The sequence below is a fragment of the Marinomonas sp. SBI8L genome (assembly GCF_001624705.1).
Classification (GTDB): Bacteria; Pseudomonadota; Gammaproteobacteria; order Pseudomonadales; family Marinomonadaceae; genus Marinomonas.
Window position 1 is genome coordinate 115,343 of the sequence record NZ_JSEO01000002.1, and the last position, 115,343, is coordinate 230,685.

The 115,343-nt window shown below is 38.4% G+C and carries 104 protein-coding genes, 1 other RNA gene and 1 riboswitch (1 of these 106 cut by a window edge); of the genes, 68 read left to right on the forward strand and 37 right to left on the reverse strand.

What is annotated here, in order from left to right:
• Positions 1-887, reverse strand: the 5' portion of a protein-coding gene (locus OA91_RS02615) for a D-2-hydroxyacid dehydrogenase (RefSeq protein WP_063337037.1). 43 nt of this gene lie to the left of the window's left edge; only the first 887 of its 930 coding nucleotides appear in the window; its start codon is at positions 885-887; the stop codon falls past the left edge of the window.
• Positions 888-896: 9 nt separating this feature from the next.
• Positions 897-1,511, reverse strand: a complete 615-nt coding sequence (locus tag OA91_RS02620; RefSeq protein ID WP_157203777.1) for an arylesterase — start codon at positions 1,509-1,511, stop codon at positions 897-899.
• A gap of 35 nt (positions 1,512-1,546) precedes the next feature.
• Between OA91_RS02620 and OA91_RS02625 the strand changes: the two genes are divergently transcribed.
• The 6 genes from OA91_RS02625 to OA91_RS02650 all read left to right on the forward strand — a co-directional run bounded on the left by OA91_RS02625 (position 1,547) and on the right by OA91_RS02650 (position 10,686).
• The gene (locus tag OA91_RS02625; protein ID WP_046017216.1) at positions 1,547-2,233 is read left to right on the forward strand and encodes an ABC transporter ATP-binding protein; all 687 of its coding nucleotides are present in this window, start codon (positions 1,547-1,549) and stop codon (positions 2,231-2,233) included.
• On the forward strand, positions 2,230-4,695 hold the full coding sequence (locus tag OA91_RS02630) for an ABC transporter permease (RefSeq protein ID WP_063337039.1): 2,466 nt from the start codon (positions 2,230-2,232) through the stop codon (positions 4,693-4,695). The genes OA91_RS02625 and OA91_RS02630 overlap by 4 nt, the downstream gene beginning before the upstream one ends.
• 3 nt (positions 4,696-4,698) lie before the next feature.
• Positions 4,699-7,026, forward strand: a complete 2,328-nt coding sequence (locus tag OA91_RS02635) for a DNA polymerase II (protein ID WP_063337040.1) — start codon at positions 4,699-4,701, stop codon at positions 7,024-7,026.
• A gap of 136 nt (positions 7,027-7,162) precedes the next feature.
• Complete coding sequence (locus OA91_RS02640) at positions 7,163-9,781, forward strand: EAL domain-containing protein (RefSeq protein WP_063337041.1); 2,619 nt, start codon at positions 7,163-7,165, stop codon at positions 9,779-9,781.
• Positions 9,759-10,424 carry a TetR/AcrR family transcriptional regulator gene (locus tag OA91_RS02645; RefSeq protein WP_063337042.1) on the forward strand — a complete coding sequence of 222 codons (666 nt, stop codon included), beginning with the start codon at positions 9,759-9,761 and terminating at the stop codon, positions 10,422-10,424. Before OA91_RS02640 ends, OA91_RS02645 begins: the two co-directional genes overlap by 23 nt.
• On the forward strand, positions 10,417-10,686 hold the full coding sequence (locus OA91_RS02650; protein ID WP_063337043.1) for a glutaredoxin family protein: 270 nt from the start codon (positions 10,417-10,419) through the stop codon (positions 10,684-10,686). The genes OA91_RS02645 and OA91_RS02650 overlap by 8 nt, the downstream gene beginning before the upstream one ends.
• Here OA91_RS02650 and OA91_RS02655 read toward each other — a convergent pair.
• Together OA91_RS02655 and OA91_RS02660 are read right to left on the reverse strand one after the other, a co-directional pair.
• Positions 10,678-11,466 carry a TatD family hydrolase gene (locus OA91_RS02655; RefSeq protein WP_063337044.1) on the reverse strand — a complete coding sequence of 263 codons (789 nt, stop codon included), beginning with the start codon at positions 11,464-11,466 and terminating at the stop codon, positions 10,678-10,680. The two genes, OA91_RS02650 and OA91_RS02655, sit on opposite strands and share 9 nt — an antisense overlap.
• Positions 11,466-12,656 carry an EAL and HDOD domain-containing protein gene (locus OA91_RS02660; protein WP_063337045.1) on the reverse strand — a complete coding sequence of 397 codons (1,191 nt, stop codon included), beginning with the start codon at positions 12,654-12,656 and terminating at the stop codon, positions 11,466-11,468. The genes OA91_RS02655 and OA91_RS02660 overlap by 1 nt, the downstream gene beginning before the upstream one ends.
• A 115-nt stretch (positions 12,657-12,771) precedes the next feature.
• Between OA91_RS02660 and OA91_RS02665 the strand changes: the two genes are divergently transcribed.
• From OA91_RS02665 to OA91_RS02725, 13 genes are all read left to right on the forward strand, one after another.
• Positions 12,772-13,707, forward strand: a complete 936-nt coding sequence (locus tag OA91_RS02665) for a chemotaxis protein CheV (RefSeq protein ID WP_046017224.1) — start codon at positions 12,772-12,774, stop codon at positions 13,705-13,707.
• A gap of 64 nt (positions 13,708-13,771) precedes the next feature.
• The gene (locus OA91_RS02670; RefSeq protein ID WP_063337046.1) at positions 13,772-14,572 is read left to right on the forward strand and encodes a hypothetical protein; all 801 of its coding nucleotides are present in this window, start codon (positions 13,772-13,774) and stop codon (positions 14,570-14,572) included.
• Between the two features lie 128 nt (positions 14,573-14,700).
• A complete protein-coding gene (gene hemH, locus OA91_RS02675; RefSeq protein ID WP_063337047.1) occupies positions 14,701-15,702 on the forward strand; it encodes a ferrochelatase in 1,002 nt (333 codons plus the stop codon).
• Positions 15,699-16,421 carry an HAD family hydrolase gene (locus OA91_RS02680; RefSeq protein ID WP_046017227.1) on the forward strand — a complete coding sequence of 241 codons (723 nt, stop codon included), beginning with the start codon at positions 15,699-15,701 and terminating at the stop codon, positions 16,419-16,421. Before hemH ends, OA91_RS02680 begins: the two co-directional genes overlap by 4 nt.
• Before the next feature lie 28 nt (positions 16,422-16,449).
• On the forward strand, positions 16,450-16,833 hold the full coding sequence (locus OA91_RS02685) for a hypothetical protein (RefSeq protein WP_157203778.1): 384 nt from the start codon (positions 16,450-16,452) through the stop codon (positions 16,831-16,833).
• A gap of 10 nt (positions 16,834-16,843) precedes the next feature.
• On the forward strand, positions 16,844-17,329 hold the full coding sequence (locus tag OA91_RS02690) for a DNA topoisomerase family protein (protein ID WP_063337049.1): 486 nt from the start codon (positions 16,844-16,846) through the stop codon (positions 17,327-17,329).
• A gap of 132 nt (positions 17,330-17,461) precedes the next feature.
• Positions 17,462-17,839, forward strand: a complete 378-nt coding sequence (locus OA91_RS02695) for a sirohydrochlorin chelatase (protein ID WP_046017230.1) — start codon at positions 17,462-17,464, stop codon at positions 17,837-17,839.
• Positions 17,840-17,893: 54 nt separating this feature from the next.
• Complete coding sequence (locus tag OA91_RS02700) at positions 17,894-19,279, forward strand: Wadjet anti-phage system protein JetA family protein (protein WP_063337050.1); 1,386 nt, start codon at positions 17,894-17,896, stop codon at positions 19,277-19,279.
• Positions 19,280-19,281: 2 nt separating this feature from the next.
• A complete protein-coding gene (locus tag OA91_RS02705; RefSeq protein ID WP_063337051.1) occupies positions 19,282-19,920 on the forward strand; it encodes a DUF4194 domain-containing protein in 639 nt (212 codons plus the stop codon).
• Positions 19,921-19,927: 7 nt separating this feature from the next.
• Positions 19,928-23,341 carry an SbcC/MukB-like Walker B domain-containing protein gene (locus OA91_RS02710; RefSeq protein ID WP_063337052.1) on the forward strand — a complete coding sequence of 1,138 codons (3,414 nt, stop codon included), beginning with the start codon at positions 19,928-19,930 and terminating at the stop codon, positions 23,339-23,341.
• A gap of 27 nt (positions 23,342-23,368) precedes the next feature.
• Positions 23,369-23,674 carry a BolA/IbaG family iron-sulfur metabolism protein gene (locus OA91_RS02715; RefSeq protein ID WP_046017234.1) on the forward strand — a complete coding sequence of 102 codons (306 nt, stop codon included), beginning with the start codon at positions 23,369-23,371 and terminating at the stop codon, positions 23,672-23,674.
• A gap of 24 nt (positions 23,675-23,698) precedes the next feature.
• Entirely contained in the window at positions 23,699-24,001 is a 303-nt protein-coding gene (locus tag OA91_RS02720) for an STAS domain-containing protein (protein ID WP_046017235.1), read from the forward strand.
• A gap of 14 nt (positions 24,002-24,015) precedes the next feature.
• Entirely contained in the window at positions 24,016-25,158 is a 1,143-nt protein-coding gene (locus tag OA91_RS02725) for a fused response regulator/phosphatase (RefSeq protein WP_231870296.1), read from the forward strand.
• Positions 25,159-25,199: 41 nt separating this feature from the next.
• Here OA91_RS02725 and OA91_RS02730 read toward each other — a convergent pair whose 3' ends face one another.
• Positions 25,200-25,853, reverse strand: a complete 654-nt coding sequence (locus OA91_RS02730) for a YecA/YgfB family protein (protein WP_063337054.1) — start codon at positions 25,851-25,853, stop codon at positions 25,200-25,202.
• A gap of 95 nt (positions 25,854-25,948) precedes the next feature.
• Between OA91_RS02730 and OA91_RS02735 the strand changes: the two genes are divergently transcribed.
• The 5 genes from OA91_RS02735 to OA91_RS02750 all read left to right on the forward strand — a co-directional run bounded on the left by OA91_RS02735 (position 25,949) and on the right by OA91_RS02750 (position 29,969).
• Positions 25,949-27,685 (forward strand): RecQ family ATP-dependent DNA helicase, encoded by a 1,737-nt coding sequence (locus OA91_RS02735; RefSeq protein WP_063337055.1) that lies wholly within the window; start codon positions 25,949-25,951, stop codon positions 27,683-27,685.
• A 26-nt stretch (positions 27,686-27,711) separates the two neighbouring features.
• The gene (locus OA91_RS02740) at positions 27,712-28,167 is read left to right on the forward strand and encodes a SprT family zinc-dependent metalloprotease (protein ID WP_231870297.1); all 456 of its coding nucleotides are present in this window, start codon (positions 27,712-27,714) and stop codon (positions 28,165-28,167) included.
• 95 nt (positions 28,168-28,262) lie between these two features.
• On the forward strand, positions 28,263-28,415 hold the full coding sequence (locus OA91_RS24265) for a hypothetical protein (protein ID WP_157196935.1): 153 nt from the start codon (positions 28,263-28,265) through the stop codon (positions 28,413-28,415).
• Positions 28,416-28,571: 156 nt separating this feature from the next.
• Positions 28,572-29,408, forward strand: coding sequence for a tRNA 2-thiocytidine(32) synthetase TtcA (ttcA, locus tag OA91_RS02745; protein ID WP_063337057.1), 837 nt, complete (start codon positions 28,572-28,574; stop codon positions 29,406-29,408).
• Between the two features lie 9 nt (positions 29,409-29,417).
• Positions 29,418-29,969, forward strand: a complete 552-nt coding sequence (locus OA91_RS02750; RefSeq protein ID WP_063337058.1) for a YfaZ family outer membrane protein — start codon at positions 29,418-29,420, stop codon at positions 29,967-29,969.
• Between the two features lie 50 nt (positions 29,970-30,019).
• On the opposite strand, the gene OA91_RS02755 is transcribed toward OA91_RS02750, so the two are convergent.
• From OA91_RS02755 to ccoN, 12 genes are all read right to left on the reverse strand, one after another.
• Positions 30,020-30,562, reverse strand: a complete 543-nt coding sequence (locus tag OA91_RS02755; RefSeq protein ID WP_063337059.1) for an adenine phosphoribosyltransferase — start codon at positions 30,560-30,562, stop codon at positions 30,020-30,022.
• Positions 30,563-30,583: 21 nt separating this feature from the next.
• A complete protein-coding gene (gene fnr, locus OA91_RS02760; RefSeq protein ID WP_046017243.1) occupies positions 30,584-31,345 on the reverse strand; it encodes a fumarate/nitrate reduction transcriptional regulator Fnr in 762 nt (253 codons plus the stop codon).
• A 29-nt stretch (positions 31,346-31,374) separates the two neighbouring features.
• Positions 31,375-32,742 (reverse strand): oxygen-independent coproporphyrinogen III oxidase, encoded by a 1,368-nt coding sequence (gene hemN / locus OA91_RS02765; RefSeq protein ID WP_063337060.1) that lies wholly within the window; start codon positions 32,740-32,742, stop codon positions 31,375-31,377.
• 102 nt (positions 32,743-32,844) lie between these two features.
• A complete protein-coding gene (locus OA91_RS02770) occupies positions 32,845-33,528 on the reverse strand; it encodes a sulfite exporter TauE/SafE family protein (RefSeq protein ID WP_063337061.1) in 684 nt (227 codons plus the stop codon).
• Entirely contained in the window at positions 33,525-33,683 is a 159-nt protein-coding gene (ccoS, locus tag OA91_RS02775; protein WP_046017246.1) for a cbb3-type cytochrome oxidase assembly protein CcoS, read from the reverse strand. Before ccoS ends, OA91_RS02770 begins: the two co-directional genes overlap by 4 nt.
• Before the next feature lie 15 nt (positions 33,684-33,698).
• Positions 33,699-36,077: a heavy metal translocating P-type ATPase gene (locus tag OA91_RS02780; protein WP_063337062.1), complete on the reverse strand. Its 2,379-nt coding sequence runs from the start codon at positions 36,075-36,077 to the stop codon at positions 33,699-33,701.
• Complete coding sequence (locus OA91_RS02785) at positions 36,074-36,550, reverse strand: FixH family protein (RefSeq protein ID WP_063337063.1); 477 nt, start codon at positions 36,548-36,550, stop codon at positions 36,074-36,076. Before OA91_RS02785 ends, OA91_RS02780 begins: the two co-directional genes overlap by 4 nt.
• A 53-nt stretch (positions 36,551-36,603) precedes the next feature.
• Positions 36,604-38,010: a cytochrome c oxidase accessory protein CcoG gene (ccoG, locus tag OA91_RS02790; protein ID WP_063337064.1), complete on the reverse strand. Its 1,407-nt coding sequence runs from the start codon at positions 38,008-38,010 to the stop codon at positions 36,604-36,606.
• A 102-nt stretch (positions 38,011-38,112) separates the two neighbouring features.
• Positions 38,113-39,012, reverse strand: a complete 900-nt coding sequence (gene ccoP, locus OA91_RS02795; RefSeq protein WP_046017249.1) for a cytochrome-c oxidase, cbb3-type subunit III — start codon at positions 39,010-39,012, stop codon at positions 38,113-38,115.
• On the reverse strand, positions 39,009-39,188 hold the full coding sequence (locus OA91_RS02800) for a CcoQ/FixQ family Cbb3-type cytochrome c oxidase assembly chaperone (protein ID WP_046017250.1): 180 nt from the start codon (positions 39,186-39,188) through the stop codon (positions 39,009-39,011). The genes ccoP and OA91_RS02800 overlap by 4 nt, the downstream gene beginning before the upstream one ends.
• Before the next feature lie 9 nt (positions 39,189-39,197).
• On the reverse strand, positions 39,198-39,800 hold the full coding sequence (gene ccoO / locus OA91_RS02805; protein ID WP_046017251.1) for a cytochrome-c oxidase, cbb3-type subunit II: 603 nt from the start codon (positions 39,798-39,800) through the stop codon (positions 39,198-39,200).
• A gap of 11 nt (positions 39,801-39,811) precedes the next feature.
• Entirely contained in the window at positions 39,812-41,254 is a 1,443-nt protein-coding gene (gene ccoN / locus OA91_RS02810) for a cytochrome-c oxidase, cbb3-type subunit I (RefSeq protein WP_046017252.1), read from the reverse strand.
• A gap of 232 nt (positions 41,255-41,486) precedes the next feature.
• On the opposite strand from ccoN, the gene OA91_RS02815 reads away from it, so the two are divergent.
• The 15 genes from OA91_RS02815 to OA91_RS02885 all read left to right on the forward strand — a co-directional run bounded on the left by OA91_RS02815 (position 41,487) and on the right by OA91_RS02885 (position 55,624).
• Complete coding sequence (locus OA91_RS02815; RefSeq protein ID WP_063337065.1) at positions 41,487-42,092, forward strand: alpha/beta family hydrolase; 606 nt, start codon at positions 41,487-41,489, stop codon at positions 42,090-42,092.
• A gap of 25 nt (positions 42,093-42,117) precedes the next feature.
• Complete coding sequence (gene tusA, locus OA91_RS02820) at positions 42,118-42,360, forward strand: sulfurtransferase TusA (RefSeq protein WP_046017254.1); 243 nt, start codon at positions 42,118-42,120, stop codon at positions 42,358-42,360.
• 194 nt (positions 42,361-42,554) lie between these two features.
• Entirely contained in the window at positions 42,555-43,499 is a 945-nt protein-coding gene (locus tag OA91_RS02825) for a lipase family alpha/beta hydrolase (RefSeq protein WP_063337066.1), read from the forward strand.
• A gap of 13 nt (positions 43,500-43,512) precedes the next feature.
• On the forward strand, positions 43,513-44,553 hold the full coding sequence (locus OA91_RS02830) for a lipase secretion chaperone (protein ID WP_063337067.1): 1,041 nt from the start codon (positions 43,513-43,515) through the stop codon (positions 44,551-44,553).
• Positions 44,554-44,709: 156 nt separating this feature from the next.
• Positions 44,710-44,815: riboswitch (TPP riboswitch) on the forward strand.
• A 61-nt stretch (positions 44,816-44,876) separates the two neighbouring features.
• A complete protein-coding gene (gene thiD, locus OA91_RS02835) occupies positions 44,877-45,701 on the forward strand; it encodes a bifunctional hydroxymethylpyrimidine kinase/phosphomethylpyrimidine kinase (protein WP_063337068.1) in 825 nt (274 codons plus the stop codon).
• 3 nt (positions 45,702-45,704) lie between these two features.
• A complete protein-coding gene (locus tag OA91_RS02840; RefSeq protein WP_063337069.1) occupies positions 45,705-46,532 on the forward strand; it encodes an ABC transporter ATP-binding protein in 828 nt (275 codons plus the stop codon).
• The gene (locus OA91_RS02845; RefSeq protein WP_063337070.1) at positions 46,529-47,290 is read left to right on the forward strand and encodes an ABC transporter permease; all 762 of its coding nucleotides are present in this window, start codon (positions 46,529-46,531) and stop codon (positions 47,288-47,290) included. The genes OA91_RS02840 and OA91_RS02845 overlap by 4 nt, the downstream gene beginning before the upstream one ends.
• Before the next feature lie 37 nt (positions 47,291-47,327).
• Positions 47,328-48,263 (forward strand): ABC transporter substrate-binding protein, encoded by a 936-nt coding sequence (locus OA91_RS02850; protein WP_231870298.1) that lies wholly within the window; start codon positions 47,328-47,330, stop codon positions 48,261-48,263.
• A gap of 73 nt (positions 48,264-48,336) precedes the next feature.
• Positions 48,337-49,059, forward strand: a complete 723-nt coding sequence (tenA, locus tag OA91_RS02855; protein ID WP_082827756.1) for a thiaminase II — start codon at positions 48,337-48,339, stop codon at positions 49,057-49,059.
• Positions 49,049-50,065, forward strand: a complete 1,017-nt coding sequence (gene thiO / locus OA91_RS02860) for a glycine oxidase ThiO (protein ID WP_063337071.1) — start codon at positions 49,049-49,051, stop codon at positions 50,063-50,065. Before tenA ends, thiO begins: the two co-directional genes overlap by 11 nt.
• Complete coding sequence (gene thiS, locus OA91_RS02865) at positions 50,062-50,259, forward strand: sulfur carrier protein ThiS (protein WP_063337072.1); 198 nt, start codon at positions 50,062-50,064, stop codon at positions 50,257-50,259. Before thiO ends, thiS begins: the two co-directional genes overlap by 4 nt.
• Before the next feature lies 1 nt (position 50,260).
• Complete coding sequence (locus tag OA91_RS02870; RefSeq protein ID WP_063337073.1) at positions 50,261-51,034, forward strand: thiazole synthase; 774 nt, start codon at positions 50,261-50,263, stop codon at positions 51,032-51,034.
• 56 nt (positions 51,035-51,090) lie between these two features.
• On the forward strand, positions 51,091-51,705 hold the full coding sequence (locus tag OA91_RS02875) for a thiamine phosphate synthase (RefSeq protein WP_197477715.1): 615 nt from the start codon (positions 51,091-51,093) through the stop codon (positions 51,703-51,705).
• A 308-nt stretch (positions 51,706-52,013) separates the two neighbouring features.
• On the forward strand, positions 52,014-53,270 hold the full coding sequence (locus OA91_RS02880) for an endonuclease (protein WP_063337074.1): 1,257 nt from the start codon (positions 52,014-52,016) through the stop codon (positions 53,268-53,270).
• Between the two features lie 329 nt (positions 53,271-53,599).
• Complete coding sequence (locus OA91_RS02885) at positions 53,600-55,624, forward strand: hypothetical protein (RefSeq protein WP_197477716.1); 2,025 nt, start codon at positions 53,600-53,602, stop codon at positions 55,622-55,624.
• A gap of 78 nt (positions 55,625-55,702) precedes the next feature.
• Here the strand turns inward: OA91_RS02885 and OA91_RS02890 are convergent, their stop codons facing one another.
• From OA91_RS02890 to OA91_RS02905, 4 genes are all read right to left on the reverse strand, one after another.
• Positions 55,703-56,470, reverse strand: a complete 768-nt coding sequence (locus tag OA91_RS02890; protein ID WP_046017266.1) for a class II glutamine amidotransferase — start codon at positions 56,468-56,470, stop codon at positions 55,703-55,705.
• Between the two features lie 80 nt (positions 56,471-56,550).
• Positions 56,551-58,227, reverse strand: a complete 1,677-nt coding sequence (locus tag OA91_RS02895; RefSeq protein WP_046017267.1) for a methyl-accepting chemotaxis protein — start codon at positions 58,225-58,227, stop codon at positions 56,551-56,553.
• A gap of 452 nt (positions 58,228-58,679) precedes the next feature.
• The gene (gene hisI, locus OA91_RS02900) at positions 58,680-59,087 is read right to left on the reverse strand and encodes a phosphoribosyl-AMP cyclohydrolase (RefSeq protein ID WP_063337075.1); all 408 of its coding nucleotides are present in this window, start codon (positions 59,085-59,087) and stop codon (positions 58,680-58,682) included.
• Positions 59,084-59,947: a 6-carboxytetrahydropterin synthase gene (locus OA91_RS02905; protein WP_063337076.1), complete on the reverse strand. Its 864-nt coding sequence runs from the start codon at positions 59,945-59,947 to the stop codon at positions 59,084-59,086. The genes hisI and OA91_RS02905 overlap by 4 nt, the downstream gene beginning before the upstream one ends.
• Before the next feature lie 347 nt (positions 59,948-60,294).
• Between OA91_RS02905 and ffs the strand changes: the two genes are divergently transcribed.
• The 17 genes from ffs to OA91_RS02985 all read left to right on the forward strand — a co-directional run bounded on the left by ffs (position 60,295) and on the right by OA91_RS02985 (position 74,815).
• An RNA gene (gene ffs, locus OA91_RS02910) (signal recognition particle sRNA small type) lies at positions 60,295-60,391 on the forward strand.
• A gap of 165 nt (positions 60,392-60,556) precedes the next feature.
• Entirely contained in the window at positions 60,557-60,748 is a 192-nt protein-coding gene (locus OA91_RS24535) for a hypothetical protein (RefSeq protein WP_231870299.1), read from the forward strand.
• Between the two features lie 31 nt (positions 60,749-60,779).
• The gene (locus tag OA91_RS23990; RefSeq protein WP_231870300.1) at positions 60,780-61,214 is read left to right on the forward strand and encodes a DUF4113 domain-containing protein; all 435 of its coding nucleotides are present in this window, start codon (positions 60,780-60,782) and stop codon (positions 61,212-61,214) included.
• A 173-nt stretch (positions 61,215-61,387) separates the two neighbouring features.
• Positions 61,388-61,591 (forward strand): hypothetical protein, encoded by a 204-nt coding sequence (locus OA91_RS02920; protein ID WP_063337078.1) that lies wholly within the window; start codon positions 61,388-61,390, stop codon positions 61,589-61,591.
• On the forward strand, positions 61,588-62,520 hold the full coding sequence (locus OA91_RS02925; protein ID WP_063337079.1) for a hypothetical protein: 933 nt from the start codon (positions 61,588-61,590) through the stop codon (positions 62,518-62,520). Before OA91_RS02920 ends, OA91_RS02925 begins: the two co-directional genes overlap by 4 nt.
• Positions 62,517-63,161: a hypothetical protein gene (locus OA91_RS02930; protein WP_063337080.1), complete on the forward strand. Its 645-nt coding sequence runs from the start codon at positions 62,517-62,519 to the stop codon at positions 63,159-63,161. The genes OA91_RS02925 and OA91_RS02930 overlap by 4 nt, the downstream gene beginning before the upstream one ends.
• A 624-nt stretch (positions 63,162-63,785) precedes the next feature.
• Complete coding sequence (locus OA91_RS02935) at positions 63,786-64,439, forward strand: KilA-N domain-containing protein (RefSeq protein WP_063337081.1); 654 nt, start codon at positions 63,786-63,788, stop codon at positions 64,437-64,439.
• Positions 64,440-65,054: 615 nt separating this feature from the next.
• On the forward strand, positions 65,055-65,258 hold the full coding sequence (locus tag OA91_RS02940; protein ID WP_063337082.1) for a hypothetical protein: 204 nt from the start codon (positions 65,055-65,057) through the stop codon (positions 65,256-65,258).
• 62 nt (positions 65,259-65,320) lie between these two features.
• Positions 65,321-65,731 carry a hypothetical protein gene (locus OA91_RS02945; protein WP_063337083.1) on the forward strand — a complete coding sequence of 137 codons (411 nt, stop codon included), beginning with the start codon at positions 65,321-65,323 and terminating at the stop codon, positions 65,729-65,731.
• A gap of 70 nt (positions 65,732-65,801) precedes the next feature.
• Positions 65,802-66,278, forward strand: a complete 477-nt coding sequence (locus tag OA91_RS02950; RefSeq protein ID WP_063337084.1) for a hypothetical protein — start codon at positions 65,802-65,804, stop codon at positions 66,276-66,278.
• A 636-nt stretch (positions 66,279-66,914) separates the two neighbouring features.
• Complete coding sequence (locus OA91_RS02955) at positions 66,915-68,099, forward strand: diguanylate cyclase domain-containing protein (RefSeq protein ID WP_197477722.1); 1,185 nt, start codon at positions 66,915-66,917, stop codon at positions 68,097-68,099.
• 777 nt (positions 68,100-68,876) lie between these two features.
• Entirely contained in the window at positions 68,877-69,212 is a 336-nt protein-coding gene (locus OA91_RS02960) for a hypothetical protein (protein WP_063337086.1), read from the forward strand.
• 265 nt (positions 69,213-69,477) lie between these two features.
• Positions 69,478-70,230, forward strand: coding sequence for a CBS domain-containing protein (locus OA91_RS02965; RefSeq protein WP_063337087.1), 753 nt, complete (start codon positions 69,478-69,480; stop codon positions 70,228-70,230).
• Positions 70,231-70,776: 546 nt separating this feature from the next.
• On the forward strand, positions 70,777-71,091 hold the full coding sequence (locus OA91_RS02970; protein WP_063337088.1) for a hypothetical protein: 315 nt from the start codon (positions 70,777-70,779) through the stop codon (positions 71,089-71,091).
• An 859-nt stretch (positions 71,092-71,950) separates the two neighbouring features.
• Complete coding sequence (locus OA91_RS02975; RefSeq protein ID WP_197477724.1) at positions 71,951-72,613, forward strand: substrate-binding periplasmic protein; 663 nt, start codon at positions 71,951-71,953, stop codon at positions 72,611-72,613.
• A gap of 188 nt (positions 72,614-72,801) precedes the next feature.
• Complete coding sequence (locus OA91_RS02980; RefSeq protein ID WP_063337090.1) at positions 72,802-73,695, forward strand: LysR family transcriptional regulator; 894 nt, start codon at positions 72,802-72,804, stop codon at positions 73,693-73,695.
• Positions 73,696-73,873: 178 nt separating this feature from the next.
• Positions 73,874-74,815, forward strand: coding sequence for a hypothetical protein (locus OA91_RS02985; protein ID WP_063337091.1), 942 nt, complete (start codon positions 73,874-73,876; stop codon positions 74,813-74,815).
• Between the two features lie 333 nt (positions 74,816-75,148).
• On the opposite strand, the gene OA91_RS02990 is transcribed toward OA91_RS02985, so the two are convergent.
• The 3 genes from OA91_RS02990 to OA91_RS03000 form a co-directional block, all read right to left on the reverse strand.
• Positions 75,149-76,999, reverse strand: coding sequence for a monovalent cation:proton antiporter-2 (CPA2) family protein (locus tag OA91_RS02990; protein WP_063337092.1), 1,851 nt, complete (start codon positions 76,997-76,999; stop codon positions 75,149-75,151).
• 1 nt (position 77,000) lies between these two features.
• Positions 77,001-77,609, reverse strand: coding sequence for an NAD(P)H-dependent oxidoreductase (locus tag OA91_RS02995; protein WP_063337093.1), 609 nt, complete (start codon positions 77,607-77,609; stop codon positions 77,001-77,003).
• 242 nt (positions 77,610-77,851) lie between these two features.
• Positions 77,852-78,697 carry an enoyl-CoA hydratase/isomerase family protein gene (locus OA91_RS03000; protein ID WP_063337094.1) on the reverse strand — a complete coding sequence of 282 codons (846 nt, stop codon included), beginning with the start codon at positions 78,695-78,697 and terminating at the stop codon, positions 77,852-77,854.
• A gap of 333 nt (positions 78,698-79,030) precedes the next feature.
• Between OA91_RS03000 and OA91_RS03005 the strand changes: the two genes are divergently transcribed.
• The gene (locus tag OA91_RS03005; RefSeq protein ID WP_063337095.1) at positions 79,031-79,813 is read left to right on the forward strand and encodes a substrate-binding periplasmic protein; all 783 of its coding nucleotides are present in this window, start codon (positions 79,031-79,033) and stop codon (positions 79,811-79,813) included.
• Positions 79,814-79,835: 22 nt separating this feature from the next.
• Here the strand turns inward: OA91_RS03005 and OA91_RS03010 are convergent, their stop codons facing one another.
• A complete protein-coding gene (locus OA91_RS03010) occupies positions 79,836-80,315 on the reverse strand; it encodes an Lrp/AsnC family transcriptional regulator (protein WP_063337096.1) in 480 nt (159 codons plus the stop codon).
• A gap of 287 nt (positions 80,316-80,602) precedes the next feature.
• Positions 80,603-81,466: a hypothetical protein gene (locus OA91_RS03015; protein WP_063337097.1), complete on the reverse strand. Its 864-nt coding sequence runs from the start codon at positions 81,464-81,466 to the stop codon at positions 80,603-80,605.
• A 212-nt stretch (positions 81,467-81,678) separates the two neighbouring features.
• Here OA91_RS03015 and OA91_RS03020 point away from each other — a divergent pair, with 212 nt between their 5' ends.
• The 5 genes from OA91_RS03020 to OA91_RS03040 are packed head-to-tail and all read left to right on the forward strand — an operon-like array spanning position 81,679 to position 85,978.
• On the forward strand, positions 81,679-82,800 hold the full coding sequence (locus OA91_RS03020) for an ABC transporter substrate-binding protein (RefSeq protein ID WP_082827758.1): 1,122 nt from the start codon (positions 81,679-81,681) through the stop codon (positions 82,798-82,800).
• A 19-nt stretch (positions 82,801-82,819) separates the two neighbouring features.
• Entirely contained in the window at positions 82,820-83,863 is a 1,044-nt protein-coding gene (locus OA91_RS03025) for a FecCD family ABC transporter permease (RefSeq protein ID WP_063337098.1), read from the forward strand.
• A complete protein-coding gene (locus OA91_RS03030; protein ID WP_063337099.1) occupies positions 83,860-84,645 on the forward strand; it encodes an ABC transporter ATP-binding protein in 786 nt (261 codons plus the stop codon). The genes OA91_RS03025 and OA91_RS03030 overlap by 4 nt, the downstream gene beginning before the upstream one ends.
• A 32-nt stretch (positions 84,646-84,677) precedes the next feature.
• Positions 84,678-85,130 (forward strand): plastocyanin/azurin family copper-binding protein, encoded by a 453-nt coding sequence (locus tag OA91_RS03035; protein ID WP_157203780.1) that lies wholly within the window; start codon positions 84,678-84,680, stop codon positions 85,128-85,130.
• Complete coding sequence (locus OA91_RS03040; RefSeq protein ID WP_063337101.1) at positions 85,127-85,978, forward strand: ATP-grasp domain-containing protein; 852 nt, start codon at positions 85,127-85,129, stop codon at positions 85,976-85,978. Before OA91_RS03035 ends, OA91_RS03040 begins: the two co-directional genes overlap by 4 nt.
• Before the next feature lie 22 nt (positions 85,979-86,000).
• On the opposite strand, the gene OA91_RS03045 is transcribed toward OA91_RS03040, so the two are convergent.
• The gene (locus tag OA91_RS03045; RefSeq protein WP_063337102.1) at positions 86,001-86,882 is read right to left on the reverse strand and encodes a LysR family transcriptional regulator; all 882 of its coding nucleotides are present in this window, start codon (positions 86,880-86,882) and stop codon (positions 86,001-86,003) included.
• A gap of 194 nt (positions 86,883-87,076) precedes the next feature.
• On the opposite strand from OA91_RS03045, the gene OA91_RS03050 reads away from it, so the two are divergent.
• The gene (locus OA91_RS03050; protein WP_063337103.1) at positions 87,077-88,273 is read left to right on the forward strand and encodes an MFS transporter; all 1,197 of its coding nucleotides are present in this window, start codon (positions 87,077-87,079) and stop codon (positions 88,271-88,273) included.
• 91 nt (positions 88,274-88,364) lie between these two features.
• A complete protein-coding gene (locus tag OA91_RS03055; protein WP_063337104.1) occupies positions 88,365-88,973 on the forward strand; it encodes a glutathione S-transferase family protein in 609 nt (202 codons plus the stop codon).
• 80 nt (positions 88,974-89,053) lie between these two features.
• On the opposite strand, the gene OA91_RS03060 is transcribed toward OA91_RS03055, so the two are convergent.
• The 6 genes from OA91_RS03060 to OA91_RS03085 form a co-directional block, all read right to left on the reverse strand.
• Positions 89,054-90,187: a siderophore-interacting protein gene (locus OA91_RS03060; protein ID WP_063337105.1), complete on the reverse strand. Its 1,134-nt coding sequence runs from the start codon at positions 90,185-90,187 to the stop codon at positions 89,054-89,056.
• A 75-nt stretch (positions 90,188-90,262) separates the two neighbouring features.
• Positions 90,263-91,432, reverse strand: a complete 1,170-nt coding sequence (locus OA91_RS03065) for a type III PLP-dependent enzyme (RefSeq protein ID WP_063337106.1) — start codon at positions 91,430-91,432, stop codon at positions 90,263-90,265.
• Positions 91,433-91,448: 16 nt separating this feature from the next.
• Entirely contained in the window at positions 91,449-92,042 is a 594-nt protein-coding gene (locus OA91_RS03070; protein ID WP_063337107.1) for a GNAT family N-acetyltransferase, read from the reverse strand.
• Positions 92,043-92,247: 205 nt separating this feature from the next.
• Complete coding sequence (locus OA91_RS03075) at positions 92,248-93,525, reverse strand: lysine N(6)-hydroxylase/L-ornithine N(5)-oxygenase family protein (RefSeq protein ID WP_063337108.1); 1,278 nt, start codon at positions 93,523-93,525, stop codon at positions 92,248-92,250.
• A gap of 6 nt (positions 93,526-93,531) precedes the next feature.
• Positions 93,532-95,166, reverse strand: coding sequence for a (2,3-dihydroxybenzoyl)adenylate synthase (locus OA91_RS03080; RefSeq protein ID WP_063337109.1), 1,635 nt, complete (start codon positions 95,164-95,166; stop codon positions 93,532-93,534).
• Between the two features lie 34 nt (positions 95,167-95,200).
• The gene (locus tag OA91_RS03085; RefSeq protein ID WP_063337110.1) at positions 95,201-98,281 is read right to left on the reverse strand and encodes a condensation domain-containing protein; all 3,081 of its coding nucleotides are present in this window, start codon (positions 98,279-98,281) and stop codon (positions 95,201-95,203) included.
• A gap of 451 nt (positions 98,282-98,732) precedes the next feature.
• Between OA91_RS03085 and OA91_RS03090 the strand changes: the two genes are divergently transcribed.
• The gene (locus OA91_RS03090) at positions 98,733-100,094 is read left to right on the forward strand and encodes an MATE family efflux transporter (protein WP_063337111.1); all 1,362 of its coding nucleotides are present in this window, start codon (positions 98,733-98,735) and stop codon (positions 100,092-100,094) included.
• 454 nt (positions 100,095-100,548) lie between these two features.
• Here OA91_RS03090 and OA91_RS03095 read toward each other — a convergent pair whose 3' ends face one another.
• The 3 genes from OA91_RS03095 to OA91_RS03105 all read right to left on the reverse strand — a co-directional run bounded on the left by OA91_RS03095 (position 100,549) and on the right by OA91_RS03105 (position 104,939).
• Positions 100,549-102,639, reverse strand: coding sequence for a TonB-dependent receptor (locus OA91_RS03095; protein ID WP_063337112.1), 2,091 nt, complete (start codon positions 102,637-102,639; stop codon positions 100,549-100,551).
• A gap of 272 nt (positions 102,640-102,911) precedes the next feature.
• On the reverse strand, positions 102,912-103,640 hold the full coding sequence (locus OA91_RS03100; RefSeq protein WP_063337113.1) for a thioesterase II family protein: 729 nt from the start codon (positions 103,638-103,640) through the stop codon (positions 102,912-102,914).
• A gap of 54 nt (positions 103,641-103,694) precedes the next feature.
• Positions 103,695-104,939: an MFS transporter gene (locus tag OA91_RS03105; protein WP_063337114.1), complete on the reverse strand. Its 1,245-nt coding sequence runs from the start codon at positions 104,937-104,939 to the stop codon at positions 103,695-103,697.
• A gap of 861 nt (positions 104,940-105,800) precedes the next feature.
• Between OA91_RS03105 and OA91_RS03110 the strand changes: the two genes are divergently transcribed.
• Complete coding sequence (locus OA91_RS03110; protein ID WP_063337115.1) at positions 105,801-109,274, forward strand: condensation domain-containing protein; 3,474 nt, start codon at positions 105,801-105,803, stop codon at positions 109,272-109,274.
• The gene (locus tag OA91_RS03115; protein WP_082827759.1) at positions 109,271-112,420 is read left to right on the forward strand and encodes an AMP-binding protein; all 3,150 of its coding nucleotides are present in this window, start codon (positions 109,271-109,273) and stop codon (positions 112,418-112,420) included. The genes OA91_RS03110 and OA91_RS03115 overlap by 4 nt, the downstream gene beginning before the upstream one ends.
• Before the next feature lie 46 nt (positions 112,421-112,466).
• Here the strand turns inward: OA91_RS03115 and OA91_RS03120 are convergent, their stop codons facing one another.
• Positions 112,467-113,681 carry a phosphoribosyltransferase family protein gene (locus OA91_RS03120; RefSeq protein ID WP_063337116.1) on the reverse strand — a complete coding sequence of 405 codons (1,215 nt, stop codon included), beginning with the start codon at positions 113,679-113,681 and terminating at the stop codon, positions 112,467-112,469.
• 571 nt (positions 113,682-114,252) lie between these two features.
• On the opposite strand from OA91_RS03120, the gene OA91_RS03125 reads away from it, so the two are divergent.
• Positions 114,253-115,251 carry an Ldh family oxidoreductase gene (locus OA91_RS03125; RefSeq protein ID WP_063337117.1) on the forward strand — a complete coding sequence of 333 codons (999 nt, stop codon included), beginning with the start codon at positions 114,253-114,255 and terminating at the stop codon, positions 115,249-115,251.
• The last annotated feature ends 92 nt before the right edge of the window (positions 115,252-115,343 follow it).

Genomic DNA, 115,343 nt, shown 5'->3' on the forward strand with positions numbered 1-115,343 from the left:
AATGTTTGCATTGAGTCATGACTTGCCCAAGCTACATGTGGGGTCAGAATAAAGTTTTCTTCTTTACTCAGGTCTTGCAATAGGTGAGAGGACGGCATGGGTTCTACACTTGCGACATCAAACCCAGCGCCAGCAATTTGTTTGGTTTTAATAGCCCTTGCTAATGCGGCTTCGTCTACTAATCCACCCCTTCCTGTATTAATTAGTACGCAATTTGCTTTCATTTTGCTAAAAGCGTCATTATCAATCATGTGCTTATTATCATCAGTAAGAGGACAATGGAAACTGATGACATCCGCAATTTCTAGAGCGGTATCAAATGCGATATAGCCTTCTCTCACTTCGTGTGCATGTTTTCTTTCACTGAAAAACGTTTTCATACCAAACGCTTCTGCAATCTTTGCAACTTGGTTACCAAGTGCACCTTTACCAAAAATGACTAAATTGGAGCCAGCTAGGTCTGTGATAGGAAAGTCATGAAAACAAAAGTGATCAGATTTCTCCCAATCTCCATTCTTTGTTGCTTGGCTATAGGCAATGAGATTACGTTTAAGTGCCAGAAGGAGGCTAAATGTATGTTCAGGTACGCTATTAATTGAATACCCAGTAACATTTTTAACTAAGATATTATTTTGTTGGCAGTACTCAAGGTCTACATTATTTGTTCCAGTGGCTGTGACAAGGATAAGCTTAACACTGCTGGCTTGAGCTAAAATATCAGCGCTAAGTTGGACTTTATTAGAAAGCACGATATCAAAACCCTGAATACGTTCGAGCACTTGGTTTTTCTCTGTACTTGGGTATTCACGAACAGTCTCTAGTGTTGCTGGATAATCAAAGTTGATGCTGTCGGGGAAACTACCGCGGTCTAAAAAAACAGCTTTCATAGTATTTCCTTATTTTAATTCAAGAAGTGGCAAGACTTTAGGCATAATGTTTTCTAATACGAACGTTTGCCCTTGAGCATTTGGGTGAAGGCCATCATTAAGCATAAGGTCTTGATTTAGCGCGATATTATCTAGCATAAAGGGAACAAGTGAAACCTCTTCTTGTTTAGCAATGTCCTGATATAGTTGAAAAAAGGCAGTTGAATAGCGACGACCATAGTTTGGTGGTATTTGATTGCCAATTAATAGAACCTTCGCACCCGCAAGTTTGCTGGCTTGAATCATCTTTATAAGATTGCTTTTGGTGGTTTTTAAAGGGTAACCGCGTAGTGCATCGTTAGCGCCGAGCTCCAGAATAACGAGCTTTGGTTGTTCTTGAAGTAAAGAGGTTAACCTTGCTGCACCGCCTTGGGTTGTTTCACCACTGATACTTGCGTTAATAATGTTAATGCTTTTACCCTGTTGGTTAACTTCTTGTTCTAACAGGTGTACCCAACCACTTTCGACAGGGAGTTGGTAGGCAGCACTAAGACTGTCTCCAAGTACTAGAACGGTTGATGCCTGAGTGTAGGGTAAGAAAAGAGAGATAAGTGTTAAAAGAAATATTCGTAACAGTTTAAACATCATAATCGCCAATAATTGAAGAGTAAGTTTTATTTATGAATGATCCACAAGCAATTGCCATCAGAACCGATAATTTAATTCATAGTGTTGCAACCAGTGCTGGTGAACTATCCATATTGAAAGGTATTGATATGGAAATCAAGGAGGGTGAGTCTGTTGCAATTGTTGGCGCTTCTGGATCGGGTAAATCAACTTTACTTGGATTAATTGCAGGATTAGATGTGTGTTCAGGTGGCGAAGCTTACATTTATGATAAGGCTTTATCTAAGCTTGATGAAGAAGAAAGGGCACAATTAAGAGGACAATATGTGGGTTTTGTCTTTCAGTCTTTTCATTTATTACCAAGCTTAACCGCGCTTGAAAATGTCATGCTACCTGCAGAGCTTAGTGGTGATAATCAAGCTAAGGAAAAAGCACTTGGTTTTTTAGAGCAAGTTGGTTTGTCTCATCGTTTAAATCATTATCCGAGGCAACTTTCAGGAGGAGAGCAGCAACGTGTTGCTATTGCTAGGGCATTTGCTTCTGCTCCAAAAATACTTTTTGCAGATGAACCAACGGGTAATTTAGATGCTGAAACAGGCAAAGTCATCAGTGATCTGATCTTTGATCTTAATGAGTCTCTCGGAACAACTTTGGTTATGGTAACCCATGATGCAACCCTTGCTAAGCGTTGTCAGCGTCAACTTTCTATGAGCGCTGGTCGCTTAAGCGAGGCGTCATGAATTTAGCGCTGAGACTTTTATTAAGAGAGTTAAGAAATGGCGATGTGCTGACGTTAGCGCTTGCCCTTGTGTTATCAGTCGCGACAGTTACTGGTATTAGCTTATTCATAGATAGATTACAAAGTTCTTTTGAATTGCAATCAGCTACCTTGCTGGCAGCTGATAGGGTCGTACGAAGTCCTGAGGTTTTACCTATTCAATGGGAAGAAGAAGCTGAGTCTAAAGGGCTAGAAGTAGCAAACAGGGCTTGGTTTTCGACCATGGTGTTTACTGAATCTGGTTTACAGCTATCTCAAGTAAGTGCTGTAACTGAAGCTTATCCGTTAAGAGGTGAGTATCTAATTGATAGCACTCTATTTGGTACAGGAAAGGCGACGGATGCAGGCCCTAACACAGGTGAAGTTTGGGTATCTTCTCGTTTAGCAAGCTTAATTGATGTTGAAATAGGGAATAGCATTCAAATAGGTGAAGCTGACTTTGTGGTAACGGCTTACCTTGTACGAGATCCAGGTTCAACGGCTAGTGCATTTGCTATTGCACCAAGAGTGGTCATTAATTGGCAAGATCTCGATAAAACAGAAGTTATCCAGCCAGGTAGTAGAGTTCGTTATGCGTTGCTTATGGCTGGTATAGAAAGTCAGTTAGATGAAATGGAAGAATGGATTACGCCAAAACTAAGTGATAACCAAGAATGGCGTAGCCCAAGAGCGGGTGGCAGAGGTATAGGTGCAACAATTGATAGGGCTGAGTCTTTTCTATTGCTTGCAGGCACTTTGGCAGTGGTTATGGCTGGTGTTGCTATGGCATTGGCATCAAATCGCTATGTAAAAAGGCATTTAGCGCAAGTTGCTGTGATGAAAACTTTGGGCGCGACACCTAAAAAAGTAGCCTCAATTTTAATTTGGCAACTGATTTGTATTTTAGTCTTGGGTTCTATCGTTGGCCTTCTTTTAGGTTGGAGCGTTCAAGCATTTATAGCACTTTCTCTAGAGGCATTGTTATCGACTGCGTTACCTGAACCCGGTTTTGAGAAAATGTGTCTTGGCGTTGTAACAGGTTTAACATCATTAGTTGCTTTTTGTTTGCCATTAATGGTGCGCTTATTAGGTGTCTCACCTTTAAGTGTGCTGCAACCAATGGGGCGAATTGAGGGAAAAACAGCGCTGTTATATGCCTGTGGTTTCGTGGGTATGTTTGCTTTGATGGTAATATACACCCAAGGCATTTTGTTACCAAGCCTCATGGTATTGAGTATCTTATTAGTGTCTGCTTTGGTTGGTGTTATTGGTTTTATTCTATTCAAGTTAGGTCGGAAATTGACAACTGGCGCAACCAGTGGTTGGCAAATTGGTTTGGCAGCTCTTCATAGAAGGCTGCAGTCTAACTTATTTCAACTTTTGATTTTTACTCTCATTATCATGCTCGTACTTATTTTAACGGGTGTTAGAAGTAATTTGATTTCAGACTGGCAGTCTCAGCTTCCTGAAGGTGCGGCGAATCATTATTTATTTAATATTCAGCAGCAAGATGTTGAGCCTTTGCAATCAATGATGACAGGTCTTGAAATTGAAGAGTCTGACTGGTACCCAATGGTACTTGGGCGGGTTACTAAAGTGAATCAAGAAAAGGTTACTGACCTCTATGGTAAAAAAGAGGAAAGACCCGAAATGTTATCTAGAGAACTTAATTTAACTTGGACTGATGTAATTGGTGAAGACAATACGATACTCGAAGGTGTATTTAACCCTCTAGAAGATGGTTTCTCTATTGAATCAACCGCAGCTGAAGAGGCAGGGGTGAAACTTGGTGATGAAATAACGCTCTTTATTGGAGGGCGTGAGTACAGTCAAAAAGTCACCTCTATACGTAAGGTTGATTGGGGGAGTATGAGGCCAAACTTTTATCTTATTCTACCTAAAACGATTTTATCCGATTTTCCAGCGAATTATATTACTAGTGTGCATGTGACTGATGAAAGTAAGCAGGCGTTTTACAAAGGAATGGCAAATTATCCAACTGTCTCTCTATTGAATGTGGGTGATTTGATAGGGCAGATACAATTAATTATTGCGCAAGTTTCTCAAGCAATTCAGTTGTTGTTGGGCTTTATTGTTGCTTCAGGTGCTTTAGTACTAGTAGCAAGTATTAGAGCAAGTTTGGATGAAAGGTTAGAAGAAGGCGCCTTATTACGCACTTTGGGTGCAAGTAAGAGCTTAATTCGTCAGGCAATGCTGATAGAGTTTGGGTTTTTAGGCATATTTGCTGGCATTATTGCGGCAATGGCCGCGGAAGCTTGTTTGTTCGGGTTGCAGGTGTACTTATTTGAACTGAGTGCAAGTTTTCACCCTATCTTATGGCTGCTTGGGCCATTACTTGGATTTATAATAGTGACAAGTATCGGTTTGTTTGCGGGGAGAACTGTGCTAAAAGTGGCGCCTATGAGAATGTTGCAAGCCCTATAAGCTATGTCTGAGTTAACTGAAATTAATGGCTACATCCTTACTCGCCAGAGTAAGGATGTAGCTAATAAAATAGAAACCGCATTTTGGGTTAAAACTGATGCAGTTTGTTTGAAAGTGATTCCAGAAAAGCAGCAATGCATTTTTTTTGTATCTGTTCTTGCCTTGCCCTTGTTAGAAGGGCTTCCTTGCATAAAAATTATACAGAAATCTTATTTATCATTTTCAGAAGAGCCTCTTTATCTTATTTCTTGTGAAAGCTTACTGGTTCAATCCCAGGTTACTCTATTACTTGAAAAAAATGGTTTCCCTTATTATGAGCATGATGTAAGACCAGAAGACAGATACATCATGGAACGAGGTATTAAGGGAAAAGTAAAAATGCTTGGATATTTATCAGAGGATAAAAAAACTTTAACTCAAGCGCGCCTTTTACCTAGTAGATATGAACCGAACTGGCTTATTTGGTCATTAGATATCGAAACCTCAGTCTCACGTAATTGCATTCTATCGATTGCTATTGTTTGTGAAGAATATGAAGCCTGCTTTATCGTTTCAGATCGAAGCTTTGATGATGAAAGGGTCTTTCCTTGTAGTGATGAAAAAACTTTGTTACTCGAGTTTATGCGTTTTCAAAAGCAATATTCACCCGACATTATCATTGGCTGGAATCTTGTTGGGTTTGATTTAAATTTTATTGATCAAAGATGTCACTTTTATGGTTTAAAGCCAGGTTTTGGTGTTGATGGCCAGAATTGGAATATGCGTGGAAAAGAAGGTTCTTCAAGGCGTTTTATTCGTATTCCCGGGCGAGCAGTGTTAGATGGTATTGATCTCCTGAAAGTGGCTGGTTATCACTTTGATTCTTATAGCCTTGAAAATGTTAGTCGTGAGATTTTAGATGACGGGAAATTGATTCATGGTAGTCAGCGCTGGCAAGAAATAGAGAGGCTGCATCAAGAAGATCAAGAGAGTTTCATTGAATACAACTTGCAAGACTGTCGCTTAGTCTTGGGGATTTTCAAAAAACTAAATTTAATCGAGTTACAGCAAACACGCGTCGATTTAACTGGTATCCCATTTTCTCAAACTGGTGGTTCGGTACAAGCGTTTGAAAATCAATACCTTCCTCTGTTACATCAACAGGGACGAGCTGCGCCTAATTATTCAAAAGACCCATTTATTGCAAGCCCTGGTGGCTTTGTTATGTCATCCGTGCCTGGCTTGTATAAAAATGTATTGGTATTTGATTTTAAAAGCCTATATCCCAGTATTATTCGCACTTTTTTGGTCGATCCTTTAGCTAGGGTTAAGCAATCAGGCGAAAGGGTGGAGGGGTTTCTTGGTGCAAGTTATTCGAAAGATGCCCCCATATTGCCTAACTTAATCAGTGAGCTATCTTCAGCAAGGGAAGAAGCAAAAGCAACTGACAACGATATACTAAGTTATGCCATCAAAATTATCATGAATTCGTTTTATGGGGTTTTAGGTTCAAACTTATGTCGTTTTTATCACCCTGAGCTTGCAAGTTCTATTACTATGCGTGGGCACGAGATTCTAAATCAAACTCGCAAGTGGTTCGAGCAAGCAAATGCCAAGGTAATATATGGTGATACTGATTCATTGTTTATTACTTTTGATAATGAAAATTTATCTTCAACAGAAGTAAAGTTTAAGGGAGATGTGCTCTGTAAAGAAATAAATCAGAAGTGGGTATTGTTCTGCAGGGAGAATTATCAAATTGACTGCTACCTAGAGCTAGAGTTTGAAAGAACCTATGAAAGATTTTTTATGCCGACGATTAGAGGGCAGGTTGAAGGTAGTAAAAAGCGATATGCAGGTCTTGCTAATGATGAGCTTATCTTTAAAGGGCTAGAAGCCGTAAGAAGTGATTGGACGCCATTTGCTCGTTATTTTCAGAAAGCTTTATTTAAGCGAATTTTTAATGATGAATCTCCTGTATCATTTGTTAAACAAGTTGTAGAAGAGCTTTATCAAGGTAAGTACGATAATCAGCTTGTCTATCAAAAGCGCCTTTCAAGACCTCTATGTGAATATACTAAAGTGACACCTCCACATGTAAGGGCGGCTAAGATTGCAGATCAGAGGCGAATACAATTAGGGGTTAAGCCCGAATTTTCATTAGGTCGTCAAAGTGTGCAATATTATTACTCTGTTCAGGGCGTGCAGCCATTTGCTGAGGAAGGGGACTTAGATAATATTGATTATGACCATTATTTAGAAAAGCAAATAGAACCTATTGCTGACAGTGTATTATCTTTGTTTGGAACTGACTTGGCGAGCTTAACAACGCCTCAGTTGGGTTTGTTGTAATCTGATTTTTTAAAAATATGCTATTTAGTTATGCAAGATATGAGAGCGTTATTTGTCTTAATCTTGATAAAAAGATTGATTAACGCTTTAAAACTGAGATAGATTGCATTGAAGGTAATAACTTGGTGACAAAGGAATGACATTTGCTAACGTACGAGTAGCGTTATTGGTGTTTTTTTTATTTGCTGTGCTAGTTTTGGTTTGGGCGGTAAATGAGCATAGGATTAGTAAGTCAAATATCGAGTATGCTTCGGATTATCAGGTATACATTTCTGAAAATGAAAACTTAGCTTTTCATGATATTCTAAATTTGCCACAAAGCGATTGGCAAAACCTACTGCAGAAGTCTAATTCACTTTCTTTTGGTTATTCGACCGCTTCTCATTGGATTAAATTACCCCTTAAAAATCAGATAAAGAAGGGGCAGTTCTTGGTTGTTAATTACTCATTACTTGATGAAATCGACTTTTATCAAGTAATGAAAGAAGGTGAAACACTAAAGATAGAGACAGGTGATGCTCGCCCTTTTGATAATAGGTTGGTTAAAGTCTCAAATTTTGCTTTTCCTATTGACGCTCAATCACAGGGTTCAACTTTATTCATTAGAGTGAAAAGCAGTGGTACTTTAAAGGTTCCCTTATACTTTGAGCAATATGAAGATTTGATTCAGGCGGAAGCAGCCGAAAATCTATATTCTGGTGCTTTTGCAGGTTATATGGGCTTAATGATCTTAATGAGCCTTATTATTGTTGCCATTAGTGGCGATAAGAATTATTTGCTTTACGGTGTTTATGTGTTGGCAAGTTTGGGGCTCACTCTAAATTTGCATGGCTTATTATTCCGTTGGCTTTGGTCTGGATCTCCCGAGTGGAATCAAGTCTCAACTAATCTCTTTTCTTATACCCTTATTTATTTTCAGCTCGTTTTTGTATGTCGTTATATTAAACTAGAAAATAGCAGGATAAAGGTGCTTTCTGATGTACTTAAAATGCTTGCCATGGTTGGCTTGCTGATTTCTCTTGTACCGCAATGGTATATGCCATTAAGTAAAATTAGTGGAATATTTATCCTTTTAACCAACCTTTTTTGTCTTTTTCTTGCGGTTGATTACTGCCGTAAAAACAAGAGTAGGTTGAGAGGTGAGTTATATTTTGCTATGGCTTGGCTTGTAATGGCTCTTGGTGTGAGTGTTGTTGTACTTGGAGTCTTTGGAATATTGCCCTCAACCCCTATTGTTAATAACGCTAACATGATCGCTTCTGTTCTGGAGGTTTTCTTTTTAACAACAGCCATGGTATGTCGTTTTGAAAGCGAGAGGCAAGCTCGTATTGAGGCGACTTTACAAAGTCATAAGGAAGCCGAGCAGAGAGTGCATATTGAAAAACATATGTTATTCCAAGCGACTCACGATTCAGTTTCGCACCTACCTAAAAAAGACGTGTTACTAGCTAACTGGCCAAAGTTGAGTGCCGAAGTGCCTTCTGATCATAGTGCCAGTGCTGTTTTGATTCATTTTGAAGGCTATTATGGGCAAGTATTGTCGTTTGGTCAGCAAGTTGCTGAAGCTATGGTGCATGAGTTGCACGATAGAGTAAGGCGATTACTTGGTAATAAGTCTCAATATTTAAAGCTTGATTACCAGTGGAGCCAAGATAGGGCTGTGGTATTGGACTCATTAGATTTATGTCTAATTTTAATTAGCCCGAAAGAGTATGACATTAGTGAAGAGCTTAATTGGTTGCATAATAGTCTAAGTGGTCCATTTAATTATGAGAATATGTTTTTAGATATTGAATTAACGATTGGTGTCAGTAAACTGCATGACTCAGAAAAAGTAGACCGTGTAATAAGGCGTGCACAAGTTGCTTCTAAAGAAGCATCACAAAGGCGTTTAAAAGTGTTACATTACCATAACAAATTAGGCCAAGACCCTGAATTAACAGGGATTATAATGTCTAAATTGAAAATGGCATTAGACCAAGGTCGATTACAGCTTGCATTTCAGCCACAGGTAAATACTCATAATGGGAGTTTATTTGGTGTTGAGGCCTTGGTTCGTTGGAAGGATGATGAGTATGGTTGGATTCCTCCTGATGTCTTTGTGCCTATAGCTGAGCAGTGTCGATTAATTACACCTTTGACTGCATTTGTAGTGAAAGAATCGTGTGCTTTTTATCAAAGATTTTATCAAGAGACTGGTCAGGAAATTGCTATATCAATAAATTTATCGGCTAGAAACCTATCTGATGAATTTTTGATACAAGAAGTCTCAAGTATTATTGAGAAATATCGTGTTCCACCAAGGTTAGTTACTTTTGAGGTGACAGAAACTGCTATCATTGGTGATATAGAAAAAAGTCGTAATGCCCTTGAGGATCTTTTGGACTTGGGGGTTAAGATGGCGCTGGATGACTTTGGAACGGGTTATTCTTCTTTAGTGTATCTTAAAGAGTTGCCTTTTACTGAATTGAAAATTGACAAAGGATTTTTAGTTAAGGATGACAAGGCACAACACAATGCAAGTCTCGTCGAAGCAGCGGTGATGCTAGGTAAGGCTTTGAATATGGAAGTGATAGCAGAAGGTGTTGAAAGTCTCGAAATGGCTGAACAGCTTGCAGGCTATGGCTGCCAACTTTGCCAAGGTTTTTATTTTGCGAAACCTATGTCAGAGACAGATTTTGGATTGTGGTACAAAGGATATGACAATAAACGGAATATTATTGGAACAAAACATGAAATCACCTATGAAACGTGAACTAACTCTAGATAGATTACGCATGTCTGCGCAAACTATGATCTTACAATCTAATTGGAATGAAGTGGGCGTTCAGGACATTGCTAAGTTGGCAAATGTTAGTATTGGCACCTTTTATAACTATTTTGATAGTAAAGATGCCGCTTTGGATGACCTTAAAAAAGTATTGAGTGATGTCTTGTATCACGATCTTGATGCTTTATTAAAAGTAGAGATGGATCCAGTTTCGCAATTAACCTTGCTTATTAAATACTTTTTTGAGCTTGCGAATTCAAAAGCTGTATGGGCTCAGTATATTTTAGGTGGTACTGAGTTCTCTGATCGTCTTGAGCCTGGTGTGGATCAACTTTTATCACCCATTTTACAAGCAGGCAAAGCAAAAGGGCTATTCTCTATAGAAGTTGATGAAGTTGTTGTAGACTTTGTTGAAAAGGGTATGTTCGGTTTGCTAAGGCAAGCGCTGGAAAATCAGGACAGAGGTCAAGAAATTGCAGTAAGCTGTGCTGAACTTGTATTAAGATTAGTAGGTGTTCCTCCTACTATTTCGAAAGATGCAGCTAAAAAAGTATGTCCTTGTACACCATTATATACTTTACCTGTTTCTGTTTTATCACTAAACCAAACTAAAAATGACTATGCATAAAGCGTTACCAGAAGTTGTTTTATATGGAACACTAGGGTGTCATCTTTGTGATGATGCTCTTGCCTTAGGAAGGGCTGCTCTTCCTAAGGATGTTTCAATAAAACAAATAGATATTGTTGAAAATGAAAGCTTGATGAGTGCCATGGCGACGAGGATTCCTGTCATGAAGCTTGGCGATCAAGAGCTAAATTGGCCTTTTGAGGCGAGTGATATTCAGAAAATCTGGCGTCAGCACTCACCAAAGCGTCGCTATTTACTCTAAATTAAGGTTTAAATTGAAAAGCTTTTCTGTGTTTTGACGGCTTGCCTGAATTAATTCATCGTCTGACAGATTAAGTTGATTCGCAATTTGAGTTGCTATGTGAGGTAAAAATTTAGGGTGATTCTTTTTAGGTCTTGGTCTAAGTGTTCTTGGTAGCAAGTAAGGTGAATCAGTCTCGATCAAGATTTTATCTTGAGGTATGTACTTGATTGCTTCTTGAAGGTCTTGTCCTCTTCGTTCATCACAAACCCAGCCAGTGATTCCAATATAAAGCCCTAAATCTAGATAACGCTTCAATGTGTTTTTATTTGCTGTAAAGCAGTGTAATACCCCATGTACTTCGCTTGAAAAGTGAGATTTTAAAATGTTGATTAAGGTTTCTTCAGCATCTCTTTCATGGAGGTATAAGGGGGATTTTAACTCTTTAGCAAGTTGGATTTGTTCGTTAAAAGCGATTATTTGGTTATCTTGAGTTGAGTAATTACGGTTAAAATCGAGGCCAGTCTCACCAATAGCAACTGCTTTTGTGCTCGCTTTATGTAAAGCAGTGATCCTATTTGCTGAATCTAGGTTCCATGAATCTGCATGATGAGGGTGACAGCCTAATGTAATGTAGATGCCATCAAATTTTTTTACAAGCTCAAAAAGCTGCTCGCTTTCTTCAATATTCGACGCGATTGCTATTATGTTGCTAACACCTGCTAGTTGCCAGTCAATCATGTTTTGCTCAAGGTTGTTGAGCAAAGAGGGGTGAGTAAGGTTTACGCCAATATCTATCATTAAAACTGCAACTCTTTTGCTTGTTTGATGCTTTCAATATAAAGCGACTTCATTTCTGCTTTATCAAGACCTGCTTGTGTTAAAGCTTCCAAGGGGAGGCTTTCCCACTGCCCACGTTCGTATTGTTGAACCATTTTAAGAGTGTTTCCAAGGGGACCTTTAAACTGAGTAAGTGCAAGAGACAAATTCTTATCAAGAGGTATTTCATTTAATAGCTGCTCTATGCTTTCACCAAAAAAAGAAGGAAGGTATGAGAATAGACCAACTATAAAAGCATGAGCTTCACCTGGGTAAAGCTTTTTAGCTACTTGCTGGCAAAACATTGCTCTGGTGAGGGCCATTTGACACAAGCAGTCAGGTTTACCATCAATAGCGTTAAAAACAGCCATGCTAAACCATTTCATTACATCCCTAAGGCCTATTACTTCTAGCGCTCTTTGAACACTTGATACTTGGAAGTTTTGATAGCTGGGTGCTCGTTTAGTAAGTTTTATTATTTTGTAAGCTAAAGTAGCGTCTTTTTCAATGATGGCTGCTAATTCGTTAATATTACTGTTAGCTTCATTTACCTTGGCAAGGAACTCAATAACAAGTGCTTTATATAAATGTGTTTTCTTGCCATGAATATCTTCTTTTGCAGTATGGAAGTTGCCTGAAAAGAGGGTTATCTTTGGTATCTGTTGTGCGGCATCATTATGCTGGCTTAGATTGATCTGATTGGCGAGTAAACAGACATCTTTATAGAAAGAGTCGTCAAGCAACTTAATTGTGTTACGTAAACCCATTTCTTTAAGGTTAAATTTAACATAACTAATGTAAGGCATAATTGCTAAAGGAACAGATTCAGGAGTTGCATTAATTAAACCGAGTTTATAGCCATCTTCATGTAATAATGCGATATGTTCGATTAGACTGTCTGGAAAGGGTGACGGGGCCCTAAAAAAAAGTACATAATTATCTAAGGAAAAAGCGGGCGGTTTTAATAACACATCAATGCTAATGTCAATGAAGGCTTTTGTGTTATTAGTTACAATATCAAGATCAAGGTCCGTGATTAACGTGTGTAATAGGTTGTTACTACTTTCTAAATCAGAAAGTTTATTGTCAGGATAAAGGATTGAATAGGCTTCAATATGTCCTTTTCTATTTAAAATGGCTTGTCGTGCAAGCAGCACGGATTGTTCTTGCATGAAAATGTCTCAAATATAGTGGTCAATAACTAAATAAGTACTGTAACAGCTTACGCAATTCAATATCATGTTTATAATAAACACAATGCTAGATTTAATAACTTTGGAGTAACGCATGGCGGGAATGTTAGAAGCCGTAGATCAGAGGACGCAACTTGTAGGGGAAAATAGATTAGAGTTGCTCATGTTTCGCCTCAATGGAATGCAACTTTTTGCAATCAATGTGTTTAAAGTACAAGAGGTAGTGCAGCTACCGAAACTTAATCTAATGCCACAGCGTCATCCTTCTGTCGGCGGAGTTACTCATTTCCGTGGTAAAACAATTCCTGTAATTGATTTGTCACAGGCAATTGGGCTGCGTCCTCTTTCTGATGAACAAACCTGTAATTTAATTGTATCAGAGTACAATAACTCCATTCAGGGGTTCATGGTTGGTGAAGTAGACCGAATTATCAATATGAACTGGAATGAGATTCTTCCACCACCAGACGGTGTAGGACGTCAAAATTATTTAACGGCGATTACTAAAGTAAATGAACGTATTGTTGAAATCATTGATGTTGAGAAAGTGTTGGCTGAAATATCTCCATACGATAGTCGTATCAGTGATGAAATTATTGATAAAGACCTTCTTTCATTAGCTAAAGGGCTTGAGGTTCTAGTTGTAGATGACTCTTCGGTTGGTCTTCACCAATGTCAGATAACTTTAGATTCTTTGGGGATTAAGGTTCATACAGCAACAGATGGTAAGAAAGGTCTGGAGATGCTTAAGAAATGGGCTGCTGATAACGAAGATGTGCCTAATAAGCTGCTGATGATGATTACTGATGCTGAAATGCCTGAGATGGATGGTTATCGATTAACGAAAGAAGTGCGTGATGATCCAAGGCTTAAAGACCTTTACATTGTTTTGCATACTTCATTAAGTGGCAGTTTTAATAAAGCTATGGTCCAAAAGGTTGGTTGTAATGATTACTTGTCTAAATTTCAGCCAGATAAGTTGGCGGCCATCGTACAAGATAGAATTAGAGATGTTGTGAGTCGTGACTGATTTTATTAAGTGTTAATGAAATAAGGCAGCATTCGCTGCCTTATTTTTTGTGTTGGAGAAAAGTTTGGATTTACTTTGGTTACTGCCTCTTGTTTTTGTGCTTGCGTTAATATCGGGTGTTTATTACAAGTTAAACCGTGTGAGCTTGTCATTAATCCTTATTCCGGGAATGTTGGGGTTTGAGTCTTTATTGCCGGTAAGTGTTGAAGATTCATTATTAATTTTAATTGCCTCTTGCTTGGCTGCAAGTTTGCCTTTTTGTGTTTTATCTTTTGTGTCGGCCGCGAAAAATTTTAAAGGGGACTTTGAGGTGGTTCCAAGGTTTGCAACAAGAGTTAGCTTAAGTTCAATTTTAATTGCACAAATTTTAGGTATTGTTCCATCAATCTATGTTTACAGCTTCTATTGCATTCTTTTAGCTTTATTTGCAATGTCATTGATTTTAGGTCCATACCTTAACAGGGAAAAGTATTTTCAAGAGAGCTTTAGTGGTCGTTTTTGGTATCTTTCGCTACTTTCTTTGCCGTTAGGGGCGGCTGGAATGGAATGGCGAAAGGTTTTACCTATCAAATCTAATGCAGAAGGGTTTGACTACTTTTTGACCTTAAGCATGTTTGTTGTTTTTCCTGCCTTACTAGGCTTCGTTTTTCCTGCATTACCAGTTACAGTTTTTGAATCACAGCAATGGCAGCAAAACTGGATGATTGGTTATATATGCTGGCCGCTATCAATTCTAGTATTTTGCGGTTCTTACATTGGAAATGCTTTGGTTAAAAACACGCAGAACCAAACTGATAAAGCATGGTTGCACTATATACTCGCTCTATTTCTTCTTGCCATCGTAATTAGAAGTATTATCACTTAGCCCTTTGCTTGTTTATGAGAGAATTCGCGTGATAAAATTAACTGTAATTATATACATGAGTTAATTCTTTCGAGTGCGTGTTAGTCACTTGATGATATTTCTTTGTTTGAATCTAAATTGGATATTAAATGACTGAAAATAAACCAGATTTTGGTGTTCTTCTTGTAAACTTGGGAACCCCTGATGCACCTACTGCAAAAGCAGTAAAAAAGTATCTAAGAGAGTTTTTATCAGACCCTAGAGTAGTTGATTTAACTCCCTTAATTTGGAAGCCCATTTTAAATCTAGTTATTTTAAATATCAGGCCGAAGAAAGTTGCCGAACTGTATGAAAAAGTTTGGTTTGATGACGGTTCTCCTCTCTTGGTTTTAGGTAAACGTTTAGCTCAGAAACTGGCTGCTAACTTTGAAGAAGCGGGGCAAAACATTCCTATCGTGAATGCAATGACATACGGTAATCCAAGTATTACTGATGGCATAGCAGACTTACGTAAGCAAGGTGTTGAGAATATAGTCATATTGCCTATGTATCCTCAGTTCTCTGGTACAACAACTGCGGCTGTATATGATGCGGTTTTTAAATCTCTTTCTAAGAGCTCAGACTGGCCATCTCTTCACTTTATTCGTGATTATGCAAATCAGCCACTGTATATCAAAGCATTAGCGAATAGTGTCCGTAATCAGTGGCAAATCCAAGGTGAAAAGCGCCACTTGTTATTCTCATATCATGGCATCCCTAAGCGCTACGTTACTAACGGTGATCCATATGAGAAACACTGTAATGAAACAAGCGAATTGGTTGCTAAAGAATTGGGTCTATCTCCTTCAGAGTGGACTCACTCTTATCAATCTAGGTTTGGGCGTGAAGAATGGTTACAGCCTTATGCAGATGAAACACTTAAGACGCTGGCTCAAGGTGGTGTTAAGTCGCTGAATGTTATTAGCCCAGCCTTTGCTGTTGATTGTTTAGAAACACTTGAAGAGATTTGTTTTGAGTTAAAAGAAGTGTTTGAAGAGGCGGGTGGTGAAAAGTATGACTATATTTTTGCTCTAAATGATAATGATGATCATGCGGCTCTTTATCGCGAACTGATACTGAAAAATTCTAGCCAATGGTGTTCTGATAAATGAGTCAAACTGATAATAAATATGCCATCTCAACAATCGCTTTTGATGCTGATGATACCTTGTGGCGAAATGAAGAAATTTTTATGAAGGCACAAGAAACCTTTATTAATATGCTAACTGAATATCATGATGAGGCATATATATCATCTCATCTAGCTGAGATTCAGGTTAGAAATTTGTCATTGTTTGGGTATGGGATAAAAGGTTTCACTCTTTCTATGATTGAAACGGCAATTGAGTTATCCGAAGGGCGTATTAGAGGTCATGAAATTCATGACATTATTACTTTGGCTAAAGACATGGTTGCAGCTCCGATTCATCTTTTACCTCATGTGGTTGATACTGTAAAAGCTTTAAAAGGCAAGTATCAGCTTATGGTGATTACTAAAGGTGATTTGCTGGATCAAGAAGGTAAACTTGCTCGATCTGGAATCGCAGATTTGTTTGATTACATTGAAATAGTATCAGAAAAGAAGCCATCCTCTTATCAGGATATCTTAACGCGTTACCAGATTCCAAAAGAGTCGTTTTTAATGCTTGGTAATTCTATGCGATCAGATGTATTACCTTTATTGGATATTGGTGTTAAAGCGATACATGTTCCATACCATAGTACTTGGGCGCATGAGCAAGTTGATGAGAGTGAACTGACTGCTTACGGTGAAATTGAAACATTTGAAAATATTTCAGAACTTTTGCCTTGGTTAGCCAAAAATGCTTAGTTATGACATTGAACAATTAGAGGTTGGCATGAAAAGAATAGTTGAAACGACGCTGATAGTATTTTGCTTAAGTGTTCCATATGTAAGTGCCGCCGATACGGATGTTGATAAAGCATTAGATAAAACGAAAGAGGGTGCGATCGAGTTATTTGAAATCGCAAAAGAGAAAAGTGCTCAGATTGGAGAAAACATACTAGACAAGAGTGCTGAGTTAGGTGACGAAGCTAATAAAAAAGCTGAAAAAACTGGAGAAGCTTTTTGGAATAAAATGAAAGAAATAGGTTCAGCATCTAAAAAGCTAGCTGAAGATGGCACAGAAAAGTTAAAAGATTTTGCATGTGATTTATCTGATAAGGCTTGTTTGGATGCTGCAAAACAAGAGTCACCTCAAAACTTAGATAGTTCGATTTAGCGCTCCTTTTATGAGTAAAAAGAATGGCGGAACTTGGGAAAACGAATTTGTTAACCAGGACAGTGCTTACGTAGAAAATGCTAGTGTTAGGTATCGCTGCCCCAAATGTCAGTCTTTTTTACAAAAACGTAATGGCAAAAAAGGAGAGTTTTGGGGGTGTAGTAGTTTTCCTGTATGTGATTACACTGCAAATGATGAAAATGGAAAACCTGTTCGTCAAAAACGATATCTTTGTCCAGACTGCCAGTCCCCTCTAAAAAAACATACGTACAAAGAAAATGTTTTTTGGGGGTGTACAAATTACCCTGACTGTAAGGTAACAATTGAGGATGAGGACGGAGTACCGACACCTCAAAAAAAATACCCTTGTAGGAAGTGTGGCCACTATCTAGTTAAGAAAAAAGGGCCCAAAGGGTATTTCTGGGGGTGCATTAAGTATCCAGAATGTCGTCATACACTAGATGACTTCGATGGCAAACCTAAATTAAAAAAATAACCCTGTTAAAAATTGCTGCAAAAATGCACAAGTCTTATTGGTATTGCTATTAAAGCGCGCCTTTTTACAAAACCTTCTTCTTTTTCTAATTAATGATAGCTAGAATGTCAGCTTGATTTAAAAGGGTGTTTAATGAATTCAACGAAATATGATCATGTAATCTTACTTGCTCATGGAAGCCCAGATAGTATCTGGAAAAAACCATTCCAATCCTTGCAACAAAGAGTAAGTGACGAGTATGGGGCAGGTAAGACAAGTTTGGCATTTATGGAGCTGACTGATCCTACTTTAGAGCAAGTTATCGCAGCGTTAAGTGATGACTGTAGACACATCGCTGTATTACCAATATTTTTAGCTGTTGGTAGGCATTTAAGGGTTGATGTGCCTGCTCAAGTTAAAGCTTTAGAAACGGATCAGTTGAAAATAGATTTACTCAAACCAATAGGCGATAGCCCTTTATTGCAAGATGCTATGTTGCAAGTGATTGCAAATCAACTGGGCGAAAGCTAGATGCATCATTACTTTCAACCAAGTTCCCAAGTTTTGACACAGGTATGATGATATATGCTCTTTAAGCATTTACCCGATGAGATATTTCAGGCCTTAAGTGGCTCAAACAAACAGCTAGTGGAAGCTGTACTGTTTGATTTATCAGATGTTTTTTATGATTACGCAGAAGACCCAATAAAAGATAAATCAACCATTATTGAAGCAATTGAAGATAGTTTGCATAAGGTTGATATCTTATCTTGGCAAGAAGATCAAAAAGAGTCGTTTGAATCCCCTAAAACCATTCATGATTATGCGCTGCGTATCTATCATAGATTAGTTAACACGGGCTGGCTGGTTGAAGAGCAAGAGCTTTACCGCGTTAGTGTGCTGATGACACCCCAAATCTCTATGCTGTTGAAATCTCTGGTTGAAATAAGTCGTCACGGTAAACGTAATTATGGTGCTACTGTATTAAGTATTTTAAGTAATTTAGAGTCAGTGGCATTATCACCGTTAGAGCGCGGTGTAACGTTAAATCAGGCTGCAGCAGCTGCTCGTGATTTTTCTGCTCACCTCAATCAAATTCTCCTAGGTATTCGTTCTCTTCAGCGAGAGCTTTTTGCTAGCCGAGACCCAAAAGCGATAGTATCTGGTTTCTTCGAATTATTTGTCGAAGGGATCTTAATCGCAGACTATAAGACCCTTAAAACAAGCAACAACCCCTTTCGTTTTAGGCGTCAAATTTTAGAGTTAGTACAAAACTTTTTGGCAGACAGTGATTCTCTATATGCAATTTCTCAATGCTATAGCGAGCAACAGCTTATATCTATTGAAAAAGCTCAGGCGCTTGTAGAGAAAGACTGTCGTGCAATTTTACAAACCTTTAATAATATCGAGCAGCGATTAGAGCGAATTGATGAGTATAGGTACCGTCTAGAAAAGCGTGCCGCAGATACCGCTCGATATATGGACAGCTCTCGACCTGGTATGGCAACAAAGATTGCTAACATAATCACTAATGTTGCTCGTCATGACTCGGTACCTGTTTTAAAACAAATGTTAGGCGTTAAAGTGTTAGGTATGGAGTCGGCCGCGACACCAAGTCGAAGAAGAGAACCGCCAGCACCTAGGGTGGTAACACCTGCCAGTGTGTCAGAGAATGCAATTAAGATACGTGATGCACAAAGACGCTTCCATGAAGCTAGACAAGTAACGGTTGCAAAACTACAAAGTTATCTGCAACGCCAAATGACAGAACTAGCAGAAAAGCATATTACTGAATTTAGCATTAATTCTGTTGAAGATTTTGTGTGCTTTGATCACTTGCGATATGTAGGTTCTTTGGGTGTTAATGCCAAAATAATTGAGAATGAATTCGAAATAAAATTTAGTGAACAGTATCTCGATGTGCACCAGTTTGTTGAGTGCCGAGAGTTTGTTGTGGTTCGCAGGAGATAGAAATGTTAAGAGAATTAAAAAAAGTTGTTGAAGAGTCTGGTAAAGACGCTCAAGAGTTTCAACAAGCTGCGAACTACTTGTTATCTCATCAGTTTGTTAGTGCTTATAAGCACGGACAGCGTAAATACTTCTTATTAATAGAAGCATATCAAAATTATTTCTCGAACGTCTTTGACGCTTTGGGGATGAAATTATACGTAAACGAAAATGAAAGACTGTTAGGTTTGTTGCCAGTTGAAAGAGAAGCATTTGTGAGACTTAAAACTGATGAGACATTGTTTCTTTTAATCTTACGTCAAATTTATGAAGAGAAAATTGAAAACTTTGAAGTCGATAATGGCTTTGTAGCAACTAATACTCACGCTATCTTAGAAAGATACGTGCAATTAGTTAAGCGTGAAATTCCTACCGAAACACGCTTTAAAGATATTTTAACCTTGTTAAGTCGCCATGGTGTTTTGATAAAAGGTAAGGCGTACGAAGAAGATAGTAAAAACCTAGCTGTGCATGTCACACCAGTAGTTCGACTTGTTGTAACAGAAGCTTATTTACGTCAGCTTGAGTCTTTTAATGGTTCTGATCAGGAACAAGACGAAGACCAAGATGAATCGATTCAACTAGATGCCACAAGTGAAGAGTAGGTAGAAAATGAAAAAACTTAGCAGAATTGTATTAGTTAACTGGTACCTACTCGGCGCAGAAGAAATCGAAATAAGAGGAAATACAGCGATTATTGGACCAACTGGTTCAGGTAAATCTTCTTTATTAGATGCTATTCAAACTGTCTTAACGGGTGCAAGTAAAAGACACTTAAATTACAACGCTAGTGCCAATGATGGTAAAGCAAGTGGTCGAAGTATTCGCTCTTATATCTTGGGTATGATTGATTCTGGCCAACAAGATGCGAAAGTGTTTGGTACGTCGCCAAGACAAGATGCGGTGAGTTATTTAGGTTTGGTATTTACTGATTCAAATACAGGTAATGAATCAACTATTGGTTTAAGTCTGTCTGCCTCATTATCCTCTCCTGAAGAGGACGTATTAGGTCGTTTTGTTTTATCTAATTATGGTGTGGTGAAAGGCGACTTTATTGAAGAGCTTGAAGGTAGAAGTTTCAAAGCAAAACCCTGGTTAGATGTTCGTGAGGCTATGAAAAAGGTCTGCTTAGATCCATTTATTAAGTCAGGCAGTGCCTCTGCAACTCAATATATTAATCGCTACCTCGAAGAGTTAAGTCCAAGCCCTGATCAACTAATAACTTTAGATGGCTTTTTGAAAAACTTTAAAAATGCCCTTAAATTTGTACCTATTGCTTCACCAACTCGTTTTGTTCAAGACTTTGTTTTAGCTGAGCAGCCATTGCAGGTGAGTGCTTATCAAAAGTCTTTAAATGAATACAGACAACTTGAAACAAAAACTCAAGAAGTTGCAAAACGAATAGACGACTTAAACTTAATAGCGGTTGATTGCGAGAAAAAACGCCAACAAGAAAAAGCGAATATCAATTATCAATGGGTAGCAACAGAGGCGCGTTTTGATGAGTTAGGTAGTAAGCAAGATGAAATTCAGGATAAATATGAGGTTCATCAAGAGCGTGATGATGAAATTCAGCTTGAGCTAGGCACACAAAACGATTTATCAAAACAACTTCAAAGCCAACTTGTTAGGCTTGAGCAGCAGTATGAACATTCAGATGTTGGTTTAAAGTTACAGCAGCTTGAGCAAAGTCGTAAATTATTAGACCTTCAAGGGCAACAAGATAAGAAGAGTCTGTTGCAATGCAAGCAGATGCTGACCCTTTTGGCTTCTTTATACGATTATGAAGATTTACTTTCTAATGAGATTCTTGGTTTATCAGCTCGAGCTGGTGACTTATACAAAAAAATAAACGATCAGGGACAGCTTGAGGTTGAATCACACCAGTTTGATAAGGTTCTTGCGGAATTATCTAACTTACTAGATAGAGAAAAAACAGAACTCTTTAGACAAAGGTCTGAGCTTAACCGGACCATTTTGAATCTAAAGGATGACTGCAAGCAGTTAGAGTCAGACGTTTCTTCCTTAAAAGGGGGTTCAAGTCCTTTATCAGGTAATACCAAAAAACTTATTTCTTTACTGAAGCAAACAGGCATTGAAGCAACCCCTTTGAGTCATTTAGCAGAAGTAACTGACCATAAATGGCAGGATGCGATAGAGGGATATCTTGGACAGCAAAGGGAAGCGCTTATTGTTAATCCTGAAGATGCTGAAGAGGCGATTAGGGTATTTAGGGCTCATCGTAAGCAGCTCATGGGTTGTCGAGTAATAGATACAACTCAAACTAGACTTTGGTTGAATCGTGGTGATAGATCATCCTTGTTACAATACATACGTTGTAATAATGATCATGCTCAAGCTTACTTGAATCGTCGCCTTGGTGGTATTAAGCCTGTCGATACAGAAAGGCAGTTGCTGCGTGAAGATAGTGCTATGACATATGATGGCATGCTGAAGCTTTCAGGAACGATTTCTACAATTCGTTTCACACCTCATATGATGGTTGGTATCAATACGGATGGAATGCGCCAATCACGTGAGTCTCAATTGCAAAAGTTGAGCGGTGAGTTGATGGACCTGTTGCAGACAGATCAAAGATTAGAGAAGGCTGATACATTATTAAGCCGTGTTGTGGCGAATCATCATGTTGATGCAGATGCTTTAAAACAACATAGTAATGCTTTAAATAAACAGCAGCATGATATTAGTTTAATTGATGATGAAATCCATTTGTTGCAACAAAAAGATGACACTGAACTGCAAGAGAAAATCGACCTGCTTAAAGAACGTATTGCAACAGTTGAGTTGGAACAAAAGAAACTGGACAGAGAGCGTCAACAAATTGCTGAGCAATACGGTAGTTTAAATACGCAAAAGGCTCAGTTAAGTGCCGCGTTATCCACATTGGATGAAGATAGAACGCGTCTTAAAAATCATCAATTCTATCAAGCTGAGTTTGCAAGTGAGCGTTATGAGCTACTTGAATCAAGTATGGTCAATGGTGCTGCAATCTACAAAGAAGCCATGAGTAGGGCTGAAAAAGCACAAGAAAAAGCTCGCAATTTTGATCAAAAAGTCAGAAAAGAAGTCGCAGACCACTACGCTAAATATCATAACGCAGATATCGACTCTGACATACAACTAGACTATTTGGAGTCTCGTTTTGAAGAGTTTGAAAATTACATTCAGCATCAAGTAAAAGTACTATCTGAAACTGAATTAGCTCGTTACGCAAAAAGGGCTGAGTTAGCGAGAAAAGAGGCTGAAGAAACATTTAGAAGTGATTATGTTTCAAAACTGAAAGATTCTCTTGATCAGGTTGCTCATATAATCAGGGAATTGAATCATAGTTTAAAACGCCGTCCATTTAACTCAGAAGTGTATCAATTCAGATACTATGCAAATGGTGATATGAAGGATATTTTGGACTTGGTTGAAAGGTTTAGTAGCCAAGACCAAGCCAATGTTGGTGGACTGTTTGACCCAGCAAGTGCTGAAAATTCTGATCATGCAAAAGCAATAGAGTCTATTCATGAATTAATCAGTAATGAAGATAAGCAGCAAGATTTAGCTGACTACCGTAAGTTTTATAACTTTGAAGTTGATATTCTGGATCAAGAGGGTAATAAGAAAACAACTTTGAGCCAACGAATTCAAACTGGTTCAGGTGGTGAGCACCAAATTCCATTTTATCTAGCCATTGCTGCAGCTCTATCTACAACATACCGACTACATGAAACGGTAGAAGGCGATATAGTTGGCGGATTTTCATTAGCTATGTTTGATGAGGCATTCAATAAGATTGATATGGCAAAAACATCAACATGTATGGGCTTTATGAAAGACATTGGCTTGCAAGTAATTGCAGCAGCGCCAGATGATAAGCGAGCTGTAATGGCGGCAAACATGGATACCATTATAAGTGTTTGGCGAGAAGGTGGTGCTGTTTCTCTAGATGTATCTTATCCAAAATCTAAAGGACGAAAATTGTTAACAGGCCAAGTTGAAAATTTGGAAATAAGTTAATAATTGTTAGCAAATTTGAGTATTTATATGATAATTAAAGAACAAATCTTACAAAGTGTTACAAAAGCGTTTACTATAGAATATCTAGATGTTAAGAATGAAAGTTATATGCACAATGTGCCTGAGGGTAGTGAATCCCATTTCAAATTAACACTTGTTAGTGATGACTTTGTTGGGAAGAGATTAGTTCAAAGGCATCAAACTGTATATAAAGTATTAGCGCAACAAATGGGCATGATCCACGCCTTAGCGCTTCATATTTACACCCTTGATGAGTGGCAATCTAGACAAGAAAATGCCCCTTTATCTCCAAAGTGCCATGGAGGCGAATAGACTTTTAGTCATTTGTGAAGTGATATGAGTATAACTGTAACTGTTGAACAGAACTCAGAGCGAGTAGGTATTAGGGTTGTTGGCAGCTTCGATTTTTCATTGTTTAATGACTTTCGCTCTGCTTACTCCGATTATCTTACAGGGTTCAAAGAGCTTGTGGTTGATATGCAGGCTGTAGAATACTTAGATAGTGCTGCCTTAGGTATGTTACTCAGTATGCGTAATTCTGTTTCAAGTGATACGGATATCATAATTGCAAACTCAAATTCTTTTATACGAAATATTCTTATGATTTCTAGATTTGATAAAAGGTTTACAATAACTTAATGGACTTGAATAGCATGAAGCTACTGGTTGTTGATAGTGAAGAGATTTATCGAGACATTATTTCTACTTGTGTAGAATCTCGTGGCCTTCAAACTAAAACAGCAGCCTCTATGGATGAAGCGCTCGCATTATATAATGAATGGGAGCCTGACTTAATTACGTTAGAAGTCTTGTCTCCTTCTGGTGATGGCATTAAGTTGATAAAGCAACTTAAAGATGTTGCCCAAGATAGAATTATCCCAATAATGGTGATTACCTTTAAGTCTGATGATGCGACAATGAATGCATGTATCAAGGCTGGAGCGGATGATTTTCTTGCGAAACCTTTCAATGATATTTTATTTAATACGCGTTTAAGCACACATTTGCGTAACGTGATGTTTAGTAAAGAAACTTTTCAGAAAAATCGTGACCTAATTTATTTTCAAAGTATGATTGAGCGTGAACATAGAATGGCGCACCAAGTGTTGGCGCATGCTATGGATCGTAGTGAAGATCATGATGAAAAGGTAGCTGTAACGCGATTAGCAGCAACAACCTTTAATGGTGATATTGCTTTGATAAAGCGTCGTGAAGACGGTGCGTTACTTTTGTTTGTTGGTGACTTCACGGGCCATGGTTTACCTGCTTCTATTGGTGCTTTACCTCTTACGCAGGCTTTTTTTAAAGCAGCGAGTGATAATACCAGTGTTGCTCAACTGGCAAACCATTTTAATAGTATTTTAATCGATATATTGCCTGATTATATGTTTTGTGCGGCTTATATTATGTTGCTAAAACCAAATGATTGTTTAGAGTTTTGGGGTGGTGGTATGCCGCATGCTTTTATCATTGGTCAAGATTATATCGATATGGAAGGTATTCATTCCAAACATATGCCTTTGGGCATACTGTCTAGAGATGAGTTTGAAGACACAACAACTGAAGTAAACTTATGCTCTGGCTCAAGAGTTGTGATTGCCTCTGATGGTGTGCTGGAAATGTGTAATGATGAAGGTGTTATGTTGGGTGATGAGCAATTTAAATCAATTTTAGCTAGTCCTGACAACTGTATTTCTATTGACAGCTTTCAGTCGGCTTTAATAGAGCAATTACTCTCTTATCAAGGTAAAGCAGAGCAGCTTGACGATATAACACTTCTTTCTATTAATACATAAGAATAACCAAATTTCACTTGGTTATTCTTATGTTTAATTAGTTACTTTTTCTTGCTTTTACTCTTGCCTGTCTTCTTTTTGTTGTTTGTATTGCGCTTGTTGTGGTTAGGCTTGTTTGTCTTTTTTTCTGGCTCTGTTCTTAGGGCAAGATAAAGATCTGTCACAACTTCAGGAATCTGTTCTATACAAGATTGAGTTAATTTTTGATTGCTTTTTATTTGGCTAACTTCTTCGTCTTCGAATAGATCAGAAGCAACCATAAAAGGAAGGAGTAATTCGGCAATCGCGTCTTCCTTATCGTTTTCAAACCAGAAACGTTCGGTTAAAAACACACCTTCCATAAAGCCAGAAGCCCACTCTTGTAATTCGCTCAGTTCTTCAGGGTTTTCTGCAAGTGTAAGTTCACAAGGGACAATAAATTCATCTTCAGACTCTAGCTCTTTTTGTATGTCTAGGTGAAGGCGCTCTAGAAGTGTTGTGATTTGTTTTTCTTGCTTTTCGTTGGAGAAGTTTGGAGTTTGTTCAAAAATGATCTCTATCCAATTTTTAGGCGGATGGGCTGCTGGGCAAACACTTAATGCAGTTAAAAAGCCATGGGCCATTACAAAATTTTGGCACTCTTCGTGAACAGAATCTGATTCTAAAAAGTCTTCTAATGTTTCAAGTTCTAAATCATCAAGTGGTTGATGTGACATTTTTTAATCCTACAAAAATAATGGCGAATATTTTAACTAAAAGATTTATGAAAATCGATGCGAAAATAATGACTTTATAAGATAATCACTTATCTATGAAAATGATTAAGCAGTTATTAGAAAAATTTGGCCATCAAGACTTTTTGCCGCTTCAAGAAGAAGCGATAAAAACCATCATAGATGGACAAGATTTGTTGTTAGTATCCCCAACAGGCGGGGGGAAATCACTTGTATATCAGCTTCCTGCAATAAGGTTAGAAGGTGTGGCTGTTGTTGTATGTCCTCTGTTAGCGCTTATGTCACAGCAAGTTGAGAAGTTGAAATCTATTGGTGTAAGAGCTGAGTTTTTAAACTCTACTTTAAACCTTGGTGAACAAGATGACCTGGCTTATTCATTAAGAGCTCAGTCAATAGACCTACTTTTTTTATCTCCAGAAAAGCTGTTGCAACCATCCGTTATTGGTTTGTTAGAGCATGCAAAGGTCTCATTCTTTGCAATTGATGAAGCCCACTGTATCTCTCAATGGGGTCAAAGTTTTCGGCCGGAGTATGGCAGTTTAGGCTTGATCAGAAAAAACTTTTCAAATGTGCCTATTGTCGCAATGAGTGGCAGTGCTGATACAAAAACACAATCCGAGATTTTACGATCCTTATCTTTGCAGTCGCCAAAGATTCTTCAGCAAAGTTACAACCGAGAGAATATAGAGTTAACCATCTCTCAAAAGCGTTTAGCTAATAAACAACTATTGAACTTTATTAATCATGAGCCGCATCTTGGTTCAGGGATTGTCTATTGTCGTTCGAGGCGCAAGGTTGAAGAGCTGAGTCTTTGGTTAAATGAACAAGGTATATCTAGTCTTTATTTTCATGCAAACATTTCTGACAAAGATAAAGAAAAGAACCTGAAATTATTTTCTAAGAATGACAATATCGTTATGGTTGCAACGTCTGCCTTTGGGATGGGGGTAGACTTCGATAAAGTACGTTTTGTTGTGCATATGGATCTCCCAAATAGTGTTGAAAACTATTATCAAGAAATTGGCCGAGCAGGGCGTGATGGTCGTTCTGCAAGAGCGCTACTTTTGTATGGTTTACAGGATATGCAAAAGCTATTGCAGTTTGAGATGGAAGTGAATTTCACCTCTGAATCTGATTGGCAGAGAACATTATCTTTTTGCAAAATATTAGAGCAAAGAGGTTGTAGGCGTAAGAGTCTTTTAGCGCATTTTGGTGAAGAAACCCTTGATTGCGGGAATTGTGATAGATGCAAAAATAAAGAAATAGAGCACAATGTCACTATAGCTGCTCAAAAGTTTTTATCTTTACTGCATAAGACTAAAGGGGGGGTTCCGTTTGGCGTTTTAATTCAAATTTTATTAGGAAAAAAAACAAAAGCCGTAGACTCTTGTTTTGGTCAGACGATGAGTCTGTTTGGTCAAGGAACTGAGCTTAATGAAACTAGTTGGAAAAAACTGGTGCGTTACCTGATTGCAAATGAATATATCATGATACAGCAATTTTCACCTTTTCAGCTCGCTCTTCATGAAAAAGCAAAAGCTATTCTTAAGTCTAACATTCAGGTGGTGATTAATGAGGATTACTTCCATCCTAATCATGAAGTTTTGCCTATGCCAGAATATAAAAAGAAATTAATTCAGTGGCATACAAACACTGGAGAAGAGGTTTTCTCACCTAAGCAGTTAGACCTAGTTGCAGAGCATAAACCTAAGAGTTTAGCTGCTATGAGTCGGCTGACGGGGCTTGCTAAACATGTTTTGGAGCCTCTATCACCACCTATTTATGGCTCATCAAGTATTGGCGCTATTAGCTAATGTATAGAGAGGAGTTTGAGCTATCAGTGACAGAGGCTGTTTTATCATCAATTGCTAAGGCGAATAGATATTTTCAAACAGATATTAAGATGGTGAATATTAAATTTAATCAAAGGGGGTCTGCAGCAGGTACAGCCTATTTACAGCGACATGAGGTCAGATTTAATTATGATATGTATCTGCAAAATCCAAATGAGTTTTTGAAAACAGTTATACCTCATGAGGTTGCTCATATTTTTGTTTATCAATTGTATGGACCTAAAGTTAGGCCTCATGGTAAAGAGTGGAAGAGCGTGATGCTTAATGTTTTCAACTTAATACCGAGTCGAACCCATAACTTTTCGGTTAAAGCGCCACTTAAGAGTTTTCTTTATGAGTGTGACTGTATGGAACATGCTTTAACTATTAGACGGCACAACCGAATACTTAAAGGTAGTGAATATCAGTGCCGTAAATGCAAAGGAAAGTTGAGGGCAAAGTAAATTTATCCTCATATCAAGAAGATATTAATTTGATATGAATCATTATTAAGGTATTATCTTGGCAAAATTTATCGCTATGTTTGCTTGGAGATGATATGAACAACACACTTAAACTTTTTGCTGGATTTGCTATGGGTTTAGCAACCGCTGTAATGGCTAATTTCGCGCCTATGATAGTGCCTGCAATGTTAGCTGTAATAGCCGCAGCTGTAATTATCGATTCTCTTGGAATCAACAAGCAAGCATAATGCTTTTTAGGGCTAACTTAGTTAGCTCTATATATCCTTTCTAATTCTCCCTTCGTAAAAATTTCTTTTTATTTCCCTAATAGATTCAATTAATTGGATGCGGTGGATTTGTTACTGTTGTAGAATGTCGCTATTTGTAATTATGTGAAAGTAGCAATGGATTTATCAACGAGCCCGAAAGAAAAAACAGAACTAAATAAGCTTCATAAGCGCTTAAGAAGGCAAACTGGACAAGCAATCGCTGACTTCAATATGATAGAAGATGATGACAAGGTCATGGTCTGCTTATCAGGCGGTAAAGATTCTTATACTATGTTGGAGATTCTTAGAAACCTCCAAGCAAGTGCTCCAATTGAATTTAGTATTGTTGCTGTTAATTTAGATCAAAAACAACCTGGTTTTCCTGAGCATATTTTACCTGAATACTTATCTTCAATTGGCGTTGATTTTCATATTCTAGAACGTGACACTTATAGTATCGTTAAAGAATTAGTGCCAGAAGGGAAGACGACCTGTGGTTTGTGCTCTCGCTTAAGGCGTGGTTCTTTATATGGCTTCGCAGATGAGATTGGTGCAACTAAAATTGCCCTTGGTCATCATAGAGATGACATATTAGAAACCTTGTTTTTGAATATGTTTTTTGGTGGAAAAATCAAGTCAATGCCACCTAAGTTGTTAAGTGATGATGGCCGTCATATGGTGATTAGGCCGTTAGCTTATTGTAAGGAAAAAGATATAGAGGCTTTTTCTGAGTTAAAAGAATACCCTATTATTCCTTGTAATCTTTGTGGCTCTCAAGAAAATTTACAGCGTCAAGTAATCAAAAATATGTTACAACAATGGGATAAAGAATACCCAGGCCGTACCGATACGCTTTTTACAAGTATGCAAAATATCGTACCATCGCATATGGCTGACACGAGTTTATTTGATTTTAAAGATTTATCTATTAGTCCTGATGCCTTAGATAAATTAAATATAATTTCACTATAGGATATATTGATGAGTTTTAATAAATATGCAATTACATTTGCGCTTGGTTTGTTAAGTGTTGGAGCGAATGCATCCAGTGTTTCAGGTACATTATCTGACGATACGGCCAAATTAAATGCGTCTTTAAGTATTGATCCAATAGAAATAGAAGCAGGCGCCTTATATCTCTCTGAAGGTGGTAAGTCTGGTTATCTCGGTGTAATGATAGTTGATAAAGCAGATCCTATTGAAGTAGGTGTTGGTGCTAGACTACGTGCTGTGGAAGGTGATTTAGGTGTAAATGACTCTGGTTATGCCATTGGATTAGGTGGTTACTACCGTTATATTATCCCACAAGCTAACCGTGTGAGCTTATATGCTTCTGGTTATTACTACCCTGGACTTTTTACCTATGGTGATATGAAAAGACAGCATGAGGCTGACCTAAGGGTTGAGTATTATGCAACACGTAATGCAAGAATTTACTTTAGCTATAGTGTTGTTAAGACAGAGTTTAATGATTATAGTGAGAAATATACATTAGATGAAGGTGTGCACTTTGGTGTAGCAGCTTATTTCTAAACAAGCTTAGTTGATATCAATAAAAAGGGCGCTAGATTAGCGCCCTTTTTTTATTCACCTTCAAAGGCGCAAAGACTATAGACAGGTATCTCTAAGTCGCTGATGATTTGACTGCCTTTCAAATCAGGTAGATCAATAATTGCCGCAACTTCCTTGATATTAGCGCCTTGTGATTTTAATAGGCTGATAGCAGCAGTCAGAGTGCCACCTGTAGCGATTAAATCATCAAAGAGTAATACTTGGTCGCCTTCAGATACAGCACCTTCTTGAATTTCTAACTCGGCCTCCCCATATTCCAAGGCATACTTTTGAGAAATTGTTGCACCAGGTAGTTTGCCTTTTTTTCTTACCAAAATTAATGGCTTCTGTAGCTCATAAGCGAGTATTGAAGCAATTAGAAAGCCACGTGCATCAATACATGCGATGTGACTAATATCGGTTGAAATGTATCTGTGAATATAAGCATCGACTACCATTCTCAAACCCTTAGGGTCTGAGAATATAGGTGTAATATCTCTAAAGCTGATCCCTTGTTTTGGCCAGTCTTCAACAGTTTGAATTAAAGATTTGATGTAAAAATCATCGTAAAGCATTATATCGCCTTGTATTAGCTATCAAATACTTTCAATTTTATCACAATCTTCTGACATGCCGATTAGTTTTTGCATTTGATCTAGGTCGATAATGCTAATTTCTTTACCGTCTACTTGGATCATGCCGTTTTTTTGGAATCGAGTAATGACTCGACTAACGGTTTCAACAGCTAAACCTAAATAGTTGCCAATTTCACCTCGTGACATAGCAAGTCTAAATGATGTGGCAGAGTAGCCACGCTTTTTAAAGCGAGCGCTTAAGTTAAGTAGTAGGGAGGCAACTTTCTCATCAGCATTTTTCTTGCCAAGTAACACCATCATTTGTTGGTCGTCACAGATCTTACGGCTCATTACTTTAAAGAGCTGATGCTTAAGAGTTGGAATTTGCTCAGAAAGCTGCTCCAAATGAGAAAATGGGATTTCACAAACCGTTGTTGTCTCGAGAGCTTTTGCAGAAACTGGGTAAATGTTTTTATCGATACCGCTTAGGCCAAGTAATTCGCTTGGGCAATAAAAGCCAGTAATTTGTTCTTCACCAGAATTAGTAATGTTAAAGGTTTTTAGTGTACCTGTTCTTACTGCATACACAGACTCAAATTCGTCTCCCTGACGAAATAAGATGTCTCCTTTTTTCAAAGGTTTTTTACGTTCAATGATCTGATCTAATCGATTCACATCGTCATCAGCTAAAGAAATTGGCAGGCAAAGCGCGCTTAGACTGCAATTTTGACATTGAGATGTAAGCTTGCTGTTAAATCGAGCGTTGTTAAGAGCTACAGACATAATGATCTCCCTGAACTTGATCTATGTTTCTAAATTACTTTAGAGTATGAAATTACGTTATTTAAATATTTATCAAAAGTCATGCAAATGCAGCGGATTAAAAGTCTTCCTGAGTCAGTTACCTTAATATGGAGGTTTGGCTCATTTGTTAACTCAATAATGCTGTCTTCTTCTAGTTTTCTAAGTTCTGATAGTTCATTTTTAAAGTAATTTGAAAATACAATATTAAACTCACTCTCTACATCACTTGAATCTAGTTCAAAGTTGCAAATTAAAGACATAATTACCTTATGTCTTATTTGGTCGTCACGATTACTCATGTATCCCTTCATAATCGCTAACTGGCCGTTTTCAATGCTTTTGCGATAATCTTTTGTTGCCGTATGGTTTTGAACATATGTATTACCTATTTGGCTAATGGCTGATGTGCCGAAAGCCAATAGGTCACAGTTTGCATGTGTCGTATATCCTTGGAAATTCCGTTTCAACTCTCCTTTATTTTGTGCTTGTGCCAACGCATCCTTGGGTTTGGCAAAATGATCCATTCCTATGTATTGATAGCCCGCACTGGTAAGCATATCTATGCATAATTTAAGAATGGCTAATTTAGTATCTGTGTCTGGTAATTGATCTTCTGGAATCTGTCTTTGTGAGGCAAAACGCTTAGGTAAGTGTGCATAGTTAAATACCGATATCCTATCTGGGTCAAGTTCGATGACTTGGTTTAGCGTTTGCTTAAAACTTTCTACACTCTGATATGGGAGTCCATAAATAAGGTCAAAGTTTATTGAATGATAGCCAAGTTGACGGCTATGCTGCATTAGGCTGTCGATTAGCTCATAGCTTTGTATGCGGTTAATGGTTGTTTGAACTCTTTTATCAAAATCTTGAATGCCGAAGCTTAGTCGGTTAAACCCTAATTCTCGAAGAGCTTCTAGTTTTTCTAGGCTTACTTCTCTTGGGTCAACCTCAATGCTGTATTCACCTTTGTCATCAGGTAGCAGGTTAAATTCTTGCTTGATATAGCTGATTAGTTTTTTGAAGGCTTCAACTGATAAAAAAGTAGGTGTGCCGCCACCAAAATGAAGTTGTTGAACTTCTCTTTCGTTGCTAAGCATCAAGGACTTTAATCTGATTTCTTCGATTAAAAGCTCTAAATATTCATCACCCTTTTTGTAATTTGATGTGATGACTTTGTTGCAAGCACAGTAATAGCAAAGCTTTGCGCAGTAGGGTACATGGAAGTAAAGGCTCAACGGCTTGTTTGAAGGCGTAAGCATTTCTTCAATTAATGAAAGTTTGCTAATACTGCTATTGAATTGGGGTGCAGTAGGGTAAGAGGTATATCTAGGACCCGAAATATTATATTTTTGAATGAGTTGTGTATTCCAGAGCATCTAAACGTCCTATTAAAAATTCTTATAGTATTTTAACTGCTAAGGAGATTTAAAAATTGATATATGTCAGTCTTTTGGTTGGCGTGTTTTATAAATATAGCGCTATCGAGTAAATACGTCTTGTATTAAGTTTTGGAAAAAAGGAAATGTCCATACGGCGTAAATGAGCATAAAGATTCCACTGACAGTATTTAGGTGATACTGCTTCCAGCTATCTTTTAGGCTTTTACTGAAAATTCCAGTTGCTAGCATAGCAGGCATGGTCCCAAGGCCAAAAGCAAGCATAAGTATAATTGCTTCTAGTGGCGTTGATCTTGCTGAAATCCAGATTAGGCTTGAATAAACGAGGCCACAAGGAAGCCAGCCCCATACGAAACCTGCTAAAAATGCCTGTTTACGAGTTCTGATGGGTAATAGTTTTTTGGCAAAAGGCGAGATATATTGCCAGCCAAACGACCCAAGCTTTTCAACTTTGAGTATTAATTGCGACTGTTTTAGGAGATAAAGCCCCATTAAGAAAAGAACTGTTGCAGCTATGGTTCTTAGTGCATAGCTTGCGCTTTCATAATAATCTGTAAAAGACTGGAAAAAAAAACTAAAGATAAGCGCTAAAATTGTATAGCTAGTAATTCGACCTAGATTATAGTTTAGTTGGGTTGTAAATAAGCCTTTGTTGCTAGATGTGTTGAAAGATAAGGCGCTTATAATTCCGCCACACATTCCAAAGCAGTGACCAGCGCCGGCAAGGCCAATTAAAAAGGCGGTTAGGAGATCAAATTGGCTCATTTTTCTTTATCGTTATCATCTTCTTCAAAGAGAATTCTTTGACCTTCGCGGTCAAGGTCTTCAAATTGGTCTTTTTTTACAGCCCAAGTAAAAATAGCAACAGCAATAAAAACAAAGACTGCTGCGATAGGAATTAGCAGGTATAAGCTTTCCATTTTTTCTCCAACAAATTATCTAGATAATCGACTAGCATTAAGTGCGACGAGTAAAGAGCTAAGAGCCATACCTATCGCTGCAGCCCAAGCCGGAACATAGCCTAGAATTGCAGCAGGTAACATGATGGCGTTATAGCTAGCTGCCCAAAACAAATTCTGTTTTATGATGATTTGGCATTTCTTAGCTAGCTTTATCGAATGATTAATTGTTTCAATTTGGCTATTTATTAAGACAGCATCAGCATGGATTTTTGCCAGATCAGAGCTTGCGGCCATGGCAATAGAGGTGTTTGCTCCAGCAAGAGAGGGTACATCATTTAATCCATCTCCCACCATTAATATGTTAGCTTTGTCTTTTTGTGTGTTGATCCATTGCCATTTTTCTTCTGGTGAAACTTGGCACTTAAAATGATCAAACTTTTCTGGTTTTAAAACTGATCTTGCTGATTCACTTGTATCACCAGTTAGCAAGCTCACTTGAATCTTATTGTTTCTTAGATCGCTTATTGCTTCTTGGCAATGAGGTCTTAGTCTGTCTTGTAGATAGATGGTTCCAATGACACCAGTATTTTCTTTAGCTAAATATAAGGTTAACCCAGTAAATTCAGAAGGGCTTGTTTTTATATTCTTGCTCAAGCTAGAAACAAACTTTAAGTTACCTAAAAGGTAACGCTCACCATTTATTTTTCCTTCGACGCCTAAGCCTGTGTGATTAATTATATCCTCAGCTTGAATAGGCGATGACTGTCTAAATGCTTTTGCGATTGGGTGAATTGACTCTCTTTCAAGTGCGCTTGCTATTTGAAGACAAAACGTATCATCAGTAGAGTCAATATGACTAATATCGAACTGACCATGGGTGAGTGTGCCTGTTTTATCGAATATTATGTGACTGCATTTTGCAAGTGACTCAATTACGTGGCCACGTGTGACTAATAATCCAAATTCTTTTAGCTTATTTGTTGCTGATGTGAGTGCGACTGGCGTCGCTAAAGAAAGTGCGCATGGGCATGTTACAACCAATACACTAATCATTATCCAATAGGCCTCATCTGAGCCTGCAAGTGTCCAACCTATAAATGTTAAGCTTGCACAAATGAGTACAAGAATGACGAAATAATGAGCTACATTGTCAGCAATCTTTGCTATTTTAGGCTTTTCACTTAACGCTCTATCTGTAAGTCGTTCGATTGCAGCTGCTCGTGTTTGTTTGCCAATAGCAGAAACTAGTATTTCAATATTTTGTTCAACATTTATGGTTTGAGCAACCACATTATCACCAACAGCTTTGGTGATAGGGAGATATTCTCCTGTTAGGCTTGATTCATCAATGCTGGTGCTACCTTTAGAAATGACGCCATCTACAGGGATATTTTCACCTGATTTTATCAATATGGTGTCACCGAGTGATATTTTGCTTAACGGGATTTCTTTTACGGGTTCGTTTTCTTTAATTAACCAGGCGCTTGATAGTTCTTGTTGGTTACGGTTATTGCTATAAGATTTATGTCTTGCTGCTTCTTCTAAAAAACGACCTAATAGTAGGAAGAAGGTGAACATTGTGACTGAGTCAAAATAAACATGTCCAGTCTTACTAAGCATTGAATATATGCTAGCAGTGTATGCAAGTCCTATCCCCAGGGAGACGGGCAAATCCATTGTAAAGTGACGTGTTTTTAAATCCCTTAGGGCGGCTTTAAAGAAAGGGAAGCCTGAATATAAAACTACAGGTGTGGCAAATGCAAAACTTAGCCAACTTATTAAAGTTTTAAGGCTTTGGTCCATACCTTGAATGTCACCAGCATAAAGTGCTATGGCACTCATCATTACCTGCATCATACCAACGCCCGCTACACCAAGGCGTATAATGGATGTTTTTTTAGCTTTTTTGATATCTATATCGGTTTGGTCTGCACGATAAGGGCTTGCCTGATAGCCAAGAAGTTGTACTTCTTTTGCAATATCAGTGATATCAATTTTTTTTGGTTGCCATTCAAGAGTGGCTAAAGAGGTGCTTAAATTAATATGAATACTAGAAATGCCTTCAAGTTGTTGAAGTCTAGTTTCAATTAGCCAAGCGCAGGCTGCACAAGTCATGCCTTTAAGGCTAATTTGAATATGATGAATATTACCGTTCTCAAAAACATATAAAGGATAGAGATCTGGGTCTTTGATTAATGAGAACTTATTGTCTAGCTCGGATGTGTTTTGAGCGTTTTGAGCTTTTTCGGTTCGATGTTGATAGTAGTTGCTTAAATCTGCACCTTGAATAAACTCTGCAATGGCTTGGCATCCATAGCAACAGAAATCGACAACTTGGTTGTCGATTTCACTTTGGATATTTAGGTCTTTCGGGACGTCTTCACCGCAATGGTAGCAAGGCTTTTGACTCATAATTTAAATTGAGCGTAATTAGAATCAGTAAGATTTAATCTTGCGCCAATTTGCCAGCCAACAGCTGATTCCAAGTATAAATTCCAAATGCCTGAAATAGATTTTTTGAGGTTGCCTCTATATTGATTATCGGCAATACGATTTAAGGTCAAGGTGAAATCTTTATCCGAAATAGCCGAGTTAAAAAAGTTAAGTGTTAGGGTTTCTTCTTGAGCATTTTGACTCGTTAGAATAACTTCGCCAGTGGTGTTATCAATAACAATTGAAGCTCCGATATTAAGCTCGGTGGCCAGGTTACGTTTATCTAAAACTGTGTTAATACCTAGGCCTTCTTTATAGTAGTTGTCAACGACCATGTCATTGGGTGAGTTTAAAGCATATGAAATTTGTATTACGGCAACAAACATAGAGCTTACAGGAATAGCTATAACAAACCAGGGCCAAAACTGTTTATACCAAGGGGTCGGTTTCACTTAAAATTTTCCTCTCATTAAGGTGCCCAAAAGGGCACCTTTGTTTAAGTGTGTTAGTTTACAGGGCCAAGGAAACGGCTTTCTGTGGTTTTACTAACATCAAAGTCTTCATCGATAGAGCTAATAGTAAAACTGATTTTGTTCTTTTGTACTTTCAAAACGTGAGGTGGAACCTGAATTGAAAGGGGAATAGAGCGAACTTCACCAGATGTTACGTAGATTTTCTTGCGGCCTATTACTTTAATGCCATCCAAGCCTTCAACTTCAAGTTTGAAAGTGTGGTCTGATTGGTCCATATTCATTACTTTAATGGTATAAATATTTTCAATCATGCCGCTAGGGGTCGTATTATATAGGCGATTTCTATCCTTTAAAACATCTAATCCAAGTGCTTCACGATCTGTCGCAATATAAGCAAAACTAATTACCATAATAAATAGTGCAATGGCGTATCCAATAGATTTTGGTCTCCACACTTTTGTCTTTTTCCCTTCTAGGCTATTTTCAGTGGTGTAACTGATTAAACCTTTAGGGTAGTTCATTTTCTCCATTACTGAATCGCATGCGTCGATACATAATGCGCAGCCTATGCACTGTATTTGAAGTCCTTCACGGATGTCTATGCCGGCAGGGCAAACATGGACACATTGATTACAGTCGATGCAATCGCCAAGGTTAAGTGCTTTTAGATCTGCGCGACGCTTACGTTTGCCGCGGTTTTCTCCGCGAGCTTCATCATAAGAAATTACCAAGGTGTTTGTATCAAACATAACTGATTGGAAGCGAGCATAAGGGCACATGAAAGAGCAAACTTGCTCTCTCATCCAGCCTGCAAATAAATAAGTGGCACCAGTAAAAAATGCGATCCAAAAATAAGCCCAAGGGTGTGCTTCTAGGGTGAATATTTCAATGGAAAGATCGCGAATTGGAGTGAAGTAGCCAACAAATGCTAACCCTGTTAAAGCTGAAAACAATACCCACAGAGCATGCTTGTTGAATTTCTTAAAAAACTTAGAGCGCGACATTGGTTGCTTATCAAGGGCGATACGCTGGTTACGGTTGCCTTCGGTTTTCTCTTCAATCCACATGAAAATCATGGTCCACACTGTTTGTGGGCATGTGTAGCCACACCAGACTCGACCAAAAAGTGTAGTCATTAGAAATAAAGCGAATGCCGCTATGATTAACAGCCAGGCGAGCAAGACAAAATCTTGTGGCCAGTAAGTAACATTGAAAATATGGAATTGACGACTAGGGAGGTCAAAAAATACAGCCTGACGATCGCCTAAATTAATCCATGGTGTTAAGAAGTAGCCTGCCATCAAAACCCAAAGAATCTTAGTCCTTATAGATTGAAAGAAGCCTTGAATTCGGCGGGTATAGATTTTTGTACGTTTTTGATAAAGGTCGTATTCAACAACATCATTATCTAGATTCTTTAATGGAATCTGCTGACTCATAGCCATTCATCCTGTAAACAGATTAATAGAAAGTGACAGGAGAATAATACAGAAAAGAGGAGAGGATCGAGTGTGACATGGTGTCACACTCGAGAAGAAGCATTACTCTTGATGAGAAAGGCTGTATACGTAAGCGGAGACAATGTGAGTTTTGTCTTCACCTAGGATTTCATTCCATGCTGGCATTTTGCCTGCACGTCCGTTACGCAGCGTTTGCATAACTTGCTGCTGAGTGCCGCCATATAACCAAATATCATCAGTTAGGTTTGGCGCGCCGAACAGTTTATTACCTTTACCATCTTGGCCGTGGCAAGCAACACAGTTTGCGGCAAAAATATCTTTACCTTTTGCGACTGCGTCGTTGTCAGTAGCTTTACCTGAAAGGCTTAGTACGTATTGAGTGGCATCGTTGATGCCTTGCTCGCCAAGACTTGCGCCCCATGCCGGCATAGCTGCTGTTCTACCGTGTAAGATGGTAGTTTTGATTTCGCTTGCTTCACCGCCATATAGCCAATCGTTGTCAGTCAGGTTAGGGAAGCCGTAGCTGCCAGTCGCTGCTGAACCGTGACAAATTGCACAGTTATTTGAGAATAAGCGTTGACCTAGGCGCATTGCCTTTTCGTCTTGGCTTAGTTCAACAAGGTCTGTACTTTGGTATTTAGCAAATAAAGGCCCAAACTCTTGTTCTGCTTTAGCAACTTCACGCTCGTATTGGTTGATTTGAGTCCAACCAAGTAGGCCTTTAAAGTTACCAAGACCTGGGTAAAGAGCTAGGTAGATAAGTGCAAAAACAACAGTAATGACGAACTTCCAGTACCACCAGCGCGGTAGTGGGTTGTCAAGCTCTTCAATGCCGTCATAAACGTGTCCTGTAGTAGGTACTTCACCGTTAGGGTGTTTTTTATTACTACGAACACTCGCTAGTAACCAGTAGCAGCCAAAGATAGAGCCAAGTGTGATGGCAATAATCCAGGCGCTCCAAAAAGGAGTTAATTCATTCATTTTTGTTTATTCTCCACGGATTGCTTTTTAGGCATATCTTCATCTTCATCAAAAGGAAGGTTTGCAGCTTCGTTGAAGTCACCTTTCTTTCTTTTGCTGAATGCCCATAACGTAACAGCGATAAAAGCAACGAATGCTAATACTGTTGCGATACTTCTAAGCGTATTAATGTCCATAATTGAGTCCTAGCGTTTGATTACTGTGCCAAGTTGCTGAAGGTAAGCAACTAGGGCATCAATCTCACGTTTGCCACGAACGTCTTCTTTCGCTGTTGTAATCTGCTCATCGGTGAAAGGTACACCAACAGAACGTAGAGCTAGCATCTTGTCTGCAGTTGAGTTGCCATCAAGAGTGCTGTTAAACAACCAAGGGAAAGAAGGCATGTTTGACTCAGGTACAACATCACGTGGGTTGTATAAGTGAGCACGGTGCCATTCATCACTGTAACGTTGACCAACACGAGCTAGGTCAGGGCCAGTACGCTTAGAGCCCCAAAGGTGAGGGTGATCGTAAACAGATTCACCAGCAACACTATAAGGCCCGTAACGTTCAGTTTCTGCTCTGAATGGACGAATCATTTGTGTGTGACAGCCAACACAACCTTCACGGATATAGATATCACGACCTTCAAGCTCTAATGCTGTTAAAGGTTTTAGGTTTTCCACAGGCTGAGTGGTTTTTTGCATAAAAAACAGAGGTACGATTTCTACCATAGCACCGAAGCTGATTGCTACTATGATTAGGGCAATCATAAGGCCAATGTTCTTTTCGATTATTTCATGACGCATTTAAAAGCCCCTTATGCTGCTTGTGTATTTGCTGTGTTTGCAAGCTCTTGCTCTTTTTGGCAAGCACGTACAGTAAGGTAGGTGTTAACAGCCATTAATAGCATACCTGTTAAGAATAGAACGCCACCAATTACACGTACTGTCCAACCTGGCTTACTTGCATCAACAGCTTCAACAAAGCTGTATACCAAAGAACCGTCTTGGTTAAATGCACGCCACATTAGGCCTTGCATAATGCCGTTTACCCACATTGAAGCGATGTAAAGTACAGTACCAATTGTTGCTAGCCAGAAGTGAACGTTAATAAGTTTGATTGAGTGCATTTCGCCAGCTTTACGGCCAAATACTACAGGCATCATGTGGTAAACAGCACCGATACTAACCATTGCAACCCAGCCTAAAGCACCAGCGTGTACGTGACCAATAGTCCAGTCAGTGTAGTGTGAAAGCGCGTTAACTGTTTTGATAGCCATCATTGGGCCTTCGAAGGTAGACATACCGTAGAAAGACAATGAAACAACTAAGAAACGTAGGATAGGGTCAGTACGTAGCTTGTGCCAAGCACCTGAAAGTGTCATTACACCGTTGATCATACCACCCCAAGAAGGTGCAAGTAGAATCAAAGACATTACCATACCAACACTTTGAGTCCACTCAGGAAGTGCAGTGTAATGTAAGTGGTGAGGGCCAGCCCAGATGTAAAGGGAAATCAACGCCCAAAAGTGTACGATTGACAAACGATATGAGAATACTGGACGACCAGTTTGTTTAGGTACAAAGTAGTACATGATACCTAAGAAACCAGCTGTTAAGAAGAAACCTACAGCGTTATGACCGTACCACCACTGTACCATGGCATCGATTGCGCCAGAGTAAATGGAGTAGGACTTAAATAAGCCAGCAGTCACAGATAAGCTGTTGAAAATGTGAAGCACTGCTACAGTTACGATGAATGCACCGAAGAACCAGTTAGCCACATAGATGTGCTTCATTTTACGTTGCATAATAGTGCCAAAGAAAACAACGGCATATACAACCCAGACGATAGTAATAAGAATATCGATAGGCCACTCTAATTCAGCGTACTCTTTAACTTGAGTAAAACCTAAAGGTAGAGTGATTGCCGCAGCGACGATAACTGTTTGCCAACCCCAAAAGGTAAAGCTAGCTAAAGTATCAGACCAAAGACGCGCTTGCGTTGTTCTTTGTACTACGAAATAAGACGTTGCGAAAAGTGCGCAACCGCCGAATCCGAAAATTACTGCGTTAGTGTGTAATGGTCGTAAACGACCAAAGTGTAGATATTCAATACCTGCGAAAATGTCTGGCCATACGAGTTGTGACGCGATTAATACGCCTAACCCCATGCCAACGACACCCCAAACGACTGTCATGATGGTGAATGCACGCACCACACTATAGTTGTAGGTTGGATGATCAAAAGCTGTGCTCATAGTTTCTTCCACAATCCACGAAGAGTGATTGACCTTGTAATTAATTGAAATGCCCGTATTAAGTTACTTCTTACAAAGACTTGGTAAGACCGACTTAAAAAGTCTCGAGTAATTAGTAAATCATACTGAAGCGGTGAGTAAACTAGCCGCGCTATTATAAGCGTTTTTGATCTTTTTTCTATTGGAGTAAGTTGTTTTTAATGGCTTTTCTTTGTCATATGGCAATATTTTTATGAGTAAGTTTTCTTTTTATATGGCCCATGGTGCGGGTCTTGGACATAGTGGTGGTTTTTTAGACAAATTTGGCGTGACATTTTGTCGCACACAAAAAATGAACTATTTGCCACTTACCTTTGAATATATGTCAGAAATCGAGGCCAGTGGTAAGCGTAGACCACCAACACGGTTTCCACAACTTGTCGATGAGTTTCGAGATAAGTTAGACCAAAATGCTTCTTTAAACTCACTTGTTGTAGCTGGTAAATCCATGGGTGGGCGTGTTGCATCGCAACTATCGTCAGATGAAAGAGTGGTAGCAATTGTGTGTTTAGGGTTTCCGTTTTATCAACAAGGTAAGCCAGAAAAACATCGCTTGTCTTTTTTACATGAAATTAACAAACCTTGTTTGATCATACAGGGGACTCGTGATGCATTTGGTAAGCCTGAATGGGTTAAACAACAAGCGTTAAACCCAAACATTAAAGTGCATTGGTTTGAAGGCGCTGATCATGATTTTAATATGTTAAAATCGCTGAACAAAAATCAATCGCAAGTCATTGAAGAAATCAATGACTTAATTAAATCTTGGGTTGACTCAGACTTTAATATTGAAGCTTGAAATTAAAATGAGGATATGAGTAATAATGGACACTATAGAACATGATAGTTTTTTGGATGCAGTTGGGCTTTATTGTCCAGAGCCTGTCATGCTTTTGCACGTTGAAATGAGAAAGATTAAAGCTGAACAAATACTTAAGGTTGAAGCGACTGATCCATCGACCACTCGAGATATTGTAAAGTTTTGCCAGTTTTTAGGGCATGAACTTATTCAGCAAAACGAAGAAGAAGGACACTTTTTTTATTGGATTAAGAAAAAGAAAAAGTGAATAAAGATATAACTTAAACTTAGTTTTCATATAGTGGAGAAATAACAAAAAATCATATCTGTAATTGTTTGTTTTATACACGATTCTTACATACTCTCGACATTCCATAACAATAAAAAGCAATTTTGCGCGCTTATAAGTCATTAATTTACGTTTAGTGTTTGTATTGTGCGCTTATTAATAAGGAATAGAATATGTTTAAGAAATCGTTAGCGATCGCCTGTATTGTTTCTTCCTCCCTTTGGTCTGCCAGCTCACAAGCTTGGTGGTTTTCATCTTCCGATGATGATTATACCCAAACAAAATATCCAATATTGTTAACCCATGGCATTTTAGGTTTTGATGAAATGTTAGGGGTCGACTATTGGTATAAAATTCCACAGACACTTGAAGCAGAAGGTGCTGAGGTTTACACCACCCAAGTAGCAAATAGTCAGTCAGTTGAGGTTCGAGGCGAACAACTCTTGTCTGAAGTTCAAAATATTATTGCAGCAACAGGTGCGACCAAAGTCAATCTGATTGGGCATAGTCATGGTGGCCCTACAGTAAGATATGTTGCTTCGGTGAGACCTGATCTAATTGCTTCAGTCACCTCTGTGGGTGGCGTTAATAAAGGCTCTGATGTTGCAGATTTTGTAAGAAATGCTGTTCCAGAAGATTCAGCAGCTGAAGCGGTATTAGCTGGATTGACGACAGCATTAGCAACTGTGATTGATTATTTATCTGCAGGTGGTTATGAGCAAGATGTTCTTTCCATGCTTACTTCTTTAACGACCGAAGGCTCATTAGCATTTAATCAAAATCATCCTCAAGGTATTCCTACAACAACATGTGGTGAAGGTGAATATAGTGTTAATGGTGTAAATTACTACTCTTGGAGCGGCGCGAGTGCGTTTACGAATGCACTAGACCCAAGTGATTACTTTCTTGGTTTAACATCTGTGTTAATTGACGACAGTAAAAATGATGGCCTGATTGAAAGCTGTGATAGTAATCTTGGTATGGTTGTTCGAAATGATTACAGCATGAACCATCTAGATGAGGTAAACCAATTCTTTGGTATACATCACTTGTTTGCAACTGATCCTTTAACCGTCTATCGCACACATGCTAATCGTCTTAAAAATGCTGGCCTTTAATGATTGGTGAGTTATGAATATTTCCCTAACTAAGAAAGTCTGCTTAATCGTGTTTGGTGGACTTGCATTTCTTGGTTTGGCGAAGTGGACAGGTGTTGCTTATCAAGCAGCGCCTGTCTTACAGACCAATCAAGATCAAGGCTCTTTAACTAATAACCAAATTTCAAATAAATCAGTTGAATCATTCGTTTTGTCATCTTCAGAAAAAGCCGACATAAAGGCTCAACTGAATGTTGCACAAAATAATGAATACAATCGCTTCAAAGATAAATTTGAATGGATAGGCTCACAATCCTCGTTAAGGGGAACCAGTATAGCTGGCTCATATCCTATTGATGCAGAAGGGCATTTACTTCCTCATATTAGTATTAGGCACAGATTTGATTATTTTATGACGCTGCTTGGTGAATTATCGTATGAACAACTCATTGAGTTAATAAAAGAAGATATCAAGCTATCACTTGAAGAGCCTGCTCTTAGTGAGGCGCTTTCATTGCTGGAAAATTATCAGGCTTATAAATATGCATTAAAGGCATTAGATGATGAATTTTCAAACTATCAAGTTAGCCTAAATGATAAGACTGCAATCATAAATAGGCAGATTAGCTTATACCAAGAAATAGATAAATTGCGCTATGAATATTTTGAACTTGATTATCGGTTGGCATTCTTTGCACAAGATATTGCAGATGAACAAGCGTTAATCGCAAATTTACAAGGTAATGATAAAAACCGTGAAGAGGATAAAACCAAACTTACTGGCTTAATAAATACACTAGAACTAACAAGTAAGGAAACGGGAGAAAGCTTATTTGATCTACAAGTAAAAGAGTTCGGAGTGGAAGCCGCCCAAAGGCTTGCTAATGTTAGAGAGTCGCGAAATGAGCTCAATACAAGAGTTAAAGAATATTTAAAGCAAAAGGAAGGTATCTTAAATTCAGGTCTATCTACCCAAGATCAAAGTTTAGAATTAAAGTACTTAATTGAATCAAACTTCAGTTTAAGTGAGCAAAAGCGACTTAATGCTTTGGTTGCTATGCTAGAGCAACAATAAGCTTGCGATATTATTAAGTTATTGATTTATTATGAAATTTATTTCAAATTAAAGATTTTAATAAATTATTAGTAGATAAACTCCTTTGACTAAGTAGTTGACACCTTCAATTTGTCTAGGCAATATCACGCAAAATTTGCTTAACAGCAATACATATTTAGTTAGTCGGGGTGCTCTTTTTGAGCTGAGACTGAGGTTCGCCTCTAGACCCGTTGAACCTGACCCAGTTAATACTGGCGTAGGGAACTGGCAAGCCTCATCTCTTTTAGACAATTTCGATCTGTCTGTCTTTTTTAGGCTCCAGTTTTAATTAGGAGCCTTATATGCAAACGCGCAATCAACCTCATATTTCGTTAACCATTGCTGGATCTGATAGTGGTGGTGGAGCAGGTATTCAAGCCGATATTAAAGCCATGTCTGCAACTGGGTCATTTGCATGTTCAGTGATCACAGCATTAACAGCGCAAAATACGCAAGGTGTTAGCGCCATACATCCTGTGCCGCAATCGTTTGTTGAAGACCAGCTTGAGAGTATTTTTTCTGATATGAAAGTTGATGCCGTTAAAATTGGCATGCTGTCAGATGCAGATACAATTCTCATGATTGCTCAAATACTAAAAAAGTACCAACCAAAAGCAGTAATTTTAGATCCTGTTATGGTGGCAACAAGCGGCGATGTACTTTTAGAATCGCAAGCAATTTCAAGCCTCGTTAATCACCTCATTCCTTTGGCTGATTTAATCACGCCAAATCTATATGAAGCGCAAGTCTTATTAGGGAGAGCTGTTAACGCTTTTCCAAAATCTAATGCAGAGTTAGAAAGTACAGCCAATGCTCTTTTGTCGCTTGGCTCTCAAGGCGTTTTATTAAAAGGAGGGCATATGGACACTCAAGACAGCACAGATGTTTGGGTGACCGAAAATCAAATTGAGTACTTTTCTAAAACAAGGGTGGCCACAACTAACACTCATGGAACGGGTTGCACCTTATCTTCAGCTATAACGAGCTATCTGGCACAAGGCTTTTCTATGTCTGAATCGATTAGAAGAGCGAAGGAATATATTTCACAAGCTTTAGTCGCCGCTAAGAATTATCAATTAGGTCAAGGTAGCGGGCCTGTTGATCACTTTTTTATGCTTAAGGCGTGATAGATGTCAGCTTGTAATGTTTTAGCATCAAACCTCACTAAACAAAATGAATACCTAGTAACAGCTAGTCTCAAGTATGAGGCTAGTCAAAGCTATATCTACCAAAATATCGAGCTCAGATTACCGTTAAATCAAGTGACCTGTTTGTTAGGGCATAGTGGCTGTGGCAAGTCTAGTTTATTAAAGCATTTAGTAGGGCTACATAAGAATGCTTGTGTTAATGATTTATTGATACAAACAGGTGTGCATTCAAGTCTTGATGTAAAAGGCTTCCAGCATGAGCTCGCTTATATGGCGCAGCAGGATCTATTACTGCCCTGGTTATCAGTTATTGATAATGTGTTGCTTGCTTATGATCTTAAACGACCAATCTTGAAGAAAAAAAGTCAATTCAATCAGGCGTTAAAAAGTCGAGCGCAAGAAATTTTAGAGCAAGTCGGTTTACCTGATAAAGCTGATAAGAAAGTGTTTACCTTGTCAGGCGGTATGAGACAGAGAGTCGCTTTAGCGAGAACCTTAATTCAAGATAAATCGATTATTTTAATGGATGAGCCATTTTCGTCAGTTGATGCCATAACACGCGATAAGTTGCAGCAGTTGAGTAGCCACCTATTTAAAAACAAGACTGTGCTTTTAGTGACACATGACCCACTTGAAGCCTTAGTTATGGGGCATAACATTTTACATTTTTCAAATAAAACTGAAAAAGAAACGACTCTCAAAACACTAGAGCCTATGCCTTTACCTAATTCTTTACCTCCACGAAATATTGGTAATGAAGTTTCTGGTTATCATGGGCAATTGATGCAGATAATGCAGGCAAGGCAATGAATAAATTTATCAATACAAGCTTTGGCCGAGTGCTCGTAATAAGTTTCCTACTAGTTTTATTTTGGTGGTTGGTAGTAGCTGTAACTCAAGTTCCTAGCTTTATTCTTCCGCCACCAGAGAAAGTTTTTACAAGATTTTGGCAGTTAACAGATGTGTTATACCCACATTTTTTGGTGACTCTAATTGAGATTGTCTTTGGTGTGTTGCTGGGAGTGTCAGCCGGATTAATTTTTGCGATTTTAATGGTTTACTTTAAGCCTGTTCGTATTTGGCTTTTGCCTGTATTGCTTTTCAGCCAGGCGATTCCTGTGTTTGCCATAGCGCCTATCCTAGTTCTTTGGTTTGGTTATGGGATAGTTTCGAAAGTCATTATGGCCGCGGTCATTATCTTCTTTCCTATTCTAATGACATCATTTGATGGTTTAAGGCAATCATCAAAAGATTATCTTGAGCTTGCTCAATCAATGCAAGCTAATCGTCTAAGTATTCTTTTTAGAATTCAACTTCCTGCTGCTTTACCTGTCATGGCGTCAGGGCTTCGAATGGCGATGGTTGTTGCCCCAATTGGCGCAATCATAGGTGAGTGGGTTGGCTCATCTCAAGGGTTGGGCTACTTCATGCTTTATGCCAATGCGCGAATGCAAGTGGCAGATATGTTCGCAGCACTATTCGTATTATGTCTACTTTCGATTTCACTTTATTACCTTGCTGATCAGTGTCTCAAGAAACTGATTTTTTGGCAGCAAGACAATAGTTAATAGCACCCAGTTATCACCCTTAAATAAGAGAAATATTATGACTATGTTAAAGAAGTTAAATGCATTAATAGCGGGTTCATTACTCAGTTTGAGTGTTCAGGCTCAAGAGAGTATTGATGTGATGTTAGATTGGTTTGTTAATCCAGATCACGCTGCTTTGATTATCGCGGAGCAAAAAGGCCTGTTTAAAGATCAGGGGTTAAAGGTTAACTTGCAAGAACCAGCAGACCCTAGCATGCCACCTAAATTAGTTGCTGCGGGTAAGGTTGATTTTGCAGTGACTTATCAGCCTGAACTAATACAAGATGTAGCTCACGGATTGCCACTTACTCGTATTTCAACCTTGATAGCAACACCACTTAACACGCTGATGGTTTTGAAAGATGGTGATATCAACTCATTAGCTGACCTTAAAGGTAAGTCTATTGGAACTGCTATTTCTGGTGGCGTCAGCGAAGCAACAATCGGTGTAATGCTTGAGAACTCAGGTCTAAGTTTAAGCGATGTATCTGTCATTAATGTTGGTTGGGCTTTATCCAGCTCTTTGGCATCTAAAAAAGTTGATGCCATCTATGGTGGATATCGTAACTTTGAAATGCATCAGCTCGCGATGGAAGGTTTTGAAGGTAAAGCATTTTTTGTAGAAGAAGAGGGCGTGCCTCCATATGATGAGTTAGTAGTTGTTGCAAACTCTCGTTCAGTTAATAAAACACAAGTAGCTAAGTTTAATCGAGCGCTAGAGCTTGCCACTCAATACATTGTTAACCACCCAAATGAAGCTTGGGAGTTGTTCAAGTCATACAAAAAAGATCTTGATACTAAGCTTAATCAGCTTGCATGGAAAGATACCTTGGCTCGATTGGCGCTCCGCCCAGCGGCTTATGATGCTAATCGCTACCAATCCTATGCTGAGTTCTTACAGTCAGCTGGCATTATTTCAAAACTACCAAATACTAACGACTACCTTTTTTAATTGGTACTTAACCTATTTTAAATTTAGGGTTTTAGCGCAAGTTTAAGTGTTAAGGCCCTTTGGAGTGATTTATATGTCAGATGCAAACACGATTAGTGAAAGCTTGGTGTCACTAAAAGGGTTAAATCGCCTTAGTGAAATGTTAGTGAAACCAAATGAAAAGGACTGGTTAGCTTATACGCAGCATGACTTTGTTAATCAGTTAGCGACAGGTGTCTTATCAAAGTCCGCTTTTCAGCATTATTTACAGCAAGATTATTTGTTCCTTAAACAATATGCCAGAGCTTATGCGCTTGCTATTTATAAAAGTGATTCGATTGAAGATATGCTGCCCAATCTTGCCTGTTTAACTGGTTTGGTAGAGCATGAAATTCAATTGCATATTAATTGTTGTAAAGAATGGGGGCTTGAAGAGAAAGCGCTTGATGAGCTAGAAGAAGGTGTTGCAACTGTTGCTTATACGCGTTTTGTATTAGATGCAGGTCAAGCAGGCGATCTTACCGACTTACTTGTTGCTCTCGCTCCCTGTGCGTTAGGTTATGCTCAAATTGGATTCAGTCTAGATCAAGATGACAAAACCTTGAAGCAAGGCAATCCCTATTTAGAATGGATTGAAACCTACGCATCAAGTGAGTTTATTGAGTCTGCTTTGGCACAAATGGCACATCTAGAAAGCTTATTGCAAAACATCCCTGCTGACTCACCTAGATGGGCTAAATTAAGTCGCATTTTTGCCACTGCAACTAGAATGGAAGCTGCATTTTGGCAGCAAGGTATAGATGTCAATGAAGGTTAATATTGTCGGTGCTGGTGTGGCTGGGCTTTCCCTTGCTTGGCAACTCGTACAGCAAGGTGTTGAGGTTGAAATGTTTGAGCGAGGAGCAAGAGTGGGTGAAAAGGCCTGTTCTTGGTTTGCTGGTGGCATGCTTGCTCCATGGTGTGAAGCTGAAAATGCCGAACCTGTTGTACTCGAATATGGTAAAGAGTCATTGGCTTGGTGGCAAAATGCATTAGGTGAAAGCTTTGTAGATGCCAAAGGAACTTTGGTTTTTGCACAGCAAAGGGATAAAAAAGAGCTAAAACGTTTTGCAAGACGTACACAAGCTTATGAGGTTGTTGGTCACGATGTTATTTCAAGTCTAGAGCCTGACTTAGCCTCTCAATATCAAGAAGCGCTATTTTTTAAAGATGAAGCGCATTTAGATCCTAGAAAAGCCTTAATCAGATTGACAGAAGTTGTTCAGGCGTTAGGCGTTAAAATCAACTTTGAACAAGAAGTTGAACCAGAGGATCTACTGCCAGAAAAGGTAGTAGATTGTAGAGGCTATAATGCCGCTAAAACTGTGCAAAGCCTAAGACCTGTTAAAGGTGAGATGTTGTTGGTGAAAACCAATGAAATAAGCCTTTCTCGCCCTGTTAGGCTGCTCCATCCAAGAATTCCTTTATATGTTGTTCCGCGTGATGATCAGCATTTTATGATAGGCGCCACCATGATTGAAAATGGGCATGGTCATCAGTTTAGTGTGCGCTCAATGTTAGAGTTGCTTGGTTCTGCTTATGCATTGCACCCAAGTTTTGCAGAAGCTGAAATTATTGAAATGGGCGTTGATTTGAGACCCGCTTTTATCGACAACTTACCAAGAGTTGAGCGAGACAATAATATTTGGCGTATTAATGGTCTATATCGTCACGGTTATTTGTTAGCGCCTTACATGGCGAAACTCGCAGCGGATTCCATTATTAGTGATACACATGAAATTGAAAAACTCGCTGACTTCAAGATAAAGGAAGATAGGGCATGAAGATATATTTAAATGGTGTTGAGACGACGGTAGACCATACCAAACTTGAGGCCGTACTCATTCAATTGGGTTATCAGGAAGTGACGATAGCGACCGCAATTAATGGTGATTTTGTGCCTTTATCTCTGCGTAAAAATACTCAGATTAATGAAGGTGATAAACTTGAAGTATTAGCGCCCATGCAAGGTGGATAGAATGTTAGAAGTTTACGGTGAAAAATTTACCAATAGATTGCTTTTAGGTAGTGCGCAATACCCATCGCCGGCTATCTTGTCGGAGTCAATCAAGCAAAGTCAGAGCCAAATTGTCACAGTATCATTAAGGCGCGAAAGTGGGGGCGACCTTGCTGGTCAAGCATTTTGGCAAATCATCCAAGATTTAAAGCTTAAAGTATTGCCCAACACAGCCGGTTGTTACACGGTAAAGGAAGCGGTGACGACAGCACATATGGCGCGTGAAGTTTTTAATACAGACTGGATTAAATTAGAAGTTATAGGTGAAGAAGACACGCTACAACCTAACGTTTTTGAATTAGTTGAAGCCGCTAAAGTTTTAGTCGAGGATGGCTTTAAAGTATTCCCATACACCACGGACGATCTCATTGTTGCCGATAAGCTACTACAGACTGGTTGCGAGGTATTAATGCCTTGGGGGGCGCCTATCGGTTCAGGTCGAGGTTTAAATAACCCATATGCATTAAAAACTATGCGTTCGCATTTTCCTGATACGCCATTAATTGTTGATGCTGGTATCGGGGTGCCATCTCATGCTGCTCAAGCGATGGAAATGGGGTTTGATGCAGTTCTTCTTAATACCGCTGTTGCGGGTGCTGGTGATCCGGTTGCAATGGCTAAAGCATTTAACTTGGCAATAGAGGCGGGTTTGCTCGCTTATGAAGCTGATCCGATTGATGCAAGAGATATGGCTGAGCCTTCAACGCCTATGATGGGGAAAGCTTTTTTAAGCTAATTCATTAAGGGCTATTAGAGTAGCTCCCTGATTGTAAAAAATTAATGAGAAATAGAATGAAGAGCGCAATGACACAGCTAGATAGATTTTATCCCATTTTTGATTCTTATGATTGGCTCGAAAGACTTGTGCCATTAGGTATCAAGCTAGTGCAACTTAGAATTAAAGATGAAAGCCAAGAGAGTATTAAATCTCAGATAGTAAAAGCGAAAGCATTGTGTCATCAATATGAGTGTCAGCTGGTGATTAATGATTATTGGCAATTGGCGATAGAGCTAGGTTGTGATTATGTGCATTTAGGTCAAGAAGATTTGAATGTGGCTGACATTGAGGCAATTAAATCTGCTGGCATTAAATTAGGTATCAGTACACATTGTGACGAAGAGTTAGAAAGAGCGCTGTTATTAAAACCGGATTACATCGCTTTAGGTCCTGTATATCCAACTATTTTGAAGAAAATGAAATGGCACCAACAAGGTGTCGAAAAGTTAACGCTTTGGAAAGAGCGTATTGGTGATGTTCCACTAGTGGCTATTGGTGGCATGACAATCGCTAGAGCAGAAGGTGCTTTTAACGCTCAAGCAGATAGCGTGGCAGCCGTGACAGATATTACTTTGAATCCAAGTCCAGAATCACAAGTACAGGCCTGGTTAAAAGCCACTCGATTGTAAATTTGGTTTTATATCAACTTATTGTGTTGGGTGAAAAATACCCAATTTCCGCTCGAACTTAGCTTGGCTGTGTATTTTTGGATAAAAAACATACAGCTAAGCCTATCCCCTCGTATTTTTACTTTTGTTTAATAAATATACATTATCTTTGATAAATCCTGACCAAAAGGTCATGCAGTGATCTTTTGGTTTCAAAATATGAACCCGAGTTAAAAATGAACCCCATGTAATACTGCTTTGGCATAAGCCTTGTAGGTTAATTATTCACCAAATGTGATGTTAACTAATTAACTTAAAAGGAAAGATGTATGAAAGCACCAATTACAAGCTTATTACTACTTGGTAGTAGTTTGGGCTTCGCTGAGTTACAAATATCTGAAGTTCTTTACGACACACCGGGGACGGATTCAATTGAAGAGTGGATTGAAATCTACAATGCTGGGTGTGAGCAAGTTGATTTATCGAGTTATCAGCTTAAAGATAATGGGGCAACTCATACCTTATCAGGAACTTTGGCAGCAAATACTTATTTCACCATTGCTAAAAGCTCAAGTGGGTTTGAGGCTATGTATGGGTTTTCACCAGACGCCTCTGGATTGGCTCTGTCCTTAGGGAATTCGGGCGATTATGTTGAACTTTATAATGGTGGTGATCTTGTTGATCTAGTGGCATGGGAAGGCAAGGTTTCAGGTTGGAATATTTCTGCTCAACATGTTTCTTTGTACCGTACTCAAACATCATCAGTGACAACGTCTTCTAATTGGGCAACAAGTAGTATCGATACCCCATCTACCGGCAACTTAACCCAAGATTGCAGTGGCGCAAGTGCAGGTGGTTCAGCTACTTATTCAGGTGATTATTATGATTCAGTATTAAGCTTGTCTGGTGCTAGTTTAAAAGCTGCATTGCAAGATTTACTCGAATCAAACCATACCAAGCTTAGTTACAGTGAGGTGTGGGATGCACTTCAATACACAGATGAAGATTTAACGAACAGCAATAATGTTGTTTTGCTCTATACAGGTCGTAGCCATTCAAAAACGGATAGAGATGGACAGTCTGGGTTTGATAATGACAGTTGGAATAGAGAACATGTTTGGCCTAAATCTTTAGGTTTCTCTTCGACCTCACAATACGGCTATACGGATATTCACCATATTAGGCCCACTGATAAAACGGTAAACAGTTCACGTTCAAACAAAGACTACGATGAAGGCGGTAGCGCACAAGGAGAGGCTGCTGATACCTATGCAACAAGTGAGAGCTTTGAACCAAGGGATGAGGTGAAAGGGGATGTTGCCCGTATGATCTTTTATATGGATGTTAGATATGACGGTTCTGACGGTAATATGAGTGATTTGTATCTAGTCAATAATACTAGTTCAGAAACGGATGATCCCTTCTTTGGTGTTGTTTGTACCATGTATACTTGGCATCAAGAAGATACTGTTGATTCAAATGAAATGACTCGTAATGATCGTATTCAAGAGTGGCAGGGCAACCGTAACCCTTTGATTGATCACCCAGAGTGGGTAGATGAGTTCTACTCTAGTCAATGTAACTAGCTGACATAGCGTATAAATGTGGCTGATAAGGATGTCGGCCCTAATTAAGCTAATGCTGATAGATTTAAAAAGAAATGTAACTTATTGTTTTTATGAGGGTATATGTAAGCTATTGTACCTCAGTGTATATATCTTTTGTGCTGGTCATCTGATATCTTGCTTAGTTAACAATTAAAAACATCATTAGGATAAATTTAAAGTATTTTCAGTGCTTATAAAGTGAGTGCTTAAAAGTGAATTTATCTACAAAAATGAATTGAGTCACGATTAACAGTCGTATTTTTGACTATGGTGTTATCTGTGTTAACTATTCATATAAGGGCATTATGATGAGTAAGGATGTAGCATTAAATGAACATCTCTATTATACAGAAGAGAATTTAGACAATATCCTTGAAAACCTTGATATTGTTCGTCGACAAATTTTCCCCAATCTGGATCCAGAAAGCGATATAAACGACCAAAACTTTCCTTCAGTCTGCCTTATTGGCTTAGGGCGTTGTGGTTCTAATATTGCGTTAGATGTAGCTACTCTTGTCTATAACGCTCGTAGTAATTATATGGCAGATTTAGAACTACAGGATAAAACCAATGCAGAAGGTGAATTTCGTCCTATGCGATGGATTCAGAAGCACCTTCCAATTGAGATAAAAGGGGAGCCAAGACCTGTTTTCTTAATTGAGCCTGTGGTTATGCTGGGTGACCTTGATAAAGATATAGAAGGTAGAATTAGATTCTCTTCTCAAAATGGTCGCAGTAACTTTTTAGAAGAATATAAAAAATTACAGATCATGGACCTCTCTGAAGTGCACGCTGGTGGTGCTGGTAACGCGCCTATCCTAGGTCAATATCTAGCAAAAATTATTCTTAATAAGAATACCAATAGCTTTAATAATAATGCTTGGCGTCATATGCATTCTTATTTAGTTGACTCTTGCGGTATTAAAGCCAACCAATCTCGCCTTTATTTTTACATTTTCAGCGCTGGTGGTGGTACAGGTTCTGGTATGGCCTCTGAATTTGGTTTGGCGCAACAATACTCATATATGAGTAAGACGTTTGACTATCATTCTGCGCAAAGTAAAGTAGTTGATAAGAGGCATAGTTTTGTTTTTGAACCAATCTTTACCTCAGGTATTTGTATTCTACCTAATATCTCAGGCGACAAAATTGAAGTGTCTGAAGCGCTTCATATCAACGCCGGTCGTTTACTTTGTAAATACTTATCAGAAGAGTGGGACTTCTCATATAATGTTGAGAGAGAAGATCACGACCATCCAAGTAATGTGATGCAGCGTATTCGTCCGTGGAACTCTATGATGCTTATATCTAATGACATCATGCGTTACGCAGAAGAGAATGATGGGTCAGGTGAGTCTGATATTGATGTGAATACCATGGAGAAATATGCCAACCAATATATTTCTCAACAGATATTTAACATCTTAACCGCGCAAGCTGTCACTACAGATTATGATGAAGATTACTTCCGTCGTGCGGGTGTTGATATTGCTGAAACTATTCGTCTTGACGCGAATGACTTGTTCATGAGTTTGGCGGGTCCTGTAGCGATTGCTTATGCAGAAAGTGTTGTTACTAGCAGTAGCAAAGAAAACATCGATATTGATGACTTATTCTGTCGTTCGATTGACTTGCCACACTTTAACCAAGATACATCTGCGATTGAAGGTATCAGTATTTTACCTATTGAGTCTTCAAGTTACAGTGAAGCACTGAAAAATTACCGTGACTCAGGTTATGATACGTCTAGCTTGAATCATCTGCATTTCTTCAAGAACTGCTCTTCGGTTGTTTCTATTATTTCTTTGCCTAAGGATTACAAACTGTCCTTCACAGCATTGAACCGTTTAAAACTACATTTAAACAGCTTGTTCCCGAATACGACTTTGAAGCGTTATGCCTTGGTGATTGGCGCATCTGCAAACCTTTCATTAACTACCTTAGTTGCTAAGAGTCCTTGTCTAAGCGATGACTTCTTAACGCTTATGGTTGCTTATGTGAAACGATGTTTTGCACGTGATGAGTATCGTTTTAGTGATGAAGTCGATAAAGCTATCTTGAACTTCATTACCACAGAAGAGTTTGATGAAGATGAAGTTGATCGTTATTTCAATACTCATGAGAATCCAGCAAAAATCTTGGATACAAATTGGTATGCGATTAAGCCAATGTATGAGAAGAAGTACCGTGAATTAATTGACGAGCAAGATAAGTTTGTTTCAATTAATGATATTCGCTTAGATGTTGAGAATGTTAAAAAATCGATCAAGTATCTAAGAGAAATCTATCGTCATAGAGTAAGTAAAACAAATGTTCTTTCTCTTAATGTTTAACTTATTAAAGTGAAATATAAATAGAGTTTGAGCAAACAAAAAAAGGACGCGAAAGCGTCCTTTTTTTGTTTAATGGTTTTAAACGAACACTGGTCGGCTAACTAAGCCTTGGTGACCAATAACACCCATATGGTTAGGGCATACGTGTTGCCAGCCTTTTGTTGAATGCTCTGAAGGCTCAGAGGCAAGCACTAGATGGCCATCAAAGAGTTTGTAATAAAGACTTGCTGGTTGGTCGTCGTTAGAATAACGAATGGTAGTCAGTTGTTCGCCATCAGAAATAACGGCAGTTAGTCTAAAGGCATCATCGATTTGATTATCAAGCATGATCTTCTCTATTTGCTTGATAGTGATTTGAACCGCTCGCTCAAGATCCTCTTCAAGGCCATTAGCAATTAACAGTAGGAAGATTAGCTCGGAGTCGGTGGCGCCTTTACGTTGATTGTAGAGGTGTTCTGGTATCAATCTGTCTAAATGCCAGCGAATGCTCTCATAGCCCCCAATTTGGCCATTGTGCATAAATAGCCAATTTTTATAGGCGAAAGGGTGGCAGTTTGAACGATTAGTTGCAGTACCTGTAGATGCTCGGACATGAGCAAAGAAAAGTTTGCTTTTGATATGAGCGCTGAGGCTCTTGAGGTTGCAGTCACTCCAAGCTGGCATGATTTCATGATAGAGCCCAGGCTCGCTTCTTTCATCATACCAGCCTAAGCCAAAACCATCTGCGTTCACTGTAACTTGCGACTTCCTTGCGCTTAGGCTTTGGTCTATCAAAGAGTGTTCAGATTCAAATAAAAGAGATTCAAGGTAGATCTCTTCTCCCATGTAAGCAACCCAGCGGCACATTGTTAATCTTCCTCTTTATTTCTTTTAGTTATAAGTATATATCTCGATCCCTGAGATATATTACAGTAAAAACAGCAAGGTTACATTTTGAAATACTCAATTTTGTCACAAAGTTGCTTAGCGAGTTTCGCTACTTTAGCCGCATCATCAGTAATTGTATGAATTGACTGAGTAGACTTAACCGCTATCGCAGCAATGTTACTAACATTGGTGTTTACTTCAGATGTTACGCTCGCTTGTTGCTCTGCCGTTGCTGAGATTCGGTTATTCATATCACGAATCTTAGACACTGAGTTATTAATGCTTTCAAGAGATGTTTCTTCCTCTTTAACTACATCAACAACATTGGTTGAAATAGTATGGCTAGACTGCATTGCTTTAACCGCTTGGCTAGTACCTGATTGTAATTTACTAATCATTTGTTCAATTTGTTGTGTTGCATCCTGGGTGTTTTGCGCCAAGGTTCTTACTTCATCCGCTACCACTGCGAAGCCTCTACCTTGTTCACCTGCACGAGCGGCTTCAATGGCAGCATTTAATGCAAGTAGGTTAGTCTGCTCTGCAATACCCAAAATCACATTTAGAATTTGAGTGATATTGTTGGTATCTTCTTCAAGCTTGTTGATTGTTTGAGCAGCAGTATTAATTTCAGAAGCAAGGTTCTCGATTGAACTAATTGTACCAATAACAATTTTATGGCCTTCATCTGCAGAAAGTGCAGCATCTTGTGCGGCAGAGCTGGCATCAGACGTAGATTCAGAAACATGCATAGCAGTTGACTGAATTTCATTGATTGCTTGCGAAATTAAATCTGTTTCAGACTGTTGCTCTTCAACCATTTTAGATGAGTTCTTAGTCTCTTCATTAAGGTTGTCAGCAGCTTCAGTCAGCATGTGACTAGATAAAGAGACATCATTCAGTATGCTGCTTAATTGTTCAACTAAAGTGTCCATCGCAATTTCAAGCTGACCGATTTCATCTCTTTTAGCAGCAGAGCGCTGGCTTGAACTCTTATGAGTTAAATTACCAGCAGCAATTTCTTTCGCACGATTAACAGATTTCTGTAATGCACTGGAGATATTGCCGACCATCAATAAACTGATCACGATACCAACAGCAATAGCAATAAAAGCAACGATAGAAGAGGTAATTAAATTCTGTTCTAGTTGATCATTTTGCTCTTGGTTTACCTTGGTGACATAAGCATCAATTTTAGCAATGATCTGCTCCATGTCTGTATTTACTGCTTCTAAGCTAGCTTTAGCAGCTTTACGACTACGGTTAGCCTGCATAGTCTTAAGCTTGGTCCACCAACTATAAGTGGTACTACTGGACTCCAAGAAAGCGACTTGGTTCTCTTTAAGTGTATCAATGAGAACAAGCAACTCATCTAGCTCAGTGTTTCTTGGCATAACGCCTAAGATATTGGTTACTTCTACTAGGCTAAGTTCTAATTCGCTTGTGAACTCTTTAAACGCTTCGGCTGAACCTGCAATTTGTTCAACACCATAGCCACTTAATGACTTAGCAATGGAAACCTGAAAATAACCACGCTCAAACTCAACAGATTGTTTAAGAAGTAATTGACGACTTTTTTCTAGGTTTTTAACTAACTCGAGACTGTGCGTTGAAAGGGTATTAAGCTCTTGCGCTACTTTTTTGCTTGAATAAGCAGAGTTGATAGTGAGCGCAATGATAAGAACCGCGAAGAGAGCTACTAATGAGAGGGTCTTCGTTTTAACGGATAAGTCTAACATAGTCATCTTTACCTAAACATTTAATGATTCGTCCCTGTTTTATAATTGATTTTGACCCAGAACATCCTGCTGTACGAGGGTATTTTTACAATCGATTACACTGATCAAGCTAAAGTTTACAGTTAATCAGCAAAAATAAAAGCGAATTTATAGTTATACAAAAATAAATTATTGTGATTAATGTGATTTATATCAGAAGCCTAAGGCAAGTTTAGTTAATAAAATTTTGACTTGCGAATTCATAATGCGAAATAAAATTCGGTTTTGGTGTAAGCAAAATAGTTACTTAATAGCGACAATATTTATGCATTTAAGACATGAACTTAAAGCTAAAAAGGTATCTTAAAGGTGAAGCTTAGGTGGGATAATTGACTTTTAATAGAGTTGAAAAGAGTTTTAAATAAAAACAATAAGAGTGCGATTATGCTCGCACCCTTATATTGAGTAATGAGTTAAACCATAGGTTTAGAATTAACAAATACCTTGTCGCCTTTCGCTTCAAAGAAAAAGCAGTTACGACGATTAGTATGGCAAGCAGGGCCTTTTTGCTCAACTTTAAGCAAAATGCAATCACCATCACAATCAAATGACATAGAAACAAGTGTTTGCCTGTGACCAGAGCTTTCGCCTTTACGCCAGTATGTTTGACGTGAACGTGACCAATAACAAACTTGCCCTGTTTCAAGGGTTTCTCTGATAGAGGCTTCATTCATATAAGCCAACATTAATACTTCGCCCGTATCATGCTGTTGTGCAATGGCAGCAATTAAACCTGCATCATCTTTTTTTAGGTTGCTTAATACTTGATCTAACTCTAATTCAGAACCCTGCGGAAGGGTTTCAAACGCTTTTAAGCTCATACATTTACTACCTTATTGGAAATTGCGCCTTTGCCAATGCCTTCATAGGCATGTACTTCGATATCGTGACCTGGGTTTTCGTTTGCTAGCACCTTAGCTACATGGCTAGAAAGAGATTCAACGGTTGTATCCGTATGTACCATGTAAGTTTGAGAGCTTCTAATAATTAATTCAAAATGACCTTGTTGGCTTTCATAAGCAAAATGATGGAAGCGGTGGCCATCTTCACTAATAATGCCAATTAAATCTTCCTCTGTACCTATGTAAATATCATGCCAGCGTTTAGCCCAATCATTTTCTAATGCTTCGGATTTCTCGCCATCTTTGTATATATCAATAGTTGATCTATGACCATGAGCAATACGCTGGCAATTACCGGCATGCTTTTTAAGGCCGTGGCTATACTGATATTGCGCACCTTCAATCTTTTCTGGTGTGAAAGTAATGCGCACACGAGCAAGATCGGCAGGCAGAATCGCCATGATTTGATCTTCACACCAAGTTGCCGCAGCTTCTGGTGTAATCACATCCATAGGTAATAGACAAAAAGCCTGTTTCGGAGCCGCACAGTAAAAATGGTTTTTACCGCCTTTGTCGAACTCAAATATGTGCTTATCTTCATTGTCAGTATTCATAGACACTGACGTGTTTTGATGGGGGATAGCTAAGCAATGATCTATGTTTTCATCTAACCACTTTTTAATTAGCTTTTTAACGATACTGAAATCGCACACCATACTCTCATCGTTTAAATTACCTTCAAGTAACACATCTGTTTGCCAGCTTTCACCCAAAAGGCCACGATCAGTATCAAACAAAGAAAAGTCAACGTGGGTTAAGTTTTTAACGAAAAGCTTCAAAGGTAACTCCTAGTATGAAGTTGGCAAGGCCGAACAAAGAATAGTTAAATGAATAGGGAATAATCAGCGAGGTATTTTACGCAATAAAAGCCGCTATATCTAATACTTCCTGTACGTATGGTTAGATATTGGATATATAAATTAAATTTATCTATAAAGAAGGGTAAAAATCTTAGCAAAGGGCAAAGCTGACTAATAAGTTGGAACTTATTGATTTATAAGAGAAGTGTCTAAAAAACAAACAAGCTTTAAGTATTTGAAAAATAGTAGAAAAGACTGTTGCCAAATTGAATTAGCTAGGTATAATTCGCTCCAAGGTCAAGCAGAGACCTCCTCAATGGTACTTCTGCTGGTCCTCTCGCAACATGAAGTCGTTAATCTGGTCAGGTCCGGAAGGAAGCAGCCACAGCGATGGATTTGTGTGCCGAGATGCGGCTGGTGGAAGTGCCTCCAATATCTTCGTAATGTTCGTTCAAAACTATATTCAAAATATCTCCTTACTTAATTCTCAAAAATTAGATTTACGTTGCATTATTCCTTTGGTTTTTAAATCTAAAGTTCAAAATTAGCTTTCTACACTCAAAACTCACAATCTTTCTAGCATTTTTAATGCAAATCCACAAAAAATGTATTCTCAATACTACCGTTGTGGTCGAGCGCACAGTGAGAGAGCTAAACGGCGTATCCTGCATAGACCTAGAAGAAGCCGCACCCACCAAGAAACAAATCATCTGTAGCCGATCCTTTGGCGAACGCATTATCGAAAAGCAAGTATTGCGCGAAGCCATCTGTAATAAGTGACTTGTGTTGCCTTCTCATCTGTAAAGAGCAGTTGCGGGGTGAAAAACGCCTCACCAAGGCCATCAGCATCTTCATACGCACCAGTGCCTATACCAAAGGCGAGCCGTATTATTCCAATTCCATGTCCACGGCATTGCCCAACCCAACCGACAATACGAGAGACTTGCTCGAAGTCGCCAACGTATTGCTAGAGCGTATCTGGAAGCCCAGTTTTCGATACACCAAGATGGGTGTGATACTTATGGATTTTTACGAGCAGGGCGCACTACAAACGGATCTTTTTAGGCCCGACTCTGGGAGGACTGCGTCGAAGTCTTTAATGAGCGTGGTGGATAAGATCAAACACAGCGGCCTAGGAAGCGTTTTTTTTGCTTCGCAGGGGATCACACCACAGTGGTCTATGAAACGAGAGCATCTCTCGCCAGCGTACACAACACGGTGGGAGGATTTGAAAGTAGTTAGGTGAATATTTGTTCAGTTTTGGATTGCTGCTAACATCCTCATAGCTAGAAAGGTCTTCAGTTGATAAGTAACCTTTCTTCAAATTAATTAATCAGATGTGACGTTTTGAGTGCGGTGGATAAATCGGACCAAATGAGCGTGCGCATTATTAAGCTGTTATATTCAAAAGGATAAGTTGTGCAAAATCATCTGTTAATAGAGTTCGCTAAAAGAAAACCTTTTCAACAAACACCTGAAATGCCTGAGGGTAGTGAATTTGATCACACTAGAGGAATATGGATGTATGAAAATAAACCATTAGTGAGCCATTCGTCGAAGTTCGGAACACAGGCAACTAAAAAGTGTGATATGGAAACAGGTGAGGATCAGAAAGGAGAATGATTGGAACCTGCCTTATATTATCGAGTATTTACGACTTCTCAGTAGATCTGGTTATTCAAGAGCTAGAAAAAAGAAATACTGATTACTTGCGAATCAACAAAGAGAATCTCCACAATTATGAAATAAAATTAAATCCTGTAACAAAAGAACTACATATTGCATGTGAAGGGATAAATAGAACAATAATAAATGTAAAGTCAATTTGGTTTCGACAAGCTGTATTTTTGAGAAATACTCCTGGCGATGCCTTAAGCCTTGAAGAACAGCTATCTAGATCACAATGGTCAGCTTTTTTAAGAGGTTTAATGGTTTTTGAAGATTCATATTGGATGAATTGGCCTGCAAGTACTTATGCGGCAGAATCAAAACCTTATCAATTGATGATTGCATCAGAAGTTGGGTTTAAAGTTCCAGATACAGAGATTGGGAATAGCTTTAGAGATTCAAAGATATTAAACAGCAAAGTTATAGTGAAATCCTTAGACACTGTATTACTTCGAGAAGGCGATGACTGTTTGTTTACTTACACCTCTGATGTCGAACCGTCGGAACTTACCAACGATCGAATTAGTAGCGCTCCACTAACTGTACAGCAGTATATTCCTGAAAAGACAGATATTAGGGTTACAATTATTGGTGATGACATTTTTGCAGTCAAAATTACATCTAATGGCGCTGGAATAGAAGATGACTGGAGACTCACAAAAAGAGAGCTTATAGAATATACAGATATTGAATTGCCTATTAATTTGATTGAGAAATGTAGGAAATACATGAAGAAGCTAAGTTTAAATTTTGGAGCTCTTGATTTTATTGAGAGCAATGGAAACTATTACTTCATTGAAATTAACCCTACAGGCGAATGGGGCTGGCTTTCTAATGAAGTAAGAAAAATCGAAACATATATTGCAAACGCATTATCACGATGAAATTAATACAGTTTCTTAAACAACTTCTAAGTACCCTTTTTCCATTTATTTATCTATATGGCTTAGAAAAAAGAAAGCTTGCTGAAGCTAATGATTGCTTAGCTGAGGCTAATTCTTTCTTTTATGATTTAGATAGATCGGTGGTCGAGAGTCGACTAAAAGAAGAGCACTTAAGATCAAAGCTTATCGATGATAAAACTTCAAAATTCAATCTTGGTTTAAGTTTATGCCTGACAATAATTGGAGTAGCGGCAACAACGGTTGCTAAATTATTACCTGATCACGAACTAAAACCACTAATAATAGCCTTTTTAAGCATTGCATCTTTATTCATGCTTATTGGTGGTTTAGTTTCTTTATCAGCTTTTAAACTGATGCCTACATACGGATATGGAAGTAGGTTTGAGTACCTGAAATCGCGAAATGAAAGGGTAGAAACAACTAAAGCCCTCATTGGTCAAGAAAATGTCAACTTGATAAAACAAGTTCGTAATGAAGTTGCATACCAATGCCTAAGAAATGGTTTTGTTAGTCTTTTTATTGCACTTATAGTTATAAGTTATACATCTGTACTTAATGCATACGTGACATCTCCAAAGGCAATGTCTTTAATCAGCTATTTAAAATGCTTGTTTAGTTAGCTGGTGATATTTTGAACATAACAAGTCACTTAAAAGGACAAATAACAGTTGGTTTTTGCTCCTTCGTCGCTTATTTTAACCGACTATTATTTGCCTCTTAGTGAGGCGTTAATACTCATGATGATAAAGTGGCTAATTGATTGCTTCTTTTGCCTTACGAAAGCTAAATTTTTGTATGGACAAATGTTAGGTACAGCTCCCACTAAAAACCTGCAAATAACACACTCTATTTTCCGTTTGAATACAGCCTAAGGCTTTTTTCGAAAGGTATGAATAATTATTAAAAAACTATGAATAGAGTGTTAGTTACCGTTTTATAAGAAGAAAAAGCAATCTCTAATAAAGCGGTCTGGATGTTGACCTTAAACCCTCTTAGGTCTACCATTTAAATTCGCTGGCAAAATCCAGCGACGGGGTTTTCACCCCGTTTTATCGATGCGGCCTTAAACACGCCCCGCGTGTTTTTTTGTGGCCGGAGTCCGCTTGTTATGGTGGGTTTTTATTAGGCTAGCCTCGGCTAGGCCGTTTCCTTTGGGCGGTTGTGAAATCCTGATTTAGACCTGCCACCCTTTGAGAATCTCACCTCTTAGAGTGGTCAAATGATCTGACCAAAGGAGGCCATAGATGGCTCATATCACTATCTTCTCAAAACTGATCCGTACTCTCGATGGATTGTATTCCCTTAATGATCTGCATAAAGCTTCTGGTTCTGAAAAGAAGCATGAACCAAATCGCTTTATAAGAATTGAAAAAACTCAGTCATTGATAGCTGAAATCGAGCGATACCCAGAAATGGGCATCGGGGTAAACGCCATTAAAGGTGGCACAAATCAAGGCACTTGGGTCTGCAAAGAACTTGTCTATGCCTACGCTATGTGGATCAGTGCTAAGTTTCACCTTCATGTCATTCGTGCATTCGATCGGCTTGCTCTCTCTTCTGATGCGCTTTCTTGCTCTGAGCTTCCTCACTCTAACCAAAACAATGAAGCGACTAAGACCATGGCGAAGTTGCTTGAAGGGAATATCTTAGCGTTAGCGCAAAAGCGCTCTCAAAATAATACGCTTGTTGAAAATATCAAAATCGGTGAAGAGGTGAATAAGCACCTTGGTGTAAGCAAACTTGATCAGGCAACTCCTGCTCAATTAGAGCAAGGCTTAATCTTCATCCAAACCGCGTTAGAAGGGGAGTACCTAAGCAGGGCAGACAATCCAACCAACGAATACGTCGCGTCAATGGAACGCAGGGTAGCATTGTTGAAAATAAAAGTACGAATATAGAATGAAACTCATCCACTCCCACACCACCGCGATGAAAAGAGACTTCCACGACTCCATCTTCCCAACACTCAAAACAACCAACCACAGATTATACGGCGACGCCCGAGAACACCTAGACATCGCACACATGTACAGCAAAGTTTATTAGCGCGGGTGACCAACAAAAACGCCCCAGAAATGGTGGGGCGTTTTGGTTTGATAATAGATAGTTAGGTGCTTTAATAGACGTCCATTTCATGGCCAGCAAGCGAAATTATAGCATTATGATTAACAAGTATTCGGTATTTTTGATTTCATTCATACTTAGTTTAGGTTTTAGTTATTTAATGATTAAAAAGTTTTTTTTAATTTTCATTATTTTTATATCATTAATATATTCGATCATTTTAATACTTCTACCTAGTAGGCTAATGTATAGGAAAAGCATTATTAATGGTTTGTTTATAGGTTTAATAGCTGGTTTTATATTTATACTATTTTAGTCTTTTTATCGGTAACCTTTAGCAGACAACCCAACCAACGAATACATCGCTTCAATGGAACGCAGAGTGGAGCACTACGAATATAGAATGAAACTCATCCACTCCCACACCACCATAATGAAAAGAGACTTCAATGAAGTCATCTTCCCAACACTCAAAACAACCAACCACAGATTATACGGCTACGCCCGAGAATACCTACACATCGCACACATGTACAGCAAAGTTTATTAGCGCGGGTGATCAACAAAAACGCCCCAGAAATAGTGGGGCGTTTTGGTTTGATAATAGAGAGTTAGGTGCTTTAATAGACGCCAATTTCATGGCTAGCCAGTGAGTTTTCTAAAAGCACCAACTTATTAAGCTGTGCATCAATAACCAAAAAAAAAGAATTAAAAAATGAACACCTCAACGAATTTGATCATAATGTTTGTACTGACGGTAATTATTGCTACCGCTAGTATTATTTTTACGAAAGTAAGTACTGAACAATGTTCTTCCTTTAAATATGCAACACTATCCATTGATGAAGTATTGTTACTTGATGAAGATCGCGTTTTAGTTGGCACTAATTTGTCAATCTTTTGGTCGGATGGTATAGCGGCGGGTATGTGGCTTAACGATGAATTTTTATCAGGCAACATAAAATCATCAATTAAAACTTATTTTGGAATATCCAATTTAACGGCAATAAGTATTTTAAATAGCGTAGGTAAAGATGGATGGGAAGCTTTTAGCCATATTCAGAATACTCCTGAAGATAGACAGTTTACCAATGAATGGTATTTCAAAAAGTGTAATGCAGAGTAGGCATGATTGGCGATGAGTACATCGCCTTATTCGAACGAACGTAATTTAAAAATACTAGAAGGTTCTAACTATGGGGACAAAAGAAGTCACAGCAATAGCAATTAAATTATTAGCCATCTGGTTGTTAATAAACTTAGTGCTTTATATTCCAAGCCTGAGCTTAACTATCAGTTCACTCCAGAGTTACAATGAAAAAATGTTACCGCAAAGCCTCTACTTTGCGATGCTTGCTTCATCTATTTTCATTGGTTCTCTCGCTTCATACTTATTATTTCGAACATCTAATGCTGTACTTCGCTCACTCCCTGAACCCACTAAAGAAAACACAACTGTCATTTCTCAACAGTTTCTCATTCAGCTTGCTGGCGCATTCTTTATTGTCTCAGCACTACAGAGCTTACCCGGAGTAATCATTGCATTAAACAATCAAGAGGTAGGTATTTTCTATGTTTTAGGCTCGCTATTTGAGCTAGGAGTTGGGTTATACTTTTTTATCAAACCTACAGTTTGGGTTCATTGGTTTAATATACTCAGGGGGCGTGCTTAGTTTTTTGATATGTCGAAAACCACAAAATAAGTGAAGAGATTAACCGACATTAGGATCAGAGACGTTTGTGTGAACAACCCATCAAACCGATGAGTACATCGCCTCACTCGAACGCCGCCTCGAAAGCTACGAAACACGGATGAAACTGATGCACTCCCACACCACTATAATGAAAAGAGACTTCCAAGACACCATCTTCCCAACACTCAAAACAACCAACCACAGACTATACGGCGACGCCCGAGAACACCTACACGTCGCACACATGTACAGCAAAGTTTATTAGCGCGGGTGATCAACAAAAACGCCCCAGAAATGGTGGGGCGTTTTGGTTGAGAAGGCGTTATTAGTTGCATGTAAAATCAAATTAACTTGAATAGGTTGATGTAAACGTTTTATTACTCATCTATGAACGATAAGTGAGTCTATTTGTGCTAGACATATACTTTAGTTACTAAGAATTACTTGTTATCCCGTTTGTCTGAACTGTACATTAATTACTTGATCTCATTCCTATTTAAGGCTACTCAAATGAGCATTCGCTTAAAACTGTCTCTTCTTTTAACTCTTCTCTTTGTGTCGTCTATTGGTAACGTTGTTTTTACATATATCGTAGAGTCTTATTGGGAGGAGAAGATGAAATGGGTTAATCACGAACATGAAATAATCCATACTTCAGAAAGTTTTATAAGTAGTTTGATGGATGCTGAGACAGGCCAAAGAGGATACCTTTTAACGGGAGATGTTGATTATTTAGAGCCTTATTATTCAGGTGTTGTCAATGTAGAAGCGACACTTGAAAGGTTGATTGATATGACAAAGAGTCACTTAACTCAGCAAGAGCGTCTGGCCCTTGTTAGTAAGTTAACGAAGCAAAAGCTAGAAAATTTAGAGAAGACGATAGACTTGATGCAGAGTGGAAATCGCGTTGATGCTTTCGCTATTTTTAATACAGGTGCGAATAAAAAAATCATGCTTGAAATTAGAAAGGTGATAACCAAGTTTAGTCATGAAGAGCGTCTGTTGTTAGAGCAACGTAAAGGTGACTTTAGAGAGAGCCGAGCGATGATTACGACGTTGGTCATTATTGAATTTTTTGTTTTTATATTTATGGGGGTAATAACTGCGATCTTTATTAAGGGAAGCTTGTTTAACCCTTTGAAGCTACTTATGAAAAGTACGTCGAAGATGGAAAAAGGCATAAAACAAGATGTATCAGAATTTTTTCCTAATGATGAAATGGGCTATTTGCTTTCTCGCTTTCATAAAATGAGCGAGAAGGTTTTCGAAAAAACTGAAAGCCTGACTTTTAATGCAACACACGACGAGCTAACGGGTTTAAGAAATCGGGTTGATATCCATAATGAGATTAATAATGCCATTATGTATCTTGAAAATACGAACCGTAAATTAGCGATAATTTTTATCGATTTAAATAAGTTCAAAGAACTAAATGATAGCTTAGGTCATGATACTGGCGACTTTGTTCTAAAGGTCGCTTCAGAGCGCCTAGTGGGGGCTGTAAGAGCTAGCGATGTTGTGTTTCGTTATGGTGGGGACGAGTTCATTGTGATGATTAAGCGCTTTGATGAGCTATCTCAAATAGAATCTATCACTTCTAATATCTTAAAAGCATTTGAACCTTCTGTATCATTTCGTGGCAATACTATTGGTATTTCATTAAGTATGGGTGTTGCTATTTCACCAGGTGATTCAATAGATAGCGACGAAATAATTAAGTATGCAGATATTGCCATGTATGAGGCGAAACGTGACGAAGAGACTGATTATAAGCTGTTTGATCGGTCGATGATTAAGTAAGTAGGTAATGCTGAGTTATAAAATCCAATTTTGGTATATGAGATATAAAGATAATTTATACTTCTTAAGTATTCCTTAAGCTTCATCTCTTATCATAAATGCATTGAGAAACACGCATTGATAGATACTGAGTTGGAGTGAAAAGATACAAATGAACCTTAATTGTTGCAAAAACAAACTGCTGAATAGAATACGACGTAATTGGTTTCAGAAAATACTTTATATCAGTGTCTACCAATGTAGGCATTGTAAGAAAAAAGTTAAAATCAAAAAATAACATTATTTATTAAGCAATAGTGATTACTACTTATGAGTATTTTTCTCCATACATAAAGTTCTATCGATAATTAAAAAAGTCTTAGTATTATTAGAACGATTCTTACTAATTCTAAATAACGTTAAGATATTTATTCTATTTGTTATTTTGGTGAATCAAGTTATTTTCTTATTTTAAGTGTGCTGCCACAGTTCGAGCATTTATAAATGCTGGTATAAAACAGTCTTTGAAACCATGTTCTATGAACCTGTGTCAGTTGTCGGTTGTTACAACACTGCATTTTAAACTCCAATTGATCAGGTTTTCATTAATCTTATAACTAAATAATCAAGATGGCTAATGTAAATAATATAATCGTGTATTCTTAATTGTTATAACTAAATACATAATTTGATTTATCTGAAAAACAATCGATAATTAAACTGCTTTAAAACTGAACTATTTTCAAGTTTTTAAGATATCGTAACTTTCTTTTAATCATCATATGTAGGGAAATAATTATGTCATTAGAAAGCACCACGTGGACCTATCCTAGTGAATCTGGCCCGAGCACAACTGTCGTTTTTGGACCAAGTGAGAACTCTTCTGGTAACCCTGGAGGTTACGGCACTACCACAGTTAACTATTCAGGTGCTGGCCCTGTTGTAAATGACATAATGTGGATGGAAGACGGTAAAGGACGCTTTATGTTTCAAGTTAAAGGGTCATCAGACCATGCAAGTATAGAACTTCCAACGGTAACGGGTACTTATACAGGGAGTATTGCCATTGGTTGGGGAAGTAACTTTAATGCTATATGGGGCACTTGGGATGTTGCCATGACTAAACATACTTAATCCTTTCGACTCTTTAGTAACTAAATTAGCAGCCAATAGGCTGCTTTTTTTGGCCTTGAGATAGCTCCATTATTTCTGATATGAATTGGTTAGGTACAAATATTACTAGTAAGGTATTATTTTTAATAAAAAAACTCTATTTACAACCCACAATTTTTTAGTTTTTTGTGAAAAATTATTGATAATTAGATGGTTTTTTTTAAATCTAATGAAAAAAATTAATAAGTACATTATTATGGTGTTAGGTAAATAATGGAGATGCCGTATGAATAATCTAACCGTAATGTTATCAATTTCTTCTTTTTTAATAATTATAGTTTTTATAGTAATTATGAGACATCAAGGAAAAGAAATTGTAATTAAAAGCACGGATCTTGTACTTGCTTTGATTCCTATATTAATTTATTTATTTTTATCGGGACAGATAAAGTCCATAACAGTAGGTGATTTTTCATTAGTGTCTGCATTAAAAAAGGCGAGTCTTATGAAAGTTGAAAAATCAGTAACGCAACTACCTGTAGATATCATACCAGTAGGGGATAAATCAACGTATGAAAAAATTCCCTATCTAATAAAGTCCCAAGTTGTAGGCCTTAAGTTTAAAATGGGTTATGAAGGCTATGATGCTGATCAGATAAAATATTATGTTGAATCACTCGGGAAATATACATTTTTTAAATATCTAATCATTGAAAACGAATCCGGTCACTTTGTGGCTATTAGTAACATTGAAGAGTTTTATAAGCCTTACAATAAAATCGAATCAGAAAACAATGTTGAAAAGCTAATATTAGCTATAGAGTCAAATTCGGTTCACGAATTATTGAAGGTGAGCAATTTTGTTCAAGATAGTATTAATATAAATACTGAAAAACGTGATGCATTGAAAAAGATGCAAATTAATAACACAAAATCACTTCCTGTTGTTGGAAATAGTATGAAACTTATTGGTGTAGTGACCCAAGAAAATTTAGCCGCCAGCTTAGTTGTAGAAATCGCTGATCAAGTTAATAGATAGCTCTCTTTAACAAGTCATTCAAGTGGATACCTCATCAAATGGTGAAGCAGCCACTCGGCTGCTTTTTTTGCTTTAAATAAGCTTATTTTCTTCTAAATAGGTATCGATTAGCTTTAAAAATACTGAAGTAGCATGATTAAATTGCTAAAAAGCCCTTCTATTTTCCGCCTGTATAACGCCCGTGGCTTTTAGTACTAGGTATGAAAACTTATTAATAATCAGTTGTTTAGAGTGCCAATTTTCTTTTTGTAAGAGGAGAAGGAAATCTCAAGAAAATGAGGCGATCTTCAATCTAAAACCGGTCTGCGAAGTATATATTTCTCATTAATATAAGAAAGTGTGAGTTAGGCTTTGTTATTGAGAAAAATAAACATGTAGAATCAACTGTTAATGATCGTACTCAAATGTGATAAGCCAAGGAGGGTCAATTATGCAAGCAGCCTTCCTTGACCAAATACATTAAATGTAGTGTTTTTTGTATGATAAATATATTGTATGAATGAGGCTATGAATTTCAAATTTAGGCTCTAAAAATAAGAGGGAAAAATGCGAGTTTTTATTATTTTTTTGATGTTTTTTGTTTCAATATCATCTTACGCTGACTCTGCAGACGATGGTGTCGTTAGTGAAGTATATGCAGATAATTCTGGAAAATTTGCAATAAAGCTAAGAAATGGATCTTCTAATGCAATTAATGAGTGCTCTTCTTATAATGGATGGATTGGGTCTCATAGTGCTTCGCAAGTATTAATATCAACAATATTGGCTGCAAAGGCAACGAATACAACTATAACAGCGGTTTATTCAGGCTGTGCTCCTGGTGGACATTGGGCCAATCTTATTGCTGTCTATACGAAGTAATGCTAAGTGGCTATTTACACCGGAGTTGTTTTAAGTTGCTTCTGTTTCAGTATATCAATTTAAAGAAAACTGCTGATGCTGGCATTAATGCATATGATTCGAAAGCAGCCAATAGGCTGTTTTTTTTCGACCTGAAAAAATTAAATTTCTTATAAATAGACATATTTTAGGTACAGCTATTACTAATATTATGTGATAAAGACACTCTATTTTCCGCCCGTATCCCGCCCGTGGCTTTTAGTGCTAGGCATGAAAATTTATTAATAATCATTTGGATAGAGTATTAATTGCCGTTTTGTGAATAGAAAAAAATTAAATTGAAGAAATACGCGCGCTAGGCTTGAAACCCTAGGTGTTAGGCGTTGCATTTTCTTCACGCTGTTATGTTTGTGTTTACAGCAACCAACTTTAAAGGGCTCGCAGATTGCGGGCCTTTCTCATTTCTAAGCCCTTCATTCGTGTGGGGCTTATCGTTTCTGGAATGGATGCGATCTATGACGCTTTTTGCCTGATAAGCTTTTGAGGTGGTTGTTTTAAGTATTTGTCGCTCAGCTTATGGCTGAAGCTAGTTTGCTCATTTCACAATTAACTCATTTTATAAGCGATACCATGTTTTATTGTTAAAACGCGCTAGGCGCTCTGTTACCAAATATCCTTACGGAATATTTACGATTGATATACATTGATTATACTGAATGAAGTTCATTTTAACTTTTTCATTTTCAATGGCTTATTGTATCAAGAGACTTAACTATTAATGAAAGCGCTTAACAATCGTATTTTATCCTGTGTTAGTAAACTTGCTGTCCTTTCCTTTATCTCTTTATTTTCGTTAGGTGCCTCTTCGTCTGAGTCAAAAGTGATTGTCTTTGGCTCAAATGAAAAGCTGGTAGAGCAGTATGTTGCTCAATATCTCATTGAGAATATATATGATTCATTGGGGTTACAGTTAGTAGTTGTGCCGCTGCCTCCGGCTAGAGCAAAAAAGTCAAATTTAAACAGAAGGGTTGATGGGGAAATAGCGAGAATTACTCCCTATGGCAATGATAAGCCAAGTCTTACTAGAATTGAGCCAAGTTATTATTATCTAGAAACGGCTGCCTATTGCTTAATTGATTCTGAGTTGAGAATAACAAGCTCGAAAGATCTAGAAGGCTTAACCGTGGCAAGCATTCGCGGTGTTGCTCATTCGGATGCCGCCACAGCAAAGTTGAAAACAGTTCATAAGTTAGATTCAGCCATACAGTTATTTGAATTTTTAAAATTTAAACGAGCTGATGTTGTCATAGACACTGAAATCAACGGAAGAAGAATTTTACTAAAAGATGAATATCGCCCATTTATTAAAAGGTGCGGTGTGTTTAAGCGATTTGAACTTTTTAATTATATAAATGAAAACAGATTAGAAATGCGTCAAAAAGTGTCCAATAAAATTAAAGAGTTACATGATTCTGGTAGGTTAAACGAGCTTATTATAGAGGCTGAAAAGAAGGCCTTGCTGCTTGGTCCAGAACACTTTTAAGTAAACCATTTCAGTAGGATTCAGCTATTTCTATTTCAAGGCCTCGATCTTATGCGAGGCTTTTTCTTTCTTGGGCTTTCTGGTTTCATTAGTGTCAGGTTGGGCGAAATATTTTAATTCAAATTTATTTCATAAAGCGCTATAAATACAAACAATTCTTTAATTAATATTAATAATTGGCTCTCAAAATGAACAATGAACACCTTAAGCTCTTTATCCGTGTCGCTGCGACAAACAACATTAGTTTAGCTGGTAGCGAGCTTGGATTATCTCCTCCTGTGGCAAGCATGCATATTAATAAGCTAGAGGAATCCTTGGGGGTCAAGTTAATTCACCGTACAACACGTAAAGTCTCTTTGACTGAAGAAGGGCGTGAGTTTTTACCTCATGCTGAAGATGTGTTGAATGCAGTTAACAATGCAAAAGCGTCTGTTGGGGCAGGCAGTTTTACGCCTCAAGGTACCATTCGTGCCACTGTTGCATCGTCTTTTGGCCGTATGCATGTCGTGCCTGCTTTAAAAGCCTTTTTATCTTTGCACCCTCAGCTTAAAGTTGATCTTAGGCAAAGTGATAGCATTGTCGACATGGTGGAAGGTGGTTTTGATGTTGCGATTAGAAATGCATCTTTAAATGACTCTAGTCTTGTGGCCAGAAAGCTCGCATCCGATAGACGCATTATATGTGCATCACCTGAATACATTGAAGAATTTGGAGAGCCTAAAACCCCAGAAGCGCTGTTAGAACATAATTGTATTAATTTAATTGGGATTGATTACTGGGAATTTCAAACACCAGAAGGGCATGTGCGGATCAAACCAAAAGGCACTATGAGAATAGATAATGGTGAATCTACAAGGGATACTTGTATTGATGGAGCCGGCATTACAATATCCTCTAAATGGTGTGCTTATAAAGCATTGGAAGAGGGCAAGTTAGTTCAAGTTTTAAAGGACTATCCGCTAGCCACAGATACAGCAATTTGGGCAGTCTATCCCAGCTCTAGGCTATTGGCTCCTAAAGTAAGGGCCTTTATTGATTTTTTTGTCGATTATTATGGTGAAGTTCCATATTGGGAAAGTTAACGTTTTATGTGCTCAGCCATTAATCATTCGTTTGATAATATAAATTAGAGCTTTATTATCAATAAAAAGTGAATACTGTCTTATCATTCATGTCATTTATCAATAACACTAGATATAATAAATTATTCTCCCATAAGATCTAACAAAGTTAGTTCACTTTTTATTTGGAGAGAATGAGATGACCAAGACAACTACTTTAAATTTAAATGAGACATCTAGCCGGCTAGTTGAAGCACGTGAATTAGCACTACCATCGCGTCAAGAAATGCTGAGCCGTTCGCCATCGGTTGAGCGCTTTTGGGATAAAAACCGAGATTTATTAGTCGATGCGTGGAAAGAGTGGGAAGAATCAAGCAAAGCGCAATTAATCGCGCTTGATGACTCAGTGATTGATAAAAACTTACGTGATGCTGTCAATCAGGCTTGGGTTGATCCTACTACTGAATCCAATGTTAGTGACTTATGGAACGAGGTGGCACCAGGCGTATTTCAAGCTCAGTTCTTTGATAAAGAGCAAGTTGCTATTTTAAGAGAGTTCCTAGAAGAAGTTGCTAATGCAAATATTCCTTTAAGACCCCCTTATGGTATTTCTCTTAATCGCTATGGCGCTATGCTTGACCCACGATCAGATGGTTATTTAGCTGCACCTGAGTTCCAAGCCTTTTATAATCAGCTACTTGATAAGTATATGAGGCCTGTAGCCCGTATGCTTTTCCCAGAAGTGATGGGGTATGACAGCCAAACCTTTGGTTTTTCAATAAAGTGGCAAGCAGGAATGGATACTTCACTTCGTTTACATACCGATGCGTCAGCTGTGACAATGAATATTAATATGAACTTAGAAGGCGAAGCCTTTACAGGTTCTGAGGTGGATTTTTATGATCCAAGTACAGGTAAATTGAATCGTTTATCGTTTGAGCCTGGTACAGCAATGATTCACCGAGGCAATGTGGCTCATGCCGCTCAGCCTATTACAAGTGGTGAGCGTTCTAATATGGTGCTTTGGTTGTATGGTAATTCGATGCAAGTGCCACAAGCTTCTAAGCAAACTAATACAATTGATGCGGCTAAACGTTGGACAACACCTACTGAGAAAAAAGATAGCTATGCTCCGTTCTAGTTAGCTCAGTTCAAAGTGTTAATTTTAAAAGCAGCTTTATAAACATAAAGCTGCTTTATTGTTTTTAAAGATACTCTCTTTAAAGCAATCAGATCAAAACGCACTCATTTATCCGTACAATATTGTGTTAACTCGATGTAGAAGGCTAGATTTAAGCTTATTAAAAACTTAAATAGGGCATGGGTTAGAAACTAGTTTCCCCAGATGTTAAATGGATCTTAAAGAGGGTTAGATTCTGAAGAGTCGTTCGACGTTTCAATCGGGGGAATAGTTGGAAATGATGTGATTATGTTTAGATAATCACATCACTGAATCGCTATTAATTTAACTAGATTAAAGCTCTGGATTTTTAGCTGTCCATGCTTTATCAAGCGCCGCTAGGTTTTCATTGTTATCCAGTTTCATCACTTCTTCTAACTGAGCGTGGTGCTTTTTATAAAGCGAAATATAGCTATCTTCCTCACAGCGCTTTTTGTAGAGCTCAGGAAGTATTTCGGCATCTTTTTTACGAAATATTTGCTTTAGCCTATGAACTTCATAAGGATCCATGCCCAATTGTTTTATCGCAGACTCACCCATATTTAAAGCTGTTCCAAAGGTTGCAGAATAAATATCAGTTACCCCTAAATCCATGAACTCAAAGGTGGACTCTCTGTCTTTAGCATTAAGTACGATTTTAAGGTGAGGGTAGTGTTTCTTTGTCAGTTCAACGAGATGTTTAACTAGCACAATATCGCTAAAACTAATGATTAAAATCTCTGCATTTGCAGCACCGGCAGATTCTAATAAATCTAACCTTGTCGCATCACCGTAATAGACTTCAAACCCTAACTTTCTTAGCACTTCTACATTGTTAGCATCGTAATCTAAAATAGTGGGTTTTATACCTGCTGATAATAGAAAGCGGCCAATATCTGTGCCTAACCGTCCAAAGCCAGCAAGAATTACTTTGTGATCGCTTTTATCGATGACATCTTCTTCAATATCATTTTGTGTATCTAAGTCGTCTTTGTTCATTTTGTCGTGTAAAACAAACAAGATTGGCGCTAAGAACATAGAAATAGCAACAGCAGATATAAGAGGTTCAATAATATCTATTGGAAGTACGCCGCTGCTTTTAGTGAGTTGAAAGAGAACAAAGGCAAATTCACCACCTTGTGCTAGCGCGATAGCAAACAGTGGTCTTTCTTTGGGGCTAATACGGAAAACTAAGCCTATAGTAATTAATACTAGCCATTTAATGGTAATTAAAGCCAAGGTTAAGCCAAGAATTAATGCAATATTATTGCTGATCAGTGTGAAGTTTAAACTTGCTCCGATCGATATAAAAAATATACCAAGTAATAATCCTTTAAATGGTTCGATGTCACTTTCAAGTTCATGTCGAAATTCACTATCTGCGAGCACGACTCCCGCTAAAAAAGCGCCTAACGCTGGAGAAAGCCCAACTGTCATCATCAATAGTGAGGTACCAATAACAAGCGATAGGGCGGCAGCAACGAAAATCTCTCTCACCCCTGTTTTGGCAATAGCACGGAATACAGGGCGGCAGGCATATTTACCTAAAACAAGGACGAGCATGATTGCTGCTAGAGTCACAATGACTTGCATGTAATTAGGTAAAACACTGATATCGACAAGGACCGATGAATGATGATCTCCCCCTAAAACAGCTAATGTAGCAAGTAAGGGAATAATGGCTAACATAGGGATAACAGCTAAATCTTGAAAGAGTAAAACAGCAAATACAGACTGGCCTGCTTCTGTTTTCATCTTGCCTTTTTCTTGTAGTGTCTGTAATACGATGGCTGTGGAGGATAGAGATAATATCAAACCAATTGCCAAGGCTTGTTGCCAAGGTAAAAAGAGCAAGCTTACTGCAGTGATAATGGCACTTGTAACGATAACTTGCGTTCCGCCAAAGCCTAAAATAGGTGTTTTTAACTGCCATAATAATGAGGGTTTTAACTCTAAACCCACAAGAAATAGCATCATGACCACACCAAACTCGGTAAAGTGCATGATCTCTTCAATGTCATGAATTAGAGAAGCACCAAATGGCCCTATGATTATGCCAGCAATTAAATAGCCTAATACCGAGCCAAGCCCCAGTTTTTTTGCAATAGGTACGGATATCGCGGCAGCGGTTAAAAAGATGAAAAATTGCAGTAGAAAGGCTTCCATCTTAATGCTCCTGAATTAGCTGATTGAGGTTTGTATTTAGCCGTTCTAATTGTTTGGCTTCTTCTAAGTTAATTAGAGTGTCTCTAAGTGCTGTAATTGTTTGCTTATAATCTAAGGCGTACTCGTTTGTTTTCTCTGTACCAAGGCCTCTGTGTACACCAGTAACAGCAAAAGGAGGAAGCCAAATAAGGCCGCATAATTTAGCAGTGGCCTGTAGAGGAAACGTGAGTTCTTTTAAGGTAAATTGGTTGTAGCCATCTGCTTGATATGAGGAGCCATCACCACCTGTTGATAGTGCTTGAAGAATTACTTTACCTGTAAGGGCTTTGCCATTAGAGCCATAAGCCCAGCCGTGCTCTAGAACTAAATCCATCCATTCTTTTACAATGGCTGGGGAGGAGTACCAATAAAAAGGGTGCTGGAAAATAATAATATCGTGCGCTTCACATAGCTGTTTCTCACGCTCTATATCAATCATAAAGTCAGGGTAGTTGGCATATAAATCATTAACTGTGACACCTTCAAGCCCTGTAACGGCTTTTAGTAACGCTTTATTTACTTTTGAACGAGACTTTGCTGGATGAGCAAAGTTTACTAATACCTTTTTCATAGGGTCATTCACCTAATTCTGTTACGCATCTTATTAAGTCTCTTGTCCATTAAACTGAGCCAGTATCCATAAAATTTTTTGCTTTTCTTCCTAGAGCACTTTTTAGAATAGAAAAAAGAGGCATAGAAAAATCGCTCTCTATGCCTCATAGAAACTTAAGAATTTAATTTATAAAGATTGAGCTTCTTACATCTTTTTCACTAGGTTTAAGATGTATGCGAGCACTCGATCCAGAGCGTTAACTAGTTAATTTCTTGAACTTTCATAACGAGTTCATTCCAGTTACGTTGGTTTTCAATATCGTGTTCTAGGCCTTGCTCATCCGCGATGGTGAAGCGTTTAATTGCCGCTGTTTTACTTGTTGCTTGATATAGCCAATAAGCTTCAGCTTTAAGTGCTTCATTAATAGGCTTATCAATAGACTCATACACGGCTTGTTTGCAGGCATTGATGGATTCTGCTGGAAATTGAGAGATACGCTTTGCTAGATTTTCAACGTATGGGCCGATTTCATCTGCGTCAAAGGCTTTGTTGATTGTGCCGTAAGCTTCAGCTTCATCTGCATCAAAATCACGGGCACTTAGAATAATTTCAAGAGCTCTACCTAAACCAACTTGTCTAGCCATACGAGATGCGCCTCCACCACAAGGTAGAATCCCCATGCCGACTTCCATTTGCATTAGTTTGTATTTATCTCGTGCTGCAAATCTCATGTCTAGCGCTAAGGCAAGTTCATGGCCACCACCACGAGCAAAACCTTCTAGTTTAGCTATGGTTGCTTGAGGCACTTTACTGATGCGCTCACAGATAGATTGTAGGTCGAGTAACTGAGCGTCTTCTCTTGATACTGCTTCTTCAGACATGTCTTTCAGTAGTTCAGTATCATAATGACATACCCAAATTTCAGGGTTAGCAGATTGAAACACGACCACTTTCGTATTGCGATCTCGCTCTAGTCGCATAGCAAGACTGTTAAGGTCGGCAAGCATTTCTTGACCTTGTACATTCACTGAGCCGAAGTTAAATGTCACTGTCAAAATACCTTCATTTTGCTCAGTTGTGAAAGTTTGAAAACCTTCATATTTCATAATCATTTCTCCAGTAATAGCATTCAATATAAGAAACACAAATTGATAGTTTGCTTATCAACAGTGTGTTCCACATACTAAATTATTAATGGGAAATTTATTATTGAGCATAAATATTAAACAGATTTAATATTTTTTTAATAATTGTTGTTTATGATGAATGTAATAGACTGAGATGCTCTCTTTCATAACTAGCGTAGCTGTTATCAGCAGCTATGAATGTAAACAGGCTAAGATAGCTCTGCTTAGCCTATTAAACTTTATAAATGAGCTAAAGAAATCTAAGCTGATTGTATTGCTTACATTTAAATGTCCAATAAAACTGGAAAACTAATGACGGTTCGATACCTTCAAAGACTCTGTTTAACTCTATCTTTACTCTTAGTGCAAAGTAGCTTTGCTGAGGAGGCTCTTCAAGAGCTCTTAGTCGTGAGACCTGATGGTTCTTGGCCACCACATGAAATGTATGTAAATGGCGAATTGACTGGGTTTCATATCGAGTTAGTGCAAAAGGTTGCGAGCACAATACCCCTTAAACTTAAGTTTGAAAGCTTACCTTGGAAACGAGCTATCGAAATGCTTAAAAAAGGGGATGCAGACGCCATAACATACATGGGCAAGACAAGTGAGCGAGAGGCGTTTGGCTACTTCTATGATGGAAATGTCATTTCTAAAGCGACTGTTGGATTTTTCATTGAGAAAAAGTATTTAAATAATATTCACTTTTCTGGCGAATTAAGTTCTTTAAGGCCTTATTCGATTGGCACTGTGCTGGGGTTCTCTTATCAAGAAGAGTTTGATCAGATGACTTCATTAAACAAGATTAATATTGCTGAAAATGAAGAAAACCTATTAAAAATGTTGTTGGCAGGCCGTATGCAAATGGCAATTGGTCATGTTGGTGATATTGGCTATCATGCCAAGCGTATTGGTGTTGCGAATCAGGTAATATTTTTAAAACCCTATTTAACTGAAGGGAGGGAGCATTACATAGTGTTTGCCAAGGCCAAAGGCCATAACCAATTAGCTAAAACCTTTTCAGAGGCAATGAAAGCGTTTAAATCAACGCCAGAATATCTAGCGCTACAGCAAAAATATGGACTTGATGATAAGTAGCCTATTGGCTTTAACTGAATCTTTAAATCGTATTTAAGTTTTGTAGAGGGATGTGGCTCTTTTCAACACACGACTTCATCACCACAAAGCTAAAGTATTTTTTGATACCTATGTCTTTATCAATGAGACTTTCCATGAGCTCTTGATAGTCTGCAATATTTTTTGTCACAAATTTAATCAGGTAATCATAGCCGGCTGAGATTAGATGGCACTCTATAACTTGGCTTAATTTTGCAACTTCATTTTGAAATCTTAAAGTATCATGCGGGTGGTGGCTTTTAAGGGTTACCTCAGCAAAAACAGTGACGTAGTCGCCTAGTTTTTCTAAGGCAATTTCAGCTGAATAACTTTTGATATAACCGTATTTATCAAGTTTTTTTACACGCTGTAGGCAAGGGCTAGGTGACAGAGAGACACGCTCGGCTAGCTCTGTATTGGTTATGCGACCATTTACTTGTAACTCTTGTAGGATTTTTAAATCTGTTCTATCAAGTTTGAGCATGACCTTAAAGCCTGTAAGTAAATATATCGATGTATTCTAGTAATGATGATGTAGATTAAATTTAGGCAGCAGTATATTCTGCTGATTTTTTAAATGCAAATAGTTATCATTTGATAAGTTGTTTTAATGCCTTATCTAGAACAAGAAGTGCAGAAATAAGTGGTTTTTGTCCTTTATTAGAATTATGAATGAAAACCTTTGCTAGTTCCTAAAGCTTAAATAGATTGTTTCATTGTTTAAGGCAGCATAATATTTTGCATAAATATGTTAGCTATTTTGAAGCCAAGTTAACCCAGTGCTTGACTCGCTAAGCCGATGGTATGGATGTCACTCTTAGGAATAGGTAGGTTACCACGAACCATTTTTGTGGCTGTTTCATGTAAATTTAGGCCTGTACTTTTTATAAAGTCTTTAAAAACGCCTGAGTCTAAATAGGTATCTATTCTTACGAACTCATCTTTAAGGTTATTTAAAAGAGGGCTTACGAGTTCAATCGCCTGTTCTTGGCTTTTCGCGATAATAGGCCCAATGACATAGCCGCGGCCAAACTTTCGACAAAGAGCAAACCCAGTTATTTCACCATTATGTCGAATTAATCTACCTTGTGAGTTTGCTAAAAGTTGCGAGATGATTCCATCACGTGAGAACCCCATTGCTGCATTATCAAGCTGTTTAATCTCATCATGATCTAAAACCTGTATTTCTTCTGAACAACGCGAAGTACTCGGTAAATGCTTAACATAGCCGTTATGGTGGTAAACATTTTGAATAACCTTAAAATCCAAACTTAAACAAAGGGGAAGAGAGTCTCTTGTGGCTACTAATAAAACATTACGATTACCAATTTGGTTTTGAACATGTTCGGCAAGCCAGCGGCCAGCGCCAAGGGCTTGTAATCTAGGGGAGGAGATTCCCATGCCGACACTGGCAAAATTTTCATCATAGGAAAACCACATCATTGAAGAGACGAGCCTTCCTATCAAGTCATGAATAACAAAACCTTCGCCTAACTTTAGAAGCTCTGCCCAGTCTGCATCTCTATGTGGCCAACGTACTGAAAGGGATAGTTCGTGTAATTTTGGAATGTCATTCAACTGCATCTTTGCAATTTTAACTTCATATTCATTTAGTAATTTATCTTTAGATAGCATTGAATGACAGTCTCCGAAGCCCAGCTATTATTTTTGTATCAGCATTTTGACAGCATTATATATCAACAACTTATGTTTTTCTGCTGATTGAAAATAAGAATCAGTATCATTGTTCGTAAACTGAGTGGCATTCAAAATAATCTGCTGTTGGGAATGATTATTATTAACGCTCTAACTAACCCAAAACTTTAACTTCCTATGGAGTACCTTAAATGTCCCAAATAAAACGGCATTTTACTTTATTTATTCTTGCCTTAGTGGCGCTCTTTTCTTTTGCTAATACTGCATCAGCCAAACCTCAAGAGTTGACTGATATTTTAGGAAGAAAAGTAACAGTAGATTTGCCAGCAAAACGTGTACTTCTAGGCTTTTATTATGCTGATTACATGGCTATTGGTGGCGTAAAAGCATTTGATAATGTTGTTGGCTTCTCTAAAGATGTTTGGACAGTCTGGACGCCAAAGAGCTGGGATATGTTCGCAAAGGCTGTTCCTCAACTTCAAAACATCGCCGACGTAGGTGAAGTTGAAGCAGGTACATTCTCTATTGAAAAGCTGCTGTCGCTTAAGCCTGAAGTCGTGATTTTAGCTGATTGGCAGTTTAAAGCCCTTGGACCGGATGCTGATCGTATAGAAGCAGCAGGCATTCCAATCGTGGTGGTGGATTACAATGCTCAGACTATTGAAAGACATGTTAAAAGCACATTGTTGCTAGGACAAATTGCAGGTGAAGAAGCTCGCGCTAAAAAAATGGCAAATGAATACCAGACAAATGCCAACATGATTGCTGAGCGAATTTCACAAGATGGTCGCACTCGTCCACGTGCTTACATCGAATTTGGTAAAAAAGGCCCTAATGACTATAGCTTCACCTATGGTAAAAACATGTGGGGTGCATTAGTGACGCTAGCTGGTGGTGATAATATTGCCATTCCTTATGTAGAGTGGTGGGGACCAATGAACCCAGAACAAGTACTCACTTCGCAACCTGAAGTGATCTTTATTTCAGGGCGAGAAACTGAATTGAATAAGAATAAAGAAGCACTTGTTATGGGTGTTGATATTCCAAAAGATGAAGCATTAAGACGCCTTAAAGGCTTTGAAAAGCGCACGGGTTGGTCTGAGCTACCTGCCATTCAAAATAAGAACCTATTTGCGCTTTATCAGGGGGCATCACGAACTTTGTCTGACCAAGCTATGATTCAGTATATGGCAAAAGCCATGTACCCAGATTTGTTCTCAGATCTAAACCCGAATCAAACATACCTTGATTTCCATAAGAAATATCTTCCTGTCATTCCTGAAGGCACCTTTGTGTTATCAGTTAAAGATTAATTATTTTGAGTTTGATTGAATGTCTTTAGAGTTTGAAGTAATCCAATCAGCAATCAAGAACCAACGTCGTAGTGAAATACGACGTTGGCGTATTGTGCTGATATTTGTGTTTGTCTGCCTTGCAAGTTTAACCTTGGATATTGCAACTGGCCCCTCTATGTTATCTCCCTCAGAGGTCTTAAATGCCTTGTTGTTAGCGGATGATGTTGAAGCAATGACTAAGGTTATTGTGTTTGATTTTCGATTACCTATGGCGTTAATGGCGTTGAGTGTTGGGGCGGCATTAGGTGTTGGCGGTGCAGAGATTCAAACCTTGTTAAATAACCCAATGGCCAGCCCTTACACTTTAGGTTTGGCTGCAGCGGCTGGGTTAGGTGCCTCTATTGTTATCGCTTTTGGTAGTTTTGGTTTGCCACTGACTTTAGCCGTGCCAATCGGTGCTTTTGCCATGACTATGGTTGCAGCAGGGATATTATTTATTTTTGCATCGATTAAACGTTTATCGTCAGAAATGCTGGTACTTGCGGGTATCGCATTATTATTTTTATTCCAATCTGGTTTATCGCTTGTTCAATATTTATCCGCACCTGAAGTAAGCCAACAGATCTTGTTCTGGTTATTTGGCAGTCTAACCAAGGCTACTTGGGAGAATTTGTTTGTTACTTCCGTCATAACGGCTATTTGCATTAGCCTTTTGTTTAAAGACGCTTGGAAACTAACCGCGTTAAAAATGGGAGAAGAAAGAGCAGCAAGTTTGGGTGTTGATACAAAAAAGCTTAGGTTAAGAGTACTTTTTTTAGTCGCCGTGATGACCGCGGTTGCGATTAGTTTTGTTGGTGTTATTGGCTTTATTGGGCTTGTTGCTCCTCATGTTGCGCGCATGCTTGTTGGTGAAGACCAGCGATTCTTTTTGCCGCTTTCAATGGTGATTGGTGCTGCATTCTTATCTGCTGCCTCTGTGTTATCAAAAGTCTTGGTGCCTGGTGCGCTTTTCCCTGTCGGTATTGTGACGTCTTTTATCGGTGTTCCTTTCTTCTTTTGGATTATGTTAAGTAAAAAATGAGCAATTTAAACCTTAAAAAACTAACCATAGTTCGTGGAAAAACACACACAGCGAGAGAACTGTCACTCACATTTGAAAAGGGTAAAATTTACGCCATTTTAGGGCCAAATGGCGCTGGTAAATCAACGCTTCTAAAAGCCATATTTGGTGATGTTAGCCTTCGTAAAGGTGAAATCGAATATCAAGATAAAACATTGTATAAAACCCGATTAGGGGAATGGCGTAAACCCATTGGGTATATGCCTCAAGATACTTATGTGTCTGCTAACTTGACAGCACTAGATGTGGTTTTATTGGGTAAACTTGATAGCCTTTCGATGCATCTGAATGAAAGTACGCTACAAGCTGCTCTTAAAGTCATGGAGAAAGTTGGTTGTTTAGACCTTGCTCAAAGGGATATTCAGAGTCTAAGTGGTGGTCAGAGACAACTTATCTTGTTTGCCCAAGTGTTATTAGGTTCGCCTGATATTTTGATGCTTGATGAACCTGTTAGCGCTCTGGATATGTATCACCAAAGCGTATTACTTGAGCATGTCTATCAAGAAACGAAAAAGCGCGGCCTGATCACCATAATGGTTATCCACGATTTAAGTTTGGCAGCTCAATATGCTGATGAATTAATTCTACTTAAAAACGGCACAATTAGAGCGCAAGGCTCACCTTCTAAAGTGTTAACCCCAGATAAAGTTGCTGAAGTCTATAAGGTCGATATTGAACGGCTTTTTGACAGTAATGGCACACCTGTTATCCAGCCTAAACGCGCTTCAAGCACTCACTGTTAATCATTTATAAAGGTATTTCTAAGGACTTTATGATGTATAAATTAGTCATAACATTACTCTTGTTAGCTAGCTATAACTTGGCTAATGCAGCAGATTACGAAATCAAAATGTTAGATTTTGGCAAAGATAAGGGCATGGTGTTTGAACCCGGTTTTTTATCTGTATTGCCAAGAGATACCATTAAGTTTATTCCAACTTCTAGCGGCCATTTTGTTCGAAGCTCACAGGTACCAGAGGGTGTTTCGCCATGGCAAAGTAAAATGGATGAAGTGTTTACTGTGACTGTTACAAAAGAGGGCGTTTATGTTTACTACTGTCCACCGCATCTAAGTATGGCAATGGTGGGGGTGATTCAAGTCGGCGAAGCTCAAATTGAATCTAAAGATGAGTTGATGGATGCAATGTCTTCATTTAATCGTCGCCACTTGATGAATAAGAAGCGTTTATGGACTTATATAGAACAGATTGAGTGGACTAAAAAGTGATTGTTATTGCAACCTGTAATCAATATCCACAAATCTTTCTCGGCCTAAAGCTGATAGTAGATGCATTAACGCGCAAAGGGGAAGTGGTTAGGTGTATCCCTTGGCAGGAAGAAGACTTAAGTGTGTTTTGTCAGGCTAAGTATGTATTACCACTTTGTGCTTGGGATTACGCCAAAACACCTGAAGACTTTAAAGACTGGTTAATGAAAGTCAAAAATGGGGGAGGAAAACTTTTAAATTCCCCAGACATTATTTTGCAAAATATGAATAAAACTTATTTGTTAGAACTTGCGAATAAAGGCGTAAACGTAACGCCGAGCTGCTTTCTTAAAAAGCCATCGTTAGACAAAGTAGAGTCGATTAAATTGTCTCATCATTGGGACGATATGGTGCTCAAACCTGTTTATGGACAAAGTGGTAATTTAGTGACTCGTTATTCAAACGCCATAACGAACCAAGATGAGGTGTTTAAAAGTGACGGGGGCATTTTGGTTCAACCCTTTATCCCAGAAATAAAATCGAATGGTGAGCTCGCCATTTGTTTTATTAATGGTATTTACTCCCATTCTGTATGTCGCATGCCTGCGAGTGATGATTGGCGGGCTAATACAAAATACAAAGTCAGTGTTAAGCCAATTGACCTTGATGAAAAGGTAATTGAACAAGCACGATCTAGTTTATCTTATCTAGATGAGATGCCTTTGTACGCCAGAGTAGACGGCATAATAGTGAATGAAAACTTTATGCTCTCAGAGTTAGAGCTGATAGAACCGGCATTGTTTTTCGAGCTGGTGGAAGATATTAACCAAACAGGGTTTGATAGACTCATTAGCCATTTAGCTGGCTAATGAGTCTATTTGTTTTGTTCGATTACAAGGTTAGCCTCACTTGTATGAAATCAATAAATGCTGTGATGCGTTTGGCGACACTTGACGATTTATAATAAACAGCCTGAATTTGTTCTCTTCCTGTATTTATCAACTTTTCTTCTTCGAGTATTGAGATAAGACGGCCTGCTTCAAGATCTTTTTTGATCATAAAGCCTGATAAACAAGCAATGCCATTCCCCGCTATTGCTAATTGTCTGACCGTTTCGCCATTACTAGATGTCATTATAGGGTTAATGTATTTAAAGCCTTTTAAAGGCCATTGATTGAGTATTTTGGGGCCATTAAAGCCGATGCAATCATGATTGATAAGGTCTGCTTGATCTTTAGGCGTTCCACGTCTCGCTAGGTAATCAAGGGAAGCAACCATGTATAAAGGGCTTTTGCCAAGAGCCCTTGCTTGTAAACTAGAGTCTGCTAATTCTCCAATACGAATGGCCAAATCGGTTTTCTTTTCGACTAAATCGACAAAGCCCTCATTTGATGTCAATTCAAGTTGTATATCAGGATATTCTTGGTGAAATTCTTGAATCAAAGGTACTAATTGATGGAATATAAATGGACTAGCGGCATCAACACGCAGTTGGCCTTTTGGTAAATCTTGACTAGATATCACATCATTTTCAGTTTGCTGAATATGCTTTAAACCTTGCCTTACCCCTTCTACAAACCGTCTACCTTCATCAGTTAGCTCAACGCGACGAGTTGTTCGATTGAAGAGAGACACCTTTAATTGCTTTTCTATTTTACTCACTGATCGAGACACTCGTGCAACTTGTATATCTAATGTTTGTGCTGCAGCAGAGAAACCACCCGTATCCACAACAGTAAGTAAAATCTCTAAATCATCAGAGCGAGTCAGCATTATTGATTACTCATAAAAAACTTGAATGAGTAACCTCTCATTTTATTGTTAAAATGACAAATATAATTTGTAGTAAACACTGTTTTTAACAATATTTATGGTGCGCATAATCCTCCTTCTTAAATGAATCACCTAGATCAAAAGTTTATTTTTTATCTAATTGGTTTTAAAACTCTGAATTAGGATTATGAATTATGCCCCTTGCTCTTTTTGCATTGACGCTTAGCGCTTTTGCTATTGGAACTACGGAATTTGTGATTGTTGGCTTGATACCGACAATGGCAAATGACTTAAATGTTACTTTGCCCTCAGCTGGCTTGTTAGTCAGCTTATATGCATTAGGTGTGGCTTTTGGTGCCCCTGCCTTAACTGCATTATCAGGTAGATGGAATCGTAAAACAGTATTAGTAAGCATCATGGCACTCTTTGTTATGGGGAATTTACTCGCTTGGCAAGCGCCAAATTACACGGTGCTTGTCATTGCTCGCATTTTAACCGGGCTTGCACATGGGGTGTTTTTCTCGATTGGCTCTACTATTGCGACAGGTCTTGTTTCAAAAGAGAAGGCTGCTAGTGCCATTGCAATTATGTTTACAGGTTTGACAGTAGCACTCGTTACAGGCGTACCTCTAGGGACTTATATAGGTCAAAATTTTGGCTGGCAATCAAGCTTTTTAATTGTATCGATACTTGGCTTAATCTCTTTAGTAGGCAGTGTTTTTCTAGTGCCTAACAACTTAAAGCTGTCAGCGCCAATACAATTATCATCACAGCTTAAGGTGCTGTTAGAACCCAGGTTATTGTTAGTTTATGCCATTACCGCATTAGGTTACGGAGGTACTTTTACTGCCTTCACATTTCTTGCGCCTATTTTAGAAAATGTAACGGGTTTTCACGCAAGTTCAATCAGCTTAATCATGTTGATATATGGTGTATCTGTTGCTTTTGGAAATATTGTTGGTGGAAAAATGGCTGATAAACTTGGCCCTATTAAGGCTTTAACAATTATCTTCTCTGGATTGGCCTGTATCTTACTCATTTTTAATCTTGTCGCTTTCCATCCTATTGCAACTTTAATTTCTGTTGTCATTTGGGGGGCATTTGCCTTTGGAAATGTACCTGGCTTGCAAGTTTATGTAGTTAACTTAGCCGAAAAATATACGCCAGATGCGGTAGATGTTGCCTCTGGTTTAAATATTGCGGCTTTTAATTTAGGCATTGCTTTGGGTTCTTGGGGTGGTGGTTTAATTTTATCTAATGCAGGCTTGATACATACACCCTGGGTGGGTGCTGTGATTGTAATGATTGCCTTAGGACTAACTCGATTAAGTGGCAGGCTAGATAATAGGAATCATCTACAGATGAAGAGTGAGTTAAACGCTACTCAATAATGAGTGTTTGTAAGCTCTCTTGAAATCATTCGTTTTGCCCTGATTATCTGTACTTGAAATTCAATTAAAAAGTCATTTAAAAGGACCTAATATGTTAGTTGTGCACCATTTAAATCAGTCTCGTTCTAAACGTGTTCTTTGGCTACTTGAAGAGCTAGGTATGCCATATGAACGCATTGATCATGAACGAGATCCTGTAACGCGTTTGGCGCCAGCTAGCTTAAAAGCCATTCACCCTTTAGCAAAAGCACCTATTGTTCAGGATGGTGAAATTACCTTGTGTGAATCCAGTACCGTGTTTGAATACATTCTTGATCAAGATAGCGAAGGGCGATTAAGACCTAACAAAGAGACTAAGGAATATTATCAGTATTTAGAGTGGTCTCATTTCGCTGAAGGCTCATTAGCCTTACCTGTTATGTGTAAGTTGTTTATGGGGCTGGAGGAAAGAGCGGGAAATCAAGCGATGGACGGTTATATTGCCAAAGAGATCACGTTAGATTTTGGCTATATTGAATCCGTATTGGCTGAACGTGATTATTTCGCAGGCAGTGAATTTACTGGCGCAGATATTATGATGACTATTATGTTAGAAATCTCCGCTAGCTTAGGTTTACTTGACGGTTTTACTCATACAAGATCTTATCTTGATAAGGTTCAAACACGTCCGGCTTACCTAAAAGCAGCGGCGCTTGGTTAGTAAATAGCGGCTATTATGCTTCATAAAAAAGCACCATCAAGTTACCCTTGATGGTGCTTTTCTCTATGATGAAACAGAGTCTATTTAGGCTCTGGACGGCTTTTTAATTGCCAATAAGCTTTTGTGTGATTATCGCGACCAATTATGTTTCTGTCATTGCGAAGGTAGCGCCTTACTTTTTTTGCAGATTCTGATTCAAAAGCAGCCCAAGCCACATCTACTGTTTCTAGCTTTGCAAGAATGGGCAAAATTTCATCTGCCTGCTTATTTGCATCACATACTAAACGATGAACTTGGCTACCTTCTGGTAATAATGCATCTTCAATATAGTCTTGTTCCGCGCTCTTTGCGCTTAGAATAATGACATGGGGCGGTAAAGGGTTATTCCAAGTTTCGAGAATACCCACAAGTGCTGGATAAGCGGTTTCATCCGCAATTAATAGCGCTTGACCACTTTTAAGATGAGGGTGTTTATCAGGTGATTCTGAACGACTCATAATCACATCACCGGCTTTGAGTTCGCTTGCCCATTGGCTACCCGGGGTGTTGTCATGGGTAAAGATATCGATATAACCCATGTCAGGGAAGGCTGCATCTTCAGAGCTCTTCCAGGACTTACGCAAAGTATAAAGTCGAATGTCTTTATTGGCTTTTTGTAATAACTTTTGTCGGTTCTTACTGGATAAATGTTTCATCAGTTTGATGAAAGCGCGATCGAAAATATTTTTAAACCAATGCTTTTTCTGATTAGTTTGGGCGCTTAGGTTCGGTTTTTTCTGAATAATCTTTAGAAGGAAAGCAAACGCATAGCCAGGGTAATATTCAGGCAAGGGTGTATTACTTTTTACGCTAATGCGTATCATGTTTGGTGTGACTTTTTGTTTATCTGTCACTTCAAAAAAGTGCTTACCTGCACCACTGAAATCCTTACCTTGCTGGGCAATGGCAGCATAGGCTTGATACAAAATTTTGTCTTCTAACCCACCTTCAATTTCAAAGGGGACAAAAGCCTCTTGCTCTGTATCTTGCTGATTAGATTTTATGAGAATTTTCATGCCTTCTTCAAAAATATCGAGAATTTTTGCAGACTGGATTTCACTTTTAGGCTGACTTGTTCTTGCTATGGCTAACAACTCTTCCGTATGATCCTGATTGACATGGTCTAGGATATCGATCTTTTGATCGATATCCATTATTGGTGTAAATGCGCTCATATAGTATGTTTACTTCTTCTGTTTGATTTAAAACTGTGGCTAATCTTCTTAGTGAATTTGGCTAAGTTTCACTTCTCAGTTTTTAACGACATAACTTGTTAGTGGCGGTAAACCATTAAACTCAACAGAGCTGTAACTTGTGGTATAGGCTCCCGTCGACAACCAAAATATGTGGTCGCCTGTCGTTAAGGTATCTGGTAGTTGGTATTGGTGATCCTTGTACATTATGTCCATGCTGTCGCAGGTGGGCCCTGCAAGAATGACCTTTTTGTTATTTCCTTCTTTGCTGGTGAGAATAGGGTATTTAGTTCCTTCTCCAATGGTTTCTATTAAACCGTTAAATGTGCCAACATCTGTGTAAACCCAGCGATCTGGGTATTCTGGTTTTGTTTTCTTATCTGTCACTAATACGACCTCAGAGACGATGATGCCTGAGTCGCCAACCAGTGAACGGCCAGGTTCAATCAATATACGAGGCATATCTTGTGCAAAGCTGTCTTTGATAAAGGCAAGAATTGAATTAGCGTAATAAGAGAAACTATGGGTGTGCTGAATATAGCTTGCCGGTAAGCCACCACCTAAGTTGATCATTTCTAGACTAATATTATGTTGCTCTTTGATTTGATCAAACGCAGTCTTGGTCGCAAGGATGGCTTGTCGCCAAGTTTCAATGTCTCTTTGTTGCGAGCCTACATGGAAGGAGATGCCATAAGGTTTGAGACCAAGCTCTTTTGCTTTGGCGGCAAGTTCAACAGCGACATTCGCTTTACAACCAAACTTATCTGTTAGTGGCCAGTCTGCAGTGGCTGAACCATCAAAAAGTAGACGGAAATAAACGCTTGAACCTGGTGCTGCTTCGGCAATATTGATTAGATCAGCTTCGCAGTCTGTGGCAAAAAGCCTAACACCTTTTTGATAAAAGTATTCAATATCCGCTTTCTTCTTAATCGTATTACCAAACGAAATGCGCGACGGCTCAACATCAAAACTTAATACTTTTTCAAGCTCTGGCACTGAGGCAATATCAAAGTTTGAGCCCAGCTCGACCAATAGCTGAACAACATCATTTGCAGGGTTTGCTTTAACCGCATAAAAGACATCAGCCATAGGGAAGCCTTCTACCATTTCACGATAGCGCTTTTCGATGACAGAAAGATCGACCACAAGAAATGGGGTGGGCTTAGTGCTGATTAAGCGATCAAGGTCTGTCTTAATGTTTGAATGAAAATAATCTGGAAGTTTCATAAAAATACTTACTCCATTACAGGTATTTTTGGTAGCAAGGAGACTGACGGAAGTCATCTCGGCTTAAGAAATACAGAGAGGCTTTCTTCTCAGGCAGTTGAAATTTCTTTTGTTCAACTAGGCCCAAATCAGGTGCGGCACGTTGAAAAGGAACCACTTCACAGTCAGGTTCACAGATCATTTTCTGAGTATCTGGGTTGCTACTAAAAATAAATTGAGCAAATAGAGTCAGTACAGGGCGAAAATGGCCCAAACCTAATACATCGGGTTCACCTAGCAACAGGTGTATTCCCATGTCATTTTCATCAGATTCATAATAACGATTCAGACGGTCTCTATGACATTCATAAATTTCTACATAGCCAATAGGTCTGTCATCAATCATGATGAAATAAAGACGCTGATGATCATCAACCAGCATTTTTTCAAATATGACTTCAAGCTCTAATTTTGGCTTGTTCATTTGCCATTGTGGGATAACATGTTCTGTATGCATCCATTTATGCAGTAAAGGTAAATCCTCTGGGTAGCTAATTTGCTTTAAGCCATATTTATGATGATTCATCGCAAGGCTAAAATTATTGGGTAATTTGCGTGATATCGTTTGCATAAGTTCTTCTCGATTTTGCTTATTCTTTTTAGTTGCTTAAGTGGCCAACAATACTGTTATGGAAATGTCACTTTCTAAAACCAACTTAAGCGATTAAATGTTTAAACAAGTGCCTGCTTAAACTGTGTCTATTTCAGTTTGAGAGCCAACAAATCCAGTTGTTTTAGGGACTTGTTGGCCTGAATCTATTTACAAAGAGTGATACCTATTCAGGTAAAAACTCTTGGAAACAGATTCGCTTCTCAACTGGATAGACTTCCTTGTTTAAGATTTTGTTGATAATAATGGCGTTACGGAAGCAACTCATACCAAGATCTGGTGCTGAAATGCCATGGGTATAGAGGCCTAGGTTTTGTACAAAAACTGTTTTGTCATCATTGACGGCATAGTCTTCACTTAGGTCTAAACGTTCTTTTTCATCCCAATTAAGATATTGGGCAATAGGCATGAGGCATTTTGGCTTCTTGAACTCATAGCCAAGCGATAAAATAACGACTTCAGAATCCATTTCGAAATCTTTTTGAGCATCCTGTCTTGTGCAAGAGAGGGAGAATTTTCCATCTTGATAAGATAGAGAGTTCACCTGTGTATCGGTAATCAAGCGTGAGTCAAAATCAGGCTTTTTAGATTTTATATATAAGGTGTCATAGATCTGATTAATCAAATCAGTGTTTATGCCTTTATAAAGCATATCTTGGCTATTAATCACCTCATCACGCTTGTTAGCAGGTAGATTATAAAAATGCTTGGTGTATTCTGGCGATGTCAGTTCTAGGGTGAGCTTGTTGACATCGATAGCAAAGAATCTTTCAGATCGCGTAACCCAGTTGAGCTGATATTTATGCTCATCAATTTCATTTAACAGATCATAATAAATTTCGGCGCCACTTTGCCCACTACCAACTATGGTTATGGATTTCTTGTTTTTATAATCATCTTTGTGTTCTATGTAATCGGCACTTGAATGTAGCTCTTGTTTAAAGCCTTTACAGAAATCTGGAACAATTGGCGTTGTACCTGTACCGACTACAAGGTGCTTAGCTTTAACAACTGTGAGTTCATTCGCACTGTTACGTGTTTCGACTGTATAGATTTTGGATGCTTCATCATAGCTAATGGTTTGAACATCTTGATCGAAACGAAGGTTTTCAAGTTGATCACATGCCCATTTGCAATAATCATTATATTCAGAACGTAAAATGAAAAAGTTCTCACGAATATAGTATTGATAGATTAACCCTTGATCCTTCAAATAATTTAAAAAAGAAAACTTACTTGTAGGGTCTGCAAAGGTAACCAAATCTGCAATAAAAGGAATCTGCAATGTGCTCCATTCGGGCATGATGCCTGAATGCCAATCAAATTCAGGCTTTTTATCAAAAAAGAGGGTTCGCATCTCAGTTAATGGCTCTGTCATACAAGCTAAACTCAGATTAAATGGACCTACACCTATCCCTACAATGTCATAAACTTCACTTTTCATTTTCTGCTATCCTCTAGCTTTATTAGTCGACAGGCCTTTGTTGACCTTTCCAACTTGGGTATATGTGAAATCGTCTACTAATTCGATCTCGTCTGGTAATTTGTATTCGGCAATTTTCTTTTGCATCAAAAATACCCGAACATCCCTGAGTGAAAGCTGGCTAGTTGGCTCCTTTAGAATGATGGAGGCTTTTGTTCGCTCGCCTAACAGAGAGTCTTTTACACCCACAACAGAAACGTCTTTTACCTGGGCGTGAGATAAAATCAGGTTCTCAATTTCACTTGGTGTGATCTTTTCACCTGCTCTGTTGATTTGTTCCTTTTCCCTACCTGTAACCACTATGTTGTTATTACTATCTAGGTAGCCAATATCCCCTGTGATATAAAAACCTTCTTTATTAAAACTACGGGAATTAACCAGAGGGGAGTTGTAATAACCATTGATGGTGTAAGGGCCACGAGTCAGAATGAAACCAGCTGATTCATTAGGAAGAGGGCTTCCTTCTTCATCCACAATGAGAATTTCATCGTCTTTACTTAACGCCTTGCCTTGAGTAAATAAGACGGTATTACTGTGATCATCAAGGCGGGTGAAGTTAACAAGGCCTTCTGCCATGCCATACACTTGTTGTAGTTTGGCTCCAAGCTTTTGATCAATTGCTTCAGCAAGCTCTGGTAATAACTTCGCGCCGCCAACTTGAATAACCTCTAGGGTTTTAAGGTCTGCTTGTTCAAGTTGAGGTGAATTGATCCATAAATTGATCAATGAAGGCACAAGTGACACCTGAGTAATGCCATGCTCTTCTATCAGAGAAAAACAGTTTTTAGGGCTTGAGTCTGTACTTAAAAATACACTCGCACCTGAATAAAATGCCCCTAAAAAGCCTGGAGAACTCATAGTGAAGTTATGCATAACAGGCAAAACGATAAGCTGCTTTGTGCTAGCGCTTAAATCTGTTACTTCAACACTCTTCTTTACTGAATAGAGATAGTCTGCATGAGTTCTTGGGATGAGTTTTGGTAACCCCGTCGTACCACCAGAGAGTTGAAGAAAAGCCACTGAGTGTGGGCTTGCTTCATATCTTGGTACGAGCATTGTTTTGTCATTAATACAGCTAAAAGCTTGATCAATGGATGAGCTACTTTTGATAGTTTGTCTAAACCATAAATCTAAGTTCGGCATAGTAAAGCCAAAACTTATGTCCATCGCATCCGTGGTAGGCTGATTTTCTTGATTGATCTTGATATAACCTACGGCACGGCTATTAATCGCAATATTTTCGATTTCATAAGCACCATGACCGTTTAAGCAAAAAACAGGTCTAGCTCCTATGTAATATAAACCAAATAAGACCACGAAGAACTCAACAACATTAGGTGACTGAATCACCACAAAGTCTTCTGCTTTAATGCCTTGCTGGTGCAGATAGCTACCATAAGAAGCGGCATAGTGATAAAGCTCATCATAGGACAGGCTTTTATCATCTTGGCAAATTGCTAGCTGATTGCCATATTGTTTACGTATCCGATCAAGCAGCTGTATATGGTTTTCGTTCTCCCAATAACCAGACGCTTGGTAATATTCCGCTCTATCTTGAGGGAAGGGTACAAAGCCATTTTTAATATCATTTTCTAGAAACATGGTGTTAATCCTTGTCGTTCAGCAAATACAGTAATTACAAACCTTTGTTAGCAAGCGCTCTTCTAACATCTCTAATTGAGATATCCGCCTGCCTTTCTTGATTGGCAAGAGACTCAATTACGGTTTGCGTTGTAGACTTGATCAATTCAACTTGATCCTGACTGTAGCTACTCATGCGATAGGCTAATACCACTCTGAAAGCGGCTTCGATTGAGTTTGGATCCTCATAGGCTTCAAAGTGCAAACCAAATTTGGCTATGCTGCGTTCTGGTTCTAGTAGATCAAAACCAACACTATGGCCGTCGTTTAGTTCAATTGCCGTGTTAAGGACATTTTTTTGATGGTACTGAATATAGACTTCACATAGGTTGTCTGTTGCGAGTTCTTCTGGCTTGGCAGCAACCGTGTGCTCAACAGTGACAAAGGGCACATTACTGTGAGCAAGTGAGCTAATAATGGTCTCTTTTACCTGACAAACTAATTGGTTGATACTTAACTCTTCATCAAACTGGACCTGATTCATCACAACATTGGTGAAAAGCCCAACAGTATCTTGGAATTTAGGATTATCACGGCCAAAAGCTGACGTGCCGATGGTGATTTTCTTACTGGCGCCAAGGTAGTAAAGCGCAAGCGAGAAGGCCGAAAAAACAACATGGAACATGGATGATTTATTAGACTTAGCCAGATGATTTAATCCATCGGCAACGTCTTTACCAAATGAGAATTCAATCCAACTGCCTTGATCTGTTACTTGGTACTCTGCACCATCTTGATAGAAAAGAGGGCGAGCTGGTGGCACTTTTCCCAGTTGTTGCTTCCAGAATTCAAGCTCCTGTTCCATCTCAGATTCTTTAGTTTGTTCTGAAACATATTGATGAAATTGAGCTGGTACGGTTTCCCATTTAGGTTCAACACCATTGACGTATTCTTTATAGGCGAAAAACAGATCGCTTATGAGTATGCCTGCTGACCATTCATCAAAGGTCATGTGATAAATTAGTAATGAGAGGAAGTGTTCACCTTTCTCGTTGTGGAGAAAACGTACACGAACAGGGATTTCATTAATAAGGTCAAAACTGTAGTTAGCCTCAAAAGCTAATAGATTTTCTGCCGACTCGTTACCTTGAGTCGCTGATGAGAAAAACCACTGATAATCATCGAGGCGAGTCGTTGGAATAATTCGTTGTAGTACGGTGCCATCTTCTTCGGGTAATAGCAGGGTACGCAATGCATCATGGCGCATAAGCACATTTGTAAAGGCTTTATGAAATGCTTTTTCGTCGACCTCTTCAGCAAACTTAAGTGTAAAAGGAATATTGAAGATAGGATTCTTTCCTAATTCGATTAGGTCCATCCAGGTATTCTGTACGTATGTGTGCGGGACTATAATTTCTTGATCTATGCCTACCTGCGCTAAGTGAGAATCTTGCTCTTCTATTTTTGTTGCATGCTCTGCAAGCCCTATTGCGGTTGGCGCATTAAAAAAGTCTGCAATTTTTACTTCAATTTGATGTTGGCTTTTTAACTTGCCTATGACTCTTGTGGCTAACAGAGAATGTCCACCTAGTTCAAAAAAGTCATCATTAGCTGAGATGTCATTTTGGTCTAAGACGGTTTTGAATTCTTCAATAATAGCTTTAATAAGCTCATGGTTATTAGTTGAACTTTTTGTGTCTGTATTATTAGTTCGATTTACTTCAGCTAAATTATTGAAATTGTTATTCGAACTGGTAAATAAAGAGGGTATGACTCTTTTGCTATCAATCTCAGCTTTATCAATAAACCCAATAAATTGTTCTAGCAAAAAGTGGCCAATAGTAGGGGATAGCAAGTCACCGGTTGTGAGTTCGAACCTGATGTGATCGTTTTGCTCAAACTGTATGGCTAAGGTGAGGTCATAGTCAGACGATATTGGTGGTATGGTTAAGTTTGAAACTCTTATACCATCGAGTGTTAGGTAATCGCTTGCATCATCGACTTGTGTTACCAAAATATTAGGTAAATCGTTACGACGACTTTTGGTTGCTGAAAATATCTGCTCAATGGAGAGGTTATTCGACATACCGTTAAGCAAGTTGTTTCGTAGATTCAAAATAGCAGTTTGTATATCGGTATTTTCAATTCTAACAGGGATGACATTAGAGCTAGATTTGATCTGATCCAATCCAGTTATTTCTTGATGATCAACGATAGGGATAATGATATCCACTGACGTCTGATCTAGTAATTGATTTAGATAAAGCCCAAATAAAGTTAGCAAAGCCTGGAAAGGAGATGTTTGGCTTGCTTGTGCTAAGGCATCAGCTTTAGTTGTCGATGTTCTGCTATAGAAGCGATTGGCTTTAAATACCTGTGACGCTTTATCATGACTTGTAACTTGCTTAACAAGCGGAATCTCACCTTCTGCTTTAAAGAACAAAGAGGGAAGCTGAGTTTTATTTAGGCCATTAGGATGTGTATTAGCCCAATAAGATTCAAGTTTATTTGTATTTTGTTGAGCTTGCTCAATTTGTTTTGTGTTTGCAGTATTAGTGAAATTCACATCTTTATAATGAGAGCTGATAGCATTAAAAATAGGCTGCCAAGCTGTGTCATCAAGAAGAATATGGTGACCAAGTAGGCCTAATACGTATTCGTTTTCAGTTTTATTAAATAGCCAAAACTTAATTGCTGCATCCTTGGCTAAATCAAGCGGCTGTTTTTGTTGTTCTAGTAAGAAATTTATAACTTCTTCGTCGTCCGATGCAGCAACTTCTTCGATAATGATGCTTTCTGGGTCAAGTTTGCGTTTTATTAGCTCGCCTTCTTCATCCAGTTTATAAATTTGATTGAGGTTGGTATTGCCTTGATAAATCTTTTTTAGAGCATTTATTAAGCGTGGAGCATCTAGTGCACCAGATAATTTAAACGCAGCTGTAAAAGGGCCTGCTGAAGAGAGTGGGTCTTGTTGGTGTAACATCCAAGCTCTTTCTTCTGATAATGAGAGCTGACCATTATTTTTAAGCTGGTTAGTTGTATCTATTGCTTGGCTCTCATCAATCAAGCCTAAACTAGCTATTTCTTTTTCAAATTCACTAAGCTCTAGTGGATCTAAAATTAATCCTTCATTCATACCTTTGAACCCTATTAACCTTGTTATAGAAAATTCTTTTTTCTAAGGGTGTTGCATCCTATCTTGTGCAAGTTGCCCCTGATTCCATGTCATTTTTGCTGGGGGTTACCTGACTTAAACGTGTTTTTGATAAAACGTTTAATGACTAGCTTGAAGGTATATTACTTAATTTTTTCATCAAAAGATAGTGATTCTCATTTGCATTATCGTTTGTATTAGGTATTTTTTTTAATATAAAATGTACAAATGGACTGACTTAGTTCAAAGCTTGATCTAGCTCAGTATTTTGTAGGAAGAAGAGGTTGGCCATGTTGGAGCAAGTGATTGCTTGAAAAGTGGTTTTCGCCTGTGTTTTGAGAATAGCTTTGTGATTAGTTACTTTGAACTGCCTGCCTCCTTTATGCCTTGTTTGTCCAATTTTAAGCACTGTATTATTAAAAGGAAATTTTAAATGTCGGTTTTTTCGAGTACCTATCGGCCATTGTTAAGTCTGGCCTTACCCTTAATTTTTATACAAATATGTCAGGCTTCTTTGGGGTTGGTTGATACCATGGTAGCCGGTCAATACCATTATCATGACTTGGCTGGCGTTGGCTTAGGCAGTGCAATGTGGACTCCTGTGTTTATTCTGTTAACAGGAATAATGTTTGTATTAGTGCCTAAAGTTTCCGGGTTGTTAGCTGCAGGTCAGCATGATGAAGTGCAACGTGTTTTTCTTCGTGGTAAAAAAGTTGCTTTTGTTTTGTCTATCCTTGGTTTTCTCTTGGTTCACGTCCTTGCTTTTGCATCAAGTTGGCTGGTATCCGATTCTGATGTTGCTGCTATTACTCAGGCCTATCTGCATTTTGTAGCATTTGCTATGCCTGGTTTCGTTTATATCTTGCTTTATCGTTTTATGAGTGAGGGTTCTAGTAAGCTGATGCCGATTATCAAGGTGTTTATTGCCTTGCTTATAGTCAATAGTCTGTTAAATATCCTATTTGTGTTTGGTGCCATTGGTATTGAAGGCCTTGGTGGTGTGGGTTGCGGACTAGCAACGGCAGTAAGTGCGTATTTTGCATTGTTTATGATGAAGCGCTTAGTTCAACGTGAAGTGCCTGAAGCGATAACTCATTCAGAAATAAATATTGATATGAATGAAGCAACAGAGCAGCTTAAAGAAGGTTTACCAATTGGCGTAGCTTTTGTTGTTGAAGTGTTGGCTTTGACGACGTTAGCTTTTTTTGCAGCATCTTTAGGTGTTAAGCAAGTCGCAGCTCATCAAATTGCCATTAACTTAGCCATGATAGTCTTCATGATCCCTGTTGCTTTAAGTAGTGCAACAACCATTCGAATTGCAAGTATAACGAGAGCAGATAGCTTTTCTTCAAGAAGGCATGTTGCTAATGCTGCACTTATAATGACGTGTGCATACGGTTTAATTATCGCTGTATTGCTGGTTGGATTAGGGGAATATCTGCTTACTTTATTTAGCCAAGATGAAGGCATTCTTGGGATAACCGCCGGCTTGCTGGTGTATATTGCATTGTTTCAATTTTTTGATGCGATTCAGATTGTTGCGGCAGGTATATTAAGAGGGCTACAAGAGTTTGTTAGTCCGTTGTTGGTGATCTTTATTGTATACTGGTTCGCCGTGGTGCCAGTTAGTTATTTGGCAGCAGAGAAGGGGTGGTGGTTTTTTTCTGGTGGTATAGATGGCATATGGATTCTTTTGGCTTCTGGTATAGGTTTTGCCGCTTTGATCTTGTGCGTGTTGAGCTTTAAACAGGTGTATAAACCCGATAATTTAGTGCCAGCTACACCTACACCTTAATAAGCACATTTACAATACTGTTAGAGAGTAGATAAAAGCCTTGTTAGTTGTCGCTTAATTAACGAGGCTATCATCACAACTCACAACTCACAACTCACAACTCACAACTCACAACTCACAACTCACAACTCACAACTCACAACTCACAACTCACAACTCACAACTCACAACTCACAACTCACAACTCACAACTCACAACTCACAACTCACAACTCACAACTCACAACTCACAACTCACAACTCACAACTCACAACTCACAACTCACAACTCACTGCTTATAAACTTTGTTTAATGGATAACATGATATGGGTTACGAACTAGCTGTTTTATTTCTTAAAGGCTGGTCTTGAATTTAGGCTTAAGGGGGAAGTTATATGTTCAAAGGAGAGGGGAGTGTAAAAAAAAGAGGCTCAATTGAGCCTCTTAAAGTCTTGGGTATCTTTAAATGTCAAATTACATGCGATACACAGCGCTAACACCGACAGTTCTAGACTGTCCAATTGCTGCAATAGATCCTTCTCTATAATAGACAGCATCTTCATTTGTTAGATTTTTAACATATGCATTTAGCGTTAACTCACCTAATGCATACTGTGCTTGAGCATTTGTGATTGTGTAATTGCCAACTTTGGATGTATCTGTATTCGCAAGATTTGAGTAGTATGATCCAACATAAGTGATATCTGCTGCAAATGACCACTCATCACCGAAATACTGTGTAAATCCAATAGCGGTATTTGTTTCAGGGGCACCTGAAAGTTTATTTCCTTCGTTAGATGATGTTGTTTTATACTCATCAATCTCCGTTTTTAGTAAACCAATTGAACCCCATAATTCTAGATTATCGTTGGCCCAGGTTGTAGCCTCAACTTCTAATCCGTAAGTGGTTGCTTTATCGACATTAACAATGCTAAAGCCAGATGCTGCTTGATAATCGGTATAATCATTGTAGAACAAATTTATATTTAGGTTGGTGCCTTGTCCAAAGTCACTCTTACTACTTAGCTCATAGGCAGTTACTTCTTCACTATTATAATAGCCAACTTCTGATGTGAAAGTGGTAAAGTTTGTTTCGATAAAAGATCCGCTAGGGCTATAACCTTTTCTTACAGATGCACCTATCGTCGTAGAGCTAGTAATATCATGACTAATTGCAAGTTTTGGTAAAGTATAGGTTTTATCTGTATTTAACTCATCTTCACTAAAGACTGAGAAAGAACCTGTTTTATCTGTATCCTCGTTTTCTATACGAATGCCTGTAGTAAGCTTGGTTTTGTCAGATAGAGAGTAGGTTCCTTCACCATAAATTGCAGTTGTCTTTGTAGTATATTCTGTGTCTATTACAGTAGTGCCTTGGGTAGCATCAATTACAGCATCTTTGTCTGAGGCAAAAAGACCAACGACACCTGTTATCTTAGAATTCTCTTGATTGAAAATTATACGGTTTTCAAGTGACTTAGTTTTTTGTTCAATGTCGTAAGTGTGGGTTGTTGTAGCTGAGTTTGCATAGCCATAACCATCTGCGTAGATGTCTGAGTCAATCTGTCCAATATGAAAGCTGTTAGTTATGCCTGGCTTAATTTCATAATCAATGTCTGTTGAAATAGCATCTTCTTTTGAGTCTTGAACCCTTGAAACAGCGCCTTCCGTATCTGATACTGTAAGTAAATCACCTACGCCTTCTGAAGAGTTATCAACGAAATTAGCATGTTCACCTTCGTTTCTTAATTGAATTATTGTTAATTTTGCAGACAACTCTGGTGTTTTACTTGGTTTCCAAAGTAACTTGCCCCTCAAATTTTGGTTTTTAGAGTCGTCTAAATCTGGTAGGTCGCCACTATATCCAGAGGTGTCGTAGTTAAGCCAGCCAGACCCTTTTGTTTGGTCTGCCGCAATACGGTAAGCCAATTCATCTTCTACTAGCGCTCCAGATGACATAATAGCCATATTATGTTTAAAGTTACCATTGTCATAGTTCTCTAAACCTAGACGAATTGCAGCTTCTTGTTCAAAGGTTGGGTCATTAGTGTTAATTACAATTGCTCCGCCAATAGCACTAGAGCCCTGTGTTGTTGATTGAGGTCCACGAAGGATTTCAACTTGCTTTGTGTCCCAAAGGTTCGTTGGAGCAAAATTGTAACCCGACCAATCTTGTGTTGCGCCATCAACAACAGTCGCAATGCGTGCACGAGAGCCTGACATTAATGCTAATCCGCCTGTAGCTGCACCACCACCTGAAATACCACGCATTGAAATGTGGCCAAAAGTATTTTCAACTACATTTGGTGCTTTTGTAGCGAGAGACTTGGCTTCATTTACTTCACCTGACTCAAGTTTTTCTTCTGTGAAAACAGTAACAGCCGTAGTGGTGTCCTTAATGCTTTTATCTATCTTTTCCCCTGTAACCACAATTTTTTCGAGTTCAACTACTTCTGCATTTACGGCTGAAGAAATCATTAAGCTATTAATGCCAATAATAGATAGGGCGATTAAAGATAGTGAACTGGGTGGTTGTGATGTACTCACTTTATACTTCTGGGTCATTGCTCCGTGCTTCCTTTGTTTAGATGTGTAATAAGCTGTAAGTGGTAATGTTATTAAAAATGATTCTCATTAGCAATAAGTGAATATGCTTAAATGAATAAAAAATTTAATATAAGTAATTGCTTATAAAGGAATAAACCTAAAAAATGATATAAATCATATTTTTAGGTTTGTAGGAAAATAAATATAGTGAGAATTAATTCTTTTATTTATGAAAGGCCTTATTCATCACTTTATTTGGTTTTTAATTTCTATGACGGCTTTTGCTTTGACTAAGGCGTTATTTTGGAGGAGATATTGAGAATTATGTGACACATTCTTTCTAGCATTACTTGTAATGTAGTTTGATCATTAAAGTAGAAGTGGCCGCCGGTCAGTGGGTAACAACCTTGCCAATTATAACTGTGGTTTTGCCAAGCATTCATTTGATCTAAATTGGCAATGTCTGGATCCTCCTTACCATAAAATGCTAATAAAGGCGTTTTAGTTTTTCTAATTTCATCTTTAAGCATCATGTCATTAAGATGAAAATCATTTCGTAATATATTTAAGAAGAAGTTCATTGCATCTTGGTTTTCTAGCAGCTCGGCTGGAACGCCATTGTAATGCTTGAGAGCCTTAATCATTCCTTCGCGTGTTAGAAACCGCTTTGGGGCCATATTTTTTGTATATTCCAACTCGGGTCTACCGCTTACAACTAATAGCTTAAGCTGATCATTTAGAGGTGTTTCTCTTATTTTTTTTTCTATTCGCCACAAAAGTGCTGCGCCAACACTATGACCAAATATAGCAAAAGCTTCGTCTCCATAGCTGATGATTTTATGAATCAGGGCTTCGGTAAGTATTTCTGGGTCGTGAATAAGTTTTTGCCTAACAAGCGTGCCATGGCCAGGGTATTCGAGAGGAATAATATTAATATTTTCTTCTGTTAGTTTATTCCATGATGAATATAAGGACGCGCTGCTACCTGCCGGTGGCAGGCAAAATAAATTAATTGTCATGATTTTTCCGTCAATCGTATGAGTAAATTTGTGTCTTAGTTAGTAAGAAAGGCCTTATGTTCTTTGTTGGTGAGTAGCTGGATATGCTTCGCTAGCTGCTTCGTCTTGCTTTAGCATCAGCCAGATAAAGATGGCGATAGCAAAAGTGATTATGGCGCCATAAGTCACAACTAGGTTATAACTTGAGTGTTTTGCTAAGGTCATGCTTAATGCTGAATAAGCAAAGCCTAACAAGGATGCATAACTAAACTGTAAAGCGAAGAAGGTGGCCTTGTGAACGGTCGGTGCAGCCTTATCCATTATCATAGTTGCTGTTATAACTAATAAGACTGGGAAGCTTATAAAATGCACAGTAATTGCACTATAAACCATTAGTTTTTCGGTATTTCCAAGTGTAATAGGTATCATGAGAATAAGTGCCAGTGTTTGAACTAAAGTGGCGCTGACAAGAGATTTCACTCTACCCAAGTAAGATATTAGAGGTGTAGCTAGCATTGCAGAAAATAGCCCAATTATTGAGCCGAAAATTTTTGTAGCAAATCCAATGTCTTCTAAAGCCCAGTTGTTATCTACAAGTAGTGGATTGAGTAAAGCGAATCCACAAGTTGAACCAATAGGGTAAAACGACATGACGATAAACCAGCGTTTATGTTGAATTATAAAAGGTTTTATATCCTTAAGAATGCTTTTGTGAATCAAGCTGTTTGTATTATCTATGGCTGTTTCTTCAGGCTCTTTGTAATAAATGATCTGAATTAATGAGACACAAGTTAAAGTTGCCAATAGCCAAAGCGAACCGTGCCAATCTAGCCATGGATAAAGCATTAGAATGAGGCCGCCACCTATAATATTGCCTAATAAGTTACCTGAAAATTGGATACTACTTGCAAATTTTCGGCTTGTTTCGTCAAAGAGTTTGCATGAAAGCCCATCAACAGAGACGTCTTGGATGCTCATAAAAAATACATACACGCCAAGTGTAATTAGAATCCAGCTAAAATGTGTTTGTAGGTTTATGGCGCCAGCTGTTATTAAAAGCAGTGTCATGAATGCTTGCGCTAGAATGAGCCAACTACGATACCTTCCTTGAAAATGTAAGCGGTACTTATCAATGATAGGAGCGTAAAAAATCTTTCCTATTATTGGAATTGCAATAAGGTTTAACAAGGCTAATTTATCTAATGCGACCCCTTGCTGGCGCAATATCGCCATAGCAGCAGAGATAATAAAAGCTAAACCTATGTACTGAGTAATATAGATGCTAGCTAGCATCATCCAAGGTTGCTTTTTATCTCTCATGTGCCGTTGTCCTTAACTTGATTTCAAATGAATGCTTTTCTAACGAATGATTTTTGAGCTTTAGGGGAGAATAGATATGAAACGAAAACTCAATGATAATAATTATCATTTATATGGTTTGCTTGGTCAATAGTACATTTGCTAGTTGAGCGTTAAGGATTATAGGAATAAGTCCCTCTATCTCATTGTGTTGATAAAATCTCTAGGTTTGTTGTGAGGGGAACAACTTAAAGGCCATTAAATGGATAAGGTCTTTAATTTAAATAAGCCTTTTCTATCACGCTGTTGGCTCTTTGAGGAGTGCCTAATCGGCATTTCAAAATAAGCGTTATTCTGCGTTCTCCCTTCTTGAAAAAATCCTACATTAGATCAAAGCAATGCTTTCTCCCATTTACCTATAAAGCTAATTGAGAAAAGATGGCTTAATCGTAGTTTCCTCAAGTAATGGCTTTGAAATACGTCTAAGGCGGGGGCTTTTTTATGTTACTTGGCTTAGTGTCTTCTTTTTAATTTAATGTCTCACATTTAAAACATCCCCTTAATTTGAGCTTTATTCTTTATTGCTTTGCTTCTCTGTTTTATTGATCCGCTAGATCCAGCTTGACTAGGTTTATGAAAAGCAATAGCATAAACATTAGTTGCTAATGATTCTCATTTGTATTTGAGTTCAGTTCTCATTAGTTTCTATCAGTCAAAGTTTGAAGTAGTTAATAGAAGGTGACTCTGATAGCGAATAGCTGCTTTTAAATTATTGAATATAAGTATTGTTTTTAGTGGGTGATTCAAATGAATCAACACACATGATGGATGGGATTATATGTAAAAGCTCGAAAGAGTTTTTACCAAAGTAGGTAAAAAATAATGGAATTGGAAACAACAATAGCTGAGCAAGTAAAGCACACTTTAAACTTAGATGATCAAACTATCCCACCTGATGCCAGTCTTATCGAGTTTGGCTTGCATTCTCTTGCGATAATGCAGTTAGTTGATGCGTTTCAACAGGAATATGATCGTGAATTAAATTATGTAGATTTTGCGTCCATGCCAACGATTCAGGATTGGGCCTCATTATTGAATGCGCCTGTGGAACAAGATAGTAAGGGTGAAGGCTTTACCACGAAACAGGAAAGTCGTTTTAACAACCTGCTGCTAACACCAGCTGAAGGCTTAAAAGAATCTCATTTATCTGAAATGCAGTACTCATTTTGGGCTGGACAACAGGCAACAGATGTTTCTGCACATCTTTACGTTGAATTTGATGGGGATAATATAGATCAAATCAAACTTATTGAATCAATCCGAAACTTGCTCAAAATGCACCCTATGCTGAGGGCGGCCATTTCTAATACTGGTTCTCAAACAATTGCTGAGTTTGATCCTGATTATCAAATTAATATCGATGATATTCGTGAATTGGAGCCAATTGAAGTTGATCGCTTTTTAGAGGCCAAAAGGTATGATTTAGCTCATCAGGAATTAGCTATACAGCTTGGACAGGTAATACATTTTGATTTAACTCTTTTGCCCAACAAAAAGCATAGGTTACATATTGACGTAAATATGGCAGCAGCTGATGCGCCAAGTATTTTGTTAACTTATCAGAGTCTTGCTGCTTTGTACTCAGGTAAGTATGAGCACCTTAGTATGAGTAATCTAAGCTACTTTGATTATCTTGAAAGAGTTGAACAAGATGAAAAGTTAAAAGCAGCGGCAGAGAAAGACAAGTTATGGTGGCAAGCGCGTTTAGCAGATATTCCTCCACCGCCCAAGCTGCCCCTGATCGCAGAAAAATTTCGTCAAGATACCTATAAATGTGACAGTTTACATCATGTGTTTACTGCTCATGATAAGTCAGTGTTATCAAATTTGGCTCAAAAACATCAGGTAAGTTTATCTACACTGATGCTTGCTGTGTTTTCTAATGTGGTAGGTAACTGGTCTAGCAGTAATCGTTTTAGATTAAACCTACCTATGTTTGGGCGTCAGCAATATGATGAAAATATTAATCATATTGTAGGGGATTTCACCAACCTTATCATTTTCAGTGCTGAGTTAATTGATGAAGAGCCGTTAGGGCAAATGCTGCGACGATTTGAAGAAGAGCGTGAACAAGTATTAGCCCATAATGCCTATTCTGGCATGAATGTAATGCGAGATTTATCTAAGCTAAACGAAGAAACTGAAGTGGCGCCTATTGTTTACACCTGTGGTTTTGGCCAAGGAGAGGTCGTTTCTGACCTAGTGAGAACTAGTTTAGGTAATCCTGTCTGGTGTGTCTCCCAGGGCCCAATGGTTGATCTAGATGTACAAGTGGCTGAACATAATAATGGTATCTTGGTGAACTGGGATGTAAGGACAGCAGCCTTTAAAGAAGGGGTTGTTGATAGTATGTTCGAGGCTTATTTAGCCTTAATTCATGCCCTTGTGTTTTCTAATGAAAACACAGAATCAAGACTAAAACCGAAACTACCGCTAAAACAGCGTCAAGCCAGGCAGAGTCTTGCTTTACCTAGCTATGAAATTAACTTTTCGGAGTCCTGTTTAGCAACTGGCTTTAGACAGCAAGTCTTTATAAACCCAAATCAAACCGCTCTAGTTATTGATAATGAAAAGTTTACTTATCAGATGCTATCAAGCAAGGTTAACCAAGCGTTAAATAGCCTAAAAGCCAAAGGCGTTGTTCAAGGAGATACCCTTGCTCTTAAACCGGTAGATGTCGCGTTTTATGTAGCTAGCGTGTTAGCGAGTTTGAAGCTTGGGGCTAATTTCATCCTATATCATCATGATGCTGCAGATTCAGAAAAAGCTAAAATACTGTCATCAGCTAACTATTTACTTTGTAACGAACATGATGAGCTTAGCCATGAAGCAGAGATAATTATCTATGAAGATATGTTTGATAACAGTGTTAGTCATGATCTTATTTGTGAAAATGACTTAACAGAATCTAGCTTAAATATCGCTAAATCTCATGCCTATTCTGTATATGATACAGAGGTAAAGTCATTAGTCGGGGTTAGTTATCAGTCATTAAGTGAAAAACTTGAAGAGGTAATTGATACATTCTCTTTTGACCAATCAAGCTGTTTGCTCTCTCTACATGAATATACCAATAAATCTGCATTAATGGATATTCTAGTTAGTTTGAGTAGCGGTGGCTCATTAATCTTGATGAGTGAGTTGCAGCAATCGGATACGAATCAATGGCTAAAATTAATTAAAAATCATGCTATTAATTGCATCCATTGTCCGTCATTACGTTTGAGTGAGATGCTACTGAATGCTTCAAATAAAGCGTTATCACCTATTTCATTGGTGCTTTCGACAGGGCAAACCTTATCTTCTCATTGGGAAAAACTTAGGCGTCACAATAAAACTATGAATTTAGTGGCACTCCATGGTAACGAAAAGTATTTACCTTTTATGAGCTACCAGGTTTGTGATGATTTAATTGTTAGTAAAAATGACTATCTTCCTATTGGTAAAGCCTTTGCTAATGCGTCATTTAAAGTGGTAAATGAGCAAGGTGTTGAGTGCCCTGATTATGTTTTAGGGCAATTATGGGCGACACATAAAGGTATTAGTTTTGAGCGCGCTCATCTAGAAGGGGAGTGGCTGGCAACACATCAACGTATGACTGCGTCTGATTGGCATAATACGGGTGAGTTTGCTTACTACCAGACGGATGGAAGTCTTGTATCATCTGGCCTCGCTGAAGATTTAATTACAATTCAAGGTTATAAAATTGAACCAAGCGAGTTGACCTCATTAGTTTTGACGCTTGAAGGTGTGCTTGATGTTAAATTTGTGAGTCAAACTGATCAAAATCAAGTCTTTAAAATGGTTGCAATTATTGCTGAAGAAGGCGTTGTCGACAGCAAAAAGGTGCATGCCAAGCTAGCCGAAGCTTTACCAAAACATGCGTTACCTGATTACTACTATATAGCTGAATCCCTGCCTTTAACACAAGATGGCGCTCTAGATAGTCATACTGTATTGAATCTATGTTTAAAACAAAGCCAAACACAGACAAACATAGAGAATGAGTCTCCTCTTGAAGAGGCGGTTAGTTATATCTTTTCTAAAACCATTGGTGTTGATGTGAGTATAACGCGTCTTGATGATGATTTTTTTGAAAGTGGTGGCGACTCTTTATTGGCAACTCACTTAACCGCTACCTTGAACCAATATTTCAAAGGTAGCGAACTGACCATAGTTGATATTTTTGTCGAAAGAACACCAGAAAATATAGCTGCGAAAATTAAGGATAATATCCCTGAGCTTGCAGACAGAATTGCGCAAGTTTTGCTTAAAGTATTAAGGAAGAAACAATGAGCATCATAACAAAAGAGCCTCTAAACCCGTTACAAAGAGCCTATTTGATGGGGCGAAGTGCTGCAGTTCCTCTTGGTGGTGTTGCTATGCATGATTTTAGAGAATTTAGATGTCAGATGAGTGAGTCTGAACTTAAAGAGATAATGCTGCCTCTAGTTAAAAAGCACTCTGTTTTAAGGACATATATAGATGATGTCGCCTTAGAAAAGCATGTCTATGACGAGGCTAATTTAAATATTAACTTTCATGATTATAGCCAAAATACGCAAGCGGAAGCAGATAAAAAAATAAACGAGTTAAGACAGTATTCTAGTCAATCTCAATTACCACTAGAAAAATCATTATGGGAAATGACACTCGTTCAAATACCTGTGCAAGACTGTGAGGGTAAAGCAACATCAATTCTGTTCACTCGTTTTGATGGCTTAATTGTCGACGGCTACGCTATCTCTATTATTTTGAATGAGTTATTTAATGGTGAAGATAAACGTAAGCCGATTAAAATGAGACAAATGCCGGTTAGCTACTTTGAAAATTTAGAATCTGATAAAGGCTACTGGAAAGAAAAGTTAGATACGATCGAAGAAGTTATTTCACTACCTTGGAAGCAGGATTTAGATAGGATTACATCGCCAAGTTACAAGCGAAAGGGCTTTGTGATTTCAGAGAGAAACTGGAAATCAATTTTGGCTCTCGGTGCAAAACAACGCTTATTACCTAACTCAATTCTGACAACGGCTTTATTTGAAGTATTAAGCTTATGGACGAGTGACAATTCTGTATTAGTGTCTATGCCAATTTCAAATTCAATTTTGCATTCAGACTTAAGTAATCATTCAAGCTTTATTGCATTAGCATACGAGAATTCAGAGCAAATAGGCTTTATTGATAAGGCTCGTGCTCTTCAAAAAGATGTACTTGAGGCAATGGGACATACAAGTTTTTCTGGGATCGAATTAGGGAAAATGTTACTCAAACAAACAGGTAAGCTTGTTAGCTTGCCTGTTGCAGTAACTAATGGTCTTAGTTGGGGAAGCAGTGCTTATCAAAATGCTGAATATGTGTCAGGCATTACACAAACACCCCAACTAGCGTTAGATATTCGTATTCATCAGACTGCTAATAATGATATAGCCATAGATTTTGATTTTGCCGAACAGGCTTTATCGGACTTGTTAATTAATGAATTGCTTCAAACCCTTGAAGGCTATCTCATTCAATTATCAGAGATTGATGATTTGGATAAGATTGGTTTACCAAATGTCGATGTTAAAAAAGCCACAGAAATAGCAATGCCATGGCAAGATTTAAAAGCTGATAGTGAACAAGTGCAAGATTACCTTGAGCAAATAAGGCAAAACTTGTATGAAAATCATATTGAAAATACCGCTTTAATTTATGACGACAAAGTAATTAGCTATCGTGAGCTTGGCAAAAGTGTCGCGAAAGTAGTGAACAAATTATCATCCCTAAATATTAAAAAAGGTGATGTTGTTGCTATTTGCTTAGTCAAGAGTCCAGAGCATATAGCGGTTACTTTGGCATGTTCGCTAGCTAATATCATTTGGCTGCCCATTGATATGGATTCACCGACAGAGCGTATTCAATTTATGCTCAATAATTGTCGTGCAGATTTAATTATTAGTGATCAGGAATTGGGGTATGGTATTAAGACGCTAAATATTCATGAAACGCTTAATGACGAGAACCTTAGCGACACATTAGTTTGTGACCTAGTGTTTGATGGCGAGCCTGGATATTACCTTTATACATCCGGCAGTACAGGTACTCCAAAATGTGTTGTGATGAATCATCTTGCTACCGCAAATGTCGTAGAAGAAACAAATAGGACTTGGAAGCTTACGCGTAATGATGTGATGTTTTCCGCAACACCATTTCATCATGACATGTCCGTTTATGAGCTGTTTGCTGCAATGTCATTAGGGGCAAGTTTGGTTGTACCAACGAAAGAGCAAGCTAAGAGTGGCATGGATTGGGCGCGTCTTGTTGAAACTCATAAGGTATCAGTTTGGAGTTCAGTACCCGCCATTGTCGATATGTTGCTTGTCTGTGCAGAAGCCCACCAGTTAGCGTCTCTTAAGCTAGTCTCCCAAGGGGGAGATTACGTGAAGCCTACTGTGATTGATAAGCTGCGCAGATACCTGCCAAACGCTAGACTGTTTTCAATTGGAGGACCAACAGAAACAACGATTTGGAATATCTGGCACGAAATCACTGCGCAAGATATTGATATCATTCCTTATGGCAGCTCCTTTAAATTTAATCGTTACTACATTATGAATGACAAGGGCCAACATTGTCCTAGCTTTGTCTCTGGTACCTTGTGTGCCTCTGGTGTCAACCTAGCAAATGGCTACTTAAAGGATGGTGTGATTAACCAAACTGATTATGAAACCTTAACAACGCCTGAAGGGCAGCAAGTGCGAGTATTTAAAACCAGTGATCGAGGCTTTTTCCGAGAAGATGGCAAAATTATTTTTTCTGGCCGTAAGCAAGGTTATCTTAAAATTAGAGGTGTAAGGATTGCATCATCTGAAGTTGAATTAGGTATGACTAAGCATCCATTAGTCAGAGATGCAATTGTAATGGCCTGCACTAATCCGCAATACCAGACAAATGAAATGGTTGTGACCTATGTCACCGAGGGTGATGCGGACATTTCAGTGGCAGAGTTACGTCACTTTCTTAAAGGTAAATTACCAAACTCACATATTCCTTCAAGATGGCTGGCATTAGATGAATTTCCATTAACACGAAATAAAAAGGTAGATAGGAAGCGTCTTAAAGAAATGGCGGAAGCGAGATTTTACGATAATGAATTGCCAGCTGATGTGATTATAAACACACAAAGTAAACCTCAAGCTAAGCCTGTTAGTAGCTTAGAGGCTCAAGTTATAAATGCTTTTTGTGATGTGCTTGATTTGAGTGCAGAAAGTATGACAGGTGATACGGAAATTCTAAGTTTAGGTATAAGGCCAAAACAATTAGGTTTGATTGCTAAGCATTTATCGAAAAGTATGAATCTGGATGTGAACTTATATACATTAGCTAAAGCAACAAGCTTAACTGATGTTGCGAGTGCTTTATCAAAAATGTCAGCGCCTAGTTTAGATGCGGTGAATTAAATTTTACCCCTCTCTCACGAAATTTTCGTAAGAGAGGGGATAAATCTTAACCTTTTTTCAACTCATGTAGCTCTTCACTAAACCAAATTTTGCGTTTGAAGCGAGGGTTCTTAGAAGACATATCTATCTTGTAAGGGTTTTGCTCAGGGCTTTGAGGTAAATCTAGAATGTTACACAGTTCTTGAGCTAACCATTTTTCTACTTTAAGTACGACCATCTTCTTACGTAGACGACCTTGTACATCACGGTTAAGAATAGTTGGTAAAGTATTAAGGGTTAGGATTTCACCAAGTGCAGGGTGTGCCATTTTTTGACGACCTTCTTCACTAGCATAAAAGTGAGAAACAGCAAAAACCATACGCTCTGGGTTAATCTTTTGTAAGAACTGGCATGATTTAACAACGGTAGAGCCTGTACGTACCATGTCGTCAAATAAGATAATGCTAGCACCATCTAGACCATCAAATGTGTGCTCACTTTCTTTATGAAGAGTGATCTCAACTTTACGTTCAGCAGTACGTTCTTTATCTAGCATGATAAATTTCGCTTTGCTAAGACCTAATGTATTAAACATTTTTTGTACAAAACTACGAGCGCCTTTGTCTGGTGCACAAAGTACTAAGCCTTCACCATCTTCTCCATAATCCAAAATATTTGAGTTAAGCAGGTAGTGTGAATAAATTTCGTAAGGAATTAGGTTGTGGAAATCACCATCGAACACTTCAGTGAAAATTTTCTGAACTGAATCTGAGTGGTTATGAATCGTCATCACGGTATCCACGCCAGAAAGTTTTAGCATTTGTGCATATAGCTTAGCGGTGAAAGGCTGACCATCAAACTTTTTAATATCGTTGATATCACGATCAAAGCTTGTTTCTCCTAGGTCTTTAGATGGGCCACGATCCTGTGCGCTGTAAAATAAATCTGGCTCAACCAAAATGACACGCGCTGCACCATTTTCTTTCGCTGCCCTAGCAATAATTAAGTTTGTCATTGCTAATTCTTGACGACTTTTAACTAGGCTACCTGTACTCACAATAACAACAGACTTACCTTTTAATTTGAAGCCAATATTCTCGAAATCTGACTCGTCAGAAATAAAACGAGGGCAGAACTCTGAGTTCATAAATTGCTTCATACTGATGATATCAGCGATGTCATCGTGCTGGCCCATGGCATAGGCTACATCAATAGCAAAAGGGTTATCGGAAGAGTTGCTTACTACTACGACATTAGATGACTGTTTTGTCGACAAAGTCATGAGAGATCCTTTGTTAGGGATAGGAGATTTGCGCAGATTCTAATACTTGTTAGCCTTATGCGATAGGGTCATTTTGCAGAAAGTTTAAAATTTTATTTAAGTTATTTAAAGAATTAATGAGTTAGCTTAAAAGTTTGCGAAACTCTTGATATTACTGACCTTTAGGTCAAATTTCTAATTGGTGTTTTAGTAGACAATTTCGCAAAGTAGCGAAGTGTTTTGAACATAGTTTACGTCGCAATGAGAGATATATCGTGGGAATACAAGATTTATATATGAAATTTATCTTTGTATTTTAATATTCGATGCTGATATAGCGGTTCACATTCTTACATTTTACATTGAATATAAATTCTCATACTTAAGCTCATACCCCTTAAATAAGGGCTTGTTAACCTGCTTATATAAGAAGAAGCTAAAAAATGGATTTGTTTTATAGTGATGCTTATGACGCAATAAAACTTTCTTATTTGATAAGAGATTAAGCTTTCCTATTAAATCGATTGATTAAATTCGCTAATTTTTTGCTTAGCAAAGACTTTTTAGAACACTATTTAAAATCGAGGAACAGATGGCTGAAGAAAAAATAATTATACCTCTAGACGAAATTGAGCAGAAAACAGCGCAAGCTTTAATCGCCCATGGCGCGGTAAATTGGGTTGCAGCTGAAGTAGCTAAAGCAGTAAGGCAAGCAGAGTCTGTGGGTAACATGATTTGCGGTCTTTTCTATCTAGATAGTTATTGTACACAACTTAAAACGGGCAGAGTGAAAGGGGATGTAGACCCGATTGTCAGTCAACCAAAATCATCTGCGGTAGAAGTAGATGCACAACTTGGTTTTGCTCAAGCAGCCTTCGCAAAAGGTTTTGAAAAAGCGATTTCAGTGGCAAAAGAAAATGGTATCGCTTCTTTAGCCATTAGACATTCACATACCTGTACCTCAATGGGGTATTTTACTGAGCAAATTGCTAATGCCGGTTTAATTGCGGTTGGTATGACGAATGCGCCAGCATGTGTTTCTCCACCAGGCGGTTCAAAAGCAGTACTAGGAACCAACCCTATTTCGATGGCTGTTCCAGCAAAAGAGGGTGGTATATCATTTAAATTTGATCAATCGACCAGTGCGATAGCAATTGGCAAAATACGTATCGCTGCAGCAGCTGGTGAGAAGATTCCTTTTGGTTGGGCTGTCGATAAAAATGGTGAACCAACGGATGATCCGGTAGCAGGCCTTGAAGGCTCGCTTGTTTCTGCAGGTGGTTATAAAGGATATGGCTTCGGTTTGATGGCGGAAATTTTCGCCGCTGCTGTAACTGGATCAAATAATAGTGTGAATACGCCGCCGCTTAAAGCTGCTGAGGGTGGTCCACATGATCTTGGCCAATTTTACTTCTTATTAGACCCTACCGTTTATTCGGGTGATGCATTCTGGGATAGACTCGAAACACTCGAAGAGGCGGTAAGTAGCCAACCAAACGCAAGATTACCCGGCTCTAACAAAGAAGCCGTTTCTGAAGTCGCTATTAGTAAAGTTCTTTGGGATACCGTGCTAGATTTAGCATCTAAATAGTGGTTTGAATTAACTTAAAATCTATTTAAGTATGCTTAGATCATTTTACGTAATCTCTTCATCCCAGTGTTTTGCACTGGGATTTTTGTTTT

Excerpts from the sequence above, each read along its gene's own strand:
- OA91_RS03115 (WP_082827759.1), top strand. The coding sequence starts at position 109,271 with ATGAGCATCATAACAAAAGAGCCTCTAAACCCGTTACAAAGAGCCTAT.
- OA91_RS02885 (WP_197477716.1), top strand. The coding sequence starts at position 53,600 with ATGAGTAAGGATGTAGCATTAAATGAACATCTCTATTATACAGAAGAG.
- OA91_RS02980 (WP_063337090.1), top strand. The coding sequence starts at position 72,802 with ATGAACAATGAACACCTTAAGCTCTTTATCCGTGTCGCTGCGACAAAC.
- OA91_RS02945 (WP_063337083.1), top strand. The coding sequence starts at position 65,321 with ATGAACACCTCAACGAATTTGATCATAATGTTTGTACTGACGGTAATT.
- OA91_RS02625 (WP_046017216.1), top strand. The coding sequence starts at position 1,547 with ATGAATGATCCACAAGCAATTGCCATCAGAACCGATAATTTAATTCAT.
- OA91_RS02935 (WP_063337081.1), top strand. The coding sequence starts at position 63,786 with ATGGCTCATATCACTATCTTCTCAAAACTGATCCGTACTCTCGATGGA.
- OA91_RS02830 (WP_063337067.1), top strand. The coding sequence starts at position 43,513 with ATGAATATTTCCCTAACTAAGAAAGTCTGCTTAATCGTGTTTGGTGGA.
- OA91_RS02710 (WP_063337052.1), top strand. The coding sequence starts at position 19,928 with ATGAAAAAACTTAGCAGAATTGTATTAGTTAACTGGTACCTACTCGGC.
- OA91_RS02825 (WP_063337066.1), top strand. The coding sequence starts at position 42,555 with ATGTTTAAGAAATCGTTAGCGATCGCCTGTATTGTTTCTTCCTCCCTT.
- OA91_RS02635 (WP_063337040.1), top strand. The coding sequence starts at position 4,699 with ATGTCTGAGTTAACTGAAATTAATGGCTACATCCTTACTCGCCAGAGT.
- OA91_RS03110 (WP_063337115.1), top strand. The coding sequence starts at position 105,801 with ATGGAATTGGAAACAACAATAGCTGAGCAAGTAAAGCACACTTTAAAC.
- OA91_RS02770 (WP_063337061.1), bottom strand. The coding sequence starts at position 33,528 with ATGAGCCAATTTGATCTCCTAACCGCCTTTTTAATTGGCCTTGCCGGC.
- OA91_RS03055 (WP_063337104.1), top strand. The coding sequence starts at position 88,365 with ATGTTAGTTGTGCACCATTTAAATCAGTCTCGTTCTAAACGTGTTCTT.
- OA91_RS02650 (WP_063337043.1), top strand. The coding sequence starts at position 10,417 with ATGCATAAAGCGTTACCAGAAGTTGTTTTATATGGAACACTAGGGTGT.
- OA91_RS02890 (WP_046017266.1), bottom strand. The coding sequence starts at position 56,470 with ATGTGCCGCTGGGTTGCTTACATGGGAGAAGAGATCTACCTTGAATCT.
- OA91_RS02845 (WP_063337070.1), top strand. The coding sequence starts at position 46,529 with ATGAATAAATTTATCAATACAAGCTTTGGCCGAGTGCTCGTAATAAGT.
- OA91_RS03095 (WP_063337112.1), bottom strand. The coding sequence starts at position 102,639 with ATGACCCAGAAGTATAAAGTGAGTACATCACAACCACCCAGTTCACTA.
- ccoP (WP_046017249.1), bottom strand. The coding sequence starts at position 39,012 with ATGAATGAATTAACTCCTTTTTGGAGCGCCTGGATTATTGCCATCACA.
- OA91_RS03045 (WP_063337102.1), bottom strand. The coding sequence starts at position 86,882 with ATGCTGACTCGCTCTGATGATTTAGAGATTTTACTTACTGTTGTGGAT.
- OA91_RS02620 (WP_157203777.1), bottom strand. The coding sequence starts at position 1,511 with ATGTTTAAACTGTTACGAATATTTCTTTTAACACTTATCTCTCTTTTC.
- OA91_RS02695 (WP_046017230.1), top strand. The coding sequence starts at position 17,462 with ATGAATTCAACGAAATATGATCATGTAATCTTACTTGCTCATGGAAGC.
- OA91_RS02925 (WP_063337079.1), top strand. The coding sequence starts at position 61,588 with ATGATTGGAACCTGCCTTATATTATCGAGTATTTACGACTTCTCAGTA.
- OA91_RS03100 (WP_063337113.1), bottom strand. The coding sequence starts at position 103,640 with ATGACAATTAATTTATTTTGCCTGCCACCGGCAGGTAGCAGCGCGTCC.
- thiS (WP_063337072.1), top strand. The coding sequence starts at position 50,062 with ATGAAGATATATTTAAATGGTGTTGAGACGACGGTAGACCATACCAAA.
- OA91_RS02875 (WP_197477715.1), top strand. The coding sequence starts at position 51,091 with ATGAAGAGCGCAATGACACAGCTAGATAGATTTTATCCCATTTTTGAT.
- ccoS (WP_046017246.1), bottom strand. The coding sequence starts at position 33,683 with ATGGAAAGCTTATACCTGCTAATTCCTATCGCAGCAGTCTTTGTTTTT.
- OA91_RS02655 (WP_063337044.1), bottom strand. The coding sequence starts at position 11,466 with ATGATAGATATTGGCGTAAACCTTACTCACCCCTCTTTGCTCAACAAC.
- OA91_RS02880 (WP_063337074.1), top strand. The coding sequence starts at position 52,014 with ATGAAAGCACCAATTACAAGCTTATTACTACTTGGTAGTAGTTTGGGC.
- hemH (WP_063337047.1), top strand. The coding sequence starts at position 14,701 with ATGACTGAAAATAAACCAGATTTTGGTGTTCTTCTTGTAAACTTGGGA.
- OA91_RS03005 (WP_063337095.1), top strand. The coding sequence starts at position 79,031 with ATGACGGTTCGATACCTTCAAAGACTCTGTTTAACTCTATCTTTACTC.
- OA91_RS02850 (WP_231870298.1), top strand. The coding sequence starts at position 47,328 with ATGACTATGTTAAAGAAGTTAAATGCATTAATAGCGGGTTCATTACTC.
- OA91_RS03010 (WP_063337096.1), bottom strand. The coding sequence starts at position 80,315 with ATGCTCAAACTTGATAGAACAGATTTAAAAATCCTACAAGAGTTACAA.
- OA91_RS03090 (WP_063337111.1), top strand. The coding sequence starts at position 98,733 with ATGTCGGTTTTTTCGAGTACCTATCGGCCATTGTTAAGTCTGGCCTTA.
- OA91_RS02630 (WP_063337039.1), top strand. The coding sequence starts at position 2,230 with ATGAATTTAGCGCTGAGACTTTTATTAAGAGAGTTAAGAAATGGCGAT.
- OA91_RS02660 (WP_063337045.1), bottom strand. The coding sequence starts at position 12,656 with ATGCAAGAACAATCCGTGCTGCTTGCACGACAAGCCATTTTAAATAGA.
- ccoO (WP_046017251.1), bottom strand. The coding sequence starts at position 39,800 with ATGCGTCATGAAATAATCGAAAAGAACATTGGCCTTATGATTGCCCTA.
- OA91_RS02735 (WP_063337055.1), top strand. The coding sequence starts at position 25,949 with ATGAAAATGATTAAGCAGTTATTAGAAAAATTTGGCCATCAAGACTTT.
- thiO (WP_063337071.1), top strand. The coding sequence starts at position 49,049 with ATGAAGGTTAATATTGTCGGTGCTGGTGTGGCTGGGCTTTCCCTTGCT.
- thiD (WP_063337068.1), top strand. The coding sequence starts at position 44,877 with ATGCAAACGCGCAATCAACCTCATATTTCGTTAACCATTGCTGGATCT.
- OA91_RS03050 (WP_063337103.1), top strand. The coding sequence starts at position 87,077 with ATGCCCCTTGCTCTTTTTGCATTGACGCTTAGCGCTTTTGCTATTGGA.
- OA91_RS02725 (WP_231870296.1), top strand. The coding sequence starts at position 24,016 with ATGAAGCTACTGGTTGTTGATAGTGAAGAGATTTATCGAGACATTATT.
- OA91_RS02680 (WP_046017227.1), top strand. The coding sequence starts at position 15,699 with ATGAGTCAAACTGATAATAAATATGCCATCTCAACAATCGCTTTTGAT.
- OA91_RS02700 (WP_063337050.1), top strand. The coding sequence starts at position 17,894 with ATGCTCTTTAAGCATTTACCCGATGAGATATTTCAGGCCTTAAGTGGC.
- tusA (WP_046017254.1), top strand. The coding sequence starts at position 42,118 with ATGGACACTATAGAACATGATAGTTTTTTGGATGCAGTTGGGCTTTAT.
- OA91_RS02720 (WP_046017235.1), top strand. The coding sequence starts at position 23,699 with ATGAGTATAACTGTAACTGTTGAACAGAACTCAGAGCGAGTAGGTATT.
- OA91_RS02665 (WP_046017224.1), top strand. The coding sequence starts at position 12,772 with ATGGCGGGAATGTTAGAAGCCGTAGATCAGAGGACGCAACTTGTAGGG.
- OA91_RS02715 (WP_046017234.1), top strand. The coding sequence starts at position 23,369 with ATGATAATTAAAGAACAAATCTTACAAAGTGTTACAAAAGCGTTTACT.
- OA91_RS03120 (WP_063337116.1), bottom strand. The coding sequence starts at position 113,681 with ATGACTTTGTCGACAAAACAGTCATCTAATGTCGTAGTAGTAAGCAAC.
- OA91_RS02930 (WP_063337080.1), top strand. The coding sequence starts at position 62,517 with ATGAAATTAATACAGTTTCTTAAACAACTTCTAAGTACCCTTTTTCCA.
- OA91_RS03070 (WP_063337107.1), bottom strand. The coding sequence starts at position 92,042 with ATGCAAACGATATCACGCAAATTACCCAATAATTTTAGCCTTGCGATG.
- OA91_RS02960 (WP_063337086.1), top strand. The coding sequence starts at position 68,877 with ATGTCATTAGAAAGCACCACGTGGACCTATCCTAGTGAATCTGGCCCG.
- OA91_RS03015 (WP_063337097.1), bottom strand. The coding sequence starts at position 81,466 with ATGCTATCTAAAGATAAATTACTAAATGAATATGAAGTTAAAATTGCA.
- OA91_RS02990 (WP_063337092.1), bottom strand. The coding sequence starts at position 76,999 with ATGGAAGCCTTTCTACTGCAATTTTTCATCTTTTTAACCGCTGCCGCG.
- tenA (WP_082827756.1), top strand. The coding sequence starts at position 48,337 with ATGTCAGATGCAAACACGATTAGTGAAAGCTTGGTGTCACTAAAAGGG.
- OA91_RS03035 (WP_157203780.1), top strand. The coding sequence starts at position 84,678 with ATGTATAAATTAGTCATAACATTACTCTTGTTAGCTAGCTATAACTTG.
- OA91_RS02970 (WP_063337088.1), top strand. The coding sequence starts at position 70,777 with ATGCGAGTTTTTATTATTTTTTTGATGTTTTTTGTTTCAATATCATCT.
- OA91_RS02730 (WP_063337054.1), bottom strand. The coding sequence starts at position 25,853 with ATGTCACATCAACCACTTGATGATTTAGAACTTGAAACATTAGAAGAC.
- OA91_RS02640 (WP_063337041.1), top strand. The coding sequence starts at position 7,163 with ATGACATTTGCTAACGTACGAGTAGCGTTATTGGTGTTTTTTTTATTT.
- OA91_RS03125 (WP_063337117.1), top strand. The coding sequence starts at position 114,253 with ATGGCTGAAGAAAAAATAATTATACCTCTAGACGAAATTGAGCAGAAA.
- ttcA (WP_063337057.1), top strand. The coding sequence starts at position 28,572 with ATGGATTTATCAACGAGCCCGAAAGAAAAAACAGAACTAAATAAGCTT.
- OA91_RS03080 (WP_063337109.1), bottom strand. The coding sequence starts at position 95,166 with ATGTTTCTAGAAAATGATATTAAAAATGGCTTTGTACCCTTCCCTCAA.
- OA91_RS02940 (WP_063337082.1), top strand. The coding sequence starts at position 65,055 with ATGAAGTCATCTTCCCAACACTCAAAACAACCAACCACAGATTATACG.
- OA91_RS02705 (WP_063337051.1), top strand. The coding sequence starts at position 19,282 with ATGTTAAGAGAATTAAAAAAAGTTGTTGAAGAGTCTGGTAAAGACGCT.
- OA91_RS24535 (WP_231870299.1), top strand. The coding sequence starts at position 60,557 with ATGCAAATCCACAAAAAATGTATTCTCAATACTACCGTTGTGGTCGAG.
- OA91_RS03065 (WP_063337106.1), bottom strand. The coding sequence starts at position 91,432 with ATGAAACTTCCAGATTATTTTCATTCAAACATTAAGACAGACCTTGAT.
- OA91_RS02645 (WP_063337042.1), top strand. The coding sequence starts at position 9,759 with ATGAAATCACCTATGAAACGTGAACTAACTCTAGATAGATTACGCATG.
- OA91_RS03030 (WP_063337099.1), top strand. The coding sequence starts at position 83,860 with ATGAGCAATTTAAACCTTAAAAAACTAACCATAGTTCGTGGAAAAACA.
- OA91_RS02815 (WP_063337065.1), top strand. The coding sequence starts at position 41,487 with ATGAGTAAGTTTTCTTTTTATATGGCCCATGGTGCGGGTCTTGGACAT.
- OA91_RS03060 (WP_063337105.1), bottom strand. The coding sequence starts at position 90,187 with ATGAGCGCATTTACACCAATAATGGATATCGATCAAAAGATCGATATC.
- OA91_RS02685 (WP_157203778.1), top strand. The coding sequence starts at position 16,450 with ATGAAAAGAATAGTTGAAACGACGCTGATAGTATTTTGCTTAAGTGTT.
- OA91_RS03000 (WP_063337094.1), bottom strand. The coding sequence starts at position 78,697 with ATGAAATATGAAGGTTTTCAAACTTTCACAACTGAGCAAAATGAAGGT.
- OA91_RS02750 (WP_063337058.1), top strand. The coding sequence starts at position 29,418 with ATGAGTTTTAATAAATATGCAATTACATTTGCGCTTGGTTTGTTAAGT.
- OA91_RS02965 (WP_063337087.1), top strand. The coding sequence starts at position 69,478 with ATGAATAATCTAACCGTAATGTTATCAATTTCTTCTTTTTTAATAATT.
- OA91_RS03020 (WP_082827758.1), top strand. The coding sequence starts at position 81,679 with ATGTCCCAAATAAAACGGCATTTTACTTTATTTATTCTTGCCTTAGTG.
- OA91_RS02840 (WP_063337069.1), top strand. The coding sequence starts at position 45,705 with ATGTCAGCTTGTAATGTTTTAGCATCAAACCTCACTAAACAAAATGAA.
- fnr (WP_046017243.1), bottom strand. The coding sequence starts at position 31,345 with ATGTCTGTAGCTCTTAACAACGCTCGATTTAACAGCAAGCTTACATCT.
- OA91_RS02755 (WP_063337059.1), bottom strand. The coding sequence starts at position 30,562 with ATGCTTTACGATGATTTTTACATCAAATCTTTAATTCAAACTGTTGAA.
- OA91_RS02995 (WP_063337093.1), bottom strand. The coding sequence starts at position 77,609 with ATGAAAAAGGTATTAGTAAACTTTGCTCATCCAGCAAAGTCTCGTTCA.
- hemN (WP_063337060.1), bottom strand. The coding sequence starts at position 32,742 with ATGCTCTGGAATACACAACTCATTCAAAAATATAATATTTCGGGTCCT.
- OA91_RS02950 (WP_063337084.1), top strand. The coding sequence starts at position 65,802 with ATGGGGACAAAAGAAGTCACAGCAATAGCAATTAAATTATTAGCCATC.
- OA91_RS02985 (WP_063337091.1), top strand. The coding sequence starts at position 73,874 with ATGACCAAGACAACTACTTTAAATTTAAATGAGACATCTAGCCGGCTA.
- OA91_RS03075 (WP_063337108.1), bottom strand. The coding sequence starts at position 93,525 with ATGAAAAGTGAAGTTTATGACATTGTAGGGATAGGTGTAGGTCCATTT.
- ccoN (WP_046017252.1), bottom strand. The coding sequence starts at position 41,254 with ATGAGCACAGCTTTTGATCATCCAACCTACAACTATAGTGTGGTGCGT.
- ccoG (WP_063337064.1), bottom strand. The coding sequence starts at position 38,010 with ATGAGTCAGCAGATTCCATTAAAGAATCTAGATAATGATGTTGTTGAA.
- OA91_RS02870 (WP_063337073.1), top strand. The coding sequence starts at position 50,261 with ATGTTAGAAGTTTACGGTGAAAAATTTACCAATAGATTGCTTTTAGGT.
- OA91_RS03085 (WP_063337110.1), bottom strand. The coding sequence starts at position 98,281 with ATGAATGAAGGATTAATTTTAGATCCACTAGAGCTTAGTGAATTTGAA.
- OA91_RS02895 (WP_046017267.1), bottom strand. The coding sequence starts at position 58,227 with ATGTTAGACTTATCCGTTAAAACGAAGACCCTCTCATTAGTAGCTCTC.
- hisI (WP_063337075.1), bottom strand. The coding sequence starts at position 59,087 with ATGAGCTTAAAAGCGTTTGAAACCCTTCCGCAGGGTTCTGAATTAGAG.
- OA91_RS02690 (WP_063337049.1), top strand. The coding sequence starts at position 16,844 with ATGAGTAAAAAGAATGGCGGAACTTGGGAAAACGAATTTGTTAACCAG.
- OA91_RS03025 (WP_063337098.1), top strand. The coding sequence starts at position 82,820 with ATGTCTTTAGAGTTTGAAGTAATCCAATCAGCAATCAAGAACCAACGT.
- OA91_RS24265 (WP_157196935.1), top strand. The coding sequence starts at position 28,263 with ATGAACAACACACTTAAACTTTTTGCTGGATTTGCTATGGGTTTAGCA.
- OA91_RS02955 (WP_197477722.1), top strand. The coding sequence starts at position 66,915 with ATGAAATGGGTTAATCACGAACATGAAATAATCCATACTTCAGAAAGT.
- OA91_RS02780 (WP_063337062.1), bottom strand. The coding sequence starts at position 36,077 with ATGAGTCAAAAGCCTTGCTACCATTGCGGTGAAGACGTCCCGAAAGAC.
- OA91_RS02800 (WP_046017250.1), bottom strand. The coding sequence starts at position 39,188 with ATGGACATTAATACGCTTAGAAGTATCGCAACAGTATTAGCATTCGTT.
- OA91_RS03105 (WP_063337114.1), bottom strand. The coding sequence starts at position 104,939 with ATGAGAGATAAAAAGCAACCTTGGATGATGCTAGCTAGCATCTATATT.